Origin of the sequence: Pseudomonas sp. BIOMIG1BAC (assembly GCF_001705995.2) — a bacterium.
Taxonomy (GTDB): Bacteria; Pseudomonadota; Gammaproteobacteria; order Pseudomonadales; family Pseudomonadaceae; genus Aquipseudomonas; species Aquipseudomonas sessilinigenes.
Window position 1 is genome coordinate 6,361,594 of the sequence record NZ_CP049045.1, and the last position, 111,163, is coordinate 6,472,756.

General features: G+C 62.5%; 115 protein-coding genes, 1 tRNA gene and 2 pseudogenes (2 of these 118 running past the window's edge). 54 read left to right on the forward strand and 64 right to left on the reverse strand.

Features of this window, described 5'->3' with window-relative positions; translation table 11 throughout:
• The 3 genes from xseA to leuA form a co-directional block, all read left to right on the forward strand.
• Positions 1–595: the final stretch of an exodeoxyribonuclease VII large subunit gene (xseA, locus tag ATY02_RS29475; protein WP_068584771.1), read on the forward strand. Its footprint begins 785 nt before the window's first position; the window shows 595 of its 1,380 coding nt (coding positions 786–1,380); the start codon falls outside the window, past its left edge; the stop codon is at positions 593–595.
• Positions 596–598: 3 nt separating this feature from the next.
• The gene (locus tag ATY02_RS29480; RefSeq protein ID WP_068584769.1) at positions 599–1,420 is read left to right on the forward strand and encodes a M23 family metallopeptidase; all 822 of its coding nucleotides are present in this window, start codon (positions 599–601) and stop codon (positions 1,418–1,420) included.
• Between the two features lie 377 nt (positions 1,421–1,797).
• Complete coding sequence (gene leuA / locus ATY02_RS29485) at positions 1,798–3,477, forward strand: 2-isopropylmalate synthase (RefSeq protein ID WP_068584767.1); 1,680 nt, start codon at positions 1,798–1,800, stop codon at positions 3,475–3,477.
• 242 nt (positions 3,478–3,719) lie between these two features.
• On the opposite strand, the gene ATY02_RS29490 is transcribed toward leuA, so the two are convergent.
• The 21 genes from ATY02_RS29490 to trmJ form a co-directional block, all read right to left on the reverse strand.
• Complete coding sequence (locus ATY02_RS29490; protein WP_068584766.1) at positions 3,720–4,511, reverse strand: amidohydrolase; 792 nt, start codon at positions 4,509–4,511, stop codon at positions 3,720–3,722.
• Positions 4,499–5,647, reverse strand: coding sequence for a pyridoxal phosphate-dependent aminotransferase (locus tag ATY02_RS29495; protein ID WP_068585383.1), 1,149 nt, complete (start codon positions 5,645–5,647; stop codon positions 4,499–4,501). The genes ATY02_RS29490 and ATY02_RS29495 overlap by 13 nt, the downstream gene beginning before the upstream one ends.
• A gap of 188 nt (positions 5,648–5,835) precedes the next feature.
• Positions 5,836–7,308, reverse strand: a complete 1,473-nt coding sequence (gene der / locus ATY02_RS29500; protein WP_068584764.1) for a ribosome biogenesis GTPase Der — start codon at positions 7,306–7,308, stop codon at positions 5,836–5,838.
• A gap of 141 nt (positions 7,309–7,449) precedes the next feature.
• Positions 7,450–8,601, reverse strand: a complete 1,152-nt coding sequence (bamB, locus tag ATY02_RS29505; protein ID WP_068584762.1) for an outer membrane protein assembly factor BamB — start codon at positions 8,599–8,601, stop codon at positions 7,450–7,452.
• Positions 8,594–9,235 carry a tetratricopeptide repeat protein gene (locus tag ATY02_RS29510; protein WP_068584760.1) on the reverse strand — a complete coding sequence of 214 codons (642 nt, stop codon included), beginning with the start codon at positions 9,233–9,235 and terminating at the stop codon, positions 8,594–8,596. Before ATY02_RS29510 ends, bamB begins: the two co-directional genes overlap by 8 nt.
• A 40-nt stretch (positions 9,236–9,275) precedes the next feature.
• On the reverse strand, positions 9,276–10,565 hold the full coding sequence (gene hisS, locus ATY02_RS29515; protein ID WP_068584757.1) for a histidine--tRNA ligase: 1,290 nt from the start codon (positions 10,563–10,565) through the stop codon (positions 9,276–9,278).
• A 22-nt stretch (positions 10,566–10,587) separates the two neighbouring features.
• Positions 10,588–11,697 carry a flavodoxin-dependent (E)-4-hydroxy-3-methylbut-2-enyl-diphosphate synthase gene (gene ispG / locus ATY02_RS29520; protein WP_068584755.1) on the reverse strand — a complete coding sequence of 370 codons (1,110 nt, stop codon included), beginning with the start codon at positions 11,695–11,697 and terminating at the stop codon, positions 10,588–10,590.
• 3 nt (positions 11,698–11,700) lie between these two features.
• Complete coding sequence (locus tag ATY02_RS29525; protein ID WP_068584753.1) at positions 11,701–12,726, reverse strand: RodZ domain-containing protein; 1,026 nt, start codon at positions 12,724–12,726, stop codon at positions 11,701–11,703.
• Positions 12,726–13,484, reverse strand: coding sequence for a type IV pilus biogenesis/stability protein PilW (pilW, locus tag ATY02_RS29530; RefSeq protein ID WP_068584742.1), 759 nt, complete (start codon positions 13,482–13,484; stop codon positions 12,726–12,728). Before pilW ends, ATY02_RS29525 begins: the two co-directional genes overlap by 1 nt.
• A gap of 12 nt (positions 13,485–13,496) precedes the next feature.
• The gene (gene rlmN / locus ATY02_RS29535; RefSeq protein ID WP_068584739.1) at positions 13,497–14,645 is read right to left on the reverse strand and encodes a 23S rRNA (adenine(2503)-C(2))-methyltransferase RlmN; all 1,149 of its coding nucleotides are present in this window, start codon (positions 14,643–14,645) and stop codon (positions 13,497–13,499) included.
• A gap of 31 nt (positions 14,646–14,676) precedes the next feature.
• Positions 14,677–15,102 (reverse strand): nucleoside-diphosphate kinase, encoded by a 426-nt coding sequence (ndk, locus tag ATY02_RS29540; RefSeq protein ID WP_068584736.1) that lies wholly within the window; start codon positions 15,100–15,102, stop codon positions 14,677–14,679.
• A 94-nt stretch (positions 15,103–15,196) separates the two neighbouring features.
• The gene (iscX, locus tag ATY02_RS29545; RefSeq protein ID WP_022640701.1) at positions 15,197–15,397 is read right to left on the reverse strand and encodes a Fe-S cluster assembly protein IscX; all 201 of its coding nucleotides are present in this window, start codon (positions 15,395–15,397) and stop codon (positions 15,197–15,199) included.
• Positions 15,398–15,411: 14 nt separating this feature from the next.
• Positions 15,412–15,753, reverse strand: a complete 342-nt coding sequence (gene fdx / locus ATY02_RS29550; protein WP_068584733.1) for an ISC system 2Fe-2S type ferredoxin — start codon at positions 15,751–15,753, stop codon at positions 15,412–15,414.
• 3 nt (positions 15,754–15,756) lie between these two features.
• Positions 15,757–17,619 (reverse strand): Fe-S protein assembly chaperone HscA, encoded by a 1,863-nt coding sequence (gene hscA, locus ATY02_RS29555; RefSeq protein WP_068584725.1) that lies wholly within the window; start codon positions 17,617–17,619, stop codon positions 15,757–15,759.
• Between the two features lie 51 nt (positions 17,620–17,670).
• Complete coding sequence (hscB, locus tag ATY02_RS29560; protein ID WP_068584722.1) at positions 17,671–18,192, reverse strand: co-chaperone HscB; 522 nt, start codon at positions 18,190–18,192, stop codon at positions 17,671–17,673.
• Positions 18,193–18,200: 8 nt separating this feature from the next.
• Positions 18,201–18,524 carry an iron-sulfur cluster assembly protein IscA gene (gene iscA / locus ATY02_RS29565; RefSeq protein WP_007929524.1) on the reverse strand — a complete coding sequence of 108 codons (324 nt, stop codon included), beginning with the start codon at positions 18,522–18,524 and terminating at the stop codon, positions 18,201–18,203.
• 42 nt (positions 18,525–18,566) lie between these two features.
• Positions 18,567–18,953 carry a Fe-S cluster assembly scaffold IscU gene (iscU, locus tag ATY02_RS29570; protein ID WP_007929523.1) on the reverse strand — a complete coding sequence of 129 codons (387 nt, stop codon included), beginning with the start codon at positions 18,951–18,953 and terminating at the stop codon, positions 18,567–18,569.
• A gap of 93 nt (positions 18,954–19,046) precedes the next feature.
• Positions 19,047–20,261 (reverse strand): IscS subfamily cysteine desulfurase, encoded by a 1,215-nt coding sequence (locus tag ATY02_RS29575; protein ID WP_068584719.1) that lies wholly within the window; start codon positions 20,259–20,261, stop codon positions 19,047–19,049.
• A gap of 50 nt (positions 20,262–20,311) precedes the next feature.
• Positions 20,312–20,803, reverse strand: a complete 492-nt coding sequence (gene iscR / locus ATY02_RS29580; protein WP_011063217.1) for a Fe-S cluster assembly transcriptional regulator IscR — start codon at positions 20,801–20,803, stop codon at positions 20,312–20,314.
• Positions 20,804–21,039: 236 nt separating this feature from the next.
• Positions 21,040–21,816, reverse strand: a complete 777-nt coding sequence (gene cysE / locus ATY02_RS29585) for a serine O-acetyltransferase (protein ID WP_068584715.1) — start codon at positions 21,814–21,816, stop codon at positions 21,040–21,042.
• A complete protein-coding gene (gene trmJ / locus ATY02_RS29590; protein ID WP_068584712.1) occupies positions 21,816–22,586 on the reverse strand; it encodes a tRNA (cytosine(32)/uridine(32)-2'-O)-methyltransferase TrmJ in 771 nt (256 codons plus the stop codon). The genes cysE and trmJ overlap by 1 nt, the downstream gene beginning before the upstream one ends.
• A 224-nt stretch (positions 22,587–22,810) precedes the next feature.
• Here trmJ and suhB point away from each other — a divergent pair, with 224 nt between their 5' ends.
• Positions 22,811–23,629: an inositol-phosphate phosphatase gene (gene suhB / locus ATY02_RS29595; protein ID WP_068584709.1), complete on the forward strand. Its 819-nt coding sequence runs from the start codon at positions 22,811–22,813 to the stop codon at positions 23,627–23,629.
• Between the two features lie 117 nt (positions 23,630–23,746).
• Here suhB and ATY02_RS29600 read toward each other — a convergent pair whose 3' ends face one another.
• From ATY02_RS29600 to queA, 6 genes are all read right to left on the reverse strand, one after another.
• On the reverse strand, positions 23,747–24,301 hold the full coding sequence (locus ATY02_RS29600; RefSeq protein ID WP_068584700.1) for a glycine zipper 2TM domain-containing protein: 555 nt from the start codon (positions 24,299–24,301) through the stop codon (positions 23,747–23,749).
• Between the two features lie 122 nt (positions 24,302–24,423).
• Positions 24,424–25,338 carry a protein translocase subunit SecF gene (gene secF, locus ATY02_RS29605; protein ID WP_068584697.1) on the reverse strand — a complete coding sequence of 305 codons (915 nt, stop codon included), beginning with the start codon at positions 25,336–25,338 and terminating at the stop codon, positions 24,424–24,426.
• 9 nt (positions 25,339–25,347) lie between these two features.
• A complete protein-coding gene (gene secD / locus ATY02_RS29610) occupies positions 25,348–27,216 on the reverse strand; it encodes a protein translocase subunit SecD (protein WP_068584694.1) in 1,869 nt (622 codons plus the stop codon).
• Positions 27,217–27,278: 62 nt separating this feature from the next.
• Positions 27,279–27,617, reverse strand: coding sequence for a preprotein translocase subunit YajC (gene yajC / locus ATY02_RS29615; protein WP_011063224.1), 339 nt, complete (start codon positions 27,615–27,617; stop codon positions 27,279–27,281).
• Between the two features lie 46 nt (positions 27,618–27,663).
• Positions 27,664–28,779, reverse strand: coding sequence for a tRNA guanosine(34) transglycosylase Tgt (gene tgt / locus ATY02_RS29620; protein ID WP_022640715.1), 1,116 nt, complete (start codon positions 28,777–28,779; stop codon positions 27,664–27,666).
• 14 nt (positions 28,780–28,793) lie between these two features.
• Positions 28,794–29,858, reverse strand: a complete 1,065-nt coding sequence (gene queA, locus ATY02_RS29625) for a tRNA preQ1(34) S-adenosylmethionine ribosyltransferase-isomerase QueA (protein ID WP_068584691.1) — start codon at positions 29,856–29,858, stop codon at positions 28,794–28,796.
• 108 nt (positions 29,859–29,966) lie between these two features.
• On the opposite strand from queA, the gene ATY02_RS29630 reads away from it, so the two are divergent.
• The 6 genes from ATY02_RS29630 to ATY02_RS29655 all read left to right on the forward strand — a co-directional run bounded on the left by ATY02_RS29630 (position 29,967) and on the right by ATY02_RS29655 (position 33,469).
• Positions 29,967–30,051: transfer RNA gene (locus ATY02_RS29630), tRNA-Leu, on the forward strand.
• A gap of 207 nt (positions 30,052–30,258) precedes the next feature.
• Entirely contained in the window at positions 30,259–31,467 is a 1,209-nt protein-coding gene (locus tag ATY02_RS29635; protein WP_068584684.1) for a tyrosine-type recombinase/integrase, read from the forward strand.
• Positions 31,467–32,264, forward strand: coding sequence for a hypothetical protein (locus ATY02_RS29640; protein ID WP_068584681.1), 798 nt, complete (start codon positions 31,467–31,469; stop codon positions 32,262–32,264). Before ATY02_RS29635 ends, ATY02_RS29640 begins: the two co-directional genes overlap by 1 nt.
• A gap of 109 nt (positions 32,265–32,373) precedes the next feature.
• Positions 32,374–32,598, forward strand: a complete 225-nt coding sequence (locus ATY02_RS29645; protein ID WP_068584677.1) for a helix-turn-helix transcriptional regulator — start codon at positions 32,374–32,376, stop codon at positions 32,596–32,598.
• Positions 32,599–32,990: 392 nt separating this feature from the next.
• On the forward strand, positions 32,991–33,149 hold the full coding sequence (locus ATY02_RS36255; protein WP_228022231.1) for a hypothetical protein: 159 nt from the start codon (positions 32,991–32,993) through the stop codon (positions 33,147–33,149).
• Positions 33,146–33,469: a hypothetical protein gene (locus ATY02_RS29655; RefSeq protein WP_068584674.1), complete on the forward strand. Its 324-nt coding sequence runs from the start codon at positions 33,146–33,148 to the stop codon at positions 33,467–33,469. The genes ATY02_RS36255 and ATY02_RS29655 overlap by 4 nt, the downstream gene beginning before the upstream one ends.
• A 129-nt stretch (positions 33,470–33,598) precedes the next feature.
• Here the strand turns inward: ATY02_RS29655 and ATY02_RS29660 are convergent, their stop codons facing one another.
• Positions 33,599–34,579: an IS5-like element IS1384 family transposase gene (locus ATY02_RS29660; protein ID WP_010466230.1), complete on the reverse strand. Its 981-nt coding sequence runs from the start codon at positions 34,577–34,579 to the stop codon at positions 33,599–33,601.
• 89 nt (positions 34,580–34,668) lie between these two features.
• Here ATY02_RS29660 and ATY02_RS29665 point away from each other — a divergent pair, with 89 nt between their 5' ends.
• The 10 genes from ATY02_RS29665 to ATY02_RS29710 all read left to right on the forward strand — a co-directional run bounded on the left by ATY02_RS29665 (position 34,669) and on the right by ATY02_RS29710 (position 42,291).
• Positions 34,669–35,076, forward strand: coding sequence for a virulence-associated protein E (locus tag ATY02_RS29665; RefSeq protein ID WP_023382230.1), 408 nt, complete (start codon positions 34,669–34,671; stop codon positions 35,074–35,076).
• Positions 35,073–36,326 (forward strand): AAA family ATPase, encoded by a 1,254-nt coding sequence (locus ATY02_RS29670; protein WP_083235866.1) that lies wholly within the window; start codon positions 35,073–35,075, stop codon positions 36,324–36,326. Before ATY02_RS29665 ends, ATY02_RS29670 begins: the two co-directional genes overlap by 4 nt.
• Positions 36,323–36,616, forward strand: a complete 294-nt coding sequence (locus ATY02_RS29675) for a hypothetical protein (protein WP_068586293.1) — start codon at positions 36,323–36,325, stop codon at positions 36,614–36,616. Before ATY02_RS29670 ends, ATY02_RS29675 begins: the two co-directional genes overlap by 4 nt.
• 118 nt (positions 36,617–36,734) lie before the next feature.
• Positions 36,735–37,937, forward strand: a complete 1,203-nt coding sequence (locus ATY02_RS29680) for a phage major capsid protein (RefSeq protein ID WP_164823616.1) — start codon at positions 36,735–36,737, stop codon at positions 37,935–37,937.
• A complete protein-coding gene (locus ATY02_RS29685; RefSeq protein WP_059400029.1) occupies positions 37,937–38,458 on the forward strand; it encodes an HK97 family phage prohead protease in 522 nt (173 codons plus the stop codon). The genes ATY02_RS29680 and ATY02_RS29685 overlap by 1 nt, the downstream gene beginning before the upstream one ends.
• On the forward strand, positions 38,455–39,687 hold the full coding sequence (locus ATY02_RS29690; protein WP_228022232.1) for a phage portal protein: 1,233 nt from the start codon (positions 38,455–38,457) through the stop codon (positions 39,685–39,687). The genes ATY02_RS29685 and ATY02_RS29690 overlap by 4 nt, the downstream gene beginning before the upstream one ends.
• On the forward strand, positions 39,684–40,019 hold the full coding sequence (locus tag ATY02_RS29695) for an HNH endonuclease signature motif containing protein (RefSeq protein ID WP_059400028.1): 336 nt from the start codon (positions 39,684–39,686) through the stop codon (positions 40,017–40,019). The genes ATY02_RS29690 and ATY02_RS29695 overlap by 4 nt, the downstream gene beginning before the upstream one ends.
• Positions 40,020–40,064: 45 nt before the next feature.
• Positions 40,065–40,520, forward strand: a complete 456-nt coding sequence (locus tag ATY02_RS29700; RefSeq protein ID WP_068595650.1) for a TerS protein — start codon at positions 40,065–40,067, stop codon at positions 40,518–40,520.
• Positions 40,517–42,013, forward strand: coding sequence for a terminase large subunit (locus ATY02_RS29705; RefSeq protein WP_164823726.1), 1,497 nt, complete (start codon positions 40,517–40,519; stop codon positions 42,011–42,013). Before ATY02_RS29700 ends, ATY02_RS29705 begins: the two co-directional genes overlap by 4 nt.
• The gene (locus tag ATY02_RS29710; protein ID WP_068588839.1) at positions 42,010–42,291 is read left to right on the forward strand and encodes a head-tail connector protein; all 282 of its coding nucleotides are present in this window, start codon (positions 42,010–42,012) and stop codon (positions 42,289–42,291) included. Before ATY02_RS29705 ends, ATY02_RS29710 begins: the two co-directional genes overlap by 4 nt.
• Before the next feature lie 326 nt (positions 42,292–42,617).
• Here ATY02_RS29710 and ATY02_RS29715 read toward each other — a convergent pair whose 3' ends face one another.
• Complete coding sequence (locus tag ATY02_RS29715) at positions 42,618–43,256, reverse strand: glutathione S-transferase family protein (RefSeq protein WP_068588842.1); 639 nt, start codon at positions 43,254–43,256, stop codon at positions 42,618–42,620.
• Positions 43,257–43,372: 116 nt separating this feature from the next.
• On the opposite strand from ATY02_RS29715, the gene ATY02_RS29720 reads away from it, so the two are divergent.
• Positions 43,373–44,491 (forward strand): transketolase-like TK C-terminal-containing protein, encoded by a 1,119-nt coding sequence (locus ATY02_RS29720; protein ID WP_141698206.1) that lies wholly within the window; start codon positions 43,373–43,375, stop codon positions 44,489–44,491.
• Between the two features lie 2 nt (positions 44,492–44,493).
• Here ATY02_RS29720 and ATY02_RS29725 read toward each other — a convergent pair whose 3' ends face one another.
• Positions 44,494–44,946 (reverse strand): MarR family winged helix-turn-helix transcriptional regulator, encoded by a 453-nt coding sequence (locus ATY02_RS29725; RefSeq protein ID WP_068588845.1) that lies wholly within the window; start codon positions 44,944–44,946, stop codon positions 44,494–44,496.
• Between the two features lie 176 nt (positions 44,947–45,122).
• Between ATY02_RS29725 and aceE the strand changes: the two genes are divergently transcribed.
• From aceE to ATY02_RS29740, 3 genes are all read left to right on the forward strand, one after another.
• Positions 45,123–47,792, forward strand: coding sequence for a pyruvate dehydrogenase (acetyl-transferring), homodimeric type (aceE, locus tag ATY02_RS29730; protein ID WP_068588847.1), 2,670 nt, complete (start codon positions 45,123–45,125; stop codon positions 47,790–47,792).
• Between the two features lie 344 nt (positions 47,793–48,136).
• On the forward strand, positions 48,137–49,030 hold the full coding sequence (gene ppk2, locus ATY02_RS29735) for a polyphosphate kinase 2 (protein WP_164487362.1): 894 nt from the start codon (positions 48,137–48,139) through the stop codon (positions 49,028–49,030).
• 370 nt (positions 49,031–49,400) lie between these two features.
• Positions 49,401–50,138, forward strand: a complete 738-nt coding sequence (locus tag ATY02_RS29740; protein ID WP_068588854.1) for a hypothetical protein — start codon at positions 49,401–49,403, stop codon at positions 50,136–50,138.
• A 132-nt stretch (positions 50,139–50,270) separates the two neighbouring features.
• On the opposite strand, the gene ATY02_RS29745 is transcribed toward ATY02_RS29740, so the two are convergent.
• Complete coding sequence (locus ATY02_RS29745; RefSeq protein ID WP_068588858.1) at positions 50,271–51,605, reverse strand: ATP-binding protein; 1,335 nt, start codon at positions 51,603–51,605, stop codon at positions 50,271–50,273.
• Positions 51,602–52,312 carry a response regulator gene (locus ATY02_RS29750; protein ID WP_068588861.1) on the reverse strand — a complete coding sequence of 237 codons (711 nt, stop codon included), beginning with the start codon at positions 52,310–52,312 and terminating at the stop codon, positions 51,602–51,604. The genes ATY02_RS29745 and ATY02_RS29750 overlap by 4 nt, the downstream gene beginning before the upstream one ends.
• 167 nt (positions 52,313–52,479) lie before the next feature.
• Between ATY02_RS29750 and ATY02_RS29755 the strand changes: the two genes are divergently transcribed.
• Entirely contained in the window at positions 52,480–52,803 is a 324-nt protein-coding gene (locus ATY02_RS29755; protein ID WP_068588864.1) for a hypothetical protein, read from the forward strand.
• Between the two features lie 70 nt (positions 52,804–52,873).
• On the opposite strand, the gene ATY02_RS29760 is transcribed toward ATY02_RS29755, so the two are convergent.
• A complete protein-coding gene (locus ATY02_RS29760; RefSeq protein ID WP_068588866.1) occupies positions 52,874–54,007 on the reverse strand; it encodes an MFS transporter in 1,134 nt (377 codons plus the stop codon).
• Between the two features lie 101 nt (positions 54,008–54,108).
• On the opposite strand from ATY02_RS29760, the gene gcvA reads away from it, so the two are divergent.
• The 5 genes and pseudogenes from gcvA to ATY02_RS29780 all read left to right on the forward strand — a co-directional run bounded on the left by gcvA (position 54,109) and on the right by ATY02_RS29780 (position 58,210).
• Complete coding sequence (gene gcvA, locus ATY02_RS29765; protein ID WP_068588868.1) at positions 54,109–55,038, forward strand: transcriptional regulator GcvA; 930 nt, start codon at positions 54,109–54,111, stop codon at positions 55,036–55,038.
• A 75-nt stretch (positions 55,039–55,113) separates the two neighbouring features.
• Positions 55,114–55,233: pseudogene (locus ATY02_RS36260) on the forward strand (LysE family translocator); the annotation flags it as partial.
• Positions 55,234–55,401: 168 nt separating this feature from the next.
• Positions 55,402–57,327, forward strand: coding sequence for an alkaline phosphatase D family protein (locus tag ATY02_RS29770; protein ID WP_068588871.1), 1,926 nt, complete (start codon positions 55,402–55,404; stop codon positions 57,325–57,327).
• A gap of 37 nt (positions 57,328–57,364) precedes the next feature.
• Entirely contained in the window at positions 57,365–57,832 is a 468-nt protein-coding gene (locus ATY02_RS29775) for a hypothetical protein (protein WP_068588873.1), read from the forward strand.
• 12 nt (positions 57,833–57,844) lie between these two features.
• Positions 57,845–58,210 (forward strand): hypothetical protein, encoded by a 366-nt coding sequence (locus ATY02_RS29780; protein ID WP_031320450.1) that lies wholly within the window; start codon positions 57,845–57,847, stop codon positions 58,208–58,210.
• An 8-nt stretch (positions 58,211–58,218) separates the two neighbouring features.
• Here the strand turns inward: ATY02_RS29780 and ATY02_RS29785 are convergent, their stop codons facing one another.
• The 3 genes from ATY02_RS29785 to ATY02_RS29795 form a co-directional block, all read right to left on the reverse strand.
• Positions 58,219–58,800, reverse strand: coding sequence for a hypothetical protein (locus ATY02_RS29785; protein ID WP_068588876.1), 582 nt, complete (start codon positions 58,798–58,800; stop codon positions 58,219–58,221).
• Between the two features lie 161 nt (positions 58,801–58,961).
• On the reverse strand, positions 58,962–61,007 hold the full coding sequence (locus ATY02_RS29790) for a c-type cytochrome (protein WP_068588878.1): 2,046 nt from the start codon (positions 61,005–61,007) through the stop codon (positions 58,962–58,964).
• Positions 61,008–61,222: 215 nt separating this feature from the next.
• The gene (locus tag ATY02_RS29795) at positions 61,223–61,888 is read right to left on the reverse strand and encodes an ArsR/SmtB family transcription factor (RefSeq protein ID WP_068588881.1); all 666 of its coding nucleotides are present in this window, start codon (positions 61,886–61,888) and stop codon (positions 61,223–61,225) included.
• Between the two features lie 108 nt (positions 61,889–61,996).
• On the opposite strand from ATY02_RS29795, the gene ATY02_RS29800 reads away from it, so the two are divergent.
• Entirely contained in the window at positions 61,997–62,500 is a 504-nt protein-coding gene (locus ATY02_RS29800) for a DUF2938 domain-containing protein (RefSeq protein WP_068588884.1), read from the forward strand.
• Positions 62,501–62,782: 282 nt separating this feature from the next.
• On the opposite strand, the gene vapC is transcribed toward ATY02_RS29800, so the two are convergent.
• Both vapC and vapB read right to left on the reverse strand, forming a co-directional pair.
• Positions 62,783–63,181 carry a type II toxin-antitoxin system tRNA(fMet)-specific endonuclease VapC gene (gene vapC / locus ATY02_RS29805; protein ID WP_068588741.1) on the reverse strand — a complete coding sequence of 133 codons (399 nt, stop codon included), beginning with the start codon at positions 63,179–63,181 and terminating at the stop codon, positions 62,783–62,785.
• Positions 63,181–63,414 (reverse strand): type II toxin-antitoxin system VapB family antitoxin, encoded by a 234-nt coding sequence (gene vapB / locus ATY02_RS29810; RefSeq protein ID WP_068588739.1) that lies wholly within the window; start codon positions 63,412–63,414, stop codon positions 63,181–63,183. The genes vapC and vapB overlap by 1 nt, the downstream gene beginning before the upstream one ends.
• Before the next feature lie 176 nt (positions 63,415–63,590).
• Here vapB and ATY02_RS29815 point away from each other — a divergent pair, with 176 nt between their 5' ends.
• Positions 63,591–64,172, forward strand: coding sequence for a DedA family protein (locus tag ATY02_RS29815; protein WP_068588736.1), 582 nt, complete (start codon positions 63,591–63,593; stop codon positions 64,170–64,172).
• A 120-nt stretch (positions 64,173–64,292) separates the two neighbouring features.
• On the forward strand, positions 64,293–65,540 hold the full coding sequence (locus tag ATY02_RS29820; RefSeq protein WP_068588734.1) for an aspartate aminotransferase family protein: 1,248 nt from the start codon (positions 64,293–64,295) through the stop codon (positions 65,538–65,540).
• Between the two features lie 25 nt (positions 65,541–65,565).
• On the opposite strand, the gene ATY02_RS29825 is transcribed toward ATY02_RS29820, so the two are convergent.
• The 3 genes from ATY02_RS29825 to ATY02_RS29835 all read right to left on the reverse strand — a co-directional run bounded on the left by ATY02_RS29825 (position 65,566) and on the right by ATY02_RS29835 (position 67,576).
• Positions 65,566–66,150, reverse strand: coding sequence for a hypothetical protein (locus ATY02_RS29825; protein WP_068588731.1), 585 nt, complete (start codon positions 66,148–66,150; stop codon positions 65,566–65,568).
• A gap of 4 nt (positions 66,151–66,154) precedes the next feature.
• Positions 66,155–66,598 carry a DUF3592 domain-containing protein gene (locus tag ATY02_RS29830; RefSeq protein WP_068588728.1) on the reverse strand — a complete coding sequence of 148 codons (444 nt, stop codon included), beginning with the start codon at positions 66,596–66,598 and terminating at the stop codon, positions 66,155–66,157.
• 147 nt (positions 66,599–66,745) lie between these two features.
• Positions 66,746–67,576 (reverse strand): amidohydrolase family protein, encoded by an 831-nt coding sequence (locus ATY02_RS29835; RefSeq protein WP_068588724.1) that lies wholly within the window; start codon positions 67,574–67,576, stop codon positions 66,746–66,748.
• A 160-nt stretch (positions 67,577–67,736) separates the two neighbouring features.
• On the opposite strand from ATY02_RS29835, the gene ATY02_RS29840 reads away from it, so the two are divergent.
• Complete coding sequence (locus ATY02_RS29840; protein WP_068588722.1) at positions 67,737–68,132, forward strand: GNAT family N-acetyltransferase; 396 nt, start codon at positions 67,737–67,739, stop codon at positions 68,130–68,132.
• 35 nt (positions 68,133–68,167) lie between these two features.
• Positions 68,168–68,797 carry an SMI1/KNR4 family protein gene (locus ATY02_RS29845; RefSeq protein WP_053131851.1) on the forward strand — a complete coding sequence of 210 codons (630 nt, stop codon included), beginning with the start codon at positions 68,168–68,170 and terminating at the stop codon, positions 68,795–68,797.
• A 24-nt stretch (positions 68,798–68,821) separates the two neighbouring features.
• On the opposite strand, the gene msrA is transcribed toward ATY02_RS29845, so the two are convergent.
• From msrA to msrB, 3 genes are all read right to left on the reverse strand, one after another.
• Complete coding sequence (msrA, locus tag ATY02_RS29850; protein WP_068588719.1) at positions 68,822–69,520, reverse strand: peptide-methionine (S)-S-oxide reductase MsrA; 699 nt, start codon at positions 69,518–69,520, stop codon at positions 68,822–68,824.
• 87 nt (positions 69,521–69,607) lie between these two features.
• Positions 69,608–71,386, reverse strand: a complete 1,779-nt coding sequence (locus ATY02_RS29855; protein WP_068588716.1) for a cytochrome c biogenesis protein DipZ — start codon at positions 71,384–71,386, stop codon at positions 69,608–69,610.
• Positions 71,387–71,417: 31 nt separating this feature from the next.
• On the reverse strand, positions 71,418–71,936 hold the full coding sequence (msrB, locus tag ATY02_RS29860; RefSeq protein WP_068588712.1) for a peptide-methionine (R)-S-oxide reductase MsrB: 519 nt from the start codon (positions 71,934–71,936) through the stop codon (positions 71,418–71,420).
• 152 nt (positions 71,937–72,088) lie between these two features.
• On the opposite strand from msrB, the gene ATY02_RS29865 reads away from it, so the two are divergent.
• Together ATY02_RS29865 and ATY02_RS29870 are read left to right on the forward strand one after the other, a co-directional pair.
• On the forward strand, positions 72,089–72,802 hold the full coding sequence (locus ATY02_RS29865) for a response regulator transcription factor (protein WP_068588710.1): 714 nt from the start codon (positions 72,089–72,091) through the stop codon (positions 72,800–72,802).
• Entirely contained in the window at positions 72,799–74,307 is a 1,509-nt protein-coding gene (locus ATY02_RS29870) for a sensor histidine kinase (RefSeq protein ID WP_068588707.1), read from the forward strand. Before ATY02_RS29865 ends, ATY02_RS29870 begins: the two co-directional genes overlap by 4 nt.
• 133 nt (positions 74,308–74,440) lie before the next feature.
• Here ATY02_RS29870 and ATY02_RS29875 read toward each other — a convergent pair whose 3' ends face one another.
• The 4 genes from ATY02_RS29875 to ATY02_RS29890 all read right to left on the reverse strand — a co-directional run bounded on the left by ATY02_RS29875 (position 74,441) and on the right by ATY02_RS29890 (position 78,471).
• On the reverse strand, positions 74,441–75,238 hold the full coding sequence (locus ATY02_RS29875; protein ID WP_068588704.1) for a GNAT family N-acetyltransferase: 798 nt from the start codon (positions 75,236–75,238) through the stop codon (positions 74,441–74,443).
• A 1-nt stretch (position 75,239) separates the two neighbouring features.
• On the reverse strand, positions 75,240–75,716 hold the full coding sequence (locus tag ATY02_RS29880) for an HIT family protein (protein ID WP_068588701.1): 477 nt from the start codon (positions 75,714–75,716) through the stop codon (positions 75,240–75,242).
• Between the two features lie 105 nt (positions 75,717–75,821).
• Entirely contained in the window at positions 75,822–77,429 is a 1,608-nt protein-coding gene (locus ATY02_RS29885; RefSeq protein WP_068588698.1) for a 5-guanidino-2-oxopentanoate decarboxylase, read from the reverse strand.
• Between the two features lie 121 nt (positions 77,430–77,550).
• Positions 77,551–78,471 carry a LysR substrate-binding domain-containing protein gene (locus ATY02_RS29890; protein WP_068588695.1) on the reverse strand — a complete coding sequence of 307 codons (921 nt, stop codon included), beginning with the start codon at positions 78,469–78,471 and terminating at the stop codon, positions 77,551–77,553.
• Between the two features lie 225 nt (positions 78,472–78,696).
• Here ATY02_RS29890 and ATY02_RS29895 point away from each other — a divergent pair, with 225 nt between their 5' ends.
• The 9 genes from ATY02_RS29895 to ATY02_RS29935 all read left to right on the forward strand — a co-directional run bounded on the left by ATY02_RS29895 (position 78,697) and on the right by ATY02_RS29935 (position 87,276).
• Positions 78,697–79,491 carry an ABC transporter ATP-binding protein gene (locus ATY02_RS29895; RefSeq protein ID WP_068588693.1) on the forward strand — a complete coding sequence of 265 codons (795 nt, stop codon included), beginning with the start codon at positions 78,697–78,699 and terminating at the stop codon, positions 79,489–79,491.
• A 49-nt stretch (positions 79,492–79,540) separates the two neighbouring features.
• Positions 79,541–80,314, forward strand: coding sequence for a transporter substrate-binding domain-containing protein (locus ATY02_RS29900; protein WP_053131879.1), 774 nt, complete (start codon positions 79,541–79,543; stop codon positions 80,312–80,314).
• A gap of 50 nt (positions 80,315–80,364) precedes the next feature.
• On the forward strand, positions 80,365–81,078 hold the full coding sequence (locus ATY02_RS29905) for an ABC transporter permease (protein WP_022640758.1): 714 nt from the start codon (positions 80,365–80,367) through the stop codon (positions 81,076–81,078).
• A 9-nt stretch (positions 81,079–81,087) separates the two neighbouring features.
• A complete protein-coding gene (locus ATY02_RS29910) occupies positions 81,088–81,792 on the forward strand; it encodes an ABC transporter permease (protein ID WP_053131882.1) in 705 nt (234 codons plus the stop codon).
• Positions 81,793–81,834: 42 nt separating this feature from the next.
• Entirely contained in the window at positions 81,835–83,016 is a 1,182-nt protein-coding gene (locus ATY02_RS29915) for a pyridoxal phosphate-dependent aminotransferase (protein ID WP_068588690.1), read from the forward strand.
• 131 nt (positions 83,017–83,147) lie between these two features.
• Entirely contained in the window at positions 83,148–84,896 is a 1,749-nt protein-coding gene (locus tag ATY02_RS29920) for an amidohydrolase (protein WP_068588687.1), read from the forward strand.
• Positions 84,893–85,819 carry a CobW family GTP-binding protein gene (locus ATY02_RS29925; protein WP_068588684.1) on the forward strand — a complete coding sequence of 309 codons (927 nt, stop codon included), beginning with the start codon at positions 84,893–84,895 and terminating at the stop codon, positions 85,817–85,819. Before ATY02_RS29920 ends, ATY02_RS29925 begins: the two co-directional genes overlap by 4 nt.
• Before the next feature lie 77 nt (positions 85,820–85,896).
• Positions 85,897–86,394, forward strand: coding sequence for a hypothetical protein (locus ATY02_RS29930; RefSeq protein ID WP_068588681.1), 498 nt, complete (start codon positions 85,897–85,899; stop codon positions 86,392–86,394).
• 180 nt (positions 86,395–86,574) lie between these two features.
• On the forward strand, positions 86,575–87,276 hold the full coding sequence (locus tag ATY02_RS29935; RefSeq protein WP_068588678.1) for a hypothetical protein: 702 nt from the start codon (positions 86,575–86,577) through the stop codon (positions 87,274–87,276).
• Between the two features lie 70 nt (positions 87,277–87,346).
• On the opposite strand, the gene ATY02_RS29940 is transcribed toward ATY02_RS29935, so the two are convergent.
• Positions 87,347–87,733: a cysteine desulfurase gene (locus ATY02_RS29940; RefSeq protein ID WP_164823727.1), complete on the reverse strand. Its 387-nt coding sequence runs from the start codon at positions 87,731–87,733 to the stop codon at positions 87,347–87,349.
• 75 nt (positions 87,734–87,808) lie between these two features.
• Here ATY02_RS29940 and ATY02_RS36730 point away from each other — a divergent pair, with 75 nt between their 5' ends.
• On the forward strand, positions 87,809–87,931 hold the full coding sequence (locus ATY02_RS36730) for a hypothetical protein (RefSeq protein WP_416220647.1): 123 nt from the start codon (positions 87,809–87,811) through the stop codon (positions 87,929–87,931).
• 83 nt (positions 87,932–88,014) lie between these two features.
• On the opposite strand, the gene ATY02_RS29945 is transcribed toward ATY02_RS36730, so the two are convergent.
• From ATY02_RS29945 to hmpA, 12 genes are all read right to left on the reverse strand, one after another.
• Complete coding sequence (locus ATY02_RS29945) at positions 88,015–88,800, reverse strand: aminotransferase class V-fold PLP-dependent enzyme (RefSeq protein WP_068588671.1); 786 nt, start codon at positions 88,798–88,800, stop codon at positions 88,015–88,017.
• Between the two features lie 3 nt (positions 88,801–88,803).
• Positions 88,804–90,012, reverse strand: coding sequence for an MFS transporter (locus tag ATY02_RS29950; RefSeq protein ID WP_068588669.1), 1,209 nt, complete (start codon positions 90,010–90,012; stop codon positions 88,804–88,806).
• Positions 90,009–91,256 (reverse strand): ATP-grasp domain-containing protein, encoded by a 1,248-nt coding sequence (locus ATY02_RS29955; protein WP_068588666.1) that lies wholly within the window; start codon positions 91,254–91,256, stop codon positions 90,009–90,011. Before ATY02_RS29955 ends, ATY02_RS29950 begins: the two co-directional genes overlap by 4 nt.
• A 12-nt stretch (positions 91,257–91,268) precedes the next feature.
• Positions 91,269–91,877: a fatty acid desaturase gene (locus ATY02_RS29960; RefSeq protein WP_228022233.1), complete on the reverse strand. Its 609-nt coding sequence runs from the start codon at positions 91,875–91,877 to the stop codon at positions 91,269–91,271.
• A gap of 510 nt (positions 91,878–92,387) precedes the next feature.
• Positions 92,388–93,083, reverse strand: coding sequence for a helix-turn-helix transcriptional regulator (locus tag ATY02_RS29965; RefSeq protein WP_068588663.1), 696 nt, complete (start codon positions 93,081–93,083; stop codon positions 92,388–92,390).
• 243 nt (positions 93,084–93,326) lie between these two features.
• Positions 93,327–94,214 (reverse strand): heme o synthase, encoded by an 888-nt coding sequence (gene cyoE / locus ATY02_RS29970; RefSeq protein ID WP_068588660.1) that lies wholly within the window; start codon positions 94,212–94,214, stop codon positions 93,327–93,329.
• A 10-nt stretch (positions 94,215–94,224) separates the two neighbouring features.
• A complete protein-coding gene (gene cyoD / locus ATY02_RS29975; protein ID WP_060840942.1) occupies positions 94,225–94,554 on the reverse strand; it encodes a cytochrome o ubiquinol oxidase subunit IV in 330 nt (109 codons plus the stop codon).
• The gene (locus ATY02_RS29980; RefSeq protein WP_031320461.1) at positions 94,555–95,181 is read right to left on the reverse strand and encodes a cytochrome o ubiquinol oxidase subunit III; all 627 of its coding nucleotides are present in this window, start codon (positions 95,179–95,181) and stop codon (positions 94,555–94,557) included.
• Positions 95,182–95,184: 3 nt separating this feature from the next.
• Complete coding sequence (gene cyoB / locus ATY02_RS29985) at positions 95,185–97,203, reverse strand: cytochrome o ubiquinol oxidase subunit I (RefSeq protein WP_068588657.1); 2,019 nt, start codon at positions 97,201–97,203, stop codon at positions 95,185–95,187.
• A 3-nt stretch (positions 97,204–97,206) separates the two neighbouring features.
• Positions 97,207–98,151 carry a ubiquinol oxidase subunit II gene (gene cyoA / locus ATY02_RS29990; protein WP_068588654.1) on the reverse strand — a complete coding sequence of 315 codons (945 nt, stop codon included), beginning with the start codon at positions 98,149–98,151 and terminating at the stop codon, positions 97,207–97,209.
• Positions 98,152–98,942: 791 nt separating this feature from the next.
• On the reverse strand, positions 98,943–99,452 hold the full coding sequence (locus tag ATY02_RS29995; RefSeq protein ID WP_068588650.1) for a disulfide bond formation protein B: 510 nt from the start codon (positions 99,450–99,452) through the stop codon (positions 98,943–98,945).
• Positions 99,453–99,951: 499 nt separating this feature from the next.
• Positions 99,952–101,133 (reverse strand): NO-inducible flavohemoprotein, encoded by a 1,182-nt coding sequence (gene hmpA / locus ATY02_RS30000; RefSeq protein ID WP_068588643.1) that lies wholly within the window; start codon positions 101,131–101,133, stop codon positions 99,952–99,954.
• A gap of 154 nt (positions 101,134–101,287) precedes the next feature.
• On the opposite strand from hmpA, the gene norR reads away from it, so the two are divergent.
• The 5 genes from norR to ATY02_RS30025 all read left to right on the forward strand — a co-directional run bounded on the left by norR (position 101,288) and on the right by ATY02_RS30025 (position 105,764).
• A complete protein-coding gene (gene norR / locus ATY02_RS30005; protein WP_068588641.1) occupies positions 101,288–102,844 on the forward strand; it encodes a nitric oxide reductase transcriptional regulator NorR in 1,557 nt (518 codons plus the stop codon).
• A 171-nt stretch (positions 102,845–103,015) separates the two neighbouring features.
• The gene (locus ATY02_RS30010; protein ID WP_068588639.1) at positions 103,016–103,918 is read left to right on the forward strand and encodes a chemotaxis protein CheV; all 903 of its coding nucleotides are present in this window, start codon (positions 103,016–103,018) and stop codon (positions 103,916–103,918) included.
• A gap of 3 nt (positions 103,919–103,921) precedes the next feature.
• A complete protein-coding gene (locus tag ATY02_RS30015; RefSeq protein ID WP_068588636.1) occupies positions 103,922–104,401 on the forward strand; it encodes a GNAT family N-acetyltransferase in 480 nt (159 codons plus the stop codon).
• Positions 104,402–104,596: 195 nt separating this feature from the next.
• The gene (locus ATY02_RS30020; protein WP_068588633.1) at positions 104,597–104,923 is read left to right on the forward strand and encodes a hypothetical protein; all 327 of its coding nucleotides are present in this window, start codon (positions 104,597–104,599) and stop codon (positions 104,921–104,923) included.
• A gap of 91 nt (positions 104,924–105,014) precedes the next feature.
• Positions 105,015–105,764, forward strand: a complete 750-nt coding sequence (locus ATY02_RS30025; protein WP_068605546.1) for a YkgJ family cysteine cluster protein — start codon at positions 105,015–105,017, stop codon at positions 105,762–105,764.
• 30 nt (positions 105,765–105,794) lie between these two features.
• Here the strand turns inward: ATY02_RS30025 and ATY02_RS30030 are convergent, their stop codons facing one another.
• The 3 genes and pseudogenes from ATY02_RS30030 to ATY02_RS30035 all read right to left on the reverse strand — a co-directional run bounded on the left by ATY02_RS30030 (position 105,795) and on the right by ATY02_RS30035 (position 107,781).
• Complete coding sequence (locus ATY02_RS30030; protein WP_416220698.1) at positions 105,795–106,850, reverse strand: methyl-accepting chemotaxis protein; 1,056 nt, start codon at positions 106,848–106,850, stop codon at positions 105,795–105,797.
• A gap of 246 nt (positions 106,851–107,096) precedes the next feature.
• A pseudogene (locus ATY02_RS36735) lies at positions 107,097–107,378 on the reverse strand (PAS domain-containing protein); the annotation flags it as partial.
• 157 nt (positions 107,379–107,535) lie between these two features.
• Positions 107,536–107,781, reverse strand: coding sequence for a hypothetical protein (locus ATY02_RS30035; RefSeq protein ID WP_068578873.1), 246 nt, complete (start codon positions 107,779–107,781; stop codon positions 107,536–107,538).
• 222 nt (positions 107,782–108,003) lie between these two features.
• Between ATY02_RS30035 and ATY02_RS30040 the strand changes: the two genes are divergently transcribed.
• Both ATY02_RS30040 and ATY02_RS30045 read left to right on the forward strand, forming a co-directional pair.
• Positions 108,004–109,164, forward strand: a complete 1,161-nt coding sequence (locus ATY02_RS30040; protein WP_068578871.1) for an efflux RND transporter periplasmic adaptor subunit — start codon at positions 108,004–108,006, stop codon at positions 109,162–109,164.
• A protein-coding gene (locus ATY02_RS30045; RefSeq protein WP_068578869.1) for a multidrug efflux RND transporter permease subunit crosses the window boundary here: on the forward strand, positions 109,161–111,163 show its 5' portion. Its footprint extends 1,093 nt past the window's final position; the window shows 2,003 of its 3,096 coding nt (coding positions 1–2,003); its start codon is at positions 109,161–109,163; the stop codon falls past the right edge of the window. The genes ATY02_RS30040 and ATY02_RS30045 overlap by 4 nt, the downstream gene beginning before the upstream one ends.

Consider the following 111,163-nt stretch of genomic DNA (forward strand, 5'->3'; position numbering starts at 1 on the left):
GGCCGCCGCCGAGTTGCTGGCCCCGGATTCCAGCGACCTGCAACGGCGGGTCGACAGCCTGCACCGCCGCCTGATGATGCGCATGCGCGACCGCTTGCTGCGCGAGCGCCTGCGCCTGGATGGCCTGGCCCGGCGCCTGCGCCATCCGGGCGAGCGGTTGCGCCAGCAGGCACAGCGCCTGGACGACCTGGACATGCGCCTGCGCCGGGCTTTCGAGCGCAGCCTGAATACTCGCCGCGAACGCCTGGCCCGCCTGGAAACCCGCCTCGGCGCCCAACATCCCGGACGCAACCTGGCGCTGTTGCGCCAACGCCTGGATAGCCTGGCCGAACGCCTGCCCCGGGCCATGGGCGAAGGCCTGAAGGCCCGCCGCCTGCAACTGCAGAGCCAGATGCAGACTTTGCATGTAGTCAGCCCCCTGGCCACATTGGGCCGTGGCTACAGCATTCTCCTGGATGAGCGTGGGCAGGCTATCCGCAGCGCCACGCAAACCCGTAATGGCCAACGCCTCACGGCCCGCCTGGGCGAAGGCGAACTGCAAGTGCGGGTCGAAGACAACCACCTGACGCCTGTCACCCTTTCTTTACTGGACTGATCCATGCCGCGCTTTATTTGCTCCCTACTGTTGCTGTGCCTGGCTTTCAACGCCCACGCCGACAGCTATATCACCCGCCTGTTGAACAAACCCGTGCCCGGCGGCGTGGCAGTGATCGACCTGGGCCAAGCCACCCAGGCGCCCAAGGCCAGCTACCAGGGCAAGCCGGTGCTGGTGGTGAAGGAACAGGCCAACTGGTTGGCGATCGTCGGTATTGCGCTGACGGCCAAGCCTGGCAACCAGCAGATCACCAGCGCCGGCCGTAGCCTGAGCTTCGTGGTCGGCAGCAAGAAGTACCCGGAGCAGCACATCACCCTGAAGAACCAGCGCCAGGTGAATCCCAACCCCGCGGACCTGAAGCGCATCGACGCCGAGCTGGCCGAACAACTGCGCGCCTATCGCAGCTTTAGCCCCAATACCCCAAGCAACCTGCTGCTGGACAAGCCGGTGAACGGGCCGCTGTCGAGCAAGTTTGGCGTACGTCGCTTCTTCAACGGCGAAGAACGCAACCCGCACTCGGGCCTGGACTTCGCCGTTGGAGCTGGTACACCAATCAAGACGCCGGCCGCAGGCAAGGTAATCCTCACCGGTAATTACTTCTTCAATGGCAATACCGTGTTCGTCGACCATGGCCAGGGTTTCATCAGCATGTTCTGTCATATGTCGAAGATCGATGTGAAGGTCGGCCAATCCCTGGCTCGCGGGGCAGTCGTGGGCAAGGTCGGCTCCACTGGCCGAGCCACCGGACCGCACATGCATTGGAACATCAGCCTGAACGACGCCCGGGTCGATCCGGCGATCTTCATCGGTGCGTTCCAACCCTGAAACGCCCTCCCCCACAGCGGTTTCCAGCAGCCGCCCCGGCAAAACACCCAAACCGACAGATTGCGCAGCCAGCCATGGCTGCGCAATACCTGAAAAGACAAAGCACGTTCTAAAGAATAAAATCTCGCAAATAACCAAATTACGAGTATTCCTCTCAATTTTTCCCCATTGCTTGCCATCTCCGAACCCAGTGGTTAGGGTTGAGCACATGAAAACCTCTCACACCCTCATTCAGCGTCGTCAACACCGGAGCCTCTGCCTCGTCAGCGCACGACTGCCAGGCTGAACCGCGGTGCCTCATCCCCCTGCGTCAACATTTGCATTCTTGACTCACCGGCAGGCCGCCTCTCTTCGGCCCGGAACATAAGGATTTCGCCATGACCATGCTCAAAGACCCGTCTTCCAAGTACCGCGCGTTCCCGACCATCAATTTGCCGGACCGCACCTGGCCGTCGAAGACCATCACCAGCGCGCCGATCTGGTGCAGTTCCGACCTGCGTGATGGCAACCAGTCGCTGATCGAACCGATGGATGCGGTCAAGAAACTGCGTTTCTGGAAGACCCTGGTGGCTGTCGGTGTGAAGGAAATCGAAGCTTCGTTCCCTGCCGCTTCGCAAACCGACTTCGACTTCGTGCGGACTCTGATCGAAGACAAGCATATTCCCGACGACACCACCATCCAGGTGCTGACCCAGGCCCGTGAAGACCTGATCGCCCGTACCTTCGAATCCTTGCGCGGCGCGAAGAAGGCCATCGTCCACCTGTACAACGCCACCAGCCCATCGTTCCGCCGCATTGTCTTCAACCAGGACAAGGCCGGGGTGAAGGAAATCGCGGTGAATGCGGCCAAGCTTTTCGTCAAATACGCCGCCCAGCAACCGGAAACCCAATGGCAGTTCGAATACTCCCCGGAAACCTTCAGCGCCACTGAACTGGAGTTCGCCAAGGAAGTCTGCGACGCCGTGGTCGAAGTCTGGAACGCGACCCCCACCAACAAGGTGATCCTCAACCTGCCAGCCACTGTCGAGGTGGCAACGCCGAATATCTACGCCGACCAGATCGAGTGGTTCTGCCGCCATATCAACCGCCGTGACAGCGTGATCATCAGCCTGCATACCCATAACGACCGTGGCACCGGCGTGGCCGCCACCGAGTTGGGCCTGATGGCCGGCGCCGACCGTGTCGAGGGCTGCCTGTTCGGTAACGGCGAACGCACCGGCAACGTCGACCTGGTCACCGTAGCGCTCAACCTTTACACCCAGGGCGTGAACCCCGAGTTGGACTTCTCCGACATCGACGGCGTGCGCAAGGTAGTGGAAGAGTGCAACCAGATTCCCGTGCACCCACGTCACCCCTATGTTGGCGACTTGGTCCACACCGCATTCTCCGGCTCCCACCAGGATGCGATCCGCAAAGGTTTTGCCCAGCAAAAATCCGATGGTGTGTGGGAAGTACCGTACTTGCCGATCGACCCGGCCGATATCGGCCGCAGCTATGAAGCGGTGATCCGTGTCAACAGCCAGTCGGGCAAGGGCGGTATCGCCTACCTGCTGGAGCAGGAATACGGCATCAGCTTGCCGCGCCGCATGCAGATCGAGTTCAGCCAGGTCGTCCAGCGGGAAACCGACCGCCTTGGCCTGGAGATGACGGCCCAGCAGATCCATGCGTTGCTGCACAGCGAGTACTTGCAGGCCAATACGCCTTACGCGCTGGTCAGCCATCGCCTGCAGGAAGAAAACGGCCACAGCTCGGTAGAAGTTGAGGTTTCGGGCAAGGGCCATGGCGAAAACAACCTGCACTGGCGCGGCAAGGGCAACGGTGCCCTGGAAGCCCTGGTGGCCGGCTTGCCGGTTGCAGTGGAGATCATGGACTACAACGAACACGCCATTGGCGCAGGCACCAACGCCAAGGCCGCCGCTTATATCGAGCTGCGAGTCAATGGCGAGCGGGCAGTGCATGGCGTGGGCATTGACGAGAACATCACCACCGCCAGCTTCAAGGCCTTGTTCAGCGCCCTGAACCGCTCGTTGAGCGAGCAACAGGCCAAGGCAGCTTAAAAGCCACTCTTGGTAAAACGGCCCCGGAGAGTCTCCTCTCCGGGGCCGTTTTGTTTAGCCGGCAGGATTCATTCACGGCTGCCGCTCGGCTCAGGCATGCACGTCGACACTGAGCATGGCCTGCAGCAGAGCCGCCTGCAGGACCTGCAGCGTGCTGCTGGTCACGGCGGTCTGCGCCTGGATCTCCATCACCTGCTGAGCCTTTTGTTCCTCGCAGGCCTACCCCTTCTCGGCACCGGCCACTAGGTAAACCTGAAGCTATCGGCGTCGAGGTTAGCCGGGAAACGGGCACGGTAGGCCGCCAATTCCGTAGTACTCAGGCAGACCTGGAACACGCCGTCGGCCTCTCCGGCGCTAAGCAGGGTCTCGCCCTGGAAGTCCAGCACCTGGCTGTCGCCGGTATAGGCGAAGCCTTTGCCATCGGTACCCACTCGATTCACAGCCGCGACATAACACAGGTTTTCAATGGCCCGGGCTGGCAACAAGCGATTCCAGTGCAAACGCCGCGCACCCGGCCAGTTGGCGGTATACAACAACAGGTCGGTGTCCTGGGCGTCACGGCTCCAGACCGGGAAACGCAGGTCGTAGCAGATCAACGGACGAATGCGCCATCCCTTGAGTTCGAACTGCACCTGGCGCTCACCGGGAGTGAAATGGTCATGTTCACCGGCCATGCGAAACAGGTGGCGCTTGTCGTAGTGCCAGACTTCACCATCGGGACGCGCCCACAACAGGCGGTTGCGGTGGCTGCCGTCCGCGGCCTGGATGATCACGCTACCGGTGATCACCGCATCGAGTTTTTTCGCCTGGCAGCGCAGCCACTTGCTGGTAGGCCCGTTTTCCGCTTCCGCGAGGGTCGCCGAATCCATGGAGAAGCCGGTGGTGAACATTTCAGGAAGGATGATCAGGTCGGCACCGCGAGCCTGCTCCAGCAGTTGCTCGAAATGCTCCAGGTTGGCCTGGCGATCGTGCCAGGCCAGAGTGGTCTGGACCAGGGCCAGGTTGAGGTCGGGTAACGTACTCAGATCACGCATAGTTTCTCTGCTGCCTGACGCAGCGTCTCCTCGCGCTTGGCAAAACACAGGCGTACCAGACGCTGCCCCTGTGGCGGCTGCTGATAGAACACCGACACCGGGATGGCCGCGACGCCATGCTCACGAGTCATCCAGACCGCCATGTCGACATCGCTCAGGTCCGGACGAATCTGTGAATAGTCCACCAGTTGAAAATAAGTGCCGGCCACCCGGGTGAAGGAAAAACGAGAAGAACTCAGCAAGTCGCAGAACAAGTCACGCTTGGCCTGGTAGAAACCAGGCAACTCCTCGACATGTTCCGGGTGCTCGGCCATGAAGTCGGCAAGAGCGTACTGCAAAGGTGTCACGCCACAGAAGCTGACATATTGATGCACCTTGCGCAGCTCGGTACTCAAGGCCGGTGGCGCCACAACGTAACCGGTCTTCCAGCCAGTTACATGATAGGTCTTGCCAAAGGAGCTGACCACGAAGGCCCGCTGGTACAACTCCTCATGAGCCAACACACTGGCATGAGCCACGGCATCGAACACCAGGTGCTCGTAGACCTCGTCACTGACCAGGTAGATATCACGTTCACGAATCAACTCGGCCAACCGGTCCAGCTCGGCACGACTGATCAGAGCCCCACTGGGGTTGTGCGGGCTATTGATGATGATCATCCGCGTGCGGGGACTCAGGGCCGCCTCGAACTTCTGCCAGTCGATGGCGAAGTCTCCCAGTTGCAATGGCACATGCACACAGCGGCCGCCTGCCAGCTCCACAGAGGGCTCGTAGCTGTCATAGCTGGGATCGAAGACGATGACCTCATCACCCTGGCGGATCACTGCCTGGATTGCACAGAAGATCGCCTGGGTCGCCCCTGGGGTGATGGTCACTTCAGAATCGGGATCGACCTTGACGCCATAAGCCCGAGCGATTTTCGCCGCTACCTGCTGGCGCAGGAGTGGTAGGCCGGTCATCGGAGCGTACTGGTTATGGCCATTGGCGACGTGTCGGGCAAGCGCATCGCGCAACGCTTGCGGACCGTCGAAATCAGGGAAACCCTGGGACAGGTTGAGCGCTCCGGTCTCGACCGCGAGCTGGGACATTTGCGTAAAGATGGTGGTGCCGACATTCGGCAGCTTGCTGGTGATCATGAGGGTTCCCTGCTGAACACCCGGCTCTACGAAGGCGCGGGAGGTCCCGAGGATAGCCCAAAGGACGGCGATTAAAAAAGGGTCCCTCAAGGACCCTTTTTAATCGCAGCTACAAGCTGCAAGCCATAAGCTGCAAGCCCTTGCAGCTTTTTACTGGCAGCTTGTAGCTTGCAACTCGAAGCACGGTCTCAACGCTTGTCCCGGCGCTTCTTATCGGCCTTCTTGTGGTGCGACATCAAGCGTCGCTTCTTGTTGACCTGGCGGTCGGTAAGCGTGTTCTTGTTGCCTTCGTACGGGTTATCACTGCCTTTGAACTCGATACGAATCGGCGTGCCCACCAGCTTCAGCACGCGACGGTAGGTGTTCTCCAGGTAGCGCACATAGGACTTGGGCACCTTCTCCACCTGGTTGCCGTGGATCACGATCAACGGTGGGTTGGCACCACCCAGGTGGGCATAACGCAACTTGATCCGACGGCTGTTGACCATCGGTGGAGCGTGCTCGCTCACGGCGTCTTCCAGGATCTGGGTCAGGCGGCTGGTCGGCCAACGGGTCACCGCCGACTTGAAGGAGTTCTGCACCGACTGGTAGAGGTTGCCCACACCCGTGCCATGCAATGCCGAGATGAAGTGGATGTCGGCGAAGTCGACGAAGAACAGCCGGCGTTCCAGCTCGGTCTTCACATAATCGCGCTCGCTGGGTTGCATGCCGTCCCACTTGTTCAGGGCAATCACCAGCGCACGCCCCGCTTCCAGGGCAAAGCCCAGCAGGTTCAGGTCGTGGTCCACCACGCCTTCGCGGGCGTCCATGACGAAGATCACGACGTTGGCGTCCTTGATCGCCTGCAGCGTCTTGACCACCGAGAACTTCTCGACTTCCTCGTGGATCTTGCCGCGCTTGCGCACACCGGCGGTGTCGATCAGCGTGTACTTCTCTTCGTTACGCTCGAACGGGATGTAGATACTGTCGCGGGTAGTACCGGGCTGGTCGTAGACGATCACCCGATCCTCGCCGAGCATGCGGTTAACCAGGGTCGACTTGCCGACGTTGGGACGACCGATAATGGCGATCTTGATCCCGTCCTTCTCGCTCGGACCAGGAATACGCTTGGCTTCCTCGCCCTCGGCAACGACCTCTTCCTCACCCTCTTCGGGCTCGTCGGCGTCATCCTTGGGGAATTCACGCAGGGTGATTTCCAACATCTGGCTGATACCGCGGCCATGGGCACCGGCGATCGGGATCGCGTCGCCCATGCCCAGTGGCGCGAATTCGGCGCGAGCCATGTCCGGGTCGATGTTGTCGACCTTGTTGGCAATCACGTAGGAGGTCTTGTTACGTTTGCGCAGGTGTTCGCCGATCATCTGGTCGGCTGCGGTAAACCCGGCCTTGGCGTCCACCAGGAACAAGACTACGTCGGCTTCTTCAATGGCCAGCAGCGACTGCTCGGCCATCTTTTCATCCATGCCATGTTCGTCACCGGAGATACCACCGGTGTCGATGAGAATATAGGTACGCCCTTGCCACTTGGCCTCACCGTATTGGCGATCACGGGTCAGACCGGACAAATCGCCAACGATGGCGTCACGAGTCCGAGTCAGGCGGTTGAACAAGGTGGACTTGCCGACGTTGGGTCGGCCCACCAGGGCGATTACGGGAACCATGCGGCTCTCCACTGCGTTAATTGCGAAAATACAAAAGCCGCTGCGAGGCAGCGGCTGGTGCTCGGGGCAGCACCTTGAAGTGCTGCGAACCTTGTCCAGACAAGGCCGCTTGGGGAATCAACCCCAAGCATAGTCAAACCATTACTTGATGGTCAGGGCTTCCAGTTTGCCGCTGTTGCCATACACGTAGATCATGTCGCCCACCACCAGCGGCCGGGCCCGCAGGCCATCGCTGTCGATACGCTCACGACCGACGAAACGACCATCGACCTGGCTCAGCAGGTGCAGGTAACCTTCCAGGTCACCCACAGCCACGTAGCTGGAGAAGACTTCCGGGGCCGACAATTGACGACGGGCCAGGGAATCATTGCTCCACAGGGCAGTGGTCGAGCGCTCGTCGATACCTTCCACGGTGCCCGAGGACAGGCTGACGTAGACGCTACCGAAACCCTGGGCAACACCTGCATAGCTGGAAGCGTCACGCTGCCAGAGCGGGCGACCGCTCTCCAGGTCCAGGGCCACGACACGCCCCTGGTAGCTGGCGACATACAAGGTACCGCCAGACAACAGCAGGCCACCGTCGATATCCACTACCCGGTCCAGTTCGGAACGGCCTTGGGGGATCGCTACGCGCTGCTCCCAGACCGGCACGCCGTTGCGGATGTCCAGCGCCACTACCTTGCCGGTGGAGAGGCCGGCAAGCGCCAGGCGATTGGTAGCCAATGGTGCACTGGTACCCCGCAAGGTCAGTACCGCTGGAGTGCTGTCATAGAGCCAGAGCTGGTGGCCAGTACTGGCATCCAGGCCAATCACCCGGTCATCCTGGGTCTGGACTACCACCACGTCACCATTGGTGGCTGGCGGCGCCAGCACCTCGCTGGTGACGCGGGCACGCCATTTCTCTTCACCGCTGGAAGTATCCAGGGCCACCACTTCGCCTTTCAGGGTGCCGATCATGACCAGGCCATAACCCACGCCCACAGCGCCGGACACAGGCAGCTCGAGGTCCTTCTTCCATTTGACGTCGCCGTTCATGCGATCCATGGCGACCACTACGCCAGTGACATCGGAGGCGTAGATAGTGCTGCCATCAATGGCCGGAACCAGCATGTTGTAGGTATCGCCCTGGCCGTCACCAATGGAACGGCTCCACTGCTTCTGCAGGACGACCTCTTCCTTGAAGCTGACCAGCTCCGCAGGTGGCAGTTCTTTCTTGCTGTTGCTGCTGCAACCCACAGCCAACAAGGCCAGGGCCAGCAATGCTGCATGTTTCCACCGGATCACGTCACGCATCCCCTTTGGCCAGGTCGTCGAGCTTGATTTGTAGGCCACCGACAGCCGCTTCATCCGACAGCGCCGCCTTGGCTTTTTGGTATGCAGCATGGGCTTCATCGACGCGGCCCAACTGGACCAGCAAATCGCCCTTGAGTTCTTCACGGGTGGCCAGGAAAGCCTTGTCGGTGTCACCGTCGAGCAGTTTCAGCGCCTCATCAACCTTGTTCTGCGCCGCCAGCACCTGGGCCAGACGTTGACGAGCCACTTCGCCCAGGGTCGCGTTCGCCGGCTTGTCCGCCACGGCCTTGAGCTGGGCAACCGCATCGTCCAGCTTGCCGGTATCCACTGCGACCTTGGCCACGAACAGGCTGCCGTACTGCGCGTAGGCGGTACCGCCGAACTCGCTGTTGAGCTTGCCGGCCAAGTCGGTAACACGGGCTGCGTCAGGCTTGCCATCAGGTGTCAGGGTGGTTTCCAGCAATTGCTGGTAGAGCACCGAAGCCCCCTGGGACTGGTTGCCTTGGTATTTATGCCAGGCCTGCCAGCCGAACACGATGACCAGAGCCAGCAGGCCACCGGTCACCAGGGGTTTGCCGTTACGCTGCCACCAGTCCTTCAATTCCGCCAGCTGTTCATCTTCGGTACTCGACACCCCAATACTCCTTATTCGCTAAATCGGCTGTTTGACAGCTTCAACCCTGCACGACGCAGGTGGCCAGGTGCGCAGCGAGTGCATCCCAGGCAATGCTTTGTTGTTCGCCCTGGCCACGCAGGGGCTTGAAACCTACCACTTGCTGGGCCATTTCGTCGTCACCGAGGATCAGCGCATACAACGCACCGCTCTTGTCGGCCTTCTTGAACTGGCTCTTGAAGCTGCCACCGCCGGCGTTGACCTGCAGGCGCAGGTTCGGCAGTTGATCGCGTACCCGCTCGCTCAGGGCCAGGCCTGCCAATTCGGCTGCCTCGCCAAAGGCGCAAAGGTAGACATCCACCTGGCGAGCAATTTCTTCCGGTACCCGCTCCAGGGTCTCCAGCATCAGCACCAGGCGCTCGATACCCATGGCGAAACCCACGCCCGGGGTCGGCTTGCCACCCATCTGCTCGACCAGGCCGTCGTAGCGGCCGCCTGCGCAAACAGTGCCCTGGGCACCGAGTTTGTCGGTCACCCATTCGAAGACGGTCTTGCTGTAGTAGTCCAGGCCACGTACCAGCTTCGGATTGATCACGTAGGGGATGCCAGCGGCTTCCAGGCGGGCCTTGAGACCTTCGAAGTGCACCCGAGACTCTTCATCCAGGTAGTCGGCCAGCTTCGGCGCATCCACCAGCACCGCCTGGGTGCCCGGGTCCTTGGTATCCAGGACCCGCAGCGGGTTGGTCTTCAGGCGACGCTGGCTGTCTTCGTCCAACTGGTCGTGGCGAGCCGAAAGGAACTCCACCAGCGCATCGCGATAGCGTGCACGGGCCTCGGAGGTACCCAGGCTGTTGAGTTCGAGCTTCACCGCATCACGGATACCCAGCTCGCCCCACAGGCGCCAGGTCAACACAATCAGTTCGGCGTCGATATCCGGACCGTCCAGGTTGAACACTTCCAGGCCGATCTGGTGGAACTGGCGATAACGACCTTTTTGTGGGCGCTCGTGACGGAACATCGGGCCGATGTACCAGAGTTTCTGCACCTGGCCAGCGCCGGTCAGGCCATGCTCCAGGGCCGCACGCACGCAGGCCGCGGTGCCTTCCGGGCGCAGGGTCAGCGAATCGCCGTTGCGGTCCTCGAAGGTGTACATTTCTTTTTCGACGATATCGGTCACTTCACCGATGGAGCGCTTGAACAGCTCGGTGAATTCGACGATAGGCATGCGGATCTGCTTGTAACCGTAGTTATCCAGCAACCGCGCCACGGTACCCTCGAAGTAGCGCCACAGGGGCGTCTGCTCGGGCAGGATGTCATTCATGCCACGAATGGCTTGCAGAGACTTGCTCACAAAAAATCCTTAATACGTTCGGTTAGCCACGAGCGATCAGCGCTGCGTCGGCTTCGACCTTCTCGGCCGCCTTCTGCCGGATGAGCTTTTCGAGCTCATCCACCAGGTTGTCATTGGTCAGTTTCTGCGATGGCTTGCCATCGATGTAAATCAGGTTCGGCGTACCACCGGTCAGCCCCACATGGGCTTCCTTGGCTTCGCCCGGGCCGTTGACCACACAACCGATCACCGCGACATCCATGGGTACCAGCAAGTCCTCGAGGCGCCCTTCAAGTTCGTTCATGGTCTTGACCACATCGAAATTCTGCCGCGAGCAGCTCGGGCAGGCGATGAAGTTGATGCCACGGGAACGCAGGTGCAGGGACTTGAGGATGTCGTAGCCGACCTTCACTTCCTCGACCGGATCGGCCGCCAACGAGATGCGAATGGTATCGCCAATCCCTTCGGCCAGCAGCATACCGAGGCCGACGGCGGATTTCACCGTGCCTGAACGCAATCCACCGGCTTCGGTGATGCCCAGGTGCAGGGGCTGGACGATTTCCTTGGCCAGCAAGCGGTAGGCTTCGACGGCCATGAACACGTCGGAAGCTTTCACACTGACCTTGAAGTCCTGGAAATTCAGCCGTTCCAGATGCTCGACATGACGCAGTGCCGACTCGACCAGTGCGGCGGGGGTCGGTTCGCCATATTTCTTTTGCAGGTCCTTTTCCAGCGAACCGGCATTGACCCCGATACGAATCGGGATACCGCGGTCGCGAGCCGCATCGACCACCGCCCGCACTCGATCCTCTCGACCGATGTTGCCGGGGTTGATACGCAGGCAATCGACGCCCAGCTCAGCCACGCGCAGGGCGATCCGATAGTCGAAGTGAATATCGGCCACCAGTGGGACCTTGACCAGTTGCTTGATCCGGCCGAACGCCTCGGCGGCATCCATATCCGGGACCGAAACCCGCACGATATCGACACCGGCGGCTTCCAGGCGGTTGATCTGGGCCACGGTTGCGGCCACGTCGTTGGTGTCGCTGTTGGTCATGCTCTGCACCGCGATCGGGGCATCGCCCCCTACCGGTACCGAGCCAACCCAGATCTTGCGGGACTCGCGACGTTTGATTGGAGATTCGCCGTGCATGACTTATTGACCTAACTTCAGGCGAGCAGTCTCGCCAGTGATGAACGGGGCGATATCCACCGCCTGACCGTTGTAGCTGATTTGAGCACCGCGGGCATAACCCAGGCGGACAGCGAAAGGCGGCTTGCCGCTGACATCGACGACTTCACCCTTGCGCTTGAGCGCACTGAGCAGGATCTTGCCATTGCCGTCGCTAACCTGGGTCCAGCAGTCGGCGCTGAACTGGATCTGCACCTGGGCCGAACCGACAGCCGCGGTAGTGGGAACCGGAGCATTGGTCGCGGCGACTGGCGCAACAGGAGTGGTCGGGGCAGGAGCCGCCGGGGCCGGAAGCGGCGTCGCTGGCACGGTCGCCACCGGTGCAACGGTTTGTGCCGGTGCAACATGGGTAGGAGCTACAGGCGCACCGGGAGCGGGCGCCACTGGAGCTGCTGGGCTGGCTGGAGCCTCAGCGGGCGGATTGGCATATTGCGCGGCATTGGCGTCGGCTTCGCTCTTGGCTTCGGCAACGGCCTGGTCTTCCGGCTCGTCCAGAGGGTGGATCTGGGTCTTGCCGTCGGCGCCCTCCACTTCGACATGCTCCGGATTCAGGGCAACCTGTTCCTTGCCACGCTGGGCAGTCTGGTCCTGCCACCAGACGAAACCGCCACCGACCACGGCCACCAACAACAGCAGGCTGACAATCCGCAGGATGGTATGGGAGACCCGTACGGGTTCTTCGATACGGCCCAGGGCGTGGACGGCGCTACCCTGGGAGTCGGTGCCGGTATATTGATCGAAGGCCTGGACCAGGACCGCCTGGTCCATGCCCAGCAACTTGGCATAGGCACGAATGTATCCACGGGCAAAGGTGTGGCCCGGGAGCTTGTCGAAGGCTCCGGCTTCCAGGTTGCTCAGGGAGCTCACGGTGAGATTGAGCTTGTGGGCCACCTCAGCCAGCGACCAGCCATTGCTTTCACGGGCCTGGCGCAAGGTTTCACCGGGATTGACGCGAGTCGTTGCTTGAACTTCGGGTTGCGCCACTTTCATCATTGCTCCGACAGGTATTGCTGATATTCCGGCGTACCGGGATAAAGTCGTTTTAGTTGCAGACCGTAACTGGAGGCCTTGTCGTGATCGTCGAACACCACAGCCAGCCGGGTGCCGAGCAATAGACTACGTGCATTTTGCTCGCCAAGCAGGCTAAAACGATCGTAATAATCACGCGCGGGCACATAATGCCTGTCTTCGTAAGACAACTCAGCCATTTCCAGTAATGCGCGAGGTTGTTGCTGGTTCAAACGCAGGGCTTTCGACAACTGCAACCGGGCCAGTCCACGCTGCCCCAGCTTCGAAGCGGCTACCCCAAGATTCTCGAAAACCCGGGAGCGCTCTGGGTACAGGGTATCGGCCGCCGCTTGCTCGAAGCGCTGATAGGCCTCTTCATAACGTTTTTCTTCGAACAGGAAGCTGCCGTAGTTATTGAGGATCCGGGCATTTTTCGGACTTGCCTCCAGAGCCTTGCGAAATTGCGCATCGGCCAGCGCAGGCTCCATTTCGGCTTGGAACACCAACGCCAGGGCCGCGTTGGCATCGGCATCGGCAGGGCTGAGCTCCAGGGCCTTCTTCAAGGGAACCTTGGCCCGTTCGCCCATACCTTGTTGCAGATACCCAAGGCCGAGCTGAACATAAGCCTGGCGCGCCTCATCACGTCCCTTGCTGGTACCCATCGGGCTGGTATCGCCCGACAGGACACAGCCAGCGCACAAGCTGGCAACAAGCAGGAGCAGCGCTAAGCGCAAGGCCATGGAGATCCTCTCTCAGGTACGGGCCGCGGCGCTTTGCGGCATATCGGCGTCGGCACTCAGCTCGCGCACGGCGATATAGCGTTCACTACGACGGGTGCGATCCAGCACCTGGCCTACCAACTGGCCACAGGCGGCATCGATGTCTTCGCCGCGGGTGGTGCGCACAGTGACATTGAAGCCAGCGTGGTGCAGCTGGTCCTGGAAGCGTCGGATGGCGTTGTTGCTCGGACGTTCGTAACCGGAATGCGGGAACGGGTTGAACGGGATCAGGTTGATCTTGCAAGGAATATCCTTGAGCAACTCGATCATCTGCGCCGCATGTTCCGGCTTGTCGTTGACGTCCTTGAGCAGGGTGTACTCAATGGTCAGCACGCGCTTTTCGCCCAGGGCCGACATGTAGCGCTGGCACGACTCGAGCAGCATCTTCAACGGATACTTCTTGTTGATCGGTACCAACTGGTTGCGCAGCGCATCGTTGGGAGCGTGCAGGGACAACGCCAGGGAGACATCGATGTGCTTGGCCAGCTCATCGATCATCGGTACCACGCCGGAGGTCGACAGGGTCACACGGCGCTTGGAGATGCCGTAGCCCAGGTCGTCCATCATCAGGTGCATGGCCGAGATGACGTTGTCGAAGTTCAGCAGCGGTTCGCCCATGCCCATCATCACCACATTGGTGATGGCACGGTCGATGGTCGCGGGAACACTGCCAAAGGATTTGTTGGCAATCCACACCTGGCCGATGACTTCGGCGGCAGTGAGGTTGCTATTGAAGCCTTGCTTGCCGGTGGAGCAGAAACTGCAATCCAGGGCACAGCCTGCCTGGGACGAAACGCACAAGGTACCGCGCTTGCCCTGGGGAATGTAAACGGTCTCGACACAGCTGCCGGACGCCACGCGCACCACCCATTTACGGGTACCGTCGCTGGAGATGTCCTCGCTGACCACTTCCGGACCGCGAATCTCGGCAACGGCCTTGAGCTTCTCGCGCAAGGCCTTGCCGACATTCGTCATGGCCTCGAAATCATCGACGCCAAAGTGGTGAATCCATTTCATTACCTGACCGGCACGGAAACGCTTCTCCCCGATTGAGTCGAAGAATTTCTCCATTTCCGGTTGAGTCAGCCCCAACAGGTTAGTTTTGCCGATCGATGTATTCATGGTTTCACCTTTCACTCACTGGCCCAATGGCTTAGCGAGTGGTCACCTCGGTAGCTGCGAAGAAGTAAGCGATTTCGCGAGCAGCGGCAGCTTCGGAGTCCGAACCGTGAACGGCGTTGGCGTCGATGGACTCAGCGAAATCAGCACGGATGGTACCGGCAGCAGCTTCTTTAGGGTTGGTAGCGCCCATCAGCTCGCGGTTGCGAACGATAGCGTTTTCACCTTCCAGAACCTGAACGACAACCGGACCGGAAGTCATGAAGGCAACCAGTTCGCCGAAGAAGCCACGCTCGCTGTGCTCAGCGTAGAAACCTTCGGCTTCGGCCTTGGACAGTTGCTTCATTTTCGAAGCTACAACGCGCAGGCCGGCTTCTTCAAAACGGGAAACGATCTTGCCGATAACGTTTTTTGCAACAGCGTCAGGCTTGATGATGGAGAAAGTACGTTGAACAGCCATGGTGTAACTCCAGAAACGGTGATTAAAGCGAAAAATTAAACCCGCGAATTATACGCGGGTTTAAAGGGATTGCCTAACTGCGTAGCCCGCGGATTCAGTCAGTTTCGTCGATCCAGGCAGCCTGAATTGCTTCAAGAACCTTCTCGCCTCCGCGAGCTGGATCGTCACTGAACTCCGGCAATGCCAGAACCCACTTGTGCAGATCGACAAAGTTCACATAACGCGGGTCCACATCCGGCTTCGAATCAGCCAGCTGGATCGCGATTTCCAGTACATCAACCCACTTCAGACTCATGATGGCTCCTTGAATCAGTGCGGCGCTTCGGCCGCGTGGTTGAGCGAGTACTTGGGAATTTCAACGGTCAGGTCTTCATCGCCAACGATAGCCTGGCACGACAGGCGCGACTGGGCTTCCAGGCCCCAGGCCTTGTCCAGCAGATCCTCTTCCAGCTCATCGGCTTCGTTCAGCGAGTCGAACCCTTCGCGCACGATGCAATGGCAAGTAGTGCAGGCACAGACGCCGCCACAGGCACTCTCGATCTCGATGTGGTTGTCATGGGCAACCTCAAGCAGCGAAACCCCTGGCTCGACGTCGACGACCAAGCCTTCCGGGCAGAACACGGCATGTGGCAGAAAAATGATCTGCGGCATCAGTTATTCCTCAATCTCATTCAGGTTGCGCCCCGCCAGGGCAGCTTTCACCGTCGAATCCAGGCGGCGGGCCGCAAAGGCGTCGGTCACTTGCGACAGGCGCTTGGTCTGTTGCTCGATGGCATAACCATCGGTACCGAGCATCAATTCGTTCAGTTCCTGCATTTGCAGCTCAATGACCATGCGCTCCTCGGCATCCAGCAGGCGATCGCCATCAGCCTCCAGGGCACCCTGCACCGCCTCGATCAGGCGCTGAGCATCGACCTGCTGCTCACGCAGCACGCGGGCCACCTTGTCGTCGCCGGCATACTGGAAGGAGTCCTTGAGCATCCTGGCGATCTCGCCGTCGGTCAGGCCATAGGAAGGCTTGACCTGGATGCTGGCCTCCACGCCCGAGCCCAGCTCACGGGCAGACACACTGAGCAGGCCATCGGCGTCAACCTGGAAGGTCACACGGATCTTCGCGGCACCGGCCACCATCGGTGGGATACCACGCAATTCGAAACGCGCCAGGGAGCGGCAGTCGCTGATCAGCTCGCGCTCGCCCTGCAGCACATGGATCATCATGGCCGTCTGGCCATCCTTGTAGGTCGTGAAATCCTGGGCACGGGCAACGGGAATGGTGGTATTGCGCGGAATCACCTTTTCCATCAGCCCGCCCATGGTTTCCAGACCCAGGGACAACGGAATCACGTCCAGAAGCAGCAGTTCGCCACCATCACGCTTGTTGCCAGCCAGGGTGTCGGCCTGAATGGCCGCCCCAATGGCCACGACCTGGTCAGGGTCGATTTCGGTCAACGGCTGGCGACCGAACATCTCGGCAACGGCCTCGCGCACCCGCGGCACGCGAGTCGAGCCGCCCACCATGACCACGGCCTGAACCTCATCGAGTTCGACACCGGAGTCACGAACAGCACGACGACACGCCTTGAGACTGCGAGCGACCATGGGCTCGATCAGCCCATCGAAGGCTTCACGGGTCAGCACAGAACACCAGTCACCGTACCGGACCTCCACAGAGGCCGCTGCGGTCAGGGCTTCCTTGGCAGTACGAGCGGTTTGCAGCAGGTTACGCTGGACCCCCGGATCAAGGTCGGCAGACAACCCTGCCCCTTGAATGATCCAGCCCGCGATAGCGTGATCGAAGTCATCGCCACCCAGTGCGGTATCACCGCCGGTGGCCAGCACTTCGAAGACACCGCCCGTCAGGCGCAGGATGGAAATATCGAACGTGCCACCACCCAGGTCGTAAATCGCCACCACGCCTTCGGCATGCTGGTCCAGCCCATAGGCTACGGCTGCGGCAGTCGGCTCATTGAGCAGGCGCAGCACGTTCAAGCCCGCCAGCTTGGCTGCATCCTTGGTGGCTTGGCGCTGAGCATCGTCGAAATAGGCAGGCACGGTGATCACCGCCCCCACCAGCTCTCCACCCAAGGTTGCCTCGGCGCGCTGACGCAGAACCTTCAGCACCTCGGCAGAAACCTCGACAGGGCTCTTGGGGCCCTGGACCGTTTCGATGAACGGCATGTGCGATTCGCCATCGACGAAGCGATAGGGGAGCTGCTCACCCAATTGCTTGACGTCGGACAGGCCTCGACCCATCAGGCGCTTGACCGAGAGCACGGTATTGAGCGGATCGGAGGGGGCAGCCAGGCGGGCGGACTCGCCCACCTCAACGCTGTCGGCGTGATAACGCACGGCAGACGGCAGGATCACCTGCCCCTGCGCATCGGCCAGCGGCTCGGAAAGACCGCTGCGCAAGGCAGCGACCAGCGAATTGGTAGTACCCAAGTCGATCCCCACAGCCAGGCGACGCTGGTGCGGTTGAGGACTTTGGCCGGGTTCAGCGATCTGCAGTAGGGCCATGTCTATCTGGACTTATCTGTATATCAGGCGTGCGACCGGAGCGGCACTAGGTTAATCGTCGAGGCGCTCTTCTAACTGGCGCACTTCGTAGGTGAGCTTGTCGAGGAACTGCATGCGCCGCATCAGGCGCTCGGCCTGTTCGCGTTGCGCTGCATCATCCCAACAAGCTGCGAAGCCTTCGTTCAGTTCATCCTGGGCGACCTTCAGGCGCCGCTTGAAGGCCGCCACCCCTGCCAGGTCAGCACTGTCCTGCAGGTCCTCGAGCTCCTCGCGCCATTGCATCTGCTGCAACAGGAACTCAGGGTCGTGCACCGTGACTTCCAACGGCAGCTCGCCACCCTTGAGGGCAAGGAGATAGCGAGCACGCTTGGGAGGGCTCTTGAGGGTCTGGTAAGCCTCATTGAGGCTCGCCGAGCGCTCCAGCGCCAGCCGTTGCTCACGCTCGGGAGCATCGGCAAAACGGTCAGGATGAACTCCGCGCGCCAACTCTCGATAACGCGCGGCCAACTGTTCGAGATCCAGGCGGAAACCAGGCTGCAACTCGAATAAAGCGAAATGACAAGGAGTACCCACGAGCCGCCTCAGATGTTGAAGCTTTCGCCGCAGCCACATTCACCGCGCACGTTGGGATTGTTGAACTTGAAACCCTCGTTCAACCCCTCCTTGACGAAGTCAAGCTCGGTGCCATCCAGATAGGTCAGGCTTTTCGGGTCGATGATCACTTTCTCGCCGTGACTTTCGAACACCTGATCGTCCTCGCCGATCTCATCGACGAACTCCAGCACATAGGCAAGGCCGGAACAGCCTGTGGTGCGAACACCCAGGCGAATCCCATCACCCTTGCCGCGCCCATTGAGGGAGCGTCGCACGTGTTGAGCAGCCGCTTCTGTCATGCTGATAGCCATCGTGACTCCTTACTTGTCGCCAAATCTGTGAAAGCCGATCGGTCAGATCAGGCCTTTCTTCTGCTTGTAGTCGCGGACAGCCGCCTTGATAGCGTCTTCGGCGAGCACCGAGCAGTGGATCTTCACTGGCGGCAAGGCCAGTTCTTCGGCCAGCTGGGTGTTCTTGATGGTCTCGGCTTCATCCAGGGTCTTGCCCTTCATCCACTCGGTGGCCAGGGAGCTGGAGGCAATGGCCGAGCCACAGCCGTAGGTCTTGAACTTGGCGTCTTCAATGATGCCCTGCTCGTTGACCTTGATCTGCAGGCGCATCACGTCGCCACAGGCAGGAGCACCGACCATGCCGGTGCCGACATCCGGATCTTCCGCGTTCATCTTGCCGACGTTACGCGGGTTCTCGTAGTGGTCGATGACCTTTTCGCTGTAAGCCATGATTCTTAATCCTCACTCATCAGAGAGTCGCTCTTGGGTCCTGCAAACCGCTTAGTCGATACGTCCTGCAGAACCCCGTGCGGCGACTTAAATTCAGTGTGCCGCCCACTCGATCTTCGAGATATCGACACCGTCTTTGTACATGTCCCACAGCGGCGACAGGGCACGCAGCTTGGTAACGGCCTCGCAGACCTTCTGGGCCGCGTAGTCGATTTCCTCTTCGGTGGTGAAACGGCCGAAGGTGAAGCGGATCGAGCTGTGCGCCAGTTCGTCGTTACGGCCCAGGGCACGCAGCACATACGAAGGCTCCAGGGAGGCCGAAGTACAGGCCGAACCGGAAGACACCGCCAGGTCCTTGAGCGCCATGATCAACGACTCGCCTTCGACGTAGTTGAAGCTCAGGTTCAAGTTGTGCGGCACACGAGCAGTCATGCTGCCGTTGACGTACAGCTCTTCCAGGTGCTCGACCTGCTTGTAGAAACGATCGCTCAGGGCCTTGATGCGGGCGTTCTCGGTTGCCATGTCTTCCTTGGCAACGCGGAAGGCCTCGCCCATGCCGACGATCTGGTGGGTAGCCAGGGTCCCGGAACGCATGCCGCGCTCGTGACCGCCGCCGTGCATGGTGGCCTCCAGGCGCACACGAGGCTTGCGGCTCACGTACAGTGCGCCGATGCCTTTGGGGCCGTAGGTCTTGTGGGCAGAGAACGACATCAGGTCGACTTTCAGCGCTTGCAGGTCGATTTCGACCTTGCCGGTGGACTGGGCACCATCGACATGGAACAGGATGCCCTTGGAGCGGGTCAGCTCGCCAATGGCGGCGATGTCGTTGACGGTGCCGATTTCGTTGTTCACGTGCATGATCGAAACCAGGATGGTGTCGTCACGCAGAGCAGCTTCCACCATGGCCGGAGTGATCAGGCCGTCTTCACCCGGCTCGATGTAGGTCACTTCGAAGCCTTCGCGCTCGAGTTGGCGCATGGTGTCCAAGACAGCCTTGTGCTCGATCTTCGAGGTGATCAGGTGCTTGCCCTTGGTGTGATAGAAATGCGCGACGCCCTTGATGGCCAGGTTGTCGGACTCGGTGGCACCGGAAGTCCAGACGATTTCACGCGGGTCGGCGTTGACCAGGTCAGCCACTTGGCGACGGGCGTTCTCCACCGACTCCTCGGCCTTCCAGCCGAACACGTGGGAGCGGGACGCCGGGTTACCGAAGTTCCCGTCGACCAGCAGGCACTCACTCATTTTTTGCGCAACACGCGGATCGACCGGAGTGGTTGCTGAGTAATCAAGGTAAATCGGCAATTTCATGGACTCTCTCCTAAATCAGGCTGGCTGGCGTGCCGCTAGCTCTTTGGCTGTCATTCGACGGCGGACGCTTCAATCTTGTCCAGGCGCGGCGCCTTGCCATTACAACGGCGCTGGTCCTGACGCTGGGCTACTTCTTGCACCTCACGGCGGGTGACAAGGTCAGCCAAGCTGATACCGCTCAGAAATTCGTGAATCTGCAGGCTTAGATCGCACCACAGGTGATGAGTAAGACAGGTGTCACCGGCATGACAATCGCCCAATCCTTGGCATTTGGTTGCATCGACCGATTCGTTCACCGCATCGATCACCTGAGCCACCTGGATTCCCTGCATGTCACGCGATAGCTGATAACCGCCACCAGGACCACGAACACTGGAAACCAGGTTACTGCGGCGCAGCTTGGCGAAAAGCTGTTCGAGATAGGACAGGGAGATGCCTTGGCGCTCAGAGATATCGGCCAGGGAGACCGGGCCATGTTGCGCGTGCAACGCCAGATCAAGCATGGCGGTCACCGCATATCGGCCTTTAGTAGTCAGTCGCATGGACAAGTACCACGGAGTTTCGGAATGGAGGCGAGTATGCAATACCCGAGTAATCGAGTCAACTATAAGACCAACTACTTTAGTCGGATTTACCCGTAAAAGAGCGCGCGAATCATAGCAAAGTCTGCGACGTAATGGCACAGCAGGATGGCAGCAGCTGACCTACGGGTCATTCGCCGGTCGGATCAGCCCTTCAGCAGTGATCCGACCGGCACAGGAAGCCATGCCCGAGGCAATCAACCGACCTGACTACCGCCCTTTTCCTTGACCTCGGCGAAGTCTTCTTCCCGCAGCGCCGGCAGATCCTTGGCACAGTACTCACTTCCCAGATCCTTCAGTGCTCCGCACATACCCTCCAAGCGCACATCGACGGCCTGCAGGTGATCGAGCAATTGGCCAATGGCGCGCGCCACCGGATCCGGCATGTCTTCGCTGACGCCATAAGCATCGAACCCGAGCTTTTCCGCCATGGCCTTGCGCTTGGCGTGCCGCTCATCACTGGACTTCATGATGATCCGCCCCGGTATGCCGACCACCGTCGCACCTGCGGGCACCGCCTTGGTCACCACCGCATTGGAGCCGACCTTGGCCCCGGCACCGACAGTGAAAGGCCCAAGCACCTTGGCGCCCGCCCCGACCACGACGCCATCCTCCAATGTCGGATGACGCTTGCCCTTGTTCCAGCTGGTGCCGCCCAGGGTCACTCCCTGATAGAGAGTGACGTCATCACCAATCTCGGCGGTTTCACCAATGACGATCCCCATGCCGTGATCGATGAAGAAACGACGCCCGACCTTGGCCCCCGGATGAATCTCGATCCCAGTCAGCCAACGCCCGAAGTTCGACAGCAGGCGTGCCAGCCACTTCCACCCCATGCCCCACAAGGCGCCGGACAAACGATGGATCCAGATCGCGTGCATGCCCGGATAGCAGGTCAGCACCTCGAAGGCATTGCGCGCCGCCGGGTCTCGATGGAATACGCTCTGGATATCTTCACGCAGACGCTCGAACATCACTGATCCTTCCGTTTCTGCAGCTCCCCACGCGCCGCTTTCTGGGTCTCCGTGAGGATGCCGCGCAATATATTCATTTCCGCCCGGGTGACCGAGCTGCGACCAAACAGCCGGCGCAAGCGCGCCATCAGGTGCCGGGGCTTCTGCGGATCGAGGAAATCGATTTCCACCAGCGCTTGCTGCAGGTGCTCGTAGAATCGCTCAAGCTCATCCATGGTCGCCAGCTCATCACTGGGAGCGACCGTCTCATCCTTACCCACCCCGCCCGACTGACCCTGTATCGCCAGCCAGGACATGCGCACCTCATAGGTCAGCACCTGCACCGCCGTCGCCAGGTTCAGCGAGCTGAACGCCGGGTCCGACGGGATATGCACATGGAAATGACATCGCTGCAACTCGTCGTTGGTCAGGCCGGAATCCTCACGACCGAACACCAGGGCAATCTGGGCGCCCTTGCCCGCCTCCTCCACCACCTTGACCCCGGACTCGCGAGGATCGAGCAGCGGCCACGGAATGCTCCGCTCGCGAGCACTGGTGCCGAACACCAGGGTGCAACCGACCAAAGCCTCTTCAAGTGTGGCGACCACCTGGGCCCCCTGCAGGATATCCGTGGCACCGGAGGCTCGCGCGTCCGCCTCGTGAGATGGAAACACCCGAGGGTCCACCAGCACCAGGCGCGACAACCCCATGTTCTTCATGGCGCGCGCAGCCCCACCGATGTTGCCGGGATGACTGGTATTGACCAGGACGACACGAATGTTCTGCAGCAAGGGAAGTGCTCTCGGACAGGGAAAAGGGGAATAAATCTTACAGAACAGCCCGTACTCCCGCCTTAAAAATAACCAGCTCGCTACTTCTGGACTCGAACCAGGCTACCCCTTTTCTTAGATACCATACGGCGGAGCAATACGATCAAAGCGAACGACGAACTTCATCTGCAAAAGTTTTCTGCTACAATGCTCGGCTTTCTTTAACAACCTTAGGTGACCTATCCATGCAGCCAATGCTGAATATCGCGCTGCGCGCCGCCCGCAGCGCCAGTGAACTGATTTTCCGCTCCATCGAGCGCCTGGATACCATCAAGGTCGATGAAAAAGACGCCAAGGACTACGTGTCCGAGGTGGATCGCGCCGCCGAGCAGAAGATCATCGATGCGCTGCGCAAGGCCTACCCAAATCACTCGATCATGGGCGAAGAGACCGGCCTGCATGCCGGCACCGGGATCGAAGGCGAAGAATACCTGTGGATCATCGACCCACTGGACGGCACCACCAACTTCCTGCGTGGCATCCCCCACTTCGCCGTGAGCATCGCCTGCAAATACCGTGGTCGCCTGGAGCACGCCGTGGTCCTGGACCCGGTTCGCCAGGAAGAATTCACCGCCAGCCGCGGTCGTGGCGCACAGTTGAACGGCCGCCGCCTGCGAGTCAGCGGCCGCACCAGCCTCGACGGCGCCCTGCTAGGTACCGGCTTCCCGTTCCGCGATGATCAAATGGACAATCTGGACAACTACCTGGGTATGTTCCGCTCCCTGGTCGGCCAGACCGCCGGCATCCGCCGCGCCGGCGCCGCCAGCCTGGACCTGGCCTATGTTGCTGCCGGTCGTTTCGATGCCTTCTGGGAGTCGGGCCTGTCCGAGTGGGACATGGCAGCAGGCGCCCTGCTGATCCAGGAAGCCGGCGGCCTGGTGAGCGACTTCACCGGTGGTCACGACTTCCTGGAAAAAGGTCACGTGGTCGCAGGCAACACCAAGTGCTTCAAGGCGGTACTGACCGCCATCCAGCCGCACCTGCCGGCCTCGATGAAGCGCTAAACAGCAATACAAAAAAAAGCACCCATCGGGTGCTTTTTTTACGCCTGAAAATCCGCTCCTACAGGAGTCGAACTGCCAGCGAAAAGGGAACTTTGGCCGCCGTCGCCGACGAGCAGACTATTGGCCGGGCTGATTCTGGTTTTGCCCCAGGATCAGGCGCCCATCCTTGTCCACCGGGATCTGATTGCCCGGATCACGATCCATCCGGACCTGACCCTGCTTGCCACCCAGGTCGTACTTCACGTCATAACCCACGACCTTCTCGCTGATGTCATTGACCGTATTGCAACGAGTCTGCGTCGTGGTGTAGGTATCACGCTCCTGCATGCCCTCCTGCACCTTGTTACCTGCATAACCGCCACCCACGGCACCGGCCACCGTAGCCAGCTTGCGACCATTGCCATTGCCGATCATGCTGCCCAACAACCCGCCACCCACAGCACCGGCCACGGTCCCGAGGATCTGATGCTCATCCTTGACCGGGCGCTGACGAGTTACCGCGACATCCTTGCACACTTCACGAGGAGTCTTGATCTGTTGCTTGACCGGCTGCACAGCCAGCACTTGCGCATACTCAGGGCCGCTTTTAACCAGGCTGTAGGTAGCCACAGCACCCCCGGCGGTGACACCGACAGCACCCAATACCGCACCCACCAGCAACGACTTGTTCACGTGAACCTCCTGACCATACATACGGGTCATAACCCGCGCTTCTCCCAGCCTTGGAGCAAAAAAAAAGGCGCGAGTTCAACACTCGCGCCTTTTTTGCTGACCGCCGGAACAGGCTCAGTCGATCATGGACGATCGTCCACTTCCTTCTCGGTGTTGGCCGGAGGAATCAGGTCTTCGCTGCTCAGCTTCAGCCAGATCAGCACCACGTTGGCGATGTAGATCGACGAGTAGGTACCCGCCAGGACACCGACGAACAGGGCGATGGAGAAACCGTGCAGGTTATCGCCACCGAAGAACAGCAACGCAATGATCGCCAGCAAGGTGGAGATCGAGGTCGCCATGGTCCGCAGCAGGGTCTGGGTGGTCGAGATATTGATGTTCTCGATCAGGCTGGCCTTGCGCAGTACGCGGAAGTTCTCACGCACCCGGTCGAACACCACGATGGTGTCGTTGAGCGAGTAGCCGATGATCGCCAGTACCGCGGCCAGCACCGTCAGGTCGAAGGTGATCTGGAAGAACGACAGGATACCCACGGTCACCACCACGTCGTGGATCAGCGACACGATCGCACCGACCGCGAACTTCCACTGAAAGCGGAAGGCCAGGTAGATGAGGATGCCGCCCAGTGCCATGAGCATGCCGAGGCCACCCTGGTCACGCAGCTCTTCACCCACCTGCGGGCCAACGAACTCGACTCGCTTGACCTGCGCCGGGTTGTCGCCGCCGACTTTCTGCAGTGCGGCTGCCACCTGGTGGCCCAGTTGCGGGTCTTCACCCGGCATCCGCACCAGCAGGTCGGTGGTCGCACCGAAGCTCTGCACGATGGCTTCGTGATAACCGGCTTCGTTCAGCTGCGAACGAACCTTCATCACATCCGCCGGACGCTCATAGGTCAGCTCGATGAGCGTACCGCCAGTGAAGTCCAGACCGTAGTTCAAACCCTTGTGGAACCAGCTGAACAACGCCAGAACGGTCAGGAGCACAGTGAGGCCGAACGCAACGTTGCGCACGCCCATGAAGTTGATAGTACGTAACATGGCAGCCCCTTAAATCCACAACTTCTTGAAGTCACGACCGCCGAAGATCAGGTTGACCATCGCGCGGGTCAGCCAGATGGCCGTGAACATCGAGGTAAAGATCCCGAGGGACATGGTCACCGCAAAGCCCTTGACCGGACCGGTACCCATGGCGAAGAGGATGCCACCCACCAGCAATGTGGTCAGGTTGGAGTCCAGGATCGCCGTGAATGCCCGGCCAAAGCCTTCGTTGATCGCCCGCTGTACGGTCATGCCGGCTGCGATCTCCTCACGGATCCGCGAGAAGATCAGCACGTTGGCGTCCACCGCCATACCCATGGTCAACACGATACCGGCGATACCCGGCAGGGTCAGCGTTGCCCCCAGCAGGGACATCAGGGCCAGCAGCAGCACCATGTTCAACGCCAGCGCCACGGTGGCAATCAGACCGAAGAAGCGGTAGATGGCGATGATGAACAGCGACACGAACAGCATGCCCCACAACGACGCATCGATACCCTTGGTGATGTTGTCGGCACCCAGGCTAGGACCGATTGTGCGCTCTTCAGCGAAGTACATCGGTGCCGCCAGACCACCGGCGCGCAGCAACAGCGCCAACTCCGAGGACTCACCCTGGCCGTTCAAGCCGGTGATGCGGAACTGGCTGCCCAGTGGCGACTGGATGGTTGCCAGGCTGATGATTTTCTTCTCTTCCTTGAAACCCTGCACCGGCACGTCTTTCTCGACACCGTCCACCACTTGCTTGGTGTAGGTGGTGACCGGCTTCTGCTCGATGAAGATCACCGCCATGCCGCGACCGACGTTATTGCGAGTCGAACGGTTCATCAGCTCGCCACCGTGACCATCGAGCTTGATGTTCACCTGTGGACGGCCGTGCTCGTCATAGCTGGCCTGGGCATCGGTCACCTGGTCACCGGTGATGATCAGGCCACGCTCGATCAGCGCAGGAGGACGATTGCCCTCGCGGAACTCGAAGGACTCGGAAGTGGCCTTGGAAGCCCCCGGCTCGGCGGCCAGGCGGAATTCCAGGTTGGCGGTCTTGCCCAGGATCCGCTTGGCTTCGGCCGTGTCCTGCACGCCCGGCAGCTCAACCACGATCCGGTTGGCGCCCTGGCGCTGGACCAGAGGCTCGGCCACGCCCAGCTCGTTGACCCGGTTACGTACCGTGGTCAAGTTCTGCTTGATGGAGTATTCACGGATTTCCGCCAGCTTGGCCGGGGTCATCGCCAGACGCAGCACCGGCTGGCCATTGAGGTCGGCCGGCACGATGTCGAAATCATTGAAATTCTTGCGGATCAGCGCACGAGCCTGTTCACGGCTGTCTTCGTCGCTGAAGCCCAGTTGGATCGCACCATTGAGCTGCGGCAGGCTGCGATAGCGCAGACGCTCTTTGCGCAGCAGGCTCTTGACGTCGCCTTCATAGACTTTCAGGCGCGCATCGAGGGCTTTATCCATGTCCACTTCCAGCAGGAAGTGCACGCCACCGGACAGGTCCAGGCCCAGTTTCATCGGATGCGCACCAAGGTTACGCAGCCATTGCGGAGTGGTTTGCGCCAGGTTCAACGCCACCACATAGTCATCGCCCAGCGCCTTGCGCACTACATCCTTGGCCGGAAGTTGGTCTTCCTTGTTGATCAAGCGCAGCAGGCCACCCTTGCCATTGGCGGCAATGGAGGAAGCCTTGACGTTGATGCCGGCGTCGGTGAGCGCCTTGCTCGCACGATCCAGGTCCGCCTGAGTGACCTGCAACGCAGTGCTCGCACCGCTGACCTGAATGGCCGGATCATCAGGGTATAGATTGGGAGCGGAATAAATAAAACCGATCGCCAGCACCGCCAGGATCAGTAGGTACTTCCACAGAGGATATTTGTTCAGCATCACGCCGCCCGTTTATGACGCGGGGCGCCTTGCGCGCCCCGTCGATTGGTAAAAGATGAAACTTAGATCGCTTTCAGCGTGCCTTTTGGCAGAGTGGCAGCGATTGCGCCTTTCTGGAACTTCAGTTCAACCGAGTCCGATACTTCCAGAACCACGAAGTCGTCGGTCACTTTGTTGATCTTGCCGGCGATACCGCCAGTGGTCACAACTTCGTCGCCTTTCTGCAGGCTGCCCAGCAGGTTCTTCTGCTCCTTGGCGCGCTTGGCCTGTGGACGCCAGATCATCAGATAGAAGATGACCAGGAAGCCCACCAGGAAAATCCACTCGAAACCAGTGCCCGCAGGACCGGCAGCAGCAGGAGCAGCGGCATCCGCATAAGCGGCAGGGATCAAAAAGCTCATTTAGCACTCCGATAGTTGCAAAATTAGTATCTGACGCTTTTGGAACTCAATCCAAAGGCGGCACGGGTAAACCGCGCTTGGCATAGAAGGAATCGACAAAGGCGGCCAATGTACCTTGTTGAATAGCCTCGCGCAAACCAGCCATAAGACGCTGGTAATGGCGCAAATTATGGATGGTATTGAGCATACTTCCGAGCATTTCCCCGCACTTGTCCAAGTGGTGCAGATAAGCACGGGAGAAGTTCTGGCAGGTATAGCAATCACAAGTTGGATCCAGCGGCGAATCATCATGGCGATGGAACGCGTTACGGATCTTCAGCACGCCTGTATCGATGAACAGATGCCCATTGCGGGCATTACGGGTTGGCATCACGCAATCGAACATGTCCACACCGCGGCGCACACCCTCAACCAGATCCTCCGGCTTGCCAACTCCCATAAGGTAACGAGGTTTGTCGGCAGGCATCTGGCCTGGCAGGTAGTCCAGGACCTTGATCATTTCATGCTTGGGCTCGCCTACTGACAAGCCGCCGATGGCCAGGCCGTCGAAGCCGATCTTGTCCAGGCCTTCCAGGGAGCGCATGCGCAGGTCCTGGTGCATGCCGCCCTGGACGATGCCGAACAAGGCAGCCGTGTTATCGCCATGGGCGTTCTTGGAACGCTGGGCCCAACGCAGGGACAACTCCATGGAGATCCGCGCCACATCTTCATCGGCCGGGTACGGCGTGCATTCGTCGAAGATCATCACGATGTCCGAGCCCAGGTCGCGCTGCACCTGCATCGACTCTTCCGGCCCCATGAACACCTTGGCGCCATCCACCGGCGAGGCGAAGGTCACGCCCTCCTCCTTGATCTTGCGCATGGCGCCCAGGCTGAACACCTGGAAGCCACCGGAGTCCGTGAGGATCGGCCCCTTCCACTGCATGAAATCATGCAGGTCACCGTGGGCCTTGATCACTTCGGTGCCCGGACGCAGCCACAGGTGGAAGGTATTGCCCAGGATAATCTCGGCGCCGATGGCCTCGATATCCCGCGGCAGCATGCCCTTGACCGTGCCATAGGTACCCACCGGCATGAACGCCGGGGTTTCCACCGTACCGCGGGGGAAGGTCAGGCGACCGCGACGAGCCTTGCCATCAGTGGCCAGGAGCTCGAAGGACATACGACAGGTGCGACTCATACAGTTTCCTCGGGGGCCAGGTCCTTGGGAGCGGTTGGCGCAGGATTACGGGTGATGAACATCGCATCACCGTAGCTGAAGAAGCGGTATCCATGCTCGACCGCCGCACGATAGGCGGCCATGGTCTCGGGATAACCGGCGAAGGCCGAAACCAGCATCAACAACGTGGATTCCGGCAGATGGAAATTGGTCACCAGGGCATCGACCACATGGAACGGCCGGCCCGGGTAGATGAAGATATCGGTGTCGCCACTGAAGGGCTTGAGCACGCCATCGCGGGCGGCGCTCTCCAGGGAGCGCACACTGGTGGTGCCCACCGCCACTACGCGACCACCACGGGCCCGGCACGCGGCCACCGCATCCACCACGTCCTGGCCGACTTCCAGCCATTCGTGATGCATATGGTGATCCTCGATACGCTCCACCCGTACTGGCTGGAAGGTTCCGGCCCCCACGTGCAGGGTCACGAACGCCGTCTCCACGCCCTTGGCGGCAATCGCCTCGAGCAACGGCTGGTCGAAATGCAGCCCTGCCGTCGGCGCGGCCACCGCCCCCAGGCGCTGGGCATAAACCGTCTGGTAGCGCTCGCGATCGGCGCCCTCGTCCGGACGATCTATATAAGGAGGCAAGGGCATATGCCCGACCCGATCCAGCAGTGGCAGCACTTCCTCGGCGAACCCCAACTCGAACAACGCATCGTGGCGGGCCAGCATCTGGGCCTCGCCACCGCCCTCGATCAGGATCTTCGACCCCGGCTTGGGCGACTTGCTGGAGCGCACATGGGCCAGCACGCGGTGGCTGTCCAGCACCCGCTCGACCAGGATCTCCAGTTTGCCGCCCGAGGCCTTCTGGCCGAACAGGCGAGCCGGAATCACCCGGGTATTGTTGAACACCATCAGATCGCCCGGGCGCAAATGCTCAAGCAAATCAGTGAATTGACGGTGGGCCAGGGCGCCAGTTGGCCCATCCAGGGTCAACAGGCGGCTACCGCGACGCTCAGCCAATGGGTGGCGGGCGATCAGCGAATCGGGAAGCTCGAAAGTAAAGTCAGCAACGCGCATGATGGGGTTCGTCTAGCAGGGCCGGAAAGTTTAGCGGAATAAGCAAAAATTGACCACGAAAGCCGATTGACCAACGGTAATCGTCTCTCTATACTTCGCCGCCATTGAGCCCTGATGGCGGAATTGGTAGACGCGGCGGATTCAAAATCCGTTTTCGCAAGAAGTGGGAGTTCGAGTCTCCCTCGGGGCACCATCACATAGTTCCAAGCGGTCCCTACCAGACCCGGAACACCAGGAAAACCGGCCACTGAGCCGGTTTTTTTGTGCCCATCGTTCCCAGTGGTTCCCTTGTAAGCCCTCAAGTATGTGAGTAGATTTGTGAGTAGGACGAGTTCGGTCCTGAATCCTACTCACACATCGACCGCAATCCTGCGCCGGTCGGCCACTGCGAGGAACGCCCGTGGCGCTCACAGATACCGCCATCCGCACCGCCAAACCCCGCGACAAGCTCTATCGCCTCGCTGACGCCCAGGGCCTTTGCCTTGAGGTGACAACCGCTGGCGGAAAGCTGTGGCGCCTTCGCTACCGATTCGAGGGCAAGGCCAAGATGCTGGGCCTGGGCACTTACCCCGCCGTCACACTTGCCCAGGCCCGCGAGCGCCGGGATACCGCACGCAAGCTGCTGGCGCAGGGCATTGACCCAAGCGCCCATAAACAGCAGGAGAAGGCAGCCGCCGTGACCCAGGCCCTGACGCTCGAATCGCTGGCGCGGGAGTGGTACGACTACAACCAGCCACGCTGGGCACCGGCCACCGCGTCGAAGGCCCTGCAGTACCTGGAGTCAGACATTTTCCCGGTAATTGGTAAGCGGCCCGCCGCCGAGGTCCAGCGCCCTGAATTGGTAGACCTGGTGCGGAAGATCGAGCAGCGCGAGGCGTTCAACGTCGCCCGCAAGGTTCGCCAGTGGCTGAGCCAGATATTCCGGTTCGGTCTGGCCAAGGGTGTGGTGCCCGGCAACCCCGCCACCGATCTGGACGTGGTAGCCGCGCACGCCCCGCGCACTCGCCACCACCCGCACGTATCAGAAGCCGAGCTTCCCGCGCTGCTGGCAACGCTGGAGACAGCCCAGTGCGACTTCACCAGCAAGATCGCCATTCGCCTGCTGCTACTGACAGCCGTGCGTCCCGGTGAGCTGCGGCTGGCGCCCTGGGAAGAGTTCGACCTGGAGTCAGCTACCTGGACGATCCCTGCGGCACGGATGAAGGCACGGCGCCCTCACATCGTCCCGCTCCCACGCCAGGCCGTGGTTCTGCTGCGCTCTCTGCACGAACTGACCGGCACCTATCCCCTCGCCTTCCCTGGGCGCAACGACCGGGCCAGGCCAATGAGCGAGAACACGGTGAACAAGGCGCTTTCCTCAATGGGTTATGAGGGACGCCAGACTGGCCACGGTTTCCGCCATCTGCTGAGCACCAGCCTGAACACCCGAGGCTACAACCGTGACTGGATCGAGCGGCAACTGGCCCACGGCGATCAAGACTCGATCCGCGACACGTACAACCATGCGCACTACCTGGAGCAGCGACGGGAAATGATGCAGAGCTGGGCAGATGAGATTGACGCCCTTTGCGCTGGCGCAAATGTGGTTTCTATTCGGAGCGCTTCCTGATGAGCAAGCTGAGCAAGTTCAAGAGCAGCATTTCGCCCAAAGAAGCTGCTGTGCTTCTTTCGCGCCTTATCGATGAGGAAGTTACCGAGAACGATATCTCAATGATGTATACCAACGGCTGGATAACTGCCAGGGTTAACTGCTTCGCCACCATTGTAAAACTAACACCTTTACTCGACCCCGAAGAGCATGCAAAGCAAGTCGAATTAGGCCGTTACTTTATGAAGCCCGGCGAAGACTGCGGGCTATGCGTAGGGTTTGACATACCCGCCGATCAAGTAGATATAGGAGACGGTGGTAGAGGATATGTTCTCAGGGATGACGATGGCGGTTTCTATGCGCTTAGAGATCATGCAACCGAATCTTTTCTGAATGATATTCACGACAGCATGCCGCACTTCGAAGAGGGCTTCATATCACCCTCAGAAATATATGCATTGGCAGAGTCTGCAAATGACGACAAACCCGTTCAAGCACCAAAAGGGAAAGTCCGACCAAACGACAACTGCATATCCTCAATGACGTTGTACAACTTCCCTCCTGGTGATGACCGACCTATAAAGCAAGCGCCAGCCATTATGCTGCAGGCAGCACAAGAAGCGCCGTCATTTGCTCTCGCTGTCGCAGCGCTGGTCGAAATAGCAACCAACGGCGAAACCAAGAAACGCAACCAGTCATCCTTGATAGACGAGATACTCGACAAGTACGAACTTCGCGGCCTGAGCAGGAGCAACCTGGAGAAAATGTTCTCTCAGGCCAACCGCAAGCTCACCGAGGCGATGGCGACGAAAGCCTGACTGCAATTGCAACTGCAAAACTGTTTTTTGCAGTTGCAATGACTCTCCGACCACCATCCACCAGCATTGCCATCGTTGATTACCGAAACCGCCCAAGGAGGCGCAGACGATGGCTAACCCTACCAACACCACCCTACCCGCTCGCCGCTTCATCAAGCGCCAGGACGTTGAGTCGATCACCGGCCTGTCCTGTACCGAGATTTACCGCCGTATCGCCGCTGGGGCGTTCCCCAAGCAGGTCACTCTCGGCCCGAAGTCGGTCGTATGGATCGAGGCCGAGATTCATGCCTGGTGTGATGAGCAGATCGCAGCCAGCCGTGGGGAGGTGGCGTGATGACTCTCGCCGCTCCATTCATGCCCTTTCGTCCATTCGTGCCCTTTTTTCCCATTCGTGCCCTTGTTCTTTCTCCGGCACGAATGGGGCACCAATGGGCACGAATGAAGAAATCGGTTGCTTGCGATGAGCTTCGCGGCTATCGTTCGTCTGTCGCTGCAAATTCAGCGACCGGGCGTAGGAACCCGAATTTAAGAAGGCGCACAGGCGCCCCATTTCGATTGCTGGCGCTTTTTTTGTGCTCGCAGTCCCGTGTTATGGCGGCTGTGTGCGGGCAGGCTTCGGCCTGGCCGGGTTCCTTCTTTCCCGGTATTCCTACCCCGTGCACAGCTGCCACCCAATCCCGTAGGAAGGATCGTGGCAGCTCCTCAGCCAAAGAAGGAGCTACGCCCATGAACGCCCTCATTCCGTCCAAAATCCGCGCCCTGGCTCACCGCCGCATGGCTCTGAGCGCTCTCCGCGCCAGATCGTCCCTGTCCGTCCGCTTGAAGCGCTACAACCACCACATGGACCAAGCCCGCGCCCTGGAAGCCCAAGGGGGTGTGCAATGAACTTGCAGACCCGCGATGATCTGAGCTTTACCCAACGCGACGGCGAAGGCCGGATGATCAACTGGCCTCGTAACAATCCTGGAGTCGCTACCGACTGGAGTAAAGGCATCGACTTCTTTGAGCAAGAAGTGGCCAACCTGGCCTCCAACAACGAAACCCAAGCCTACCACGCAGTCTGGTTTGCAATAACCGGGATGGGTGGGCGTTACACATGTCTTGAAATTGGGTTTGCCGAGTCTGTAGCTCGGGCAGCAATCATTGGCTTGCGCGCTATGCGTAACGGCGTCGAACGGTTCGAACCTAAGGATGGTCTGAAGTAGCCATGTATTTCCCCGGCATACCACCTAGCGCAACTTTTAAACTCGCCAAATGATCAAAAAACAATCAATTCGACGAGTATTTCTTACGTTTTCGCCACCCGGACCCCACTCCGGTGGCCATTTCCCGCATTACAGGCGCACCTCTCCTGCATTCGTCAGTAAATGTCGGCGCGCCATCCACAGGTTCGACAGAGCGAACAGTGTCACCAGTTGCGCCGTGTTTTTGGCCAAGCCGCGAAAGCGCACCTTGGTGTAACCGAACTGGCGCTTGATTACCCGGAACGGATGCTCGACCTTGGCGCGCACCTGAGCCTTGGCCTTTTCAATCTTGCGCTTGGCTTTGTACAGCACGCTGCGCTTATCGAGTTTTTTGTAGGTGCTGCGGCGTGCCGCCACCTGCCAGATAACTTCACGTCCTTCATGCTCGGGCCGCTTTTCGACACCGGTGTAGCCTGCATCGGCGCAGACCACGTTTTCGTCGCCATGCAGCAATTTGTCCACCTGGGTGACATCCGCCACATTGGCCGCCGTGCCCACTACGCTGTGCACCAGACCCGATTCGTCATCGGCGCCGATGTGGGCCTTCATGCCAAAATAATACTGGTTTCCCTTCTTGGTCTGGTGCATTTCCGGGTCGCGCTTGCCGTCCTTGTTCTTGGTCGAACTGGGCGCATTGATCAGCGTTGCATCGACGATGGTGCCCTGGCGCAGCGACAGGCCGCGGTCGCCCAGATAGCCATTGATGACAGCGAGGATGCCGGCCGCCAGCTCGTGTTTCTCCAGCAAGCGGCGGAAGTTGAGAATGGTGGTTTCGTCGGGGATGCGCTCCAGGTTCAGCCCGGCAAACTGGCGCAGGATCGTGGTTTCGTACAGCGCTTCCTCCATCGCTGGATCGCTGTAGCCGAACCAGTTCTGCAGCAGATGCACACGCAGCATCGCCATCAACGGGTAGGCCGGACGGCCACCTTCACCTTTCGGATAATGTGGCTCGATCAAAGCAATCAAGCCCTTCCACGGCACCACCCGATCCATCTCGATCAGGAACAACTCCTTGCGGGTTTGCTTGCGCTTGCCAGCGTACTCGGCGTCGGCGAAGGTCATCTGCTTCATCGGGAAACTCGGTGGGTGGGGTCGCGGTATTTTGCCAAATCAGAAAGTCTTTTTCAGAGTTTCCCTAACAACTTCGACGGGGAATAACCATGAACATTCAAAACGGCGCACTTGCGCCGATGGGATCGGCTTGCCTGGATAAAGTGCTTAACCGGTTAGACAAAGTTAAGTCCGCTGGCGCCGACAAGTGGAAAGCCTGCTGCCCTGCACACGACGACAAACATCCGAGCTTGGCAATCAGCGAGACTTCGGAGGGCGTTGTCTTGCTCAAGTGCTGGGCCGGTTGCACAACTAAAGAAATTGTCTCGGCAATTGGCCTGGAGTTGCGAGACTTGTTCCCCGGCGAAAAGCAACCACGGCGCGGGCCAAGTAAGGCCGCGATTGAACATGAGCGCATGATTTATCGGATCGGCCAATCACTCCATCAGCAAGGGAGTTTGGTCGGTGACGACCTGGTGCGCTTCAACCTTGCCAAGCAGCGCCTGGGGGTCAAATGACGACTGATCGATTTGCCGAAGAATGGACCGAACCACTCAGCGCGATCACCCGCGAAGCAGCGCCAGCAGTATGGAAAGTGAAGGTGGCCAGTGCTGCATCGATCAAGCCCGTTGCCATCCGCTGGCTGTGGCCCGGCTGGCTGGCCAAGGGGAAGCTGCACATCCTTGCTGGCGCCGGCGGTACCGGGAAAACCACGTTGCTGATCGGCCTGATCGCCACCATCACCACGGGCGGGCGCTGGCCTGACGGCAGCCGCTGCAGCGAGCCAGGCAACGCACTGATCTGGTCGAGCGAGGATGATCCCGCCGATACGTTGATTCCTCGATTGACCGCTGCTGGCGCCGACATGAGCCGCGTCTACATCATCCAGGGCCGCACCAACGCCCAGGGTGACGCTGACCCCTTTGACCCGGCCAACGACATTGCCCTGCTGCGAGAGACTGCAAACGAGATCGGCGGCGTGTCTCTGCTGATGCTCGACCCAATCGTCAGCGCTGTGAAGGGCGACATGCACAAGGCCAATGACGTGCGCCGGGCGCTGCAGGGCGTGGTGGACTTTGCGGAGCAGAACCTTTGCGCCATCGTGGGAATTTCTCACTTCGCCAAGGGCGGCGCTGGCTCATCACCGACTGACCGGGTGATCGGCTCACAGGCTTTCTCTGCGCTGGCGCGAACGGTGCTTGTGGCTGCCAAGCAGGAAGACTCCGACCTGCGCGTGCTGGCGCGGGCAAAGTCGAACATCGGCACCGATGAGGGTGGCGTCTCCTACACCATCGAGACTTGCACTATCGATGGCGACATCACGACGACACACGTCGCCTGGGGCGATCTGATCGAAGGGTCAGCCAGGGAGATTCTGGGCGACGTTGAGGGGGCCGATGACGACACCCGCCCGGATGACGATGATCCGTCAGAAGCATTACGGCGAATCCTCAAAGATGGCCCGATGATCGGAAAGCAAGCCAAAAGCCTGATGACGGAAAACGGCTACAGCGCGAAGCAGACCCGGACCGCACGCGAAAAACTGTCGGTAGTGACGGTCCGCGAGGGCTTCGGGAAGGAGATTAAAACCCTCTGGTCGCTACCCCAGGCCGAAGGTGCGTTCTCGACGTTTCCGCCATTCGTGCCCATTGGTGCCCCATTCGTGCCGGGGAAAGAACAAGGGCACGAATGGGAAAAAAGGGCACGAATGGACGAAACGGCACCAATGGAAGAAGCCGAGGTGGGCGAGGATGAGGTGGCCATATGAGCACCGCCATCGACTACCTGGCTCAACGCGGGCTGTCGGCCCGCAAGAAGGGAAACCGGGTAGTCGTATCGCCCAGGGCAATGGTCACGGATGACCTGCAAAAGTACATCCGGGCACACCGCCTTGAACTGCTGGCGGAGTTGGCGGCGAATGACGGTCTTGAGCGACGGTGTGGGTGGACAGTAGTTGTCCCTGGCAGGAAGCCGTTCACGATGATCTCAGAGCCAATCACCCACGCCGAGGCTCTGGACGATGTTCGCGCTCGCTGGCCCGATGCAATGGTTCAATGACCCGCGCACCATAAATAGCAAATAACTATCAGAGCAATTGAACTGATAGTCTCAATGTGTTAGATAGAGACTATCAACTATCAATTCCTGATAGTTTTTGCCATTTATGGAATTCCACATGAAACTTCACGAACTGCGCGAGAAGCGCACCGCCGCCGTCGAGGGCATGAGAAAGCTGGTGGACACCGCTTCCGCTGCTGGCCGTGACCTGACCACCGACGAATCCACTCAGTTTGAAACCTTCAAGACCGAGGAGCGCTCGCTGGCCGACCAGATCACCCGCCATGAGCACCTGGCCGATCTGGAGAAGCGCACCGCCACTCCGGCCGCCACCGACACCCCTGAGCACCTGGAGAAGCGCGTCAGCGTGATCCGCGTGCTGCGTGCGCAGATGGAAGGCCGCCAACTGGACGGCGCCGAGCGCGAATACACCCAGGAAACCGAACGCCGCACCGGTCGCAAGGCCGAGGGCGCATTCGTGCCGTTCGCCGCCCTGGAGCGCCGCGCCAACACCACCGCGACCGCGCCCGAGCTGGTGGGCACCGACCACCGTGCTGACCTGTACATCGGCCCGCTGCGTGAGGCGTTGCTGGCGCGTTCGCTGGGCATCCGCACCCTGACCGGCCTGGTGGGCAATGTGAGCGTGCCGAAGTTCGGCAGCGGCCTGGAAACCGGTTGGGTTACTGAGGGCCAGGCAGTGCCCGAGGGCCAAATGTCGTTCGACGGTGTGACCCTGACGCCGAAGCATGTGGGCGGCAAGACCGAAATGTCGCGCCAGCTCCTGCAGCAATCGTCGCCGGGCATCGAGCAACTGGTACGCGAAGACCTGTCGTTCCTGATCGCCCGTCAGATCGACCGCGCCATCATCAACGGCAGTGGCTTGGCTGGCGAACCGCTGGGCGTGCTGAAGACTGCCGGTATCCAGACCGCCACCATGCCCGACACCTGGGCCGAGGTGCTGGCGTTGCTGGAAAAACTGGATGACGTGAACATCGCCAACGCCCGCTGGCTGACCACCGCCGCGATCCGCACTGTCCTGGGCAGCACCGAGAAGGTGGCCGGGTCGGGTAGTGGCTTCCTGTACGACAACGGCACCCTGGCCAACCTGGCACTGGCGGCATCGAAGAACGTCCCAACCGGCAAGCTGATCCTGGGCGACTGGAGCCAGGTCATGTTGGGCGTGTGGTCCGAGGTGGATATTCTGGTGAACCCATACGCCGAACCTGCCTACAGCCGTGGCGGTGTGCAGGTCCGTGCAATGGCCACCGTCGATACCGCTGTACGCCATCCCGAAGGCTTCGTAGTAGCGAGCGCACCGTGATGGAACGCCGAGCAGCCGCAAGCCTGGAACGGAAAGGCCGGACGCTGTTCGGCTATGCCGCCCGTTTCGGTGATGCAACCCCCATCGGGGGCTTTACCGAGATCATCCTTCCGGGGGCTTTCAAGCGCTCCCTTGCAGGTCCAGCCGCCGCCAGCATCCGTGCCGTTTACGAGCACGATGATGCAGCCCTGTTGGGCCGTGTCGGAGCTGGCACCCTGCGCCTTTCTGAGGATGACGTGGGCCTAGCCTTCGAGCTGGACCTACCCGACACCAGCCTGGGCCGCGACCTGTCCGAGCTGGTGAAGCGTGGCGACGTGGCCGGGTGTTCGTTCGGCTTCGTACCGGTGGGCGAGAAGTGGGACGGCGAGGTGCGCAGCCTGCAGGACGTGGACCTGCACGAAATCACTATCACCGCGAACCCTGCCTACCCGACCACCACCGTATCGGTGCGCAGCCGCAAGCCGATGCTGGCGCTGGCCAATGCCCGTCGTTACCTTGAGTTCCTGGAGTGCATCCGGTGAGAAAGCTGCTGAGCCTGTTCACGCGCTCCAACAACACCCCGGCCTATGATCGGTACTTCGACCAGTTCAGCCAGGCCGGTAACTCGGCAGGGGTCAACATCACGGTACAGACCGCCGAGTCGATCAGTGCCGTGTATGCCGCTGTCGCCGCGATCAGTGAGAGCGTGGGCAGCTTGCCGTTGGACGTGTATCGCCGCACCGATGACGGGCGCGACAAGGCCCGTGCCCATCCCTTGTACGCACTGCTACACGACGCCCCGAACGAGTGGCAGACAGCCCTGGAATTCCGCGAGCAACTGCAACGCCACATCCTGCTGCGCGGCAACGCCTACGCCCGCATTCGTTGGAGCGGCGCCGGTCGGGTACAAGCGCTGGAGCCAGTACACCCGGACAGCGTGTCGATCATGCGCAGTTCGGCCAGCGAGCGCCTGGTATACGAGTACACCGACCGCCACGGCAAGCTGCAGCGGCTGACCGCCGACGAGATGTTGCACATCCGCTACCACACCGAAGATGGTGTGCTCGGGCGCAGCCCCATTCAGGTGGCCAGGGATACCCTGGGGCTGGCGCTGGCTGAACGTACCCACGGCGCCAAGATGTTCGAGCAGGGCACCAAGCTGTCGGGCGTGATCGAGACGGTACCCGGCACCACCAAGGAGCAAGCCGCGCAGATTCGTGAGAGCTGGGCCGCTGGGCAAGCTGGCGTGAACAACCACGGCAAGACCCCGGTGCTGCCCCAGGGTGCGAAGTACAGCGCGGTATCCATGACGCTGGAGGATGCTGAGTGGATCGAGGCCCGGCGCCTGTCGGTCGAGGAAGTGGCCCGCCTGTTCCGTGTACCGCCTGTGCTGATCGGTGATCTGCGCGAGGCCAACTACTCCAACGCCGTGGAGCTGGGCCGGTACTTTGTCACCCATACCCTGCGCCGCCACCTGGTCGCATGGGAGCAGGCTATCAACCGCACCCTACTGGGCAGCGGCTTCTTTGCTGAGCACAACGTGGAAGGCTTGCTGCGCGGTGATAGTCTCACTCGTGCGCAGTTCTATCAGCGCGGTGTCGAGGACGGATGGCTGCTGCGATCCGAGGTACGCCGCATGGAAAACCTACCCACCGTAGAAGGTATTGATGATGAGCAAGAAACCAAGGCTCCAGATGATAAAGCCCCGGGTGCGGGTGCTGGGAACCCACCTGGAGGAAAAGCAGCGCCAGGCGAAGGAGAAGAAGCGTGAGCAGGTACAAGCCCAAGACGAGGGTGATTCCTCTCGGTAGTGCTGCATGGCAGCGCCTGCGTGCCCAGGTGCTGGCCGAGGAACCACTGTGCCGCGACTGTGCGGCCCGTGGCCTGGTCACACCTGCTACTGACGTGGACCACATGGACAACAACGGCGACAACAACGCACGCACCAACCTGGCGCCCCTATGCCACTCGTGTCACTCGATCAAGACAGCCGAGGACATGGGCAAGCGCACCACGCGGGGCTGCGACGTGAACGGCATCCCGCTCGATCCGAACCACCACTGGAACAGGTCCAAAAGATCACCAGGAACCGCGCTCAGCTAGACCGCCCCCGACCCTCTCTTTCATCGCTAACCGCAAAAAACGACCATGAAAACCCGCCGCCCCCGATCCGATAGCGCCAAGGCCGCCGTAGCAGCGGCACAGGCTGTCGCGCTTGGCCCAATCGCACCGCCTCCCCATGTCCGGCTTCGTGCGCAGGATTGGCCGTTCTGGAACGCTGTGGTGCAGACGCGACCACGGGATACCTGGACCGATAACGATCTGGTGCTGGCGGGAAACCTTGCACGAACCAATGCCGATATCGAGGCGCTACAGAAGAGCATCGACGTGGACGGCTTTGTCGTGGAAGGGAAGGCCAACCCCGCCTGCGCGATTCTGGACACCATGAGCCGCCGCGCAATCACCCTGTCCAGGCTCCTGCACATCCACGCGGCTGCCACCGTTGGGAGGTCTGAGGATGGCCGCAAGGCCGCTGCGCTCGAGCGTGAGGCTCGACAGCATGCGGATGACGACCTGATCCCTACCCTGAGCACGCTGCAATGACCCGCGCCGAAAAGATCATCGCGTTCATCGAGCGCTATTGCGTGACGCCCGAAGGCGCGGACGTGGGTAAGCCGCTGTGCCTGGCTGAGTTCCAGCGCCAGTTCATCCGCGACGTGTACGACAACCCGGTGGGCACTCGCCGGGCCATCCTCAGTGTGGCCAGGAAGAACGGCAAGTCAGGCCTGATCGCGGGCCTGCTGCTGGCGCACCTGGTCGGCCCCGAGGCGAAGCAAAACAGCCAGCTTGTGTCGGGTGCCATGAGCCGCGACCAAGCCGCCCTGGTGTTCAACCTGGCCGCCAAGATGGTTCAGCTATCGCCCGCCCTGTCGAAGATCGTCCGCATCGTGCCCAGCGGCAAGCGGCTGCTGGGGCTGAACCTGAACACCGAGTTTCGCGCCTTGGCCGCCGACGGCAAGACCGCGCACGGCCTCTCCCCAGTGCTCGCCATTCTGGACGAGATTGGCCAGATACGCGGCCCGCAATCCGACTTCGTGGACGCCATCACCACCAGCCAGGGCGCCCACTCGGCACCGCTGCTGATCGCCATCAGTACCCAGGCAGCCAACGACGCCGACCTGCTGAGCCAGTGGATTGACGATGCCCTGCGCAGCAATGACCCCAAGATCGTGTGCCGCCTGTACGCCGCGGCGACGGGCTGCGATCTGATGGACGAAGACGGCTGGCGAGCGGCCAACCCGGCACTGGGCATCTTCCGGTCGGAGACAGACCTGCGGGAGCAGATGCAGCAAGCCGAGCGCATGCCGAGCATGAGCAACACCGCCCGCAACCTGCTGCTCAACCAGCGGGTCAGCCTCGACAGCCCATTCATCAGCCCCGACGTGTGGATGGCCTGCGACACCGCGCCTGACCCGTTCGAGGGCCTGGTCTATGCGGGCCTCGATCTGTCGGCCCGAACCGACCTGACGGCGCTGGTGCTGATCGGCAAGGTGGATGGCGTGTGGCAGGTCCGTCCGTACTTCTGGACGCCCGAGCAGGGCTTGTTCGACCGAGCGCAGAAGGACCGCGCCCCTTATGACATGTGGGCGCGACAGGGGTACATCCGCACCACGCCAGGGGCCACGGTTGACCTGGAAGCGGTGGCCCTGGACATGGCCGAGATACTAAGCGACTGCGAGGTGGCGGCGATCGCCTATGACCGCTGGCGCATCGACGTGCTCAAGAAGGAGCTGGAGCGCCTGGGCCTGGAGCTGCCGCTGGTGCCCCACGGGCAAGGTTTCCGCGACATGGCGCCAGCCCTCGACGCCCTGGAGGCTGAGTTGCTAAATGGCCGTGTCGCCCACGGTGGCCACCCTGTGCTGACCCTGTGCGCCGCCAATGCCGTGGCGGTGAAAGACCCTAGCGGCAACCGCAAGCTGGACAAGAGCCGTCGCACCGGGCGCATCGACGGCCTGCAGGCCCTGGCGATGGCGTTCGGCGCCGCCCAGGTGGCCGAGGCCCCTGCCGATCTTGATACCGAGGTATTTTTCGTATGACCAGCGTAACCCTTGAAGAAGCCAAGCTGCACATGCGCGTCGATCACGACGAGGAAGACAGCTACATCCTGGGCCTGATCGCCGCGGCTGAAATCCACGTCAGCAACTTCCTGGGCGATGGCCTGCCCGATCCGATGCCCGCCCCGATCAAGGCCGCTGTACTGCTGTTGGTGGGCGACCTGTACGAGAATCGGGAGCGCCAGGGCGACCGCACGCTGACCGAGGGCACGACATTTGCCATGCTGCTGGCGCCGTATCGTTCAATGGCTGTGATGTGATGCGTGGAAGAAACGCCACTGTGTGTAGAAATCCACACAGTGGAGCGAGACAGACCATATCGTCCGACTCGGACCTGATGACCCGCTTGGGGTGTCCTCAGATTTGAGGATACCGCCCCACTCGGCAAAGTGTGAGTAGGATTGTGAGTAGACTTTCGGCATCACCAATCATAACCACCGAAAACCATAGCCTACAGAGCAAAGTTCGAGTCTCCCTCGGGCACCAAAATCGAAAAAGACCTTGAATATCAAGGTCTTTTTTTTCGCCTGCAGAAAAGTGCCCCAGGCCATCGAGCGGCACAGTCCCTAGCGACTTCAGCGACTCCTCAAGCTACCGAGGCCTCTCGGGAATCTGCCAGGCCGGCCTTTACCGCGGGCCGCGCTTCGATGCTCTCCAACCAGCGCAGGACATGACGGAAGTCGCTGATATCCAGGTTCAACTCCTCATGGGTTCGCAACCAGGGAAAGGCGGCGATGTCAGCAATGGAGTAATGGTCCGACGCCAGGTAGACACTCCTGGCCAACTGCCCATCGACCACGCCATAGATCCGCAATGACTCCTTGCGATAGCGCGCGATGGCCTCCTGGTTGTAAGTCTTGCTGCCATGGAGGAACCACCAGAGTTGGCCAAGCATAGGTCCGATGGACCCGACCTGGAAAAACAGCCACTGCTGGATCGTCAGTTGCTCTTTCGGAGAACGGGCCTGCAGGCAGCCGTACTTTTGCGATAGATAACCAAGGATCGCCGCCGATTCGAATACCGATACCCCGGCCTCGTGATCGACGATGGCCGGGATCTTGCCGTTGGGGTTGATCTGCAAGAACTCCGGCGAATGCTGGCGCCCTTCGGCCAAGTTGAATTTCACTCGCTCACAGTCGATGCCCGCCTCCTTCAGGAAGATGCTGATCTTCTGTCCGTTGGGCGTATCGGCTGTATAGAACGTGAGGGAGTTTGCCGTGTTCATGAGTCCTCCATTGACTGCTTCGGATGCCACCGCATCGCACATGATTGCATTTGCAATGATATTGAGACGTGCAGTATGGTGCAACACCGAAGGCACGCACGGAGAGCTTTGAAGTGATGATGGGTTTTTCCAGTTTCAGGACTTCGCAGGATACCGGCCTGGCAGCCCAGGCCTGCATCGACAAGATCCAGGCGCTCAGCGACCAGGTCAACGCAGGGATGTCTTCCCCCCTCTACACCATGATCGATATCGCCAATCGCCTGGAACGGGACCCGGGCACGGCGAAGAACATCTGGGTCGTGCGCTCCAACCAGCGGCCCGATACCGCCCAGGCTCACACTCGTATCAGCGCCTGGCCCTTGCGCTTGAGCCCCCGGACCCTGGCCAGCGAGAAACCTCTGCTGTACCTGACCAGTTCCTCGACCTCGGCCCAACTCTGCGCCCTGTCGAGCGAATCCTGCCAGCGCGGCATCCTCTGCAACGACATCGAGACCCTGCCCTCACCCTGGCCCAAGGGCGCCCATCCCTGGGTACCTCTCTGGTTGTCGAGCAACCCGCATTGCCTGCCCTTCGACCCGGCCAATGGCGCCGAGGCCCAGGCGATTGCCCTCGCGGCCCTGAAGAGTCTTTATGTAGAGGGTCGCGATGGCTTCTACTACATGGCGCTGCACGATGAGCCCAATGACTTCGTCGAACCCATGGACGAGCACCGCGCCAGCCATGCCATGCAAGGCATGTATCAGCTCGGCGAACTGCAAGGCGCGCCCCAAGGGCCACGGGTTCGCCTGCTGGGCGCGGGCTTGAGCCTGCGTACCGTGATGGCTGGCGCACGGCTATTGCATGAGGACTGGGGCGTAAGCTGCCAGCTGTGGAGTTGCCCCAGCTATACCCGCCTGGCCCGGGACGCTGACAGCGCGCAACGCTGGAACCGCATGCACCCACAGCATCCCAGGCGCTCCTCTCATCTACGCGATTGCCTGGCAGGCGATGACTCTCCCGTGATCGCTGTAACCGGCTACTTCCAGCATGTGGCCGAACAGATCGGCGCCCACGTGAACACCCGCTTCGTGGCACTGGGTGCCGACTCCATCGACTCCCTGTCGCCAGGGCCAAACGCCAACCATTGCCTGGATAAATACTGGATCGCTGCCCTGGCCCTGCGCGCCCTGGCCCAGGAGGGAAAGGTGCCAGCCAAGTACGTCAAGCAAGCCATGCAACGCTACCTGCTGCAATGAGCCTAGGCCTGCCGCCCACTCGTCCGCGCGGCGCTGGCCGCACGTTCCAGGGCGTCGCTGAAAATGCGCTGCTGCTGATCATCGAACTGCGCCAGGAACAGCTCGTCGACCGCCGCTTCGTAGATACGCCACATTTTCTTGCGTAATTCCCTGCCTGCCTCGGTGATCGAGGCACAGGCCCCACGACCGTCTTCGCTGGCACGACTGCGCTCGACCAGGCCCTCGGCTTCCAGGCGATCCACCAGGCGCGTCAGGTTGTAGCGCTCGATGGCCATGACATCGGCCAGTTCGTTCATTCGCCGAGTACCGCCAGAACCGCTTTCCAGCCCCCAAAGTGCGTCGTACCAGGCATAGGACGGAAGCCCGGCAGCCGCCAGGCGCCGCTCGACTTCACGGATCAGGCAACGGTGGGCCCGGACGAATCTGAACCAGGTATCCGGATCGCTGGAAGACATGCATCACCTTTTTCAAAAATCGATTTAGTTGCAATTGTAACGCCGAGAAGGATAAATTCCTGAATCTGATTGCAATTGCAATGAATTAAATTCCGAACAGGGTCGGCCTCGCCGACGCCCTTCGCTATGGCACTGGACAACCCGGTGCTCCCCGCCCCACTGCCCAGGAGACGACGATGGCACAACAATCCGTGTTTCTCGACGAGGACCCACAAGAGACTCGTGAATGGCTCGAATCCATTGAATCGGTTCTGCATGTCGAAGGCCGCCCCCGGGCGCATTACCTGATCGACCAACTGCTGGATTTCGACGTTGCCCAACATGGCGACTTCTACGGACGCGTGACCACGCCCTACGTCAACACCATCGCGGTCAGCCGCCAGCAGCCCTACCCTGGCGACCTCGCCGTCGAGAAGCGGATCAACGCCTACATCCGCTGGAACGCCCTGGCCATGGTGCTGCGTGCCGGCAAGCATTCCAACGTCGGTGGGCACATCGCCTCCTACGCCTCGGCGGCAGTGCTCTACGACGTAGGCTTCGACCACTTCTTCCGTGGTCGCACCGAGCAGTTCGCCGGCGACATGGTCTACATCCAGGGCCACTCCTCCCCAGGCATCTATGGTCGCGCCTTCCTCGAGGGCCGCCTGAGCGAAGAGCAACTGGACAACTTCCGTCGCGAAACCGACCGCGATGGCATCTCGTCCTACCCCCACCCCCGGCTGATGCCCGACTTCTGGCAGTTCCCCACCGTGTCCATGGGCCTGGGCCCGATCACCGCCGCCTACCAGGCGCGCTTCATGCGCTACCTGGAGAACCGTGGCCTCAAGGAACACCAGGGCCGCAAGGTCTGGGCCTTCCTCGGCGATGGCGAGATGGACCAGCCCGAATCCCTGGCGGCGATCTCCCTGGCCGGCCGGGAGAAACTCGACAACATCATCTTCGTGGTCAACTGCAACCTGCAGCGCCTCGACGGCCCGGTACGCGGCAACAGCAAGGTGGTCCAGGAATTCGAAAGCCTGTATCGCGCCGCAGGCTGGAACGTGATCAAGGTGATCTGGGGCAGCGGCTGGGATGCCCTGCTGGACAAGGACAAGAGCGGCCTGCTGCGCCGACGCATGATGGAATGCGTGGACGGCGACTACCAGAACTACAAGTCGCAAAACGGCGCCTACGTGCGCGAGCATTTCTTCGGCAAGTACCCCGAACTGCTGGAACTGGTCAGCGACATGACCGACGAGCAGATCTGGAAGCTCTCCCGTGGCGGCCACGATCCGGAAAAGGTCTACAACGCCTACGCCGCGGCCATGCGCCACACCGGCGGCCCGACCGTGATCCTGGCCAAGACCGTCAAGGGCTTCGGCATGGGTGAGGCCGGCGAAGGCCAGAACATCAACCACCAGCTCAAGAAGATGGGGGACCAGGCGGTCAAGGCCTTCCGCGACCGTTTCGGCCTGGAGCTCAGCGATGAGCAACTGGGCGACATGCCATACCTCAAACCGGCGCCGGACAGCGTCGAGGCCAACTACCTGAAGGCCGCGCGCGGTAAGCTCGGTGGCCATATCCCGGCGCGCTTCAGCGCTGTCCAGTCCCTGCAGATCCCGCCGCTGTCGGCCCTGGAGACGCAACTCAAGGGCACCGGCGAACGGGCGATCTCCACCACCATGGCCTTCGTGCGCATCCTCGGCACGCTGCTCAAGGACCCGAACATCGGCAAGCTCATCGTGCCGATCGTGCCCGACGAGTCTCGTACCTTCGGCATGGAAAGCCTGTTCCGCCAGATCGGCATCCACTCCCACGTGGGCCAGTTGTACACCCCGCAAGACGCCGGCCAGCTCAGCTACTACAAGGAGAGCAAGGACGGCCAGATCATGCAGGAGGGGCTCAACGAATCCGGGGCCATCTCGTCGTGGATCGCCGCCAGTACCTCCTACAGCAACCACGGGGTGATGACCGTCCCGTTCTACATCTTCTACTCGATGTTCGGCTTCCAGCGGGTCGGCGACCTGGCCTGGGCCGCCGGCGATGCCCGGGCCCGCGGCTTCCTGCTCGGCGCCACCTCCGGGCGCACCACCCTGATGGGCGAAGGCTTGCAGCACGATGACGGCCACAGCCATGTGGTGTCGTCCACCATCCCGTGCTGCGTCTCCTACGACCCGACCTATGCCTACGAGCTGGCGGTGATCATCCAGGACGGCATGCGCCGCATGTATGTCGAGAACGAGGACATCTACTACTACATCACCCTGCTCAACGAGAACTACGCCCACCCGGACATGCCCGAAGGCGTCGAGCAAGGCATCCTCAAGGGCATGTACCGCTTCTCGGCCCCGACCAAGCAGCACAAGGGCAAGCACGTGCAGCTGATGGGTTGCGGCTCGATCCTGCAAGAAGTCAACGCCGCCGCCAAACTGCTGGAGGCCGACTTCGGCGTCAGCAGCGAGGTCTGGAGCGTCACCAGCCTGACCGAGCTGCGTCGCGACGGCCAGGAAGCCGAGCGCTGGAGCCTGCTGCATCCCCAGCAGGAGCCTCGCGTGAGCTACGTGGAAAGCTGCCTGCAAGACAAGGAAGGCCCGGTGGTGGTCGCTACCGACTACATGAAGATCTTCGCCGACCAGATCCGTCCCTTCGTTCCCCAGCGCCGTTTCGTCGCCCTGGGCACCGACGGTTTCGGTCAGTCGGATACCCGAGAGTCCCTGCGCCGGTTCTTCGAGGTCGACCGTCACTTCATCGCCGTGGCCGCCCTCAAGGCCCTGGCCGACGAAGGCAGCCTGCCACGGGAGAAGGTCGCCGAGGCCATCGCCCTGTACGGCATCGATCCGGAGAAAAAGAACCCCGCCAAGGTCTGACGCGGCACACTGCCTTGCCCTCCCCGGGCAAGGCACTCCCTCGCTGTATCCCCTTCCAACGCCTAGCGCCATCTCCCGAACACAACCTTGATGGAGGTCAACGAGCAGCGCTTTGCGCTCCCTACACTGGTCGGTACCCCTTTGAACAAGATCCGCAGGCCCCGTCCATGAGTGAAGATTCCCACGCGCGTCCCCTCCCCGAAGTGCTGCCCAAGACCAGCGCAACCAGCCCCGCCAAGACTCCAGCCCGCAAGAGCGCCGCACCCCGCACCCGCCGCCCGCGCAGCACGCCCGCCAAGGCTGCGGCAGTGAAGGCCATCAAGGTCGATCTCGAGCAGAACCCCATGGCCCTGCAGATCGCCAGCGCACCTCGCGGCTCCAACGAAGACAGCGTCTCGGCCAAGCTCCCGGGCAACTATCCCTATCGCAACCGCATGCGCCGCGCCGAATACGAGAAGGCCAAGCACGAGTTGCAGATCGAATTGCTCAAGGTGCAAAGCTGGGTCAAGGAAACCGGGCAACGCATCGTGGTGCTGTTCGAAGGCCGCGATGCCGCGGGCAAGGGCGGCACCATCAAGCGCTTCATGGAACACCTGAACCCCCGCGGTGCGCGGATCGTTGCCCTGGAAAAACCCTCCGAGCAGGAAAAGGGCCAGTGGTACTTCCAGCGCTATATCCAGCACCTGCCAACGGCGGGGGAAATGGTCTTCTTCGACCGCTCCTGGTACAACCGCGCCGGCGTCGAGCGAGTCATGGAATTCTGCTCGCCCCTGCAATATCTGGAGTTCATGCGCCAGACTCCAGAACTGGAGCGCATGCTGTGCAACAGCGGCATCCTGCTGTTCAAGTTCTGGTTCTCGGTCAATCGCGAAGAGCAACTGCGGCGCTTCATCTCGCGCCGTGACGACCCGCTCAAGCACTGGAAACTCTCGCCCATCGATATCAAGTCCCTGGACAAATGGGACGAATACACCGGCGCCAAGCAGGCGATGTTCTTCCACACCGACACCGCCGACGCACCATGGACGGTGATCAAGTCCGACGACAAGAAACGCGCCCGGATCAACTGCATCCGCCACTTCCTGCACGAGCTGGACTACCCGGGCAAGGACCCCAAGGTCGCCCATGCTCCCGATCCGCTGCTGGTGGGTCGTGCCTCGCGAGGGCTGGAAGAAGATGAGCGCCCCGGCCAGTTGGTAGCGGACATCGACACCACAGGCCCCGCACTGTCGTTCTAAGACCACCCTCGACCGCGGCACTCGGGCCTTAGGGCCTGTGTCGCCGCGTGCCTGGCCCAGGCCCTCGTCAGGTGTTAAATTGCCGGCCCGGCAATGACCGCATATTGCACAGACCGGACTTGGACATGGATGCCCAGCAACGCCCTCCGATACCCGCGCCCCCTGGCGCCCGCTGTTTCGCCCGCCCCGCAAACCTTGTGTGCGGCAGGCTACTCGCGACCACCCGACTGCTTCCGGCCACCAGCGCCCGGAACCCGCATCGCACCCGCTCACCCGGCAAGCGTCAGCCCTGCTCGAGCGCTTGCCATGTGTTCTTCCTGAATCGCGCAGTGGCTTGCGCACGTTAATCGCCCGATACCAAGGATGTTCCATGCCCACTATCCCAACCCCGGAATTCAACCAGCTGCCGGCTGGCGCCGTGGCCTACCCCGAAGCCCGTGACCTGTTCGTCGCCGACCAGCAAGAGTTGGCCGAACACCTGCTGCCGCTGCTGTCCTTCGATGCCAGCCTGATCAACCCCGAATGGTCCGCTCGCCTGCACCTGCTCAACCCCATCGAACCCAGCGGCGGCCTGGTCGGCATGTTCACCGAGGGCCAGGGCTTTGGCAGCGACTTGCTGAAAACCAACTGGATCGGTTTCAAGATCGAGGACGGTCGCTATCGCCTGTGCGGTGATCCGCGCTACTTCTTCCTGCACCCGGACAACGCCCACCTGGCCGACCCCGAGCACAACGCCCGCGCCGACCTGGAACAGCACTACACCGAACAACGCGCCGCCTACCAGGCCGCACGCCAGCGCTACCAGGAACTCGGCCACCTGACCTGGCCCCGGGACAACGGGCAAAAGCTCAACTTCATCGAGGAAATCGGTGGCGTGGCCGAGGGTTATGGCAACTGGGTGGAAACCGTGGAATTCCCCATGGACGTGGTCGAGGCCGAGGATGACAGCGGCGACATCGACGTCTGGCCCCTGAGCCCGGCAGGCCGCCGCTTCCAGCACGTCCTGGGGGTACCGGCCTACAACTACGGCATCCGCGGCGCCGACCTGATCGTGATGTTCTACGAACCGGTTGAAGGCCTGGTGCTGTTCTGCTTCGACTGGTCCTGACCCGCGACACCTGTAGCCGCTATCGAGCGACGCGAGGCTGCGACAAGGTCCGCAGGGCCTTCAACCAGGACGGCCGCTACGCGCCCGTACGCAGCCTCGGCAGCGGCGACAAGAAGCACCCAGGTACAAGGGTTAGAGCGGCAGTTCCACCCGGGCCTCGAGCCCGCCGCCCTCGCGGTTGAACAGGCGCAAGCTGCCGCCATGCTCACGCACGATGGCCCGGGCCGCCGACAGGCCCAGGCCAACGCCGCCGGTGCTCTTGTTGCGTGACGTCTCCAGGCGGAAGAACGGCTCGAACACCTGCTCCAACGCCTCGGGTGCAATGCCCGGGCCACGATCCAGCACCCGCACCCGCACCTGCTCAACACCCTGCTCGAGCACGATGGCCGGTTCGACGCCGTACTTGAGGGCGTTGTCCAGCAGGTTGGTCATCACCCGCTTGAGCCCCAGGGGCCTGCCGCCATACACCAGGCGCGGCGGGCCGCTGAAGGTGATTTCCAGGCCCTGGTCGCGATAATCGTCCACCAGGGTTTGCAGCAGTTCCGCCAGGTCGAACTGGGTCGCCTGCTCCAGGCGTGCATCGTCGCGAAAGAACTCCAGGGCCGAGTTGATCATGGCCTGCATCTCGTCCACATCGCGGAACAGCCGTTGCTGCTGGTCGGCATCCTCGATGAACTCGCCGCGCAGGCGCATGCGAGTCAAGGGCGTGCGCAGGTCATGGGAAATGGCCGCGAGCATCTGCGTACGGTCCTTGATGAAGTGCTGCAACTGCGCCTGCATGGCGTTGAACGCCAGGATCGCCTGGCGGATCTCGTGGGGCCCCACCGGCTCGATGGGTGGCGCGTGAAAGTCCAGGGCAAAGCGTCGTGCACCCAGGGCAAACTGCTGCAACGGCCTGGCCAGGCGGCGGGTGGCGATCAACGCCACCAGGCCGGTGGACACCAGCACCAGGGCGATGACGATCAGGTTGCGGGTACTCACATCCAGCCCCCAGCTGCGGGATGCCGAGGAAAACATCAGCCAGGATTGGTCGGTCAACTGCACCAATAGCGCGTAGCGGCCATTGGGCCCCGGCCAGTCGCTGGGCATGTAGGCCTCCATGCGCCGAGTAGGCGGTTCCAGCGCCTGGCGGATGCCCTCTCCCACGTACTCAGAGTCCTCGACGACTGGCAGATTGAAAGCCTCGCGAGTCGGCTGCCAGACCACGCTGGAATACTCATGGCTGACCGCTGCCGCCAGCCGTGCACGCTGGCCCGGCTCCGAGGCCTCGATCATCAGCACGATGGACGCCGAGTTCTCCAAAATTCCCGACTCTTCCAGGGACGGATAGGCCCAGACCCCGGCCAACTGCACGAACAGCGTATTGAAGGCCAGGGCCGTGAGCATGGCCATGATGATGGTCAGGGCGATCCAGCGCGCCACCGTATCGCGCAACCGATAGCGCCACAGCGACTTGAGGGCCTTCACTGGCGGGTCACGCTGGGGGTGAACAGGTAGCCGCCATTGCGTACCGTGCGGATCATCGCCGGGCGCTTGGTATCGAACTCCAGCTTGCGCCGCAAGCGGCTGACCTGGACATCGATGCTGCGATCGAAGGCGTCATGGGCCTGGCCCCGGGCCAGGTCGAGCAATTGCTCGCGGGTGAGGATGCGCTGCGGGTGCTCGACGAACACCAGCAGCAAGTCGAACTCCCCCGCCGACAGCGGGATCATCACCTGGTCCGGCGAACGCAGTTCGCGCCGGGTCAGGTCCAGTTGCCAATCGGCGAAGCGGATCAACGGCCGTGGAACTTCGCTGGCCAGCGGCCGGCTCTCGCCGGAGCGGCGCAACACCGCGCGCACCCGCGCCAGCAGCTCGCGAGCATCGAAGGGTTTGCCCAGGTAATCGTCGGCGCCCATCTCCAGGCCCACCACCCGGTCGCTCAACTCGCCCATGGCGGTGAGCATGATCACCGGCGTGGCATGCTGCAGCCGCAGGCGCTGGCACAGGGTCAGGCCGTTATCGCCGGGGAGCATCAGGTCGAGGATGATCAGGTCCGGCACCTCCCGTTCCAGGGCCGCCCACAACCCAACGCCATCGGTGGCCACGCTGACTTGGTAGCCCTGTTGGACAAAGAATTTCTTCAGCAGGGCGAGGACTTCGACGTCGTCGTCCACGATCAAGAGACGGCTCACCGGCGGGGATCACTTCAACTGGAAAGGAGCGTTATCTAAAACCATTCGCCGCGTCACGTCATATATTTCAACCCGGTAACAAACCTGCAACGCTGCAATAAAGCAGACATCTTTGCGCAAGGTTCGGCTGTCAGCATCGGCCTCCCACTACTGGAGAACAGCCGACCATGCACCTGATCAAGAACACCTCGGCGCCCGCCCCAGCCATTCGCGAAGAACTGCCCGAACCCTGCCTCACCCATTCGGCCCTGACGCTGCTGCAACGGGTGACCAAGCTCGACGACGCCAGCCTGCATTGCCGCGAGGTCAGCCTGCGCCTGTCGGACGATCAGAACCACTTGGTGCTGACCCGCTACAGCGAGCACTACAGCCCCCAAGGCATGGAATGGGTGGAGCGCAAGCATCGGGTCTCGGTCACCGACCTGCTGCGCTGGGTCATCGAACAGGGCCAGCCCCAAAGCGTCGAACGCGGCGACGACCGACAGGCGTAAAGACAGCGGCAAGCTGCGAGCGGCAAGCTTCAAGATTAAAGCTTGGAGCTTGCGGCTTGCGGCTTGCGGCTTAGACTCCGCTGTTTGCATCGGGCTTCCGGCACGCCAACGCACTCAGTGCCAGGCACACTGCCGCCAGCGAATACACCCACGCCGTGGAGGCCACCGGCAGTAACATGCCGGCGATCAGCGGGCCGAGCCCGGCGCCGATATCCCGCCATACCGCATTGGCCGCCAGGGCTCGCACTCGTCCCGCGCCCGGGTGCCGCTGGGCCACCACTGTCACGACTAGCGGCAGTTGCAGGGCCCGCAGTATCAATACCAGGGCGCCGCCGACGATCAGCCAGTGGCAACCGAACCCCACCAGGGCCACGCAGGTCAGCAGCGAAAAGACGATCAGCATCCGCGTCGCGCCAAAGCGTTGCGCGGCGATGCCGCCCAGGGGGCTGAGGAGCATTTCCGAGACATAGCGCAGGGCCAACAGCGCACCCGCCACCAGCAACGCGTTGCCGGCCATTAGTTGTTCGGCCTGCAACGACAGGCCAATGATGAACAGCCCGTCCAGCACCAGGCCTTCGATGAAGGACCACAGCGCCACGCTGTCGGGACGCTGCAAGCGCCGGCCGGAATGGGCCAGTGGATGAGGCCTGCCAGGTAGGCCGAAGGCCAGCAACATGGCGAGCAGCGAGGTCAGGGCCATGAGCCCGAAGATCACCCGCGGGCCGTATTCGACGCTGACCAGTGCACCGATGAGCAAGGCCAGCATCGGCCCGGTGGCGATCAGCGCGCGGGAGCGGCCGGTGCGGCGGGCGGCGCCCGTGGGCTCGGCGGTGGCCATGACCTGGGTCGAGAGATTGAGGGCGGCGTAACTCAAGCCCCAGCCCAGGCGCAGCAGCAACAACCACCAGAAGCCCGACAGCGTGGCGTAACCCAAAGCGCACAACGCGGCGGTCGCAGCGGCCAGCACGCACACCGGGCGGTCGCCGTGCCGGGCATAGAAGCGCATCACCTGGCCGTAGCCGAAGATCCGCACCAGGCGGTTGGCGGCCAGCAGCAAGCCGGCCTCGGCCAGGGTCACGCCGAAGGCTTCGTGCTGCATGGGCAGCAACAGGTACAGCAGGACATCACCAGGCAAGCACAGGCCGAGGATGCTGGCGCAACGGGCAGAGTCTTGATCGGTACGGCGAAGCGAAGTATCGGGCATGTCAGGCAAACCGGCAGATCGTGAACCCGATGCAGCGTGCCGCCCGTGGCCCGCGCTGACAAACGCTTTATTTGCGCCGTATAGGTAACTAAATTAGACACATGATCAGCGACCTGCCCCCTCTGAACGCGGTCCGCGCCTTTGCCGCGGCCGCCCGCCACGAAAGCTTCAGCCGCGCGGCGGATGAGTTGCACGTGAGCCACAGCGCCATCAGCCGGCATATCAAGTTGCTGGAAGAACACCTGGGCGTGCTGCTGTTCGAGCGTCGTATCCGCCAGTCGGTCCTCACCCCGGCCGGACAGGCTTTTTATGAGCAGGTCAGCGTGGCCCTGACCCAGATCGCCCAGGCCGCCACCGCCCTGCGCCAGGGCGCGGCGCTGCGCAAGGTGACCATCAACGTGCGACCGTCCTTCGCCGTGCGTTGGCTGATTCCACGCCTGCCGCAGTTCATGGCGCAGTACCCGCAGATCCATCCGGAAGTGGTGACCAGCACCCTGCCCCCCGACCCGGCCCGGGAAACCTTCGACCTGGTAATCCGCCGTGGGCGCTCGGGGTGGGCGGCAGCGCTGCAACCGCAACGCCTGCTGGACGACGAAATCCTGGTGGTGGCCGCCCCCGCGCTCTTGCACGACACCCCCTTGCACAGCCCCAAGGACCTGGCACGCCATACCCTGCTGGTCAGCCGCACCCGGCTCAGCGATTGGTCGAAATGGCTCGAGCACTGCCGGCTCAAGCCGCTGCGCAACCCGCCAACCCTGCATTTTGACCATATGCACTTCGTGCTCCAGGCCTGCGTCGACGGCCTCGGCTTGAGCCTGTGCCCCGCCTCGCTGCTGGCCAAGGACCTGGCCAGCGGCCGGCTGGTCTGCCCGCTGCCACAATTACGCCAGCCCCTGACCCACTATTACTACGCCTTGGCCTGCGACGCCGCACCCGAGGCCCAGGTGTTCATCGACTGGATGCAGGCCCAGATCCAGCAGGACGCTGCGCTCAACCTGCCGCAGCTGCCGGCGCGCCAGAACGACCGCTGAAGCGACCAGGCCAATCACCCTTGTGCCTGATTCCGGCGCGGCGGCGCTCTTTCATCGTCCAAGCCCGGAGTGCCCTTGGTGAGTTACGGAATGTTCCTGCTGCTGGCGACCCTGTCCATCCTCAGCTCCGGGCCCGGGGTCGTGCTGGCCCTGTCCAACTCCCTGGGTCATGACTGGGCCGGCACTAGGCACGGATCGCCGGCAGGCTGCCGGGGATCACCTTCTTGGGCTTCGGGATGATGATGGCCACGGCCAGTAAATAACTGGATACAAATGCCTGGGGACGGCGCCGCCAGGCGACGTTTCTGTGACATTGGCTACGCTACCATGGCGCCCCTTTTCTGGCCCCGAGCACCCGCGCGCATGCCCTTGTCCCACGCTCTCGACACCTTGCCTCCCGTACTCGCCGGCCCGCTGTTGCGCCGCCTGGAACCGAGCCGGCTGGTGTTGTGGCTGGTGGGCTCGCAGCCTTTGTCCCTGACCCTGCAACTGCAGACCGAAGGCGCTGCCATGCAGGAATTGACCCTGGATGAACACCAGTGCCAGGTCATCGCCGTGGGCCGCGATGCCTACATCCACCTGATCGACGTGAGCCTGGACGCCGCCCTGCCCGAGGACGTGCCGGTCGCCTATGACCTACTGCTCAGCGATACGCAGCACGGCCTCCAGGGCATGGCCGCTTGGGCGCCCCACTTGCTTTATGACAATGCCCGACGGGCCGAATTCGTACTGCATAGCCGCATCGACAACCTGCTCCACGGCTCCTGCCGCAAACCCCATCACCCGGCCCCCGACGGCCTGCTATGCGCCGACCGCCTGCTGGCGCAAAAACCGGTGACCCAAGACCGCCCCGCATTGCTGCTGATGACCGGCGACCAGATCTACGCCGACGATGTGGCCGGTCCCATGCTGCGGGCCATCCATGCCCTGATCGAACGCCTGGGCCTGTTCGACGAACAGCTCGAAGGCGCCGTGGTGGACGACAGCCAGGCGCTCTACTGCCACCACGCCAGCTACTACCAGCGAGCCGAGTTGCTCCCCGCGCTCAAGAGCAACGAGACCCTGCGCGAGCGGTTCTTCGGCGGGGTGAAGAAGCCGATCTTCACCAGCAGCAGCGCCGACAATCACCTGGTGACCTTCGCCGAGGTGCTGGCCATGTATCTGCTGGCCTGGTCGCCGGTGCCCTGGAGCCTGATCGCGCCCCAGATGCCGCAACTGAGCCCGCAGCACCAGGCGCGCTATGCCAGGGAGCAACGGCATATCGAGGCCTTCGTCGGCGGACTGGACGGCGCGGCGCGGGTCTTCGCCCACCTGTCGTGCCTGATGATCTTCGACGACCACGACATCACCGACGACTGGAACCTCAGCGCCCAATGGGAAGAAACCGCCTACGGCCATCCCTTCTCCAAACGCATCATCGGCAATGCCCTGCTGGCCTACATGCTGTGCCAGGGCTGGGGCAACAACCCCGACGCCTTCCCGGCATTGCTGGAGCAGACCCAGGCCCTGAGTGCCAGCGCGCAAGGCAACCGGCAACTGGACCGGCGACTGCACGACCCGTTGCTCGAGCAACTGCTGCGCTTTGCCCAGTGGCAGTACGTACTGCCCAGCACCCCGGCCCTGGTGGTGCTGGACACCCGTACCCGGCGCTGGCGCAGCGAGTTCAGCCTGGGCCAGCCTTCCGGCCTACTGGACTGGGAAGCCTTGAGCGAACTGCAACACGAACTGCTGGACCACCCTTCGGCGATCATCGTTTCGCCGGCGCCGATCTTCGGCGTCAAGCTGATCGAAACCGTGCAGAAGGTCTTCAGCTGGTGTGGCTACCCGCTGCTGGTGGACGCGGAAAACTGGATGGCCCATCGCGGTTCGGCCCAGGTGATCCTGAATATCTTCCGCCACTCACGCACCCCGGGCAGCTACGTGATCCTCTCCGGCGACGTGCACTACTCCTTCGTCTACGAAGTGCTGATCCGCCATCGCCAGGGCGGCCCGCGGATCTGGCAGGTCACCAGCAGCGGCATCAAGAATGAATTCCCCGCAACCCTGCTGGACTGGTTCGACCGCCTCAACCGCTGGCTCTACTCGCCCCGCTCGCCGTTGAACTGGTTCACCAGGCGCCGGCGCATGAAGGTCATCCCCCATGTGCCCGAGCATGCCAAGGCCGGTGAACGGTTGTGGAACTCTTCCGGGCTGGGCCAGGTGTTCTTCGACGACCAGGGCCAACCCACGGCCATCTACCAGCACAATGCCAACGGCCGCGAGCCGACACGGATGATCGCACCAAGATAGAATCGCCATTCGCCGGCAACCAGGAAGGACCCGCCCGATGGAAAAACAACCGCTGTATCGCAAGGTCAACACGCGGACCCACGGCGTGCACCACAAGATCCATCCGGCCTATGCCCAGCAGCGCCACAGCAAGGCCCTGGCCGCCAAGGAGCAGCAGCGCGGCAGCATGCATTCCGGGCTGCGCCTGGGGCTGGACTACACGCCGCTGTTCCGCTTCTTGCTCAGCCGAGTGGGCGACCCCTGGGATGCGGTGTTCAGTGAGGCCAAGAGCCGCCTGGACCGCGAAGACCCGGTGTTCTGGCTGGTGGCCCGGCATGAACACGAACGCGAGGACTACGTGCGCATCGGCCACTTCAGTTTCTTCAGCGGCTTGTACGTCGACGCTCAGGGGTTGCTGCAAATGGTCGATCCGCAACTGCGCGCAGCGCACATGAGCCCCGACTGCCCCTGCTGTACCCACACCCTGAACGGGGTCCCCTTCGGCTTGCCCTACCAGCGCTCCTGAGTCCATTCGACCATGCCTAGCAACCCCATCACCCAGGAACAGTTGGACGAGATCCGCTATGTGTTGTCGGATGCCTTCGTCGACAACCAGGTGGACTATGCCTACATCGCCCGGCAGACCCAGGCCTACGAGCGGGCCGAGATCGAGCGCATCCTCTACTGCGAGGTGGCGCCAGTGTGCTACGTCAACCTGATGGCGGTGATCCCGGAAATCTGGATGGGTTTCGAGCGCACCTCGCTCCTGGCGGATATCGAAGAAAGCCTGCAGCGACGCCGCAACAGCCGCTGGCAAGCCTTTGTCGATCATCTGTATATCCGCTGGATCCGCTACAGCGGTGGCTATATCTGGAAGGAAATCTGCCAGCACTACCCAGGCTGAAACCCCTATCAGCGATCTCTTATCCGAGCATCGGGGCTGCAGTAGTCGCTGGAGTGCAGCCCTACAGGCTCGGCCTGCATCCGCCCCTGCTCATCGATCTTGCGCAGCAGCGCGGTGCATTGCTGGTCCTGCAGGAACACCAGCTGGTAGGTCGCGCCAGCCTCAGGCACGAAGCTCACGCTCTGCTCACAGACGGCGCGAAAATTCTCCAGCTGCCCGGGTTCGCTGTTGTAGAACATCAGGGCGAAGGGACGATTGGCCGGGAGCTTGAGTTCATTGGCGCCAAAACCTTCCTGGCGCCGCATACGGTCGGTCTCGGCGCTCATGGGAATGCCCAGGCTGCGGAACTTGGGATTGGCGATGCCGCGATGCGGCTTGACCATCACGCCCGAGCCCGGTTTGCGCCAGTCGATGCAATCGCTGTATGGCACGCCACGGACCGAGCCCTGAGACACGATGCGGATCAATGCAGTGTCACCGGCATCCGCCGGAACGCGATAACTGACGGTAGTGGCCTTGAGGGTCGAGACGAAGGTGCAACCGCCCAGGCCCAGGGTCAGGCCGAGCAACACCACAGAGGGAAACCGCATGATTCATCCTTGGGGGGGAGCGACCATCGGTGGCCGCAAAAGGATGGCGATCTTAACTCGGCGTGATCGGCCTGCCACAGGTTTTTCGCCGCTCGAAAACCGCGGCTACGGGCTGCTCAAACCAGTCATGGCGGCTACCGAAGTAGCCGCCATGGCTAGGGTCAGTAGCGAGCGTCCGCCGGCCGGCCACCGTTCGGCCAATCCTTGACCTTGTCCGGGAAGTCCGGACGCGGTTGATGGGAGAAGTACTCGGCCACATCCAGGGCTTCCTGATCCGAGAGGCCACCCTGGCCCAGGGGGAACTTCTCGTGGAAGCCGATCGGCATGTTGCGCTTGACGAAGGCCGCGGCGGTGTAGGTACGGGCCATGCCGGCGCCGATGTTGAACGACTCGTCGCCCCACAGCGGCGGGAAGATCAGGCTGCCGTCGGCACGCTTCAGGCCTTCGCCATCAGCGCCATGGCACACCGCGCACTGCTTGGCGTACACCTGCTTGCCATTCTCGGCGTTGGGCTTGAGGGCGGGATCGATCTTGCCCACGCCACGCCCGGCCACCTTGTCCTCGGGACGGGTGTTCATCTTCATCCACTCGAAGTAGGCCACCATGGCTTGCATGTCCGGGCCAGCCACCGGCAGCGGCTTGCCGTGCATGGAGCGGCGGAAGCAACCGTTGATGCGCTCTTCCAGGGTGATGGTCTTGCCCGCCCGTGGCGCGTAGCCGGGGAAGAATGCCGAGACACCGACAAAAGGCGAACCATCGGCCACGGTGCCAGCGTTGAGGTGGCAGCTGGTGCAGTTCAGCGAGTTGCCGACGTTGTCCGGCAGCAGGGCCTTGGTCTCCAGGTGCAGGCGCATGCCGCGCACCAGTTGCTCGGCGTTCGGCGCGGCCAGCAAGTTGGCCAGGCGTGGGGTTTCAAACGGCGTGCTCTCCACTTGCGGGCTCAGTTGGGCACGCATTTTCTTGACCTGGTTGGCGTCGATGGCCGAACCCTGGTTGCCCCAGCTGCTGCGGACGAAAGTCAGGATCTCGGCGATTTCCTCATCGGCCAGTTGGGCAAATCCCGGCATGGTGTAGACCCGTGGATGGGCCGCGGTCTGGGCGGTCTTCCAGCCGGTCAGGGTGATGTGCAGCAAGGACGTCGGGTTGCTCGACGCCACGCTCGGGTTGCCCGCCAGGGACGGGAACATCTGCGGTACGCCGGCACCATCCTGGCGGTGGCAGTCGGAGCAGAACTGCGCATAACCCAGGCCACCACGAGAGGTGAACAGGTTGCTCGGCGGTGCTGCCGGGGCCTGGACCTCGGACGGCATCGGCAGGTCATCCTTGCCCGCCGGCAGCGACTTGAGATAGGCCGCAATGGCGGTCAGGTCGGCATCGGTGAAGTGCTGGGTACTGTGGTGGATCACATCGGCCATGTTGCCCGAGACCGTGGCGAAGCGGTTCTGCCCGGTCTTGAGCAGTTGCACGGTGTCTTCCACGGTCCACAGGTTACGCAGGCTCAGGGCGCGCCACTCTTCTACCGTCTCCCCGGCCAGGTAATGCTGGCCACCGGATTCGGTGTCGCTCATGGCCTTCTCCTGGAAGGCGATGCCCCGTGGGGTGTGGCAGGAACCGCAATGGCCCAGGCCCTGGACCAGGTAAGCGCCACGGTTGAGCTGTTCGTCACGCTGGGGATCGGGTTTGAAGGGCTGTTTGTCGACGAAGGCGAAGTTCCAGAACCACAGGCCCCAGCGCTGGTTGAAGGGGAAGCCCATGTCGGCCTCCAGGTTGCCCTGGGCCACCGGCTCCACGCCATTCATCAGGTAGGCAAAGAGCGCTCGCATGTCCTCTTCGGTCATCTTCGCGTAGGACGGGTACGGCATGGCCGGGTACAAATGGCTGCCGTCAGGGGTCACGCCTTCGCGCATGGCGCGGTCGAACTGTTCGAAGCTGTAGGCGCCGATGCCAGTTGCCTTGTCCGGGGTGATGTTGCTGGAGTAGATGGTGCCCATGGGCGTCTTCAGCTCCAGGCCGCCGGCCATGACGGCGCCGCCACGGGCGGTATGGCAAGCGATACAGTCGCCGAGCTGGGCCACATACTGGCCACGCTGGATCGTTTCGGCATCGGGGGTGGGGGTAGCTGCCGGAGCAGGCTCGCTACCGTGGGCAGAATGTACGCAGAGCAACGCAGCGCCCAGGAGGCACAAGCGTGACAGAGAAAAAGCCATCAGGTTATTCCTTTAAAACCCGCCTGGGGTGATCCCCTCGGCCGATATCCGCAAAGGTTTTTATTGGTTATCTCGGGCCCTTGGGAGGTAGGCCCGGGGCCCGGTACCTTGTGGGTCCGAGCCTGAGTCCCTTGTAGCGGATTTCTCTGAAAACCCTGTTGATATGGATCATGCACCTGTAGGCAATGGCCTAAACGCCCCCTTGTACGACGTTTTTACTCGGTCGTTTCCACGCCCAGTCCAGCGGCCTGCCAGTCGGTGAACCCCTCGTCCAGGCGCCGCACCTTGAAGCCCCTGGCCCGCAACAACGCCGCAGCGTTGTGCGAGAGCACGCAATAAGGGCCGCGGCAGTAGGCCACCAACTCTTGCTCCGACGGTAGCTCCGCCAGGCGCAGTTCCAGTTCCTCCACCGGGATGTTGATGGCCCCCGGCAGGTGCCCCTGGGCAAACTCCTCCGGCGAACGCACATCCAGCAAGGTCATGCCGCCCTCTTGCAGGCGCTGGCGCAACTCGTCCCGGGAGATCCCTTCCAAGCGCGCCGGTTGCTGGACACTATCGCTGAGCAGCTCGCGGATCTGCCCATGGTTGTAGTCCACATACCGGCGCAAGGCATCGAGCAAGCCCGCCACCGGGCCCTGGGCCAGGCTGTAGAGCACGCGCTTGCCATCACGCCGGGTCTGCACGAAACCGCCGCGACGCAGCTGCTGCAGGTGCTGGGAAGTATTGGCTACCGAAAGGCCCGAGGCCTCCACCAGGCGCTCCACCGGCTGCTCGCCGCGAGCGATGTGCTCCAGCAGGATCAGGCGATGGTGATGCCCGAGGATGCGCGCCAGCTCGGCCATGTCGGCCAGTGGCTGCTGTGGGGAAAGCGAATCGATCATTGACAGTTCCTGCTGCTTTATTGATCATTCAATCATTAAATTGAATGAAATCTTACCACGGAATACCTGGCACTGTACTGCCAGGCTCCCGTATCTGAAGGAGTCCTTATGCATGCACTCATGGCGTTGATCTTACCGGCACTGGCGATCGGTGTCGGCGCAACCGTGGTCCTGGATCTCTGGAACCTGTTCCTGGCCCGGTTCCTGAACATGCCCGGCCCCAACTGGGCCATGGTCGGACGCTGGATCGGCCACTTCCCCAAGGGCCGGTTCGTGCACCAGAACATCGCCCAGGCCGCACCAGTAGCTGGTGAACAAGCGTTGGGCTGGTTGGCCCACTACCTGATCGGGATCGCTTTCGCGGTACTGTTGCTGCTGACCCAGGCCCCGCAATGGCCGTTGCAACCGACCCTGGCCCCGGCGCTGATCGTCGGCGTGCTGACGGTGGCCGCGCCGTTCTTCCTGATGCAGCCGTGCATGGGCGCCGGAGTCGCGGCCAGCAAGACGCCCAAGCCGAGCGTGGCCCGGCTGCGCAGCCTGGTCGGCCACTCGGTGTTCGGCCTGGGCTTGTACGGTTCGGCCATGACCTGGGCCTGGGTGATGGGACAGTAAGGGATGCCGGACTTATCTAGGGTCTGTTGCCATTTCGCCGCGACCGCGCCGGAGCCAGTTTTAGCGCGGAGCTAGGCACGAGACGCGAAGTTTGGCCGTCCAAATGAGCCGTCGAGTAACGACGCGCCGCGCTAAAACCGGCCCGTCCCTTCGGGTTGCGCGACAAATGGCGCCATGCGTCGTTGCAGGACTTGACAAGGGAACGACCATTGCCTGCGTCCTACGCCTAGCCTGGCGCCATTTGACGCGGCAACGCGGTTTGCGCCGAAACGGCAACAGACCCTAGACCCAATCCTCGACGCGCAACCCGGGCACACGCTCGAACTCACGAAGATTGTTGGTGACCAGGGTCAGCCCCAATGACCTGGCATGTCCTGCTATCAGTTGATCGTAGGGACCTATCCGTTTGCCCTTCTGGACGAGTTCGGCCTGTAGCTGGCCACTATGGATCGCGGCGTTATCGTCATAATCCAGCACTTGCAGGCGTGCCACGAAGCTTTCGACACGCCCCAGGTTTTTCTCCGGCACGGCAGATTTTTCCGCACCATAGATCAGTTCCATCAACGTGATGGAACTGATGCACAAACGTCCCTGATTACGGCTGAACGCTTCGCGAACCTGCTGGGGTTTGTTCTTGATGGTAAAGATGCAGATATTGGTATCGAGCATGTACTTGAACATCAGAACTCCTCACGTACCTGTTCGGCTGGCTGCTCCCGTTCAGTCATGAAGTCGGCGCTCACGCTGTCCTGCTCATCAAACCAACTGTCCCAGGACTCGCCCGCCGGAGTGATGATGCGGGTGCGGCCGATCGCGACGATGTCCACCCGTGTGACATCGTCCGGCAACGCCACGGCCTTGGGCATGCGAATAGCCTGACTGCGATTGCTTTTGAATACGGAACCGGTTTCCATCGAATCACCTGCTGCATGAGCCAAAGGTGCCTCAAGTCTAGTGAAGCAAAGGGATATGTCAAAGGTATATCCCTTACGCTCAGCCATCGCCGACCGAACGCTTCAACCCGGTAGCACTCGAAGCAGGATGGCGGATCGAAGCCATGACCCACCTCGAACGTACACAAGGGATAACCATGCTCGAACACCTGGACCTCAACGCCCTGATCGCCACCTACGGCTACTGGGTGATCTTCGTCGGTTGCCTGCTGGAGGGCGAGACTGTATTGATCCTCGGTGGCATGGCGGCGCACCAGGGCAACCTGGAGTGGCCCCAAGTGATCGGCGTGGCCACCCTCGGCGGCATCCTCGGCGATCAGTTGCTGTTCTGGACCGGTCGCTACTCCGGCGCCCGGGTACTGCCCAGGCTCAAGCGCCATCAGGCCGCCATCGAGCGGGTCAAGGGCCTGATCGAACGTTATCCCCTGACCTCGGTATTCGCCGTGCGCTTTCTCTATGGCATGCGCCTGGTAGGCCCGATGGTCATCGGTGCCAGCGGCCTGGCGCCCTGGCGCTTTGCCTTGCTCAATGTGCTCGGGGCCGCGGTCTGGGCCATGTTGTTCGTCGGGGCTGGCTATTGGGCCGGCGAGGCCTTGCAGCATTTTTTCGGCGACCTGAAGCCCTATCGCCTGCCGATCTTCCTCGGCGTGGTGGCCCTGCTGGGACTCGCCGCGCTGGTACGGCACCTGCACAACCGACGCAAGACGAAAACCTCTTGAAGCGGGCGCAAACCCTGGATCGGGAATTTTCATACTGACCCGGCGACTTTATTTCGTTTGTCCCAGGCGGCCGAGGCCGGCTTAGATAACCGCTCGTTTCCGGCATGCAGAGCCCGTCCCATGAGCTACGAAAATATCAGCCGTTCGATCGCCACCGTCCACCCGATCCAGCTCAGCCACGGGCGCAACGCCGAAGTCTGGGACACCCAGGGCAAACGCTACATCGACTTCGTCGGCGGCATTGGCGTGCTCAACCTCGGGCACTGTCATCCGCGCATCGTCGCGGCCATCCAGGCCCAGGCCAGCCGCCTCACCCACTACGCCTTCAACGCCGCTCCGCACGCGCCCTACCTTGAGTTCATGGAGCGCCTGGCCCGCTTCATCCCGGTGAGTTACCCGGTCAGCGGCATGCTCACCAACAGTGGCGCCGAAGCGGCGGAAAACGCCTTGAAGATCGTCCGCGCCGCCACCGGGCGCAGCGCGGTGATTGCCTTCGACGGTGGCTTCCATGGCCGCACCCTGGCCACCCTCAACCTCAACGGCAAGGTCGCGCCCTACAAACAGAAGGTCGGCGTGTTACCGGGCCCGGTGTATCACCTGCCCTACCCCAGCGCCGACAACGGCGTGAGTGCCGAAGAAGCCTTGAAGGCCATGCAACGGTTGTTCAGCGTGGAGATCGATGTCGGCGAGGTGGCCTGCTTCATCCTCGAGCCAGTGCAGGGCGAAGGCGGCTTCCTCGCGCTGGACCCTGGGTTCGCCCAGGCCCTGCGCCGCTTGTGCGACGAGCAGCGGATCCTCTTGGTGGCCGACGAAATCCAGTCCGGCTTCGGCCGCACCGGCCAGCGTTTCGGCTTTTCCCGGCTGGGCATCGAACCGGACCTGATCCTCCTGGGCAAGAGCATCGGCGGTGGGCTGCCCCTGGGCGCGGTAGTCGGCCGCAAGGACCTGCTGGACAGCCTGCCCCGGGGCGGCCTGGGCGGCACCTATTCGGGCAATCCGATCGCTTGTGCCGCGGCCCTGGCGACCCTGGACGAAATGACCGACGAGCATCTGCACACCTGGGGCACGCACCAGGAGCGAGCGATTGTCGAGCGTTACCAGCATTGGAAAGCCAGTGGCCTGTGCCGCTACCTGGGGCGCTTGACCGGCGTGGGCGCCATGCGCGGCATCGAGCTGCTGGATGAGCATGGCGCGCCAGCGTCGCAGCCGTTGAACAATCTGCTGGCCAGTGCCCGGGAAGCCGGCCTGCTGCTGATGCCCAGTGGCAAGTCACGGCATATCGTGCGCCTGCTGGCACCCTTGACCACGGAACCTTCGATCTTCGAAGAGGGGCTGGATATTCTCCAGCAGTGCCTGGCGCGCCTGTAAGTCCAGGCATGCCAGGCAGGCTGGGCTAGAACAGATAGCCCATGTAGACCGCAGCGCCACCGCCGGCCTGCAAGCCGGCGTTCATCCCGGCCATCACCACCGCGCCCTTGGCCGACTGCAGCAGTTGGCGGTTGATGGTGTTGGCCGCGAAAATCGAGGCGGCGGTGGAGTTCACCGCTACCGCCAACGCCAGCAGCTTGGGGTCCAGGCCGAACAGCAAGGCCGTGGCCGAGCCACCCACTCCCAACCCGGCACCGACTTCGGTGTACAGGCAAGGGCCGGTAATGTCGTCGCTGGTCAGGTCACGGCTGGCCAGGGCATCGGAAACGAACACCTTGCCGGTACTAGGGAAGGCTTCGGCCGCACCAGCGCCGCCGACGGTCTTGCCCTTGATCCGGATATTGACCTTGCCGAAACGCGGCAGGCGGGCGCCGAACCCTACCCCCACCCCAAGGCCGCCATAGTGGTAGTGCACATCCTCGCCCTGGGGCGAGCGCAGTACCAGGGACGCACCGCTGCCTGCCAGCAGGGCCACGGTCAGGCCGCCACCGCTGGCGGTCTGGTACTGCCAGCGACTTTCGTTGACCGGGATCGGGATGTTGTAGCTCATGGGTTCAAAGTCCTTTTAATGGATGCGCGGCGCGACGCCCGCGCTGACTGCTGATGCCGACAAGGCCGGCAATGACGAACACCAGGCCGATCAGGCCCAGCACGCCTGGAGTGGCCCAGAGGGCCGCCGGATCGTCGATGACCGCACTGTTGGCCGCGCGGTCGGGCTGGTAGTAGACCCGGACCGGCTGGTCTTTCTGGTAACCGAAGATGAAACCGCCCTGGGGGTAGGAAATCCTTTCTCCACTCGCGGTGGTGAAGGCGATCTCGGGGTGCGAGCCACCGGCATTCAGGTCGCTGACGATGCCGTCGGCGCTCTGGGCACTGGCGAGGAACTCGCGGCGTTCGAGGGTGAGATTGGCGGCGATGACCAGCAGGCCGACGCCGATCAGGGCAAACAGCAGGCCCTGGAAGATTTTACCGAGGCGTGACGGGGTGGAGTTAGCCATGGGCTGTCTCGATATTCGTCCGTGAATGGGGGTGGCCAAGATAGCAAGAAACCCCCAGCTAAAAAAACCGTTGCCGCAGTGCAAGCATCACACGGCATCAGCGCTCAGGCGCCCGGTTCGCGACGGCGGGCGCCGGTTGCGCGGCACCTACAAGCGAAAAACCCGACGGGCATTGCCCTGGAGGAATTTGTCCGCAATCGACGGCGGAAGTTCCAGGGCCTGGACCTGCTCCAGGCATTTTTTCAGCGACAGCTGGGGGAAGTTGCTGCCGAACAAAACCTTGTCCTGGCCGTAGGTGCGGATGAACTGCAGCAGTTGCGGCGGGTAGTAGGCCGGCAGGTAGGCCGAAGTGTCGATGTGGATATTGTCGTGTTTCCAGGCCAGGCCGATCATCTCGTCGGTCCAGGGATGGCCGATGTGCCCACCGACGATCACCAACTCCGGAAAGTCCAGGGCCACGTCATCCAGATACGGCACCGGCCGCCCGGTCTCCGAGGGCATCAACGGCCCGGTATGGCCGACCTGGGTACAAAAGGGAATCCCAAGCTCGATGCACTTGGCATACAGCGGGTAATACAGGCGGTGGTTGGGCGGCAGCTTCCAGAGCCAGGGCACGATGCGCAGGGCCTTGCAACCCAGTTCGCCCACCGCCCGATCGAGCTCGGCCAGGGCTGCCATGGGCCGACTCAGGTCCACCGTGGCCACGCCGACGAAACGCTCGGGAAAGGCCCGGGTATAGGCCGCCACTTCATCGTTGCTGAACACCCAGCCCTCGGGCCGGCACCAGGCGCTGAGCATGAGTTTTTCCACCCCGGCCTGATCCATCAGCGCCACGGTCTGCTCGATACTCACCGGCTGGTCAAGCAGGTGCGCCGAGCCGGACTTCTCGAACAGCCGGGCGACTTCCGGCAACAGCGCCCGCGCGCGGCCGTTGGCGGGCTGCGCCCAGGCATCGATGGCTCCCAGTTTCACGGTCATGCTTGTATCCTCCAGGCTGCTCAAGGTCGAACCGACACGCTACGCCCGGGCTCTGGCGGCAACAATGTTCACAGTGCTCGACCCGCTTGACCTAAGCGCCCAGCCTCGCTGGACGGCTGACAGGCCGATGGAACGCAACCTGCCCCCTGGAGATTTCCCCATGCTGATTCGAGACGCCTGCGCTGAAGACAGCGAAGCCCTGTGGCAATTTCTCGCGGACAACGGCTGGCGCCATCGCATGGGTACTCGCGAGTACTTCAGCCAATTGCTGGCCAACTCCCAGCGCACGGCGGTGGCATGGCACGGCACCAGGATCATCGGCTTTGCCCGCGGCCTCAGCGATGGGCTCTCCAACGGCTACCTGTCCATGGTGGTGGTTGCCCAGCACTATCGGCGGCAAGGTACAGGCCGGGCCCTGGTGCACTGGGTGATGGGCGACAACCCGCAGATCACCTGGGTCCTGCGCGCCGGTCGTCCCGGGGCAGCGGAATTTTTCAGCACACTGGGCTTCGAGCCCTCGGACATCGCCATGGAGCGCAAGCGCCATAGCGCCTGATCGCCCTTCACCTGCTGCTCACCCAAGGAATCCTCATGTCAGAACAACACGACACCAATGCCGACTGGCCACCGGCCGGCTGCCCACCCCTGGCCTGGCCGGACCTGCCCGATCAGGCCACGCGCCTGGCCTGGTACCGGGCGGCGATTGGCGCCTACGGCGCGCTATGGGAAGGACACATCAACGAACCCGAGCTGACGCCCGTCAGCGAAGACGCCTTGCAGGCCCTGGAACAGCGCCTGGGCTGCCCGCTGCCACCGGCGCTGCGTGACTATCACCGCCAGCTGGGGGTGCTGTCCCTGGCCGAGACCCTGTGCAGCGTCGAGCCCGGCGACATCTCGATCCAGCCTCTGCTGGAGGCCTACCCCGGCATCGTCGAGATCGACGAGCAATACCTGGACCTGGCACTGGCGCAAAGGCTGGTGGCCTTCGGCGACTACCTGGGCAACGGCAACCTGTTCTGCTTCGAGCGTGACACCGGCGCGGTCTACTACTTCGACCACGATAGCGGCATGGCCCTGACGCCTTTCTTCGATTCGCCGCAGGACTACCTGGATGCGCTGATGCTGCTGTGCCTGGCCGAAGTACATGACGACGATGACGGCGTCGAAGCACTGATCAGCCAGCGCTATGGCGAGGATCTGCTACGCAAGTGGCGCTACTGACCTCCCCGCCCTCAAGGCCGGTCATCAACCGCCAGTCTTCACCCGTATCGACTGTTCCTGGTAACGCTCGGGAAACAGCTGCTTGAGGTGCGCCACCTTGGGCAGGTCATTGATCACGATGTAGGGATAGCCAGGGTGCTCGGCAAGAAAATCCTGGTGATAGGCCTCCGCCGGGTAAAAGGTCTGGTCCGGTTCCACGCGGGTGGCAATGGGCTTGGCGAACGCCCGCCCTGCATCGAGCTGGGCGATGTAGGCCTGGGCCACCCGTTGTTGCTCGGGTGTCTGCGGGAACAGCGCCGAGCGGTACTGGGTGCCGCTGTCCGGCCCCTGGCGATTGAGTTCGGTAGGGTCGTGGGCCACCGAGAAGTAGATCTGCAGCAAGCTGCCGTAGCTGACCTGGGCCGGATCGAAGGTCACCTGCACCGACTCGGCATGCCCGGTGTCACCTTCGCTGACCCGCTGATAGTCCGCCGTCTGCGCCGCGCCCCCGGCATAACCGGACACCGCGCGCTGCACCCCTCTGACATGGGCGAACACGCCCTGCACACCCCAGAAGCAACCACCGGCAAATACCGCCGTCTCGCTAGGGGCCGGATTGCGTTCATCCAGCGCTGGCGGTGCGATCACCACCGCGTCACCGGTACCGCCAAGGGAAAAGGCCGAGCACTGCCCCGCCAGCCCCAGCACGGTCATTGCCAGCACTGCACACAGAATGTTCTTCATACCTGCCTCTCTTGCCATGAGTGAACCTGCAAGGCCCCGCGCGACCTTTCCACGATCCAGGCCAACCGACTGTCGTGCCCCCACCTCTCAACCAAAGGTGAAGGCATAGGCCCGCACCCCTGGTTCGAGAAACTCGATGCTGAAGGTGTGCTCCGCCACATCGCCGGCCTGACGCACCAACTGGTACAGGCGCTGCTCGGTCACCTGGCCGCTGCCGTCGGGCGCCACATCCACGCCGTGGTCCGCCCCCGGTGCCTGGCCGTCGATCAGCACCTTGAAGCGCACCGGCTTGCCATCCACACCCGGACCCAGTACCAGGTGCAGGTCACGGGCGTGAAAGCGGTACACCAGCGCCCCGCCTGGCGCAGTGGATCGAGCACTTTCGGCCCCGACCTTCCACTGCCCGCGCAGGCCCCAGTCGTTCAGCGCCAACTGCGCTGGCACGTCATAGGCCGCGACGGTGTCCGGCGCCAGGCTGGCCTGGGGCACGAAATTCTCCGAGCGCTGGTAGCCGACGTAGGTTTCCGGCGAGCGCACCTCGTTCATGTCCGCCGCTTGCTGCACCCCCTGGGCCTCGGCCTGGATCAAGCCACCGGTGACCTGGGCATTGCCGGCCTCGCGCAGCAGTTGCTGGATCACTCGCTCCGACTCGGCGTACTCACCCTCGCCGAAGTGGTGGTAGCGAATACGCCCCTGGGCATCGGCGAAGTAGTGCGCCGGCCAGTACTGGTTGTCGAAGGCACGCCAGATCCGGTAGTCGTTATCGATGGCCACGGGGTAGTCGATGCCCAAGTCCTTCACGGCCTTGGTGACATTGCCCACGTCCCGTTCGAAGGCGAACTCCGGGGCGTGTACACCGATCACCACCAGCCCCTGGTCGCGGTACTTCTCGGCCCAGGCTTTGACATAGGACAGGCTGCGCAGGCAGTTGATGCAGGAGTAGGTCCAGAAATCCACCAGTACCACCTTGCCCTTCAGCGCCTCGGCACTCAGGGGGGGCGAGTTGAGCCACTGCACGGCGCCACTCAGTGGCGGCAACTGGCCCTGCACCGGCAAGGCCGGCGCGGACATGGCGCCAGCGGCAGCCATCATTGCGCCGCCGGGGTGGTCCTGCGCCTGCATCGCCCCCTCCGGTGTGGCCGCCCCACCCGCCAACCGTCCCACCAGGACCTGCTCCAGGCCGGCGGTGGAGGCCGTGGAAAGGCGCGCCAGAATCCCGGTGTCCCAGCCCATGGCAATCGCCGCGACCCCGGCGAGCATCGCTGCCCCCAGGCCCTTGCGCAGCCATTCACCGGCGCCCAGGGAGCGCTTCATGGCGGCGAACACCTTGCCACCGAGCAACAGCGCCACGGCCAGCGAGGTCGCAGCACCGCCCGCGTAGGCCAGCAACAGCAGGCTGGTCGCGAGGTTGGCGCCCTGCAATGCCGCACCGGTCAGCAACAGCCCGAGAATCGGCCCGGCGCACGGCGCCCAGAGCAGGCCGGTGGCAACGCCGATCAACAATGAAGCGCCGGGCCGCGGCCGTGGGTCGTGGCCGGCAGCCTCCGAGAGCCGTCCGCCCACCGCCACCAGCGGCCGGGTCAGGCGCTCGGCCAACCGCGGCAGCAGCAGCGTCAGCCCGAACAGTGCTACGCACAGCAACGCGAGCCAGCGACCGTACTGATTGGCTTGCACCACCCAGGCGCCGCCGACCGCCGCCAGGCTCGCGACCACGGCGAAGGTCAGGGCCATGCCCAGCAACAGCGGCAAGCCACTGCGCAAGAACGGCTGGCCGGTGCGAGCGAAGACAAAGGGCAATACCGGCAGAATGCAGGGGCTGACAATGGTCAGCACACCACCGAGATAAGCGAGAAGCAGTAGCCACATGAGGTCATCCTTCTATCGGTGAGAAACAGCATCAGGCCGCTTGCACGGTGAAGTTCATGGCCAGCCCGTTCATGCAGTAGCGCAGGCCGGTAGGGGCCGGGCCATCATCGAATACATGCCCCAGGTGGCCGCCACAGCGCCGGCAGTGCACTTCGGTGCGCTGCATGCCCAAAGAACGATCGCTGCGCTGCGCCACTGCCTGCTCCAGCGGGGCCCAGAAGCTTGGCCAGCCGGTATGACTGTCGAATTTGGTGGTCGAGGAAAACAGCGCCAGGGCGCAGCCGGCACAGGCGAAGGTGCCCGCGCGGTGCTCGTCGTTGAGCGCACTGCTGTAGGCCCGTTCGGTGCCCTCCTGGCGCAGTACCCGGTACTGCTCGGGGCTGAGCAAGGTGCGCCACTGGTTGTCGGTGTGGCTGACCTCAAACGCCTCATCAGCCTGGGCCGCCCCCACCAGGCGGCCTTCACCGCCCTGCCAGGGCAGCGCCTTCAGGGCCAGGGTGGCCACCCCAAGACCTGCACCTGCCGCCAGCAATTGTCGCCGTGTGAACATGGGTCTCTCCCGTAATCGGCCTCTGAACCTTGGGCAGAGCCTATGCTTGGGCTGATCGCCAAATCCTCACGCACAGTTAAACAATTCGTGATAACTGGCCGAGGCGAAACACCGCACAATGCGCCCATTGCCCCCGCGAGGCCCGAGTGTCGATGGAACAAGCCAAACGCGTGCTGGTGGTCGAGGATGACCAGCACATTGCCGAGCTGATTGCGCTGCATTTGCGCGACGAACACCTGCAAGTGGTGCACAGCGCCGACGGCACCGAGGGCCTGCGCCTGCTGGAACAGGGGGGCTGGGACGCGCTGATCCTGGACCTGATGCTGCCCGGGGTCGACGGCCTGGAGATCTGTCGCCGCGCCCGGGCCATGACCCGCTACACCCCGATCATCATCACCAGTGCCCGCTCCAGCGAGATGCATCGCATCCTTGGCCTGGAACTGGGCGCCGACGACTACCTGGCCAAGCCGTTCTCGGTGCTCGAGCTGGTGGCCCGGGTCAAGGCGCTGCTGCGCCGGGTCGATGCGCTGGCACGCAACCTCAAGCTGGACAGCGGCAGCCTCGCCCTCGACGGCCTGGCCATCGATCCGCTGACCCGCGACGCCAACCTGGACGGGCGGCGCCTGGACCTCACGCCGCGGGAGTTCGACCTCCTGTATTTCTTCGCCCGCCAGCCGGGCAAGGTGTTCTCGCGCATGGACCTGCTCAATGCCGTCTGGGGCTACAACCACGAAGGCTACGAGCACACCGTCAACACCCATATCAATCGCTTGCGGGCCAAGATCGAAAGCGACCCGGCACAGCCCGCGCGGATCCTCACGGTCTGGGGCCGCGGCTACAAGTTCGCCACCCAGGAGCCGACATGAGGCTGACCCTGACCCAGCGCCTGTCCGTGGTGTTCGCCCTGTTGCTGCTGGTGTGCTGCTCCACCTCGGCCTGGCTGCAGGTGCGCTCCAGCCGCATGCATGAACTGGAAGTGGTCCAGGGCCTGTCGCGGGACCTGGCCGGGCATATCGCCCAGGACACCCAGCTGATGGATGCCAACGGCCTGATGCCCAACGCCCTGCGTACGCTGTTCGGCCAGCTGATGCTGGTCAACCCCAGTGTCGAGGTGTACCTGCTGGACACCCAGGGACGCGTGATGGGCAACGCCGCCCCTGCCGGTCGCCTGCGCCGCGAACAGGTGGACCTGGCGCCAATCCGGCGCCTGCTGGCTGGCGACCCACTGCCGATCCTTGGCGACGACCCGCGCAGCCCGGACGGACGCAAGGTGTTCAGCGCAGCGCCGTTGATGGTTGCCGGCAAGCAGGCGGGTTATCTGTACGTGGTGCTGCTCAGCGAGGAACACGACCGCCTGGCCGAACGCGGCGCCACGGGTGCGGCCTTGAACATCGCCTTGTGGTCGATCGCCCTGGTGGCGCTGTTATGCCTGATCGCCGGCCTCACGGCCTTCGCCCTGATCACCCGGCCATTGCGCACCCTGACCGAACGGGTCGGCCACTTCGACATCGAGGGTGCTTCGCCGCCACTGGAGCCCACGCCACCAGCTCAACCCAAGAACGGTAGCCTGGATGAAATCGCCATACTCGATGCCACGTTCCGCCAGATGCAAACCCGGCTCAACGAACAGTGGCGCACCCTGACCCGCCAGGATCAGGAGCGTCGTGAGCTGGTGGCGAACATTTCCCACGACCTGCGCACGCCACTGTCGTCCCTGCATGGCTACCTGGAAACCCTGTCGCTCAAGGACGCCAGCCTGAGTGCCGAGGAGCGTCGGCGCTACCTGGGCATCGCCCTGGACCAGAGCCGCAAGGTCGGCGGCCTGGCCCAGGCGCTACTGGAACTGGTGCGCCTGGAACACGGTTTCGTCCAGCCGGTGCTCGAGAGCTTTTCCCTGACCGACCTGCTGCAAGACATCTTCCAGAAGTTCGAACTGGCCGCCGAGGCGCGCCAGGTGCAGCTCAAGGCCGACTTCGCCCCGGGTGCCTGGAGCGTCTGTGCCGACCTGGGGCTGATCGAACGGGTGCTGACCAACCTGGTGGACAATGCCCTGCGCCACACCCCCGGCAGTGGCGAGATAGAGATCGGCTTGCGCGCCGACGGCCCAGAGGTGCAGGTACGAGTCAGCGACAGCGGTCCCGGCATTGCCGAGCACCTGCGAGAAGGCCTGTTCCTGCGTCCCTTCACCATTGGTGGCGCCCGCCGTGACGGCGGCCTGGGCTTGCGCATCGTGCATCGCATCCTGCAACTGCATGGCAGCAGCATACGCCTGGAGGACCTGCCCGGGCGTGGCGCGACCTTCTGCTTCGCCCTGCCGGTCCAGGCAAGGACCGCCGAGGAATGGGCCAGGCAATCGCGGACAAGCCAATAGCACTGATTCCGAAACTCATCGCTTCGACCGGTTGCACAAGGCCAAGCCTCGCCCGCTGCCTGTCGCAAAGCAGCCGGGCTGCCCATCTTGTCCAGGGGCTCGCTCCCCGTTCAGGGCGAGGGCTTCAGCGATGTTAAGGCACGGCCCGATACAGCGCTTGCAGGTGGGAAAGGCGCAAGCCGCCGTGCTCCAGGTTGCGCCGGCTCTGGGAGTTCACCAGCGCCGTGGCCGCCACACTCCGAGCGCCGAGGGCGACGGCCCTGTGCAACCTGTGGGCGATCAGGGCCCTGTGATAACCCTGGCCCCGCGCAGCCTTGGTGGTAAAGGCGGTGCCCAGGTAGGCCACGCCGTTGTCGGCGATGAACAACGCCGCACCGGCCACCGCGACACCCTGTTCGCGTATCAGGTACAAGTGCCCGCGAGCATCGTCGAGCAAGGCGCCGAAAGCCGCTTGGGTAACCGGCCGGGCAGCCGCGGGTGCGTTGAATGCCTCGCGGTGCAGCACACAGAAGCTTTCCAGGGTCGACAGATCCACTGACTCGATATCCGAACACGCCGGCGAGGCCGGGATCGCCTCCACGGGCGCAAAGAATTGCCCATGGGTCCAGCCCTTCAGGCGTTGCAGCAGTTGCCCTTGCAGCTCCAGGGTGGGTGCGATCCTGGCCGATGCGGCGATCAGTGCGATCGCCGGGTTACAGGCGCTGCAAACCTGCAACAGGCTGGCCAGCTTCCCGGCATCTCGCTCCTGGTCACCGTGCACCCGATTCAGCATCGGGCTGGGGTTGCTGGCGACGACGAACGCCCCACACGTCGAGTCGCCCTGCAAGCTTGCCCGATAGGGGTTGCCCGGCAAGTTCGCCAGCCCCTCGACCCGGGTCCGCAGGTATTGGTTTTCTGCATATTCCAGCGCCAACGCGCGCGTGCGATCCATATCAGCGGCCGCCTGCCGGCGTTTCACTGACCCAGGGCACCCGTACTTCTTCAGCGATACGCGCAGCCTGTTCCTGCAGGCTCGCGAGGCTGGCCTTGCGCCCGAACAATCCCGTGAAGTGCAGCAGCAGGCGACCGGCGAACCCGAGGCCATCGCCGCTGCGCCGGGGGATCAGGTGCATGTGGGCATGGGGAATATGCTGGTTGGTGGCCCGGCCATCGTTGACCAACAGGTGCGTGCCCTCCACGCCGAAGCCGGCACGACGCTGCGCGGCCACCAGGCCATCGAACACCTGGTACAGGTGCTGGCGGACGAAACCGGGCAACTGGTCGAGCTTTTCCACATGGGACTGGGGAATCAGCAGCACATGGCCCTGCCCCAGGGGGTGCACGTCCATGAAGGCCAGGCAATGCTCATCGCGGTAGACCACGGCCGCGGGCAGGGTTGCAGCGACAATCTGGCAGAAAATGCAGTTCATCCATGAATCCTCAAGTGACAAGGGGCATCCCGGCGAAAGCCTGAATGTAACCCAGCTTGTCCCTGTCTGTGCATTTCTTGCGGCGCCTTGCCCTGGCGCCCAGGTTCAGTCCAGCGCCAGATAGGCCCCGGCGTCGACTTCGATCATCACCGGTTGGCGAGTGCCCGCAAGATTCGCCAACAGCTCTTGCAACTGCTCGGGGCTGTCGGCCTGGTGATGAGCCACATGGCAACTGCGAGCCAGGGCCTGGAAATCCGGAGTGAGGATGTCCACCCCCAACGGTTGAATGTCGCGGGCGTGCATGTAGTCACGGATCTCGCCATAGCACTGGTTGTTCCACACCAGCAGGATCACGCCGATCTGTGCTTCACAGGCCGCGATCAGTTCGCCGCTGGTGAATTGCAGGCCGCCATCGCCCACCAGGGCCACCACCGGTCGCTCGGGTTGCGCCAGCTTGGCGCCCATGGCCGCCGGCAGGCCATAGCCCAGGGTGCCGTAGCCGCTTCCGGCGTTGAACCAGCTGGCTGGAGCGGGGGCCTGGTAGCCGCACGCGCCCTGGTACACCGGCTGGGTCGAGTCGCCCACCAGGATGGGGGCGTCGAGGCTATCGCGCAGCAGGTCCAGCAAACCTTGCAGCCCTCGCTGCCTGGGGCTCCAGCTGGCGCGTTCGGCCTGGTTCACCCGTTGCACGCTGTCCACCGCCCAGCGCCGACGAGTGCTCTGCGGGGCGACCTGCTCCAGCAGCGCCTGCAAGCCCTGCCGGGCATCGCCCAACAGGCCGACATGGGCCCGTTGCACCCCCATGACCTGCAACGGGTCGATATCTAGGCGGATCAGCGAGCCCTTGAAGCGCAGCGGCCCCAGGCCAAAGAAGTCGTAGTCGGTCTCGCCCAGTTCGGTACCCACTGCCAACACCACGTCCGCCTCGTCGATCAGTGCCCGGCCATGGGCCGCCGACTGCACCCCATCGAGCAACAGCGGGTGGGCCTGGGGCAGCAAGCCCCGGGCGTTGGTGGTCAGTGCCACCGGGGCTTGCAGGCGCTCGGCCAGTTGCTGCAGCACCTGGGCACAACCCCGGGCCCCGCCACCGGCGAGGATCAGCGGCCGGTGGGCAGCATCGAGCAGGGCCAGCGCCGCGGCCAACGAGTCCCCGGCCGGAGCCGGCGCGCCGGGCAGGCTGCGCGGCATCAGGTTGAGGTCGGCGGCCGGCATCTCCAGCACGTCCAGGGGAATCTCGATATGCACCGGCCGTGGGCGCGCGCATTTGAACAGGGCAAAGGCCCGGGCCAGGATCTCCGGCAACTCCGCCGGCGACTGCAGGGTATGGCTGAAGGCGCAGACCCCGGCCACCATCGCCCGCTGGTCCGGCAGCTCGTGCAGGTGGCCGTGCCCCAGGCGCAGGTGCTCGCGCCGGTTGACCGTGGAGATCACCAGCATGGGCACCGAGTCGGCGTAGGCCTGGCCCATGGCGGTGAGAATGTTGGTCATGCCCGGGCCGGTGATGATGAAGCACACCCCGGGCTTGCCGCTGGCCCGGGCGTAGCCGTCGGCCATGAACCCCGCGCCCTGTTCGTGGCGCGGGCTGACGTGGCGCAGGCGGCTGCCATGCAGGCCGCGATACAGCTCCACCGTGTGCACCCCGGGAATCCCGAACACCGTGTCCACGCCATAACCTTCCAGCAAACGAACCAGCGACTGCGCACAGGTGGTCATCGACTACTCCTCTTGTTCTTATGGCGGGCGACACCCTGCGCCCGGCTGATGTCGAGGGACATTAGTCGCAGCCACCGAGGAGCAACAATCGAAAAAAATCCTCACGATTGATCAATAAAATTCACGTTTTGCCAGCCCGTCGCGGTTCCGGGTGCAGGCGGGTGATGCCGTGCAACTGCGACTTGACCCACTCGCTGAAGGCCAGCACCACCGGGCGCTCGGCCTTGAGCTGGTCGGCCACCAGGTAGTAGCCGCGGTTGGATTCGATCTCGGTGTCGAACGGCTGCACCAGCAAACCCTTGGCCAGGGCTTCGCCGCTGATCAGGTTGTCGCCCATGGCGATGCCCTGGCCGGCGATGCAGGCCGACTGCACGAAGTGCGCATCGGCGAACACGATGCCCCGGCGCACATCGACGTTCGGCGCCCCGGCCGCCGCCAGCCAGATCCGCCAGTCGGAGTAGTCGATCATGTGCAGCAACAGGGCGTGGTCCAGCGCGTCCAGGCTCTTGAGCCCGCCCATGGCGTTCACCAGGCTCGGGCTGCACACCGGGAAATAGCGCAAAGAGACGATCTTCTGCACATGCTGGTTGGGCCAGTCGCCCATGCCGTAGGCGACGAACAGGTCGACGTTGCTGTCGCTGGTATCGCCCGGGGTACGCGGCGATACCAGGTGCAGTTCGACCTGGGGATACAGCGCCTGGAACTCGGCGATATGGGTGCACAGCCAGTAGGTGGCGAACCCCGGCGGGCTGCTGATGCACAGGCGCCCGCTGACCTGCTGGCCGTCCGAGCGCTGCCCGGCCTCCAGAATATTGGCCAGCAACAGGTGGATGTCCCGGGCGTAGCGCTCGCCCTGGTAGGTGATGCGGATGCTGCGGCCCTGGCGTTCGGTCAGGGCGAACCCCAGGGTCTGCTCCAGGCTCTTGATCTGGTGGCTGATGGCGCTGGGGGTCAGGTTCAGCTCGCTGGCGGCTTCGGCGACACTGCCCAGGCGGGCCACCGCATCCAGGGCCCGCAGCGCCGTCATGGAGGGATAACGCATACCGATCGTGCCTCGACTGCAAGAAAACGAGTGGCTGCACCATAGCGATAATCGGCGTGCGGCAATAGCCTTGTCCGTCGCCAAAAAAATCACCAATTACTGAAAAAAATTTCCGTGTCCGGCTAAAAAAGCTCGATTGACCCTATGCCGCCGATGGCTAATTCTCAGGTCCTACCCTGTGCCGGGGAATGCCCGGCCATCGCACAATAACAAGAGGGTCGACCCTTGCAATCGCAGCCCAACTCCACCCAGCCCGTGGTGGCGATCGACGATCTGCACAAGAGCTACGCCGATCACCACGTTCTCAAGGGCATCGCCCTGCGCGCCAACGAAGGCGAAGTGGTATCGCTGATCGGCTCCAGCGGTTCGGGCAAAAGCACCCTGCTGCGCTGCATCAACCTGCTGGAGATTCCCTGCAGCGGCAGCTTGCGCATCAATGGCGAACAGGTGCGCCTGAAGACCGACCGCGCCGGCAATCCCCAGGTCGCCGACCCGGCCCAGGTGGCACGCCTGCGCACCCAGCTGAGCATGGTGTTCCAGGGCTTCAACCTGTGGCCCCACCGCACCGTGCTGGAGAACGTCATCGAGGCACCGGTGTATGTCCTGGGCGAAGACCGCAAGGAGGCCATCGCCCACGCCGAGCACCTGCTGGAGAAAGTCGGCCTGGCCCACAAGCGCGACACCTTCCCGTCCTTTCTCTCCGGTGGCCAGCAACAACGGGTGGCCATCGCCCGGGCCCTGGCCATGCGCCCCAAGGTACTGCTGATGGACGAGCCGACCTCGGCCCTGGACCCGGAACTGGTGGGCGAGGTGCTCAAGGTCATCCAGGGCATCGCCGAGGAAGGCCGGACGATGATCCTGGTGACCCACGAGATGGCCTTCGCCCGCGATGTGTCGAGCAAGGTGATGTTCCTCCACCAGGGCCTGGTGGAGGAGGAAGGTGCGCCGCAGCAAATATTCTTCAACCCGGCCAGCGAGCGCTGCCGGCAATTCGTCATGGCCCAGGAAAACCGCGTCTGACGTCCCGCTGCAATCCTTGAAAACAACAACTTAGATAAAGGGTCAAGCCATGAAAAACCTGCTCAAGGTGCTCGCCACCGGTTGCCTGTTCAGTGCCCTGTCCAGCCATGCCCTGGCCGCCGACAAGATCGTCTTCGGCATCGCCCTGGAACCCTACCCGCCGTTCTCGATGAAAAGCGGCGCCGGCGACTGGAGCGGTTTCGAACCGGAGCTGATCAAGGCCCTGTGCGAACGCATGCAGGCCCAGTGCCCGCTCAAGGAAGTGGCCTGGGACGGGCTGATCCCGGCCCTGCAATCGAGCCAGATCGACGCCATCCTAAACTCCCTGAGCATCACCGAGGAACGCCAGCAAGTCATCGATTTCTCCGCGCCCTACTACCAGACTCCGGCCATGTGGGTCGCCGACCAGTCCCTGGAACTCACCCCCACCCCCGAAGGGCTCAAGGGCAAGCTGATCGGCGTGCAGGGCTCGACCTCCAACGCAACCTTCGCCAAGGCCTACTACGGCAAGACCTCGACCCTGCGCTACTACACCACCCAGGACGACATGCTCTCCGACCTGCAGAGCGGGCGCATCGATGTGATGCTGGCCGACGCCCTGACCATCGAGCCGGTCCTGCAGTCGGCGGCTGGCGCGGGCCTGGCCAACAAGGGCCTGGCGCCCCGGGACCCGCTGTTCGGCTCCGGCATCGGCGTCGGCCTGCGCAAGGGCGACAGCGCCCTGCAGCAGCGGATCGACAAGGCCCTGGCGGCACTCAAGGCCGACGGCACCTACGACAAGATCCGCAGCCGCTATTTCAGCGTCGACATCTCTGCCAACTAAGCCGCCCGGCGGCCTGCTGCGGTAGGTCGCCGGCGTTGACTGGATACGTCATGATTTCTCTGTCCGACCTTTCCCAACTGTTCGTCGCCGACGGCTGGCTCGGCGCCCTGGCCCAGGGCGCGCTGGTGTCCCTGCAGATTTCCGCCGGGGCCTTCGTCCTCGGCCTGGGCATCGGCCTGCTGGTGGCGATGATCAAGCTGCGCGGGCCACGCTGGCTGGTGAAGCTGGCCAACCTCTACACCACCCTGTACCGGGCCATGCCCGAGCTACTGCTGATCCTGCTGCTGTACTACGCCGGCACCGACCTGCTGAACATGGCCATGGCGGCCATGGACCGCCCAAGCGTCACGGTCAACGGCTTCATCGCCGCCGTGCTGGTGCTGGGTATCGTCCAGGGCGCTTATTCGGCGGAGATCATCCGCGGCGCGATCCTGGCCATTCCCCATGGCCAGATCGAGGCGGCGCGGGCCTACGGCATCGAACGCTGGCTGCTGGTACGGCGCATCCTGCTGCCGAGCATGCTGCCCTTCGCCATGGCCGGGTTGTCGAACCTGTGGCTGGTGCTGGTCAAGGACAGCGCGCTGATCAGCATCGTCGGCTACAGCGAACTGCTCTCGGTGGGCAAGCAGGCCGCCGGCTCCACCAAGCACTACCTGGTGTTCTACCTCGCCGTCGCGGCGTTCTACTTCGTCATCACCCTGGTGTCCGGCAGCGTGTTCCGCGTGCTCGAACGACGCACCCACCGCTGGCTGCCCCAGCACTAGGAGGCTGTGATGGATTTTTCCTGGATCAATGGTTTTTCCACCGAGCTGGTACGCGGCCTGGGCATCACCCTCAAGCTGCTGGCCCTGAGCGGAGCTTGCGGTTTCGTCCTGGCGGTGCTGGTGGGCCTGGGCCGAGTGTCACGCAACCCCCTGGTCAGCGCGCCCATGCGCTTCTACATCAGCGTGTTCCGCGGTACGCCGCTGCTGGTGCAGATCTACATCCTCTACTACGGCGTCGGCAGCCTGTTCGCCGCCTACCCGCCGATCCGCGGCAGCTTCCTCTGGCCCTACCTGCGCGAAGGCTTCTGGTACGTGGCCCTGGCGCTGACCCTGAGCGTCGGCGCCTATGTCGGCGAGGTCCTGCGCGGCGGCCTGCGGGCAGTGCCCCGGGGCGAACTGGAAGCGGCCCGTGCCTATGGCATGGGCTACTGGCTGACCTTGCGCCGGGTCTGGCTGCCCCGGGCCCTGGAGCTGGTACGCCCGACCCTGGTGGGCGAATGCGTGCTGCTGCTCAAGGCCACGGCCCTGGCCTCCACAGTAGCGGTCACCGACCTGCTGGGCGCCGCCAACCTGGTGCGGGCCCAGACCCTGAAGGTCTACGAGCCGCTGCTGGCGGTGGCGTTGATCTACATCGTGCTGGCCTTCGTCATCGAACACCTGTGCGGCCGCCTGGGCGCCACCCCCAACAAGCAGGCGCCCCAGCGCCAGGCCTGAACCCATTCATTACGCGGGCAACGCGCCCGTGAGGAGCACCACATGCGTTATTCCCCTTTCGTCCAGCGCATCAGCGGCGAATCCGTCAGTGCCTGGGACATCCACTACGCCGCCATCGAGGCCCGTGGCCGTGGCGAGGACGTGATCGTGCTCAGCGTCGGTGATCCGGACTTCGCCACCGACCCGCGCATCAGCGCCGCCGCCGGCGCCGCGCTGGAACAAGGCGATACCCACTACACCCATGTGCTTGGGCGCCCGGCCCTGCGCGAGGCGATTGCCGCCAAGCAGCGGCGCCTGCTGGGCATCGAGGTCGAGGCGGCCAACGTGGCCCTGGTGGCCGGGGCGCAGAACGGCCTGTTCGCCGCATCGCTGTGCCTGTTCGGCAGTGGCGATGAAGTGCTGGTGCCCGAACCCATGTACCTGACCTACGAGGCTTGCATCCATGCCTCGGGCGCCAGCCTGGTGGCGGTGGAGCAACCGGCGGCCAACGGTTTTCGCCTGACCGCCGCGGCCCTGGAAGCGGCCCTGACCGACAAGACCCGGGGCATCGCCCTGGCCACGCCGTGCAACCCCACCGGCAACGTCTACAGCCGCGAAGAGCTGGAAGCGGTGGCCGAGGTCGCACGCAAGCACGACCTGTGGGTGATTTCCGATGAGGTCTACGGGCAACTGACCTACGACCGCCAGCACCTGAGCATCGCGGCCCTGCCAGGCATGGCCGGACGCACGGTGATCCTCAACAGCCTGTCCAAGACCCACGCCATGACCGGCTGGCGCGTGGGCTGGGTGGTGGGCCCCGAGGAGCTGGTGGGGCACCTGGACAACCTGCTGCTGTGCATGCTCTACGGCCTGCCGGGGTTCATCCAGGAAGCTGCGCTCAAGGCCCTGGAGCTGGATGACGAGGTGGTCGATAGCGCTCGCGAGGTCTACCGCCGCCGTCGCGACCTGGTGATGGCAGGCCTGCGCCAGGTGCCCCTGCTGGACTGCCGCGAGCCAGAGGCCGGGATGTTCATGCTGGTGGACGTGCGCCGTACCGGCCTGTCGAGCATGGACTTCGCCTGGCAGCTGTTTCGCGCCACCGGGGTCTCGGTCCTCGATGCCCAGGCCTTTGGCGCCAGCGCCGAGGGTTTCGTGCGCATTTCCTTCACCGTGGCCGACGAGGTGCTCAAGGACGCATGCCAACGCATCGCCGGGTTCGTCGAGGCCCTGGGCGCACAACGCTGACCCAGGGACCGACGCTGGCGAGGTGGCTTGCTCCCTCGCCATAGCGGCGCCCATGAACCACTGCTTTGCCACTGCGCCTGTCGCCCATTTTTTTGCCCACTGTTGAAGGGCCCTGCTTGAGAGGTTGACCCGTGACCGCTTCCGACCAATTCAACTCCACCCATAGCGCCGTCGACCAGTACGCCGAACTGGTGCTGCACAACGGCCGGATCTACACCCTCGACCCGGCGCAGCCCTGGGCCGATGCCGTGGCCATTCGCCAAGGCAAGCTGATCGCGGTGGGCAGCCTCGCCTCCTTGAGCTCGCTGGTCGGCCCCAATACCCGCCAGCACGACCTGGACGGGGCGTTCTGCATGCCCGGCCTGCACGACATGCACACCCATCCGGACCTGGCCCTGGCACCCCGCTACGCCGACGACCTGGACGTGGGCATCGAGGACCCGACCCCGGAGCAACTGGCGGCGGCGATCCACGCCTATGCCGACAGCCATCCGGGCGACGGCTGGATCTACGGCCAATACTGGGTGCGCTACACCTTTCGCGAGGCCGGCCTGACGCCGGGCCGCGAGTGGCTGGACAGCATCATGCCGGACCGCCCGGTGGCCCTGCTGGACCGCATGTGGGGCACCATGATGGTCAACTCCAAGGCCCTGGAACTGGCCGGTATCGATCGCCATACCAGCGACCCGCGCAACGGCTACCTGGAGCGCGACTCGCTCACCGGCGAGCCCAACGGGCTTTTGATCGACGGCGCCTACGCGCTGATCCACGCGGCCATGCCGGCGACGCCGGTCTCGGTACTGCGCCGGGCCTATCGCGATGGCGTGCACTTCCAGACCTCTCGCGGGGTCACCGCCACCAAGTACGTGCACGTCTGCGAGAACCGCTTGCAGGCTCTCAAGGAGCTGGACGACGCCGGCGAGCTGACCCTGCGGGTGGAAGCCGCCATCAGTTGGCAGGACGATATCTTCCCGGTGCGCCGGCGCTGGGAGCTGCTCAGCGGCGAGCGGCACTTCTATCGCAGCTCGCGGTTGAGCGCCAATGCGGTGAAGTTCCATTTCGACGGCACCGTGGAGCCCAAGTCCTCGTACCTGCTGACCCCCTGGCCCGAGGAGTCGAGCTGGCGCGGCAAGCTCAACCTGACCCCGGAACACATCACCGACATGGTGGTGGACATGGACCGCCGTGGCCTGCGGGTGATCGCCCACTGCACCGGCGACGGCGCCTCCGACGTGTTCCTCGATGCCGTGGCCGAGGCCCGGCGCCGCAACGGCCACAGCGGCGTACGCCACCAGTGTGCCCACAGCACCTTGCTGCACCCGGGCAACCTCAAGCGCTTCCAGAGCCTGGATGTGATCGCCGAGTTCTCCCCGGCGGCCTGGTACCCGACCCCGTTCGCCAGCGGCGCGCGCTCAGGCTATGGCCAGGAACGCCTCAAGCGCATCTACGATTTCAAGGGCGTGCTGGCCGCCGGTGGCATCGCGGTGTTCGGCACCGACTGGCCGGTGGCATCCATCGACCCGTGGCTGGCGCTGGAAACCATGGTCACCCGGCAGAACCCCTGGAACCAGGAGCCCGACACCTTCGGCGACCCCATCAGCCTGGAGCAGGCGCTGCAAGTGGCGACCCTCAACGGCGCCCATGCCATGGGCCTGGAACACCTCACCGGCAGCCTGCAGGTCGGCAAGTCGGCGGACCTGATCGTGCTCGACCGCGACCTGTTCGCCCAACCGGCCCGCAACTACATCCACCACACCCAGGTGCAGTTGACCTTCGTCGAGGGCCAGTTGGTCTACGACCGACTGGGCACCTTCAGCGACACGCCGCTGCAGGCAGTGTGGGAAGGCCTGCCACCGGTGATCGAGGGCCAGGAGCCATGAACAAGCTGCCGAGCATTCCGGTCACGGTGGTCTCGGGTTTTCTCGGGGCCGGCAAGACCACCCTGCTCAACCGCCTGGTGCAACGCGCCGACAGCGGCCGGCTGGCGGTGATCGTCAACGATTTCGGCGAGCTGAACATCGATGCGGCGATCATCGCCGAAGTCACCGACGCGGTGTACAGCCTGCAGAACGGCTGTATCTGCTGCACCGTACAGGAAGACCTGCTGGCGCAACTGGTGAGCCTGTCCAAGCTGCGCCCGGCCCTGGAGCGGATCGTCATCGAGTGCAGCGGCGTCTCCGACCCGCAACGCATCGTGCAGACCATCGGCTACCCGCAACTGCGCGACCGCCTGCACCTGGATGCGGTGGTGACCCTGGTGGATGCCAGCGGTTTCCAGGCCCTTGAGGGCGACATGGCGCGCCTGTCCCGGGCCCAGGTGGCCTGCGCCGACTGGGTGCTGCTGAACAAGGTCGACCTGGTCACCCCCGAGCAGTTGCAGGCGATCCGTAGCAGCCTCACCTGCCGCGCCCCGGTGTTCGAAACCGTACAGGCAGAACTGCCGGACGAGCTGTTGCTGGCACCGCCGGTACGCTCCAGCGAGCTGCTGTTCAAGGCCTTGCCCCAGGCCCACGACCAGTTGTTCGAAAGCTGGGTATGGAACAGCCCTCGGCCCTTGCAGGCCAAGGCCCTGCGCGCCTGGCTGGCGCAGTTGCCGGCCGATTTGCTGCGCCTCAAGGGGCTGGTGCGCCTGGACGGCAACGAGCAGCCCTATTGGTTGCAGCATGTGGGCAGCCGCAGCCAGTTCACCCTGGCCACCGGGCAACCCGCCGAACATGCCGCGCAACTGGTGTTCATCGCCCGCCGCGGCAGTGGCCTGCGCCAGGAGCTGGAAGCCGGGATCAGCGCCACTCAGGTGGCCTGATCCCGGGAGGCTTCACGGCCTGTTCGGCAAGGCGCAATATGGCCGCACCTCCCCGCCAAGAAGCAAGGACGCTGAAAATGATCAACATTCTCCAGGGCACCCCCCTCTGGGTGTATGCGATCTTCGCCATGATCCTCTACTACGGCCTGCGCGCTCGCTCCGGCAGCCGTGAAAGCCTGGGCTCGCTATTGATTGCGCCCTTGATCCTGCTGGTCTGGTCGTTGTGGTCGATGAGCCTGGGCGAGCATCCCCTATTGGCCCTGGGAGCCTGGACCGCTGGTGCGGTGTTGGGCGGCCTGATGGCCATGCTGCTGTTCTCCACGTTCGGCGCGGTACTGGATTCGGGCGGCGAGGCGCTCCTGGTTCCCGGAACCTTGAAGATCCTCGGGATCTCACTGCTGTTCTTCGTCGTGAAGTACTGGCTTGGGTATCAAAAGGCCGTTCATCCCGAACAGGCCGCCAGCGTGCAGATGCTCAGTATCGGTGGCGCGGCTGCAGGCTTCACCGTAGGGCTGTTCTGGGGCCGGGCACTCAAGTTGTACCGCCACTTGCGAATCCTGCAGGCCAGGCACTGAATCCAGCGGATGACAGGGACCGGGGAATCTTCCCCGGCTAGACCGGTCTGTAGGGACGGCCAGCGCCTCCGGACGCTTGGTCCGTGACAACGGCCGTGCGCTCCAATAGATTAGGCGCCCCCGAAAATCCCCCCGGGGTTTTCGCGCCTCAAACCTGTCAAACCAAGTAGTGGATGTTCAATGCCTGATTCCAACACCGAAGAATCCGTGATCGCCTTGTCGAACAAGACCGAGTACGAAAACGCCATGCATCTTTCCCAGCATGTGTCCCAGGCCAAGACCATCAGCGAGATGGTGCTCGACGCCTTCCACACCTCGAAAGAAAGTGACCAGATTCGCGAGCTGCGCGCAGCCATCCGCCAGGCCCACGACCGCTTTGACGACGATACCGCCTATGAACTCATGGGCCAGCTCAAGCAACTCAAGGACGCCGAAGCGGCGGACCTCGCCGCCCTGGAGGACCTGAGCAAGAAATTCCCCATCAGCCGGATTCTCTCCAGCTACAAGGACGACCCGGACTTCCAGGAACTGGTCTATGGCCTGGCGCTCAAGGTGCTGAACCAGACCCACCAGGCCATCAGCAACCCAAGCGGCAAGAGCAAGGCATCGCGGCCCAAGAAGGAAATGGAAGTGTTCGCCATCAGCAAGGATGGCCTCAGCGTCACCCTGCCGATGCGCCCGCGCTCCAAGGCCAATGCCGACCGCGAAGCCTTCGAGTTCCTGGGCTTCAGCTTTGTCGGTGAAGGCGAAGAAGCCGAGCTGCAAAGCGAGGTATTCGTCGACAACAACGGTGCCGAGCAACCGGCGACCCGCAAGAACATCGTCACCGCGATCCAGCAGCAGACCGCGTTCCCCGGCTACAGCGCGCAACAGCAGCTCTGATCCCGCCAGGTCGATAGATAAAAAGACGCCCTGAATTCCGAGGAAGACAGGGCGTTCAAGGAGCACCAACTCACAACAGTGGACGAATTCGTTCCAGCGCCAGCTCTACCTGCGCCACGCTCACCCGACGCCCGACCGAAGCCCGGACGAAGTGGCTGGCGGGCAGGTCCGCCAGCAGCAATGGTGTGTGGGCAGCGGTTCCGGCCCACAGGTTGACCCCCGCCTCCCGGGCCCTGGCAACGAACTCCTGGGCCGTGCCACGCTCCGGCACGAACGAAACGATGCCGCTTTGCCGATACTCGGCACACAGCAGCCGCAATCCCGGTAACCGGGCCAATTCACTACTGAGCAAGGTGTAGGCCTCATTGGCCAGACGCTCGCGATCAGCCAGGTATTCGCCCAGCGCCTGGTGAAGCCCGACCAGGGCACTGAAACTCTTTTCTGCGATCTCCAGCACTCGTGCATCCAGCACATCGATACGGTTATTCCTGCGTCATACGCCAGCGAAAGTGCTCCTAGCCAGGACTTATGAATGAACGCCAGGGTCATCGAATTCATTATTCCTCCTAGCGCCCTGGGCATTCATGAGGCGCTTGCAGTAGTGATTGAACTCATCGGCTGTGATTGCATCATTGGTGAACAGGCGCGTGATTAGGTCCTGTACCAGAACGCTTGATTCGTTCGGATTGGATGAGTCGGATATCCCGTCAATTGCCTGATCGATGAGGATGTGAGGGCTCACAGTTCATCATCCTCGGCTTGGGCAATCAGGCCGTCTGCAGCGAGAGGGCGATGGAAGGTATGTGCAACCTCGCGCAGGTCTTCGTCAGAGTCTGGAGCGCTGATGGCCTCTATAACGACTCCATCTGCTACAGACAGCTCCCTGACCTGCCCGTTGGTGCGAGCGGTATGCAAGTCGGCGAAGTTCAGCGTCAGATCACCCAACAGCCGGTTCGAGACATAGGCGATGCCACTGCCCCGCGGCCCAAAAAGAAAACTACGGCCTGCCCCAGTCAACAGGTCGCAGTGCATGTCCCGGACATCCAGTGCCAGTTGGCCCATGGACTGGCAGGCATCGACCCCGTAGTAGGCCGGATGCTCACGCAGGATCGCCCCAAGGTGGCGCCGTACCCAATCCAAATCCAAATCCAGCGGGCTTTGTGCTGTACGCGGTATGACCTCGACCCGTACGCCCCGACCCTGCTTGAGGAAGTTGAAGAAGATCAGGTTGGCGGCGTATTCGAAACTCGACACCCAGACCCGGCACCCCAGGGGAAACTCCAGCTTGGAGAGGATGCCGGCCCAGGCCTCGGTGGCACTGCTGAACAGCCCGATGTTCGCGCGCGGGGCATTGAGCATCTGAGCCGCTCGCTCATACAGGCCGTGCCCGAGCAGGTCGGCGTATTGCAGCTCGGTTTCGTAGCTGCCCTGGCCGGCCTCGCCATCGATGGAGCCACGCATCGCCTCTACGGTGGCGGCAGACATCAGGCCTGCCCCGGCGGTATTCAAATGCACGAGACTCATGGCTCAGGCTTCCTTGTTCCAGAGAGTGGCCGAACGTTTCATCAATGACACACCGATGCCGAACAACAGCAACACGATCCCCGCGACCAGCCAGGGCGAAAGCAACGCCGGCTGGGTCACCAGCATGAAGGCCAGGGAGGGCGTGATCATCACCCCGATGTTCACGCCAGCCGAGTAGTAGCCCAAGTTGCGATCCACCGTGTGCTGGCTGGAGATGCTGCTGACGTAGTGCGTGATGCTGGGAAAGACGATCATCTCCCCCAGGCTCCACAGCACGGTCGCCAGCAACAGCAGCCAGCCGATCTCGCTGAAGCCCATGAGGAAGAAACCGATCCCGGCCAACACAAAGCCCGCAACCAGCGAGTAGCTGCTGGAGAGATGGGACATGCGCTGGTTGATCGGCACTTCGAACAGGATCACCAGCAGTGCATTGATGAAGAAGATGATCCCGACGAAGTAGGTCGGAAGATCGGTGTAGTTGATGATGTAGGCCGAGAGAAACGTCGGCGGCAGGGCATAGGCAATGTGCACCGGCAATGAGGTCAACAGGATCACCAGCAAGCGCGAGCGCTCGAACGGCACGCTATCGGGCAAGCCGTTGCCACGCCCCTGGTTCGCCGCCATGCCCGCGGCCTGCGTGGAGGCGTGGCCGGCAAAGCGCAGGCAGACGACGAACGACAACAGCGATAGCCCGGCATTGATGTAGAACACCGCGCTGGCCGAACTGAGGAACACCAGGCTGCCCAGCAGTGGACCGATGGCCATGCCGATATTGATCGCCAGGCGGTTGCAGGAAAACGCCACCTTGCGGGTTTGCAGGTCGCTGTGCTTGACCATCTCCGAGAAGGTCGCCGGAGTGAAGGCCTCGTAGCAGCCCCCCCAGAGGAACGACAGCACGAACAACGCCGCGATGCTGTCGATCGAGGGAATGATCAGCAACAGCAAGGCGTTGGTCAGCAGCGAACCCAGGATCACCCTCCCCGAGGAGAAGCGCTTGATCAGCGCCCCGACGATCAGGTCGACGAACAGCGCACCCACGCCATAAGTGCCCACCAGCAGCCCGGCGATACTCGCCGAGACTGCATGCTGGTGGATCAGGTAGGCGGCGTAGAACGGGAACGCCATGGTGCCCATGCGAAACACCAGGGTCACCACGAACAATGCCTGCAAGCGCCGGTTGAACCCGCGCAGGGCGTGATAGGTGCCCATCATCGTACGCAGTACACGCGATCTTTGTAGGCGCGGATCTGCTCGTAGTCCTGGTCGATCCGCTGCTGCTCGTCGGCGTACAGGAACACTCGCAACGGGCTGCTGAGCAGGTCCACGGTGGGTTTCATCTGCTTGCCCACCTTGTACTTGACGCTGAGCTTATGCACCGTCGCCAGGTTCTCGATGCTCTGGATGGCCTGTGGATCGAAACCGGTGACCTCGCCACTCAGGGTGGTATCGGTGTTGATCACGCAAGCCTCCTTGAGCTTCTTGTAGCGCTTGCCAGCGTACTGCGCCTTGAAGCGCTCGGGCTCGCAATAGGCCAGGTAGGTCAGTTGCGCCTGGTTGCCGTCCAGGCTGATGTCGTGGAAGCGCGGCTCCATGTTGCCGTTCAGCCGCGCCCCCACCTCCACCAGCGCCGGTCCCTGCTCGGTCATGATGACTTCCGAATGCGCAGGCCCGTTGTCGATACCCAAGGCCTTGAGGACCTGGAGGATGTAGTCCACCAGCGCATTGGCAACGTCGCTGTCCGGGGCGATCAGCACGTCGCGGTCGTAGATGTTCTTGCCATGGCCGATCTCGCGCTTGACGTAGCGCCAGATACCGCAGACATAGGTCTGGCCATCACGACTGACGGTGTCGACGATGTATTCGTTGCCCTTGAGGTAGGACTGGCAAAGGATCTCGGTGTTGGCCAGGCCGAAGATGTCCTGGTTGGCCAGCACCTCCTGGCAGGCTCGTTCGACATCCGCCAGGTCATGGCAAATCGATACGCCATCGGTCGATGCCGAACTCAGCGGCTTGATCACGCAGGGCAGCACATTGCCGGCCTCGACCCACTCCAGCAGTTGCGCGGCACTGCTGGACTTGACCTGGCGTGCGGTGAGCAGGCCGGCGGCCGCCACCTTGTTGATCATCTCGAACTTGTTGCGCCGGGCCAGCGAACCGGCACTGCCATTGCTCGGCAACTGCAGTTGCTCGCTCAGGTAGTCGGCGAACGGGACGCCTGGCTCCTGGCCGGCGATGACCGCCACCAGCGGGAATTCGCGCAAGCGTGCGACGATATCCTGGGCATTGTCGTCGAACGCCAGGTTGTGCTCGAACTCGTCCAGGTTCGGGCCGAACATGCTCGGCATCAGCTCCTTGGTGCTCTGCACATGCAGCAGGCCGATCCCGGCGTCCTTGAAGTATTGCGGCAGGAAGTTACCGCTGGAGTAGACATCGACCAACGCGACATATTTTTTCATGAGAAGGCCCAATCAGTAGGAGGCAGCGGTTGTCGACCGGCGCTTGCTCGCCACGTCATCCAGTGCCAGAAAAATGTTCTCGGGAAACTCGGCGATGCGATGCAGCAAGTGCAGGTACCAGTTGTTGCCGTAGACCGCCGAGACCCGGGTCTTGACCCGGTCGTTGACGATGTACTTGATGCATTGCAGGGTGCGGAACCCGGAGAGCGCCATCAGCACGTTCTTGAGGAAGAACTCGCGCTCGGATTGATTGACGTCATACAGGCCGCACTTGAGGTGGAAGGCATAGTCCGGGTCTTTTTCCGGGAGCCCCAGGCGCACATGGTGGCTCTTGATGTGCGACACCACATAGCACTGGTGCAGGTGAAAAAGCAGGTAGCCGGAAAGAAAGGTCCCGGCAAACCAGTTGATCGCCTGGGTCTCGGCCAGCATCTTGTGGACCGACTCATGAAGGATGTTGGCCAACGCGCGTTGGGTGGTGCCAATCAGGAACAGCGACAGCGGATAGAACCAGTAGCTGATTCCGAGGGACAGATAAATGACGAAGGCAATGATGGCGTAGTCTTTGCCGAGGGCAATCATCCAGTGGTAATTACCTTTCTTGCAAAGATGTTTCAACATCCCGAAAACTTCTCGGGTAATCCCCGCGACCAATTCACCAGCAGGCTCTTTGTTTTTATCGACCTGCATAATCATTCCCTAATTAAACGGCACACAACAACGTCCACTTCCTTAGCAGAAGGGAATCAACTTCAATCACGCCCAATTTGATCACGCGCTGCTTGATCCCTGATTCGGAACACAAGGCCGGCGAACATTGCGGCTGATTTTTTATTGCCTGGACCAGGCTTTATCGCAGGAAAAAACTAAAGCAGCGCCATCTTGGCAACAAGCTGCCCTTTTAGACAGGGTCGCTGCCAGGGCGCGTATTTCCTGGGCCTGGCCCAGGAAAAGCTCACCCAAACAGGCTTAAGTCCCACGCAGGAGAGTGCTGGACGAGCCTGATAAGGCACACCCTCAGGGACAGGGACGGGGGTAATTTGAAGAACCGGCACAAGACTGCGCACGATCAGGCTCGTGCGCAGTCCAGTAAGGTGTAAGAGGTTTTTAACCGGCGAACTCGAGGAGAAATTACTCAGGCTCTTTTATATAGCCAAGTTGCAACGCTTTGCGAATAGCCGACTTACCGTTATTCACCTCGAGTTTATTGAAGATATTCTTCATATGAAACTTCACGGTGCGCGGACTCATATTGGCCAACAACGAAATTTCGTTATACGTCTTGCCAATACTGGTCCATGACAGCACTTCGGTTTCCCGGGGAGTCAGGATACTTGTCGGCAATTCGGGAATAGGGGCACTGCTCTCCAGGGACTCGTCGTAGACCGAGACCAAGAGCATCTGGATATCGCTCTTGTGCGCTTGCACCGTTTCCCGGAAGCGATGGCTCTCACCCAGGCTGCACAAGTTGAGGATCGAATAGAACCCCTGGTTGCCATGGACGATGAAACTCGCACCTTCGGCTACCGGCGGTACATGGCTTTCTTCGTCGGCGTTGACCAGCAGGTTTTCGTCGCTCCAGAAAAACGGCTTGATGCGCCGTTTGGACAGCGACAGCAGTTGCTCGCGCTGGTAGCCCTCGTCAACCTTGGGCGGTTGCAGGACTTCGGGGTGGTTGGTGATAGTTTCCGCTTCGTCCAGCGTCGGCCCGCATTGATAGACCTCGAACAGGCCCAACCCGAGGTTGGCCAGCTCGCTGTCCAATTGCTCGCGCCGATCCAGCGCGGCCAAAGACGTGGGGTTATTGGATAGATTGTCGCTTCGCATGTGCCTCATCCCTGGTCAACATAAAGACAACCGGATCTTTTGAACCCGCTGCCACGACGGCCTTCGACCCGAAGCGCCTGGAGTGAATCGCCACCGCCAGAAACCGGCTCGTCCAACCTCCTGCTGTTGAACGAGCGCTGAATGAATCATGCCCGGGGGCTACTTGTCCAGACAGTCGCCGCACTTACCGACAAGCACAAAAAAGCCCTGCGCAAGGCAGGGCTTTTTCGAACATCGTCAGGCTCAGTGGGCGTAGGTCAGCAAGAGCTCGGCCGGGGCCTTGAAATCCACCGACATCATCACGCTCAGCGCGGTGATGGTGAAGATCGAGAACACGAAGAGCTTGCGGGCCCACACGGTGTCATCCACCGCCTTGTAGCCGGTCCAGGCCATGTACAGCCAGTACATGCCCATCGCCGCCGCTACCGCCATGTAGCTCATGCCGGCATACCCGCTGAAGGTCAGCATCAGGGTCGCCACCAGGAACGCCAGGATGTAGTACAGGATGTGCTTCTTGGCCACGCGAATACCGCGCTTGACCGGCAGCACCGGGATCGATGCGGCCAGGTAGTCGTTGAAGCGGAAAATCGCGATGGCGTAGGAATGCGGCATCTGCCACAGGCTGAACATCACCAGCAGGGTCAACGCGGCCATGTCGAAGCTGTTGCTCACGGCCACGTAACCAATCACCGGCGGCATGGCCCCGGACAGGCTGCCCACCAGCGTGCCGTGAACCGACTTGCGCTTGAGGTACAGGCTGTAGAAGCCAACGTAGATGACAAAGCCGATTACCGCGAACAATGCGGCCAACGGGTTGGCCACGTAGTACAGCAAGGCGACGCCGGCGACACCGAGGAGGGAGGCATAGACCAGGGCTACTTCCAGGGAGATCAGGCCCTGGACCAGCACGCGGTTCTTGGTGCGCTCCATCTTCAGGTCGATGTCACGGTCGATGCAGTTGTTGAACACGCAACCGGACGCTACCACCAGCGAGGTGCCGATCATGGCGGCCAGGAAAATGGCCAGATCGACATGCCCCTTCGAGGCCAGGAAGAACCCGCCTGCCACCGAAAGCACGTTACCGAAAATGATCCCCGGTTTGGTGATTTGGATAAAGTGCTTGAGCGACATCGGGTCTACCTCACTTCGCCATCATGACGGTGTGGATGCTGAACATGATCCACAACGACAGACCAACCAGCAGGACAATGACCAACGCGGCGAAGATGAACGCCACCACGTTGTTGCGCTGTGCCGCGGAACGGTCCAGGTGCAGGAAGTACACCAGGTGCACCAGCACCTGGATCACCGCGAACGCCAGGACGATCCACAGGGTCACGTCTTTAGGCAGCGATGGGTACATCACCAGGCCGAACGGGATCAGTGTCAGGATGACCGACAGGATGAAGCCGATGGCGTAGGACTTGACGCTGCCGTGACCGGCTTCGTCGTGGGAGTGTGCGTTGGCCATTTACATAGTCCCCATCAGGTAAACAACGGTGAATACGCAGATCCACACCACGTCCAGGAAGTGCCAGAACAGGCTCAGGCAGCTCAGACGGGTCTTGTTGGTCGCCGTCAGGCCTTTTTTCTGCACCTGGTACATCATGATTGCCATCCAGATCAGACCGCTGGTCACGTGCAGACCGTGGGTACCGACCAGGGTGAAGAACCCGGACAGGAAGCCGGAACGGCTAGGGCCGTAGCCTTCGGAGATCAGCAGGTGGAACTCGTTGATCTCCATGCCGATGAAGCCCAGGCCGAACAGGAAGGTCATGGCCAGCCAGCCCAGAACCTGCTTCTTGTTGCCCCGGAAGAACGCCAGCATGGCGAAGCCGTAGGTGATCGAACTGAACAGCAGCAGAGCGGTTTCGCCCAGTACATAAGGCAGTTCGAAGATGTCGTGGCCCGACGGGCCACCCGCTACGTTGTTAACCAGTACCGCGTATACCGCGAAGATCGACGCAAACAGAATGCAGTCGGTCATCAAGTAGAGCCAGAAACCGAATACGGTCATCTCGCCCGAGTCGTGGTGATGGTCATCGTGCCCATGGTCATGACCATGGGCGTGTCCAGCATTGGTCACTAAGTTCGACATGGATTAAGCCTGTTCCAACGAGGTTTCAACACGGGTAGCCGGGATCTTCTTCTCCGATACCAGACGCTTGTGCTGCTCGGCTTCGATGCGCTCGATCGTCTCGACCGGCACCATGTAGCCTTGATCATCACGGGCAGCGTGGATCGCGAAATAGATCACGGTGCCGGCCAGGCTCGCGATGGCCATCCACCAGATGTGCCAGATCATGGCGAAACCGAACACGGTCAGCAGAGCCCCCATGACCAAACCGGTAGCGGTGTTGTTGGGCATGTGGATCGGCTGGTAGCGGCCAGGCTGCTCGTAGGCAGTGCCGTTTTCCTTGGCTTCGGTGAACGGATCGATACCTTCGGCTTTCGGCAGTACCGCGAAGTTATAGAACGGAGGTGGCGACGAGGTCGACCATTCCAGGGTGTGGGCATTCCACGGGTCGCCCGATACACACATGTTCTGCTTGCGATCACGCACGCTGACGTACAGCTGGATCAACTGGCAGGCGATACCCACAGCGATCAAGACTGCACCCACCATGGCGACGTACAGGTACGGCACCCACTCTGGGTTGGTGGTGGCGTTCAGACGACGGGTCATGCCCATGAAGCCCAGTGCATAGAGCGGCATGAACGCGACGAAGAAGCCCGAGATCCAGAACCAGAAGGCAGCCTTGCCCCAACCTTCATGCAGCTTGAAGCCGAAGGCTTTCGGGAAGTAGAAGCCGAAGCCGGCGATGTAACCGAATACCGCACCGCCGATGATCACGTTGTGGAAGTGCGCGATCACGAACAGGCTGTTGTGCAGAACGAAGTCGGCACCCGGGATGGCCAGCAGTACGCCGGTCATGCCGCCGATGGCGAAGGTCACCATGAAGCCCAGGGTCCACAGAACCTGGCTGGTGATGCGCAAGCGGCCGTGGTAGATGGTGAACAGCCAGTTGAACAGCTTCACCCCCGTCGGGATCGAAATCAGCATCGTCGCCAGACCGAAGAAGGCGTTGACGCTGGCACCCGAACCCATGGTGAAGAAGTGGTGCAGCCAGACCATGAAGCCCAGGATCGAGATCGCGCCGGAAGCGTAGATCATCGAATGGTGGCCGAACAGGCGCTTGCCGGAGAAGGTCGAGATGACTTCGGAGAAGATACCGAACGCCGGCAGGATCAGGATGTACACCTCGGGGTGACCCCAGGCCCAGAACAGGTTCACGTACATCATTGGATTGCCACCAAGTTCATTGGTGAAAATGTGGAAATCCATGTAGCGGTCAAGCGTCAGCAGCGCCAGGGTAGCGGTCAGGATCGGGAACGAAGCCACGATCAGCACGTTGGCCCAGGTGCAGGTCCAGGTGAAGATCGGCATGTCCATGATCTTCATGCCCGGGGTACGCATCTTCAGTACGGTGGCCAGGAAGTTGACCCCCGTCAGCGTTGTCCCTAGACCTGAAAGCTGTAGCGCCCAGATGTAGTAGTCCATACCCACGCCAGGACTGTATTGCAGGCCCGACAGCGGCGGATAGGCAACCCAGCCGGTCTTGGCGAATTCGCCAACACCCAGGGACAGGTTGATCAGCACGACGCCGGAAACCAGCAGCCAGAAGCTCAGGGAGTTGAGGAATGGATAGGCCACGTCGCGAGCGCCGATCTGCAGCGGCACGACGAGGTTCATCAGGCCGGTGAAGAATGGCATCGCCATGAAGATGATCATGATCACACCGTGGGCGGTGAAGATCTGGTCATAGTGTTCAGGTGGCAGGTAACCAGGCGAACCCTCGGTGGCCAGGGCCAGCTGGGAACGCATCATGATGGCGTCGGCAAAACCACGCAGCAGCATGACCATGGCGACGATGATGTACATCACGCCGATTTTCTTGTGGTCGACCGAAGTCAGCCACTCGGACCACAGGTAGGTCCATTTCTTGAAATAGGTGATACCCGCGACGACCGCCAGACCACCCAGCGCGATCATGGCAATGGTGACCATGACAATCGGCTCGTGGAACGGTATCGCGTCCAGACTTAATTTACCAAACATCGTTTACTCCTCTGCCCCGGCAGCTGAATGCGAGCTCATGTCCATTCCCTGCGAAGTGGCCACTTCTTTCTCTTTCTTCTCGTGCTTGAGCGGCTTGCCTGGAGTCATACCTTCATACTTGTCGACGATGGTCTGGAACAGGTTTGGCGCGTACGAGGAGTAGAGCTCCACAGGGTTGTTCTGGCTTGGCTTGGAAAGGGCCGCGTATTCAGCTGTGTCCAGCTGTTTAGGTGCCTTCTTGACTTCGTTTACCCAGGCGTCGAACTCTTCCTGGCTGGTTGCGATCGCTTTGAACTTCATGCCGGTGAAACCCGCGCCGCTGTAGTTGGCGGAGATACCTTCAAGTTCGGTGTTCTGGTTGGCAATCAGGTGCAGCTTGGTGGTCATGCCCGCCATCGCGTAGATCTGGCCGCCCAGGCCCGGGATGAAGAACGAGTTCATCACGGTGTCGGAGGTCACGCGGAAGTTGACCGGGGTATGGGCCGGGAACACGATCTTGTTGACGGTGGCGATCCCTTGATCGGGATAGATGAACAGCCACTTCCAGTCCATCGCGACCACTTCGATGGTCACCGGCTTGACGTCGGACTCCAGTGGACGATACGGGTCCAGGGCGTGGGTCGACTTGTAGGTCACATAGCCCAGGGCAATGATGATCATGATCGGCACGGCCCATACGGCCACTTCGATCTTGGTGGAGTGGGACCACTTCGGTGCGTAGGTCGCGTCCTTGTTGGAAGCGCGATATTTCCAGGCGAAGGCGAAGGTCATGATAATGACCGGTACCACCACCAGCAGCATCAGAATGGTTGCAGTGATGATCAGGTTTCGTTCATCCAGACCAACCTGACCCTTGGGATCAAGCAAGGTCCATTTGCAGCCTCCCAGCATCAACATGCTGAGCAGCGGCAATAAGCCTAGTAATCTGGGGTACCTGTTTTTACTCATCTCACGACCTCTAAAGCAGCTTGCGCAATGCAGTTGGGTTTTGATCGCCAACACTTCACCCTGCCAAGGGTTGGCATTTTTCTTCAATTGAATAAGGGCCTGCCCGTTGCGTGAAACGCTCAACGACACATCCCGGGCTAGCAGTGGTTCTTATTCGATCTCGTGGTCAAAGGCCTTGTTACAGACCAATTCCATTTGGTGCGGAAGTTAGGAAGGCGCCGACACCTGCAGTCGCATGGAGCGCTCAATCCACTCCTCGACCATCCTCGTGTGCTCAGGGGTGAGCAGCGTCGGAAATTCAGTGCGGGCGATTGTAGATATGTCGCGTTTTATAAACCATGTCTTATCCCGAAATAATTTTTATCGCTGACCGCAACAATCCCACATGATTGTTACGAAGCCGCCGAATCATATCGATTTTCATTCGCAACAAAAACCCCAAAAAAGCCCCTCATGCCCCCCTACCCCGGGGGTCTTAAAAACCGCTGAAAGCCGCCATCCATATGCCTCAGCCCTTATAAAACGGGGTCTGTGAAGAATTGTATAGATAGCAGGCTATGGTTTTTTGCGGTCCTGTCGACGTGCACAAACTGACAGGCACAGATTGAACCAGTCAGGTAATTTGCAGTCTCTTGAAACCATTCCCCCGCCCCTCTGCGACAGCGGCAGTGTGACAACATGTCGCACTTTTGTTGCGCCCACGCTTGTCACAAATCACCACCTTGCCGGTCACCTCGTGTCCGACAAAAAAGCCCCGGCCCCTGTGGAGGGGCCGGGGCTTTTCGAAGGGATCAGTAGCTTTGCTTGCGGTTGCGCACCACGCCCAGCGGCACCAGGATCACCGTCAGCACGAACGCCAGCAACGCCCACTGGGCCAGGGACAAGCCCAGGATCGGCGGGTACGGCGTGGAGCAGAAACCATCGACCTGGAAGCCCAGGGGAAAGATGCTCGCCAGCGGCAGGCTATCGACGATCGGCTGCAGCACATCGATGCCGCAACTCACCGCCGGGTAGAACTGGGTATACACATGGTGCCCGGCCACTCCGGCGCCGGCGATGGCGCAGATGACCACCAGGGTCTCCATGATGGTGACCCCCCGCCGCGAGCTGAGGGCCGCGCCGATGAAGGCGAAGATCGCGATCAGCAACAAGGCATAGCGTTGCAGGATACACAGCGGGCAAGGCGCCTCGCCCAATACCACCTGCATGTACAGGGCACCGCCGATCAGTGCCAGGCAGATAACCCCCAGCAGCACCAGGAAGCGCCGTTCACGTCCCAAACGCAGTCTGTCGTCACTCATCCCTATTCCTTTTTCTGTGTGTTGCAGCGGCCCGCCCGCCTCTAATCGCGGCGGCGCGCTGTGAAATTGCCAAATGGCCGGTTCGCCGTCGCAGTGCCCGGAAGTCTACACGCTGAACATGACCTTTGAATGCACGGCTTGCCCGCTGCAAGCCAAGGCCTGCCGGGCGAACGACGGAATCGAACGGATCGCCCAGGCCATCGCGTCCCGGACGATATCGCAGGAAATTAACGACAGGCAGGTTAAGTCGGGATTAACGCGCCAGCCACCCTTTCAAGGTTGGCCAATGGCTGGGGAAATTGCCGATGCCCCAAGGCTCCTGGAGAACAGGAGCAGGTAGGCGGGTAATGCTGTAGGAGCGAGTCTTGCCCGCGATGGACTTCAGAGCGCCGGGTTTATCCAGTGAACACGCGCTAGCGTTAAGCACCATCGCGAGCAAGCCTCGCTCCTACAGGGAATCACCTTCCTTGACTGATCGGCATTACGGCAGGTGGGAGGGTTACTCCAGGGCCGCGGCCGGGCCGAAGAACTCGTAGCGGCTCTGCTGCTCAGGAATGCCCAGGGCCTTCAGGTGGCGCTTGATCGCGGCCATGAAGCCCTTGGGCCCGAGGAAGTAGGCATCCAGATCGCGCTGCTCGGGCAGCCACTGTGCCAGTTGGTCCTGGGTCAACAGGCCCAGGGTGTCGGCCGCCGGGCTGACGCCATCATCCTCGGCATAGCAATAGAAGCGCTTGAGCTGTGGATAACGCGCGGCCAGGGCATCGACCCACTGGCGGAAGGCATGCACCTGGCCATTGCGGGCGCAGTGGATAAAGTGCACCGGGCGCTCGGTGGCCAGGGCTGCCTCCAGCATCGGCAGGGTCGGGGTGATGCCGACGCCCCCACTGATCAGCACCAACGGCTTGTCGCTGGCCTGGAGGGTGAACTCCCCGGCAGGCGGGAACAGCATGATGCTACTGCCCACCGGGCATTGGTCATGCAGGTAGTTGGAAGCCACGCCACCGGCCTCGCGCTTGACGCTGATGCGGTACTGGCCCTGGTCGGACAACGCCGACAGCGAGTAATTGCGGCGAATTTCCTGGCCATCGATGAACAGCTGCAGGCCGATGTACTGGCCCGGCTCGGCGGCGAGGATCGCCCCCTGGTCTGCCGGCTCGAAATACAAAGAGGTGATTTCCGCACTCTCCTGCACCTTGCGCACCAGCTTGAACTCCCGGGCCCCACGCCAGCCACCCGGCGCCTGGGCTTTCTGGTCATAAATGGCACCCTCGGCGCCAATCAGGATATCCGCCAGTTGGTTGTAGGCTGCTGCCCAGGCGTCGATCACCTCCTGGGTGGCGATCTCGCTGCCCAGCACTTCCGAGATCGCCCGCAACAGGCAGGTCCCGACGATCGGGTAGTGCTCGGGCAAGATCTGCAAGGCAACGTGCTTGTTGATGATCTTGGCGACCAGGTCTCCCAGTTGGTCGAGCTGGTCGATGTGCCGGGCGTACATCAGCACGCCATTGGCCAGGGCCCGGGGCTGGTCGCCGCTGGCCTGGTGGGCTTGGTTGAACAGCGGGCGGACTTCTGGATACTCCGAGAGCATCATCCGGTAGAAATGGGTGATCAGGGCCTCACCACCGCTTTCCAGCAGCGGGACGGTGGATTTGATGATGGCGCGATCTTGGACGCTTAGCATGGGACAACTCCTGGACTTATGACTGCTTGCAGGTTTCCCTTGTCCAATCAGTATTCGTGCCAAGATAAAAATTATTTAAATTCAATATCTTATGAACATAGTAGTCATAAAGACTTCAATAGATTTATAGTCGTATCGACTACAAGGAGTCACTATGACTGCAAAAGCCCTGCTCACCACCCTGCTACCCCTGGTCACCGACCTGTCACGGGAATTGCCGGAAGGCGAACGCTATCGACGCCTGCTGGAGGCCCTGCGCGTGCTCTTGCCTTGCGATGCCGCCGCACTGTTGCGCCTGGATGGCGAGTGGCTGGTACCGCTAGCCGTCGACGGCCTGAGCACCGACACCCTGGGCCGGCGCTTCAAGGTCAGCGAGCACCCACGCTTCGCCGCGTTGCTGGGCAGCCCGGGGCCAACCCGCTTCGCCAGCGACAGCCAGCTACCCGACCCTTACGACGGCTTGGTGGAAGGGCTCGATGAGCACCTGGAAATCCACGACTGCATGGGCTGCCCACTGTTCGTCGACGAACGCCCATGGGGCCTGCTGACCCTCGATGCACTGGACCCGCAACGCTTCGAACCCATCGAACTGGATGCCCTTCAGGCCTTCGCCAGCCTGGCTGCGGCCACGGTCAGCGCCGCCGAACGCATCGAGCGCCTGGCCCTGCGCGCCGAGAACGAGCACCAGCGCGCAGAGGTCTATCGCCAGGCCAGCGGCCAACACCGGGAAATGATCGGCCAGAGCAAGGCCCACAAGCACCTGATGGAAGAAATCGCCCTGGTGGGCAGCAGCGACCTGACGGTGCTGATCACCGGTGAAACCGGGGTTGGCAAGGAGTTGGTGGCCCAGGCTATCCATGCCGCCTCGCTGCGCGCCGAGCAGCCGCTGATCAGCCTCAATTGCGCGGCACTGCCCGACACCCTGGTGGAAAGCGAGCTGTTCGGCCATGTCCGGGGGGCGTTCACCGGGGCCACCCAGGATCGCCGGGGCAAGTTCGAACTGGCCAATGGCGGCACCCTGTTCCTCGATGAAGTGGGTGAGTTGTCACTGACCGTACAGGCCAAGCTGCTGCGCGTGCTGCAAAGCGGCCAGTTGCAGCGCCTGGGCTCGGACAAGGAGCATCGGGTGGATGTGCGCCTGATCGCCGCCACCAACCGCGACTTGGCACAAGAGGTACGCAACGGTCGCTATCGTGCCGACTTCTACCACCGCCTCAGCGTGTACCCGCTACGGGTACCGTCCCTGCGCGAGCGAGGACGCGACGTCTTGCTGCTCAGCGGCTACTTCCTGGAGCAGAACCGCTCACGCATGGGCCTGGGCAGCCTGCGCCTCAACGCCGAGGCCCAGGCAGCCTTGCTGGCCTACAACTGGCCGGGCAACGTCCGCGAACTGGAGCACCTGATCGGCCGCAGCGCCCTCAAGGCCCTGGGCAACTGCCGTGAGCGACCGCGGATTCTCAGCCTGGATGCCCAGGACCTGGACCTGCCCCTGGCCAACGAAAGAGCGGCCATTTCCCCTGACCTCGTCTGCGAAGCATTGCCTGTGCCAGCCCCCCATGGCGACCTGCGCCTGGCTACCGAGCACTACCAGCGCCAACTGATCGAAACCTGCCTTGAACGACACCAGCACAACTGGGCCGCGGCCGCCCGTGAGCTAGGCTTGGACAGGGCCAACCTCAACCGCCTGGCCAAGCGCCTGGGCCTGAAATGACTCCCGGCCCAGGTCATCGCTGGGCCGGCAGCACAGGCACGTACAGGCCGTGACACTGACTCAAGTGAGCGGGCAATCCGACTAAAGCCTGCCCTGAAAGCGTCGATAACCCGTTATCAATGGTTGTCCGTGGTTCGAACCACGCGCCAATTTTTCAAGAAGAAGGTTTTTATGTCCTCCAACAAAGCCCGCGCAGATTCGCTTTCGCTTCTGCTGTTTACCTTGCGCAGCGGCAAGCTGATGGCAATCAACCTGCTTAAAGTCAGTGAAATCATTCCCTGCCCGCCGCTGACCAAGCTGCCGGAATCCCACCCCCATGTGAAAGGCATCGCCACCTTGCGCGGCAACTCGTTGTCGGTGATCGATCTCAGCCGGGCCATCGGCGAGCGTCCCCTGGCTGATCCGGATGCCGGTTGCCTGATCGTCACCGACGTCAGCCGTTCCAAGCAGGGCCTGCATGTGCAGGCCGTGAGCAAGATCGTGCATTGCCTGACTACCGATATTCGTCCACCGCCCTACGGCTCGGGCGGCGTCAGGTCCTACATCACCGGCGTAACCCAGGTCGACGGGACCCTGGTCCAGGTGCTGGATATCGAGAAAGTGATCCACGGCATCGCCCCGACCCAGATCGAAATGGCCCCCACCGAGCTGAGCATGGAAGACGCCGAGGTCCTGGGCAACGCGCGCATCCTGGTGGTGGACGACAGCCAGGTGGCGCTGCAGCAGTCGGTGCACACACTGCGCAACCTCGGTCTGCAATGCCACACCGCCCGCAGCGCCAAGGAAGCCATCGACTGCCTGCTGGAACTGCAAGGCACGGCCAACGAGATCAACCTGATCGTCTCGGATATCGAAATGTCCGAGATGGACGGTTACGCCCTGACCCGGACCCTGCGCGAGACCCCGGATTTCGCCCACCTGTATGTGCTGCTGCACACCTCCCTGGACAGCGCGATGAACAGTGAGAAAGCGCGCCAGGCCGGGGCCAATGCGGTGCTGACCAAGTTCTCCTCGCCGGAGCTGACCCGTTGCCTGATCGATGCAGCCAAGGCGATCGCCGCCCAGGGAGGTTGAGTCTTGGAGGAACGCTACTGCCTGTTGATGCGCCGTGACCTGACCGGCCCGCAACTCGCCCCCCAATGGCCGGCCGGGGTCAGCCTGCAGTCCTACAGCCTGGAACTGGCGCCCCAGGTGCATCACTTGATGCAATTGGGCTACCTGGATGGTGGCGGTCGCGTCCCGGACCTCGATACCTGGCGCAAGGCCTTCGAGACCGATGCCGAATACGATCCCGATCTGTGCCTGGTGCTCCTGGAGGCCGGGCACGTGATAGGCGTTGCCCAGTGCTGGACCAGCGCCTACCTCAAGGACCTGGTGGTGCATGCCGACGCCCGTGGCCGAGGCCTGGGCCGGGCCCTGCTGCAACAGGTGTTCGTGATGTTCGCCGAACGCCGGGAAGAGCGGCTCGATCTCAAGGTGCTGGAAGACAACCTGCGCGCCCGCCGCCTGTACGACAGTGCCGGCATGCAAGTGGTCCGCCGCGAACGGGTGCCATAGGCAAACTTGCGCCAACACGCCCGGCCTGTAGCCGCTGCCAGGCCTGCGAAACTGCAACAGGACCCGCGCCCCTCAGCGATTCCCTCCTCTTCCGTGCGCGCGACAGCGGCCACATGAAGCACAATCCTGCGGCGGCAGCGAACGACAGGCCGTCGCCGGGGTCCACCTGGGTATCACGCCTTGAGATCTCGCCCCATGAACCACAAGACCCTGGCCCTGCTTTGCCTCGGCGCCATTTGCGGCACAGCCCATGCTTCCAGCGACCAGGCCTGGGCCGAGCTGGAGCAGGCCATGCAGCGCGCCTGCATCCAGGCCAGCGGCTTGAAAAACCCCAAGCCGCTGGGCAACAGTGCGCAGTTCGACGACCAGGTCGGCTATAGCGCCCTCTTGCTCCAGGGCCAGTATCCACAGAAGCACATGCAGGGTCGCAGCGGCATCGAGCTATGCCTGTACCACCGGTCAAGCCGCAAGGCGGTGGTCAGTGAGTGGGACGCCATCCGCCCGGCGCTCAAGGCCCGCTGACTGGCGCATAACTTGCTTCGCCAGGGGTTTCCACGGCGTCGGGCAACAGAAAAACGACGCGCCCTATCGATCCACTCTGGTTGCTCGTGCCATGAACACTCGGTTTTCCTGCGTAGGCTGTGGCAAGTGCTGCCACGACCACCATGTCCCCCTGACTCTCACCGAAGCCCGCGCCTGGGCGGCCGATGGCGGCCAGGTGATCGTGCTGGTGGAGGCCTTCCTGGGCAATGGCCTGGGTTTGCCGGAGCAACAGCGAGAACATGCCCAGCGCCGTTCCTGTCGTGTGCCCAGCGGCACCACCGATGCCTATGTAGCGATCACCTTCGCGGCCTATAACGTCGGCCCCTGCCGGAATCTTGACGAAGACCAACTATGCCGCATCTATGAACGTCGGCCGTTGGTGTGCCGTATCTACCCCATGGAGATCAACCCACACATTCCTCTGGCCCCCACGGCCAAGGATTGCCCGCCGGAATCCTGGGAACAGGGCCCGCAGTTGATCCTCGGCGGGCAACTGGTGGATGAGGAACTGGCCGGGCTGATCCAGCGCTCGCGCCAGGCCGACCGTGATGACATCCAGCTCAAGCAGGCCATTTGCGCCCGCCTGGGCATTCGTACCACGGCGCTCAAGGGCGATGGTTTTACCGCCTACCTGCCGGACATGGGCGCCCTGGCCAATGCCATCGACCAGCTCCAGGCCGAGCCCTCGGCACAGGCGGAACAAGCCTGGCGCTTCCACCTGTCCGGCGAGCAAGTGGCCACACAGGTGGCGGCCAGCGGTGCCCAGGTGGTCAGCGACACGCCCCTGGACTACGCCTTCATCCCGCTGCGGGCAGCCTGACGTCTGCGACTTCGAGCACCGGCGCGGGCTTCAACCGCGCTTGTGCCAGAACTCCAGCGCCAGCTGCCGCAAATCTCCCGCCAACCCGGCCACATCCCCGGAATTGACGTGGCTGAGCTGGCCGGCGTTGACCGTGGCTTCGCAGGCACTGCGAATGCCGATGATGTTGCGGTTGATGTCCTCGCTCACCGCGCTCTGCTCTTCCACCGCCGCGGCAATCTGCAGGCTCATCTCGGTGATCTGGTTCACCCGCTGGCTGATGCCGTCCAGGGCCACCGCCGCGCGCTGGGCCTGATCGACGCTGCTCTCCACATGCTGGCTGCTGTGCTGCATGGCCTCCACAGCATTGCGCGCGCCGTTTTGCAGGGTGCTGATCATGCGCTGGATCTCGTTGGTGGAGTCCTGGGTGCGCTGGGCCAGACCGCGCACTTCGTCGGCCACCACGGCAAAACCACGGCCCTGCTCCCCGGCTCGCGCGGCCTCGATCGCCGCATTCAGGGCCAGCAGGTTGGTCTGCTCGGCGATGCTGCGGATGACCTCCAGCACCCCGGAGATATCCGTACTGTGGCTTTCCAACTGATGGATGACCTCGGTGGCTCGCTCCAGCTCGCTGGCCAGGCGCAACACCGCGCTGCGGCTTTCCCCCACCAACTGGTGGCCTTCACGGGTTTCGCTCTCAGCCTGGTCGGCAGCCACCGAAGCCTGCTGGGCATGGGTCGCCACCTCCGCCACGCTGGCCGCCATCTGGTGGATGGCCGCCGCCACCTGGTCGGTTTCCGCCTGCTGCTCCAGGGTGCTGTTGTGGCTGCTGTGCAGGTGCTCCACCAGTTCCGCCGCATGCCCGGCCAGGCGCTGGGAAGCATCGCCGATCCTCCCCACCACTGCGCCCACTTGGGCCTCGAGCATCTGCAGGGCGAACTCGATACGCCCGAACTCATCGGCGCGCCCGGTATAGATGCCCTGGCTCAAGGGGTTGTCGCCAATCTGCCGGGCCCGTTCGGTGAGCCGCTGCAGCGGCCGCAACTGCCAACCAATGCCGGTAGCCCCCAGGCAGCAGCCCAGGGCAACGGCCACTCCCTGGTACATCCACGATTGCGGCAACAACCACACCGAGACCCCGAAAGTGCCGATGAAGCTGGCGCTGATCCAGGCCCACAGACGCAGGCGCAGGCTCATCACCGGCAGCAGGTTCCACCAGGACGGGCCTGGGGTGTTCAGGCGCCGATAAGCCCGCTCCGCGGCCTCCACCTGCTGCGTACTGGGCTTGGTCCGTACCGATTGATACTCCACCGCCTGGCCATCGCGGGTGACCGGCGTCACGTAGGCGCTGACCCAATAATGATCACCGTTCTTGCAACGGTTCTTCACCATGCCCATCCAGGAGCGGCCACGCTTGAGGGTTCGCCACATATGGGCAAAGGCCGCCGACGGCATGTCCGGATGACGCAACAGGTGATGGGGAGAGCCCAACAATTCTTCACGGCTGTAACCACTGATCTTGATGAAATCAGGGTTGGCGTAGGTGATCGCGCTGGTCAGATCGGTGGTCGAGAGGATGTTCGCATCAGGGGCAAAGTCCACGTTTCGCCCAGTAACCGGAAGGTTGATCTTCATGGATAGCGCGCTCGTAATTGTTGGGTGGAGTCAGCAGGGCTGCTGACTCTAAGCGCACTGAAAGCACAAATACTGATCCAGCTCAGGTTTAAAGCAATTAGCCATCATCGTGCTTGAAAAGCATAAATCGCTGCTTTATCCGCGATTGTCGGCGATCTCAGCGTTTTCCCATGGAGCGTCGAGTGCCCGGAGGCGCTACACCGGGGGTCTTGGCGTGATAGTCGCCACCACCACCCTGATACCCGGTCTGGCGGGCATTCTTGGCTGCCATGAACTGCGATGGCTTGAAAGGAAACTTGAACGCCGGGATCGCAGTCTTGCCGTCGCTGTCGCTGGCGACCGGCTCAGCCGCAGGCTCGGTGTGCGAAGCCTCATGGGGATCGGGCTGTACGGGGGATGTCATGGAAACTCCGGGGAGATAGGGCAGGCCGGCCCAGGAACAGGCCAGGGGAGCGGCAGTATACCTGTGCAGCGCAGCACTTTGAGCGAGCCGCCAGCCCCCATGAAGGACTTTTCTGACAGCGCTGACAGCCAGCCGTCACCGTGCTGACCCGATCACCGGGCTATAACTGTGCACAGATCATGGCCATCCTTCCGACATCATCGCTCCCGGCGCCCTACTCCCATGCCCATTACCAAGAAATCCGTCGTCTGCGCCGTCCTGCTCGTGGCCCTGGCCGCGGGTGCTGCGTGGTTCCTGAACAAGCCGGCGACCACCAGGCTAGCCACTCCCACGGCGATTCCGGTGCGGGTGGTGCAGGTGACCCGCCAGGATGTACCGCGCTACAGCAGCGGTATCGGCTCGGTGTTGTCACTGCACAGCGTGGTCATCCGGCCTCAGGTGGATGGCATTCTCACCAAGTTGCTGGCCAAGGAGGGGCAACTGGTCAAGGCCGGCGACCTGCTGGCCACCATCGACGACCGGGCGATCCGTGCCGCCCTGGACCAGGCCCGGGCCCAACTGGCGCAGAACCAGGCGCAGCTCCAGGTGGCCCAGGTCAACCTCAAGCGCTACAAGCTGCTGTCGGTGGATGACGGGGTTTCCAAGCAGACCTACGACCAGCAACTGGCCCTGGTCAACCAGCTCAACGCCACGGTCCAGGGCAACCAGGCAGCCATCGATGCTGCCCAGGTCCAACTGTCCTATACGCAGATTCGCTCCCCCGTTTCCGGCCGGGTCGGCATTCGCACCGTGGATGAAGGCAACTTCCTGCGCATGACGGACAGCCAGGGCCTGTTCTCAGTGACCCAGATCGACCCCATCGCCGTGGAGTTCTCCCTGCCCCAGCAAATGCTGCCGACCTTGCAACGCCTGCTCCGGGCCCAGGATCCTGCGGCAGTCAGGGTCTACCAGGGCGCGGACAGCGACAGCCCCGGAGCATTACTGGGCAACGGCCACTTGACCCTGATCGACAACCAGGTCGACAGCGGCACCGGCACCATCCGCGCCAAGGCCGAGTTCGACAATGCCCAGCAGGTGCTCTGGCCCGGGCAACTGGTGACGGTGAAGATCCAGACGGCCCTGGACCAGGGCGCGCTGACCGTGCCACCGACGGTGGTCCAGCGCGGCCTGGAGCAACACTTCGTGTACCGGCTCAAGGGCCAGCAGGTAGAGGCTGTACCGGTACAAGTGCTGTACCAGGACAGCGGCCTGAACATCATTTCCGGCGTCCAGGCCGGCGACCTGCTGGTCAGTGACGGCCAGTCGCGACTCAAGCCCGGCTCCCAGGTCCAGGTACTGAGCGATCCGCCCCAAGTAGCCCAGGCCGCGGAGTCCAAGCCATGAAGGGCCAAGGCTCGATCTCCGCCTGGTGCATCGATCATCCGGTCGCCACCGTCCTGCTGACCTTTGCCCTGGTATTGCTGGGCCTGATCGCCTTCCCACGGCTGCCGGTGGCGCCACTGCCGGAGGCCGAGTTCCCCACCATCCAGGTTTCCGCCGCCCTGCCCGGGGCCAGCCCGGACACCATGGCCTCCTCGGTGGCCACGCCGCTGGAAGTGCAATTCAGTGCCATTCCCGGCATGACCCAGATGACCTCCAGCAGCGCCCTGGGCACGTCCCTGCTGACCTTGCAATTCACCCTGGACAAAAGCATCGATACCGCGGCGCAAGAAGTGCAGGCGGCGATCAACACCGCGGCCGGCAAACTGCCCAAGGACATGCCCACCCTGCCTACCTGGAAGAAGGTCAACCCCGCCGACAGCCCGGTGCTTATCCTCAGCATCAGCTCCACGCAAATGCCCGGGACCGAACTGAGCGACTACGCCGAGACCTTGCTGGCCCGGCAACTCAGCCAGATCGACGGGGTCGGCCAGATCAACATCACCGGCCAGCAGCGCCCGGCGATCCGGGTCCAGGCCTCGGCGGACAAGCTGGCGGCCATCGGCCTGACCCTGGCCGACATCCGCCTGGCGATCCAGCAGACCAGCCTCAACCTGGCCAAGGGCGCGCTGTACGGCGAGTCGAGCATTTCCACCCTGTCCACCAACGATCAGTTGTTCCATCCCGAGGAATACGGCCAGCTGATCGTTTCCTACAAGAATGGCGCACCGGTACGCCTGCAGGATGTGGCCCGGGTGGTCAACGGTCCGGAAGACGCCTATGTCCAGGCCTGGTCCGGTGACCAGCCCGGGGTCAACCTGGTGATCTCGCGCCAGCCGGGCGCCAATATCGTCGAGACCGTGGACCGTATCCAGGCGGCCCTGCCTGGCCTGGAGGCGATGCTGCCGGCCTCGGTGCAGGTCAAGGTGCTGGTGGACCGCACCCAGACCATCCGCGCCTCGCTGCATGAGGTGGAGGTCACCCTGCTGATCGCCGTGCTGCTGGTAGTGGCGGTGATGGCGCTGTTCCTGCGCCAGTGGTCGGCGACCCTGATCGTCTCGGCGGTGCTGGGTGTGTCCCTGACCGCCAGTTGCGCACTGATGTACGTGATGGGCTTCAGCCTGAACAACCTGACCCTGGTGGCCATCGTCATCGCCGTCGGTTTCGTGGTGGACGACGCCATCGTGGTGGTGGAAAACATCCACCGCCACCTGGAAGCCGGCGACGGCATGCGTGAGGCGGCGATCAAGGGCGCCGGGGAGATCGGCTTTACCGTGGTGTCCATCAGCTTCTCCCTGGTGGCGGCATTCATTCCGTTGCTGTTCATGGGCGGCGTGGTGGGGCGGCTGTTCAAGGAGTTCGCCCTGACCGCCACCTCGACCATCATGATCTCGGTGGTGGTCTCGCTGACCCTGGCGCCGACCCTGGCAGCGCTGTTCATGCGCGCTCCGGTACATCCGCCCCATAGCAAGCCGGGCTTCGGCGAGCGCCTGCTGGCCCTGTACGAGCGTGGCCTGCGCAAGGCCCTGGCGCACCAGAAACTGATGCTGGGCATCTTCGGCCTGACCCTGGCCATGGCGATCGCGGGCTACGTCCTGATTCCCAAGGGGTTCTTCCCGGTGCAAGACACCGGTTTCGTCCTTGGTACCACCGAGGCTGCGGCGGATATTTCCTACCCGGACATGGTGAAAAAACACCAGGCCCTGGCCGAAATCGTCGCCGCCGATCCCGCGGTGCAGGCGTTCTCCCATTCGGTGGGGGTATCGGGCAGCAACCAGACCATCGCCAACGGCCGGTTCTGGATCTCGCTGAAAAAACGCGGCGAGCGAGACGTCTCCGCCAGCGCCTTCATCGATCGCATCCGCCCGCAATTGATGAAGGTGCCGGGGATCACCCTCTATCTGCGGGCCGGCCAAGACATCAACCTCAGCTCCGGTCCGAGCCGTGCCCAGTACCAGTACGT

Excerpts from the sequence above, each read along its gene's own strand:
- ATY02_RS29480 (WP_068584769.1), top strand. The coding sequence starts at position 599 with ATGCCGCGCTTTATTTGCTCCCTACTGTTGCTGTGCCTGGCTTTCAAC.
- leuA (WP_068584767.1), top strand. The coding sequence starts at position 1,798 with ATGACCATGCTCAAAGACCCGTCTTCCAAGTACCGCGCGTTCCCGACC.
- ATY02_RS29490 (WP_068584766.1), bottom strand. The coding sequence starts at position 4,511 with ATGCGTGATCTGAGTACGTTACCCGACCTCAACCTGGCCCTGGTCCAG.
- ATY02_RS29495 (WP_068585383.1), bottom strand. The coding sequence starts at position 5,647 with ATGATCACCAGCAAGCTGCCGAATGTCGGCACCACCATCTTTACGCAA.
- der (WP_068584764.1), bottom strand. The coding sequence starts at position 7,308 with ATGGTTCCCGTAATCGCCCTGGTGGGCCGACCCAACGTCGGCAAGTCC.
- bamB (WP_068584762.1), bottom strand. The coding sequence starts at position 8,601 with ATGCGTGACGTGATCCGGTGGAAACATGCAGCATTGCTGGCCCTGGCC.
- ispG (WP_068584755.1), bottom strand. The coding sequence starts at position 11,697 with ATGCACGGCGAATCTCCAATCAAACGTCGCGAGTCCCGCAAGATCTGG.
- ATY02_RS29525 (WP_068584753.1), bottom strand. The coding sequence starts at position 12,726 with ATGAAAGTGGCGCAACCCGAAGTTCAAGCAACGACTCGCGTCAATCCC.
- pilW (WP_068584742.1), bottom strand. The coding sequence starts at position 13,484 with ATGGCCTTGCGCTTAGCGCTGCTCCTGCTTGTTGCCAGCTTGTGCGCT.
- rlmN (WP_068584739.1), bottom strand. The coding sequence starts at position 14,645 with ATGAATACATCGATCGGCAAAACTAACCTGTTGGGGCTGACTCAACCG.
- ndk (WP_068584736.1), bottom strand. The coding sequence starts at position 15,102 with ATGGCTGTTCAACGTACTTTCTCCATCATCAAGCCTGACGCTGTTGCA.
- iscX (WP_022640701.1), bottom strand. The coding sequence starts at position 15,397 with ATGAGTCTGAAGTGGGTTGATGTACTGGAAATCGCGATCCAGCTGGCT.
- fdx (WP_068584733.1), bottom strand. The coding sequence starts at position 15,753 with ATGCCGCAGATCATTTTTCTGCCACATGCCGTGTTCTGCCCGGAAGGC.
- hscA (WP_068584725.1), bottom strand. The coding sequence starts at position 17,619 with ATGGCCCTACTGCAGATCGCTGAACCCGGCCAAAGTCCTCAACCGCAC.
- iscA (WP_007929524.1), bottom strand. The coding sequence starts at position 18,524 with ATGGCTATCAGCATGACAGAAGCGGCTGCTCAACACGTGCGACGCTCC.
- iscU (WP_007929523.1), bottom strand. The coding sequence starts at position 18,953 with ATGGCTTACAGCGAAAAGGTCATCGACCACTACGAGAACCCGCGTAAC.
- ATY02_RS29575 (WP_068584719.1), bottom strand. The coding sequence starts at position 20,261 with ATGAAATTGCCGATTTACCTTGATTACTCAGCAACCACTCCGGTCGAT.
- iscR (WP_011063217.1), bottom strand. The coding sequence starts at position 20,803 with ATGCGACTGACTACTAAAGGCCGATATGCGGTGACCGCCATGCTTGAT.
- cysE (WP_068584715.1), bottom strand. The coding sequence starts at position 21,816 with ATGTTCGAGCGTCTGCGTGAAGATATCCAGAGCGTATTCCATCGAGAC.
- suhB (WP_068584709.1), top strand. The coding sequence starts at position 22,811 with ATGCAGCCAATGCTGAATATCGCGCTGCGCGCCGCCCGCAGCGCCAGT.
- secF (WP_068584697.1), bottom strand. The coding sequence starts at position 25,338 with ATGTTACGTACTATCAACTTCATGGGCGTGCGCAACGTTGCGTTCGGC.
- secD (WP_068584694.1), bottom strand. The coding sequence starts at position 27,216 with ATGCTGAACAAATATCCTCTGTGGAAGTACCTACTGATCCTGGCGGTG.
- yajC (WP_011063224.1), bottom strand. The coding sequence starts at position 27,617 with ATGAGCTTTTTGATCCCTGCCGCTTATGCGGATGCCGCTGCTCCTGCT.
- tgt (WP_022640715.1), bottom strand. The coding sequence starts at position 28,779 with ATGTCCTTCGAGCTCCTGGCCACTGATGGCAAGGCTCGTCGCGGTCGC.
- queA (WP_068584691.1), bottom strand. The coding sequence starts at position 29,858 with ATGCGCGTTGCTGACTTTACTTTCGAGCTTCCCGATTCGCTGATCGCC.
- ATY02_RS29640 (WP_068584681.1), top strand. The coding sequence starts at position 31,467 with ATGAGCAAGCTGAGCAAGTTCAAGAGCAGCATTTCGCCCAAAGAAGCT.
- ATY02_RS29645 (WP_068584677.1), top strand. The coding sequence starts at position 32,374 with ATGGCTAACCCTACCAACACCACCCTACCCGCTCGCCGCTTCATCAAG.
- ATY02_RS36255 (WP_228022231.1), top strand. The coding sequence starts at position 32,991 with ATGAACGCCCTCATTCCGTCCAAAATCCGCGCCCTGGCTCACCGCCGC.
- ATY02_RS29655 (WP_068584674.1), top strand. The coding sequence starts at position 33,146 with ATGAACTTGCAGACCCGCGATGATCTGAGCTTTACCCAACGCGACGGC.
- ATY02_RS29660 (WP_010466230.1), bottom strand. The coding sequence starts at position 34,579 with ATGAAGCAGATGACCTTCGCCGACGCCGAGTACGCTGGCAAGCGCAAG.
- ATY02_RS29665 (WP_023382230.1), top strand. The coding sequence starts at position 34,669 with ATGAACATTCAAAACGGCGCACTTGCGCCGATGGGATCGGCTTGCCTG.
- ATY02_RS29670 (WP_083235866.1), top strand. The coding sequence starts at position 35,073 with ATGACGACTGATCGATTTGCCGAAGAATGGACCGAACCACTCAGCGCG.
- ATY02_RS29675 (WP_068586293.1), top strand. The coding sequence starts at position 36,323 with ATGAGCACCGCCATCGACTACCTGGCTCAACGCGGGCTGTCGGCCCGC.
- ATY02_RS29680 (WP_164823616.1), top strand. The coding sequence starts at position 36,735 with ATGAAACTTCACGAACTGCGCGAGAAGCGCACCGCCGCCGTCGAGGGC.
- ATY02_RS29685 (WP_059400029.1), top strand. The coding sequence starts at position 37,937 with ATGGAACGCCGAGCAGCCGCAAGCCTGGAACGGAAAGGCCGGACGCTG.
- ATY02_RS29700 (WP_068595650.1), top strand. The coding sequence starts at position 40,065 with ATGAAAACCCGCCGCCCCCGATCCGATAGCGCCAAGGCCGCCGTAGCA.
- ATY02_RS29705 (WP_164823726.1), top strand. The coding sequence starts at position 40,517 with ATGACCCGCGCCGAAAAGATCATCGCGTTCATCGAGCGCTATTGCGTG.
- ATY02_RS29710 (WP_068588839.1), top strand. The coding sequence starts at position 42,010 with ATGACCAGCGTAACCCTTGAAGAAGCCAAGCTGCACATGCGCGTCGAT.
- ATY02_RS29715 (WP_068588842.1), bottom strand. The coding sequence starts at position 43,256 with ATGAACACGGCAAACTCCCTCACGTTCTATACAGCCGATACGCCCAAC.
- ATY02_RS29720 (WP_141698206.1), top strand. The coding sequence starts at position 43,373 with ATGATGGGTTTTTCCAGTTTCAGGACTTCGCAGGATACCGGCCTGGCA.
- ATY02_RS29725 (WP_068588845.1), bottom strand. The coding sequence starts at position 44,946 with ATGTCTTCCAGCGATCCGGATACCTGGTTCAGATTCGTCCGGGCCCAC.
- aceE (WP_068588847.1), top strand. The coding sequence starts at position 45,123 with ATGGCACAACAATCCGTGTTTCTCGACGAGGACCCACAAGAGACTCGT.
- ppk2 (WP_164487362.1), top strand. The coding sequence starts at position 48,137 with ATGGCCCTGCAGATCGCCAGCGCACCTCGCGGCTCCAACGAAGACAGC.
- ATY02_RS29740 (WP_068588854.1), top strand. The coding sequence starts at position 49,401 with ATGCCCACTATCCCAACCCCGGAATTCAACCAGCTGCCGGCTGGCGCC.
- ATY02_RS29755 (WP_068588864.1), top strand. The coding sequence starts at position 52,480 with ATGCACCTGATCAAGAACACCTCGGCGCCCGCCCCAGCCATTCGCGAA.
- ATY02_RS29760 (WP_068588866.1), bottom strand. The coding sequence starts at position 54,007 with ATGCCCGATACTTCGCTTCGCCGTACCGATCAAGACTCTGCCCGTTGC.
- gcvA (WP_068588868.1), top strand. The coding sequence starts at position 54,109 with ATGATCAGCGACCTGCCCCCTCTGAACGCGGTCCGCGCCTTTGCCGCG.
- ATY02_RS29770 (WP_068588871.1), top strand. The coding sequence starts at position 55,402 with ATGCCCTTGTCCCACGCTCTCGACACCTTGCCTCCCGTACTCGCCGGC.
- ATY02_RS29775 (WP_068588873.1), top strand. The coding sequence starts at position 57,365 with ATGGAAAAACAACCGCTGTATCGCAAGGTCAACACGCGGACCCACGGC.
- ATY02_RS29780 (WP_031320450.1), top strand. The coding sequence starts at position 57,845 with ATGCCTAGCAACCCCATCACCCAGGAACAGTTGGACGAGATCCGCTAT.
- ATY02_RS29785 (WP_068588876.1), bottom strand. The coding sequence starts at position 58,800 with ATGCGGTTTCCCTCTGTGGTGTTGCTCGGCCTGACCCTGGGCCTGGGC.
- ATY02_RS29790 (WP_068588878.1), bottom strand. The coding sequence starts at position 61,007 with ATGGCTTTTTCTCTGTCACGCTTGTGCCTCCTGGGCGCTGCGTTGCTC.
- ATY02_RS29795 (WP_068588881.1), bottom strand. The coding sequence starts at position 61,888 with ATGATCGATTCGCTTTCCCCACAGCAGCCACTGGCCGACATGGCCGAG.
- ATY02_RS29800 (WP_068588884.1), top strand. The coding sequence starts at position 61,997 with ATGCATGCACTCATGGCGTTGATCTTACCGGCACTGGCGATCGGTGTC.
- vapC (WP_068588741.1), bottom strand. The coding sequence starts at position 63,181 with ATGTTCAAGTACATGCTCGATACCAATATCTGCATCTTTACCATCAAG.
- vapB (WP_068588739.1), bottom strand. The coding sequence starts at position 63,414 with ATGGAAACCGGTTCCGTATTCAAAAGCAATCGCAGTCAGGCTATTCGC.
- ATY02_RS29815 (WP_068588736.1), top strand. The coding sequence starts at position 63,591 with ATGCTCGAACACCTGGACCTCAACGCCCTGATCGCCACCTACGGCTAC.
- ATY02_RS29820 (WP_068588734.1), top strand. The coding sequence starts at position 64,293 with ATGAGCTACGAAAATATCAGCCGTTCGATCGCCACCGTCCACCCGATC.
- ATY02_RS29825 (WP_068588731.1), bottom strand. The coding sequence starts at position 66,150 with ATGAGCTACAACATCCCGATCCCGGTCAACGAAAGTCGCTGGCAGTAC.
- ATY02_RS29830 (WP_068588728.1), bottom strand. The coding sequence starts at position 66,598 with ATGGCTAACTCCACCCCGTCACGCCTCGGTAAAATCTTCCAGGGCCTG.
- ATY02_RS29835 (WP_068588724.1), bottom strand. The coding sequence starts at position 67,576 with ATGACCGTGAAACTGGGAGCCATCGATGCCTGGGCGCAGCCCGCCAAC.
- ATY02_RS29840 (WP_068588722.1), top strand. The coding sequence starts at position 67,737 with ATGCTGATTCGAGACGCCTGCGCTGAAGACAGCGAAGCCCTGTGGCAA.
- ATY02_RS29845 (WP_053131851.1), top strand. The coding sequence starts at position 68,168 with ATGTCAGAACAACACGACACCAATGCCGACTGGCCACCGGCCGGCTGC.
- msrA (WP_068588719.1), bottom strand. The coding sequence starts at position 69,520 with ATGAAGAACATTCTGTGTGCAGTGCTGGCAATGACCGTGCTGGGGCTG.
- ATY02_RS29855 (WP_068588716.1), bottom strand. The coding sequence starts at position 71,386 with ATGTGGCTACTGCTTCTCGCTTATCTCGGTGGTGTGCTGACCATTGTC.
- msrB (WP_068588712.1), bottom strand. The coding sequence starts at position 71,936 with ATGTTCACACGGCGACAATTGCTGGCGGCAGGTGCAGGTCTTGGGGTG.
- ATY02_RS29865 (WP_068588710.1), top strand. The coding sequence starts at position 72,089 with ATGGAACAAGCCAAACGCGTGCTGGTGGTCGAGGATGACCAGCACATT.
- ATY02_RS29870 (WP_068588707.1), top strand. The coding sequence starts at position 72,799 with ATGAGGCTGACCCTGACCCAGCGCCTGTCCGTGGTGTTCGCCCTGTTG.
- ATY02_RS29875 (WP_068588704.1), bottom strand. The coding sequence starts at position 75,238 with ATGGATCGCACGCGCGCGTTGGCGCTGGAATATGCAGAAAACCAATAC.
- ATY02_RS29880 (WP_068588701.1), bottom strand. The coding sequence starts at position 75,716 with ATGAACTGCATTTTCTGCCAGATTGTCGCTGCAACCCTGCCCGCGGCC.
- ATY02_RS29885 (WP_068588698.1), bottom strand. The coding sequence starts at position 77,429 with ATGACCACCTGTGCGCAGTCGCTGGTTCGTTTGCTGGAAGGTTATGGC.
- ATY02_RS29890 (WP_068588695.1), bottom strand. The coding sequence starts at position 78,471 with ATGCGTTATCCCTCCATGACGGCGCTGCGGGCCCTGGATGCGGTGGCC.
- ATY02_RS29900 (WP_053131879.1), top strand. The coding sequence starts at position 79,541 with ATGAAAAACCTGCTCAAGGTGCTCGCCACCGGTTGCCTGTTCAGTGCC.
- ATY02_RS29905 (WP_022640758.1), top strand. The coding sequence starts at position 80,365 with ATGATTTCTCTGTCCGACCTTTCCCAACTGTTCGTCGCCGACGGCTGG.
- ATY02_RS29910 (WP_053131882.1), top strand. The coding sequence starts at position 81,088 with ATGGATTTTTCCTGGATCAATGGTTTTTCCACCGAGCTGGTACGCGGC.
- ATY02_RS29915 (WP_068588690.1), top strand. The coding sequence starts at position 81,835 with ATGCGTTATTCCCCTTTCGTCCAGCGCATCAGCGGCGAATCCGTCAGT.
- ATY02_RS29925 (WP_068588684.1), top strand. The coding sequence starts at position 84,893 with ATGAACAAGCTGCCGAGCATTCCGGTCACGGTGGTCTCGGGTTTTCTC.
- ATY02_RS29930 (WP_068588681.1), top strand. The coding sequence starts at position 85,897 with ATGATCAACATTCTCCAGGGCACCCCCCTCTGGGTGTATGCGATCTTC.
- ATY02_RS29935 (WP_068588678.1), top strand. The coding sequence starts at position 86,575 with ATGCCTGATTCCAACACCGAAGAATCCGTGATCGCCTTGTCGAACAAG.
- ATY02_RS36730 (WP_416220647.1), top strand. The coding sequence starts at position 87,809 with ATGAACGCCAGGGTCATCGAATTCATTATTCCTCCTAGCGCCCTGGGC.
- ATY02_RS29945 (WP_068588671.1), bottom strand. The coding sequence starts at position 88,800 with ATGAGTCTCGTGCATTTGAATACCGCCGGGGCAGGCCTGATGTCTGCC.
- ATY02_RS29950 (WP_068588669.1), bottom strand. The coding sequence starts at position 90,012 with ATGATGGGCACCTATCACGCCCTGCGCGGGTTCAACCGGCGCTTGCAG.
- ATY02_RS29955 (WP_068588666.1), bottom strand. The coding sequence starts at position 91,256 with ATGAAAAAATATGTCGCGTTGGTCGATGTCTACTCCAGCGGTAACTTC.
- ATY02_RS29960 (WP_228022233.1), bottom strand. The coding sequence starts at position 91,877 with ATGTTGAAACATCTTTGCAAGAAAGGTAATTACCACTGGATGATTGCC.
- ATY02_RS29965 (WP_068588663.1), bottom strand. The coding sequence starts at position 93,083 with ATGCGAAGCGACAATCTATCCAATAACCCCACGTCTTTGGCCGCGCTG.
- cyoE (WP_068588660.1), bottom strand. The coding sequence starts at position 94,214 with ATGTCGCTCAAGCACTTTATCCAAATCACCAAACCGGGGATCATTTTC.
- cyoD (WP_060840942.1), bottom strand. The coding sequence starts at position 94,554 with ATGGCCAACGCACACTCCCACGACGAAGCCGGTCACGGCAGCGTCAAG.
- ATY02_RS29980 (WP_031320461.1), bottom strand. The coding sequence starts at position 95,181 with ATGTCGAACTTAGTGACCAATGCTGGACACGCCCATGGTCATGACCAT.
- cyoB (WP_068588657.1), bottom strand. The coding sequence starts at position 97,203 with ATGTTTGGTAAATTAAGTCTGGACGCGATACCGTTCCACGAGCCGATT.
- cyoA (WP_068588654.1), bottom strand. The coding sequence starts at position 98,151 with ATGAGTAAAAACAGGTACCCCAGATTACTAGGCTTATTGCCGCTGCTC.
- ATY02_RS29995 (WP_068588650.1), bottom strand. The coding sequence starts at position 99,452 with ATGAGTGACGACAGACTGCGTTTGGGACGTGAACGGCGCTTCCTGGTG.
- hmpA (WP_068588643.1), bottom strand. The coding sequence starts at position 101,133 with ATGCTAAGCGTCCAAGATCGCGCCATCATCAAATCCACCGTCCCGCTG.
- norR (WP_068588641.1), top strand. The coding sequence starts at position 101,288 with ATGACTGCAAAAGCCCTGCTCACCACCCTGCTACCCCTGGTCACCGAC.
- ATY02_RS30010 (WP_068588639.1), top strand. The coding sequence starts at position 103,016 with ATGTCCTCCAACAAAGCCCGCGCAGATTCGCTTTCGCTTCTGCTGTTT.
- ATY02_RS30020 (WP_068588633.1), top strand. The coding sequence starts at position 104,597 with ATGAACCACAAGACCCTGGCCCTGCTTTGCCTCGGCGCCATTTGCGGC.
- ATY02_RS30025 (WP_068605546.1), top strand. The coding sequence starts at position 105,015 with ATGAACACTCGGTTTTCCTGCGTAGGCTGTGGCAAGTGCTGCCACGAC.
- ATY02_RS30030 (WP_416220698.1), bottom strand. The coding sequence starts at position 106,850 with ATGTACCAGGGAGTGGCCGTTGCCCTGGGCTGCTGCCTGGGGGCTACC.
- ATY02_RS30035 (WP_068578873.1), bottom strand. The coding sequence starts at position 107,781 with ATGACATCCCCCGTACAGCCCGATCCCCATGAGGCTTCGCACACCGAG.
- ATY02_RS30040 (WP_068578871.1), top strand. The coding sequence starts at position 108,004 with ATGCCCATTACCAAGAAATCCGTCGTCTGCGCCGTCCTGCTCGTGGCC.